Consider the following 114,106-nt stretch of genomic DNA (forward strand, 5'->3'; position numbering starts at 1 on the left):
GCCGGGGTGGCGGTGGGCACGCTCTACCGGCACTACCCCACGAAGACCGATCTCGTCGGCGCGGTCCTGTCCCGGCATGTCGAGCGGATGACCCTCGTCGTGGAGGAGGCGGCGGATCGCGTACGGGCGGGGGAGCACGCCATGACCGAGCTCACCGCGCTCGTCTCCCGCGTCATCGAGGCCGCGGCCCAGGACCACGCGGTGAAGGCCGCCGCGCAGGGAGTCGGCGCCTCGTACGCGCCCGAGAACGACACGCGTGCGGCCGCCGCGCTGACCGAGCTCATCACCGTCGGCCAGGCGGACGGTGACCTCCACGCGGACGTCACCGTCGCCGACTTCTACCTCCTGCTGGCCACCGCTCCCCTCGAGCAGCCACGCGAGGTTCGCGAGCGCTGGCTCACCCTCATCCTTCCGGGCTTCACTGCGGGGGCGCGCTGAGAACCGCGACGGCGCGTGGGGAGTTGACTGCTCCCCGCGCCGTCGTGGTTCTCAACGGCCCTGCAGCGCCTTGACGTTGTCGCCGAAGGTCCAGTTCTTCGAGCCGTCCCAGTTGATCGACCAGGTCATCAGGCCCTTGAGGCCGGTGCCGTAGTGACGCCACGCCTGGGAGACCAGGCTCGGTGACATGTAGCCGCCGCCGGCGCCCGACTGGGCGGGCAGACCCGGGACCTGCTTGTCATAGGGCACCTTGATGGTGGTGCCCTGCACGACCAGCCCCTTGTTCAGGCAGTCGGTCTGCGCGGTGAAGCCCTGAACGGTGCCCGCGGAGTAGGAGTCGCCGGAGCATCCGTACATGCTGCCGTTGTAGTACTGCATGTTGAGCCACCACAGGCGCCCGTTGTCCGCGTACTTCTTGACGATCGGCAGATACGCGCCCCAGATCGAACCGTACGTGATGCTGCCGCCCGTGACGTAGGCGGTCTCCGGCGCCATGGTCAGCCCGAAGTTGGCCGGCATCTGCGACAGCACGCCGTCGATGATCCGGATCAGGTTGGCCTGGGACGTGGAGAGCTGACCGATGCTGCCACTGCCGACCAGGCCCGTCTCGATGTCGATGTCGATACCGTCGAAGTTGTACTTCTTCAGGATGGGCACGATCGTCGCGACGAACCTGTCCGCGACGGCGGAGGAACTGAGGTCGATGCCCGCCGCCGCCCCGCCGATCGACAGCAGGATCGTCTGCCCGGACGCCTTGGCCGCGCACATCTCCGCCGGCGTCGCGACCTTCACACCGGCGTCCATCCCGTCCTGCCACAGCGCCGTGCCGTCGGAGCGGATGACCGGGAACGCCGCGTTGATCACGTTGTAGCCGTGCGCGGAGATACGGGAGTCGGTGATCGGCGTCCATCCGAACGGCGGGTGCACTCCGTTGGAAGAGCCGTCCCAGTTCTCCCAGTAGCCCTGGAGAACCTTCCCGGACGGGCGGGACTTCACGGCGCAGGTGTCGGCGGCGGATGCGGTGGGGGCGGTGGCGACCGACAGTGGGGCGAGGACGGCTGCGGTGAGTGCGAGGACGAACAGGCGCAGCTTCCGACGGATCATGCGAGGCCTCCCGGTGGGGGGTGCGGTGAGGTGTCGTAGGCATGACAGTGCCCGCGGTCCAGACCTGTCGTCAATAGGTCTGGACCAAAGTGGGGCGGGGGTGACAGATGACAGATGACAGATATTGAAATCTGTCATCTGTCATGCCATCGTGAAGGGCACCAATCCTCCAAGGGACACCAGGGAGTCCTCATGCAAACCCGCCCCCTCGGAACCACCGGCCCCCAGGTCTCCGCCCTCGGCCTCGGCTGTATGGGCATGTCCGCGCTGTACGGCGAGGCGGACCGTGCCGAGTCCATCGCGACCATCCACGCCGCCATCGAGGCGGGCGTGACGCTCCTCGACACCGGCGACTTCTACGCCATGGGCCACAACGAGATGCTGATCGGCGAGGCCCTGCGCGCGGCTCCGGCGGCCCTGCGCGAGCAGGCGCTGACCAGCGTCAAGTTCGGCGCCCTGCGCGACCCGGACGGCGGCTGGTCCGGATACGACGGTCGGCCCGCCGCGGTGCGGAACTTCGCCGCGTACTCGCTGCAGCGCCTGGGCGTCGATCACATCGACGTGTACCGGATCGCGCGGCTCGACCCGAACGTCCCGATCGAGGAGACGGTCGGCGCGATCGCCGAGCTTGTGGAGAAGGGGCACGTCAAGCACATCGGCCTGAGCGAGGTCGGCGCCGACACCATCCGCAGGGCCGCCGCCACCGCCCCCATCTCCGACCTCCAGATCGAGTACTCGCTGATCTCGCGCGGCATCGAGGACGAGGTCCTGCCGACCACCCGTGAGCTGGGCATCGGGATCACCGCGTACGGCGTGCTGTCCCGCGGGCTGATCTCCGGCCACTTCACGGCCGACCGGCAGCTGGCCCCGACCGACTTCCGCTCCATGAGCCCCCGCTTCCAGGGCGAGAACCTCCAGCACAACCTCTCCCTCGTCGAGGCGCTGCGGAAGATCGCCGAGCAGAAGGGCGTCAGCGTGGCGCAGATCGCGATCGCGTGGGTGTTGTCGAGGGGCGAGGACATCGTGCCGCTGGTCGGTGCGCGGACCCGGGAGCGGCTGACGGAGGCGCTCGGCGCGCTGGACGTCACGCTCGACGACGCCGACCTTGCCGCGATCGAGCAGGCCGTGCCGGCGGACTCCGCCGCGGGCGACCGCTACCCGGCGGCGCAGATGTCACATCTCGGCACCGACCGCTGACAGTGCCGCCAGGTACGGTTTTCGACATGGCACCGACCAGCGAAGCACTGACCGCCGAGCGCATCCTCGAGGCGACCGAGGAGGCGCTGCGCCGCCACGGCCCCGCGAAGGCCACCGTGGTGGACGTGGCCCGCGCGCTCGGCGTCAGCCACGGCAGCGTCTACCGTCACTTCCGTACGAAGGCGGCGCTGCGGGAGGCGGTCACGAAGCGCTGGCTGGACCGTACGTCGCAGATACTCGCGGAGATCGCCAGGCCGTCGTCCGCGCCACCCCCGGAGGTTCTCGAACACTGGCTGGCGACGCTGTTCACCGCCAAGCGGCACAAGGCGGGCGACGATCCCGAGCTGTTCGCCACGTACTCGGTGTTGCTCGACGAGGCGAGCGCGGTGGTCGAGGAGCACGTCGCCGAGCTGGTCGACCAGCTCTCGGAGATCATTCATCGCGGCGTGATGGAGGGCGACTTCATGACCGTGGACGGCGACTCCGTCGCGACGGCCCGCGCCGTCTTCCACGCCACGAACCGCTTCCACGACCCCGCCTACGCCCACGCGTGGGAACAGCCGGGCATCGAGGCCGAGTTCTCGACGGTCGTCACCCTCGTCCTGCGCGGACTGCGCCGCCGAATCGAGTCAACTACCTGTCGCTAGAGCGACGGGCTTGCACAACGGGCATCACTGGCGGTGATGCTGCGTTGCGTCCAGCTCCGTCCTGGTGCTTCCGGGGTGGAGCAGGGGCCGTTGACTGGGCCCCGCGTCGCCACAACTCTCGTGCTCTGGCACGGATGTTGCGGGAGCTGTTCCGGTCCGCGTGATCAACGAATCCGCAGTTCCGGCACGCGAACCAGGCCTGTGAGACCCGGTTCGCTTTGTCTACGTGGCCGCACTCGGCGCAGGTGCGTGAGGTGTACGCCGGGTCGACGTGCACCACCGGTACCCCCGCCTTGCGGGCCTTGTACGCGATGAATGCCCCCAGCTGGGCGAAGGCCCAGGAGGAGCGGGTGGCCCTCCCCCACTGCCTTAAGGGCGTGGGAGGTACCCCCAGGCTTGCGAAGCCGTACCCGTTCGCGGATCCCTGTCAGGTCTTCGAGGGCGATCCCGCGACCGGTGCGTTCAGCCTCGGCCACCACTTGCTTCGCGATCTTGTGGTTGATGTCCCGCGCCCGCCGCGCCTCCTTGCGCCGCCGTTTCCGCAGGCGGCGCTTGGCGGACGGGGTGTTCTTCTTCTGGAGCTTGGTGCGCAGCCCTCGCTCGCGCAGGCGGGTGCGGTTCAGTTCGCGTCCGGCCATGATCTCGCCGTCACTGGTGGTGGCGATGTTCACGATCCCCAGGTCGATGCCGAGGAAGTCCACCGGACCGGTGTTGAGCGACGTTTCGGGGACCACGCAGGTGGCGTTGAGGAACTACATGCCGTCCCGCTCCAGCAGGTCGGACTCGCCCTTGCGGTACAGGGCCAGGGTGGCCAGCTGCTCGGGTGAGGCGGTGAAGGCCACGTTCTTGACCCGGCCTCTGGTGGTCCAGATGGACACCGTCCGGTCCGGGATCTGCCGGGACAGCATGCGGTCGTCGTAGGGCTGCGCGCCCCGAGGGCGGAAGGCGATCGGCTTCTCGGAGGCTTTGCGGTATCGGCGTGAGCCGGGCCTGCCGAGGTTCCCGGCCCTCAGGTTCGCCTTCAGCGTGGTGTAGGCGTCGCACACTTTCTTGATCGAATGCTGCGCGGCCTGCGCACCGAGATTCCAGCGGGATTTGACCGCATCGTAGGTGTGCTTGCGCAGGGCGAAGTTCTTGAACTCCCCGCGCTCGAAGGCGGTCTCGCTCACCCAGGTGGCGGCCTCGTTGCAGGCGCGCAGGGTCGCCTCAAGTGCCGCCGCCTGTTTCGGTGTCGGCTCCAGCTTGACCTGCACGACCAGCTTCACGATCACCGATCGTAGGCATCCGTGCGAGACGCCACCACACGTTCGGGGCCGTTCATCACACCGAGCGATCTACGCGGCCATGTGTTCGTACCACCCCGCTCCGCCGGAGAAGGCATCCGGCTGCTCCGTGGCCGAGCAGTCACGGTGATGCGATTCCTCCCGAGAGTAAACGCCCGGGGTTCGTCGCAAGCATTCGCTGAATTCACGGTCCCGGTGGCCAACCGGTGGACCCGGCGACGGACTAACCCTCCGTCGGGTCCACCGTCGCCTGATGCGCCTCGGCGAGGTGCTCCTCCGCCTTCAGCCACGGCAGGAACTGCGCGCCCTTGCGCCAGCCGCAGGTGTCGCATCTGATCGTGCGCTGTACACCGGCGCGTTGGACATGGACGACGTGCTCGCGGCCGTGCTGGTCCCAGCGGCTTACCTTGCTCGTGTTGATCTGCAGCATGACACCTCCAGGTGTTACCGCTCCGCTTGCCCGGCAAGGCGTTGGCGGCAAGCCTTTCGCAGCAAGGAGTGTGCAGCATCGGGAAGATCAACGGGGGTTCTTCGGTCGCGAGTTCACCGCGTGGCCGCACGTGATCACGATCCGTTGCCGCCCTGCCACCCTCCGCGCTGCCGCATCGCCCCGATCTACACTCCGCTCATGACGACCGCAACTCCCGCCATCGCCAAGGACCTCGCGCCCCACGGCAGCCTGCGGGCCTCGATCAATCTGGGCAATCCCGTGCTGGCCCAGGGCACCCCGGCGGCCCCGGCCGGCATCACCGTCGACCTCGCGCGGGAGATCGCCGCCCGTCTCGACGTCCCCGTGGAACTCCTCTGCTTCGACGCGGCCCGCAAGTCGTACGAGGCGATGGCGGAGGGCCGCGCCGACCTCTGCTTCCTGGCCGTCGAGCCCGCACGGGAGGCCGAGGTCGCGTTCACGGCGCCGTACGTCGTGATCGAGGGCGTGTACGCCGTCCCCCGCGACTCGGACCTGACGACCGTCGCCGAGGTCGACCGTCCCGGCGTGCGGATCGGTGTGAAGCGCGGGTCCGCCTACGACCTGTTCCTCTCCCGCACGCTTCGGCACGCGAGCGTGGTGCGCGGGGAGGACGGGGTCGAGGCGTTTGGGGCCGAGGGGCTGGAGGTCGCGGCCGGGATCAGGCAGCCGATGACCGAGTTCGTCGCGGCGCGCCCCGAACTCCGCCTGATCGAAGAGCGGTTCATGCAGATCCGCCAAGCGGTCGGCACGACGAGGACCCGCCACCCCGAGACCGTCCGTTTCCTCCACGACCTCGTCGAGGAACTGAAGACGAACGGTTTCGTCACGAACGCCCTACGCCGCACCCACCAGTCGGAGACCCTGGTCGCCCCACTCGCCCGCCCGGGGAGCTGACCTAGGATCGGCGCGTGATCGCCGAACTGCAGTGCGTGGTGCTGGACTGCCCCGAGCCGCTCCGACTCGCCGAGTTCTACGAGGCCTTGCTCGGCGGCACCGTCAACCGGCCCGACCCGCGCTGGGCGCTCGGCGAGGCTTGGTCGACGCTGCACACGCCGTCCGGTCTCGTGCTCGCCTTCCAGCGAGTGCGGGCCGCGGAGTACCGCCCTCCGCAGTGGCCCGATCCCGCCCGCCCCCAGCAGTTCCACCTGGACTTCGGCGTCCCGGACCTGGACCGGGCGCGGGAACAGGTCCTGGCTCTGGGTGCGACACCGCTCGACGTCTCCGACGGACGGGGCTGGCACATCTACGCCGATCCGGCAGGACATCCCTTCTGCCTGGTCCGTCACTGAGGAGTTGTATTCATGACGCGTGGGACAGTCGAGCTCGGGGAGCTGTTGCGGCGGGCGGGGCTGGAAGTCGTCGGGGAGCGGCGGGTCCAGGAGGAGGTGCCGTCGCCCCGGTTCGCGTGGCGCGTGGCCGTTCCGGGTGACGCCGAGCGGGTGCTGCGCGTGGCCGGTGACCGGGAGGACCCGATCGGCGAGTTCAACGCGCGGTGGTACCGGCTGGCGGTCGCGGGCGGGATCCTCGACGAGGACGGTGTCTTCCTCATCGACATCGCAGGCCACCGCACGGGCAGCGCGCCCTGGGACTGGACGCCGGTCCGTTTCACCGACCGCTGGGACCTCGCCGGAGTGCTGGGCGAACGACCCGGCGAGCCGAAGTTCGTCGCGCTCTCCACGGATGGCGACAGCCTGCTGGGTACGACATCCGAGGACGACGGGATCCGGCTCGTCGTCGTGGATCGGATGCGGGAGCGGCGGGAGGCGGCCGCGCGGGCGACGGCCCGGGAGACTCCTGAGGAGCGGGCCGCCGCCTGGGAGTCGGCGTTCGAGGGGCTGGACCCTTCGGAGCGGCACCGCACGTCGTGGGTGGACGGGCTGGCGCTCAACCCGGCCACCCCCGATGACCTGCGCGCCGGTCTGCTGGGCCGGTCCACCTACTTCATGTACGGCGCGATGCCGACGGCGGTCGTGGAGGCCGCCATGGTTCACCCGGATTGGCAGATACGGGCGCGGTTGGCCGAGGTCCAGCAGAACATCACGGCCGATCAATGGACCCGCCTGATCCTCGCCGAGCAGAACGAGCGGCACCGGTGGATCCTCACTCTGCTCGCGGCAGAACGGCGTGCCGAGCTCACCGGACCCGCCTACGAGCGGCTCGCCGTGGATCCGTCCGCCCGCATCCGTGCGGAGACCGCCCGACTGTCCGGGCTGTCCGCGCACCTGCTGACCGTGCTGGCCACCGACCCCGAGTGGACGGTACGGGCCGCGGCCTGCCCACGGGCCTGGCCCCACCTCCCGAGCGGGACCCGGCACCAGCTGCTCGGGGATCCCAGCGGCAAGGTCCGTGCGAAGGCCTTGCTCCGGCACCACCAGGATCATCCGATGCCCCGGTCCGTCTTCCTCGCCGCCGACTTCGCCTCCGACACCGCCTACGGGGGGTTCCAGGACCGTGCCGTGAGGACCTGCCGTCTGGAGCGCGACCTCGTCGAACACCTGGCCCACCACGGCGATGCCGCCCTGCGCCGTTCCCTCGCGGGCAGCCCGGGCCTCGACCCGGACCTGGTGGCCCTCCTCGGCCGGGACCAGGACGAGTCCGTCCGCTTCGCGGTCTCCACGCGACCCGAACTCACCGAGGAACAACGGGCCGGCATCGACATCGACTTCGATCCGCGCCTGCACCACTACCCGCTCGACTGGGTCCTGGACCTGCACGACGACCCCGCCGCCCTGCGCCGCCTGGCCGCCTCCGCCCACCCCCTCGTACGCCGCAGCGTGGCTCGTGCCAAGCGCCTTCCGCCGGACGTCGTGGAACTCCTCGCCCGGGACGAGGACCGTGTCGTGCAGCTCTTCCTTGCCGAGTCCTGCGACGACGCGCCCGCCGACATGCTGCTGCGGGTGTGGCAGTGGTGGACCGGCAGCCTCAGCACCCCCGACCGCCCGCACGGCCACCCGAACTTCCCCCGCCACGACCTCCTCCGCCACGCCGACGACCCGAACCCGCGGATGCGTCAACTGGCCCTGGACGACCCGGAGTCGACGCCCGAACTGGTGGAGCGGTTCAGCCGGGACCCGGACGAGGAAGTCAGATACCGGGCCGCGGAGGACCCGCGGCTGACGGCGGCGTCGGCGGTACGGCTGCTGGACGACCCGCACAGCCACATACGCCAAGCGGCCTTCTGGCACGCGCGGTTTCCCGCTCGGGTCGTCGTCGGGCTGCTGCGCGACCCCGACACCGCGGAGCCCGCGGCCCGGCACCCGGCCCTGCCCGTCCCCGTCATGAAGCGGATGCTCCAACCGCCCCCACAGCTCAGCTGATCGTGCAGCTCAGCTGATCGTGCGCGGCAGCCGCAGGCTCAGGGCCGTCGTCAGGACCACGCCCGCCAGTTGGACCAGCAGGGTGGTGACGAGGGCGTCCCGCATGCCGTCGCTCGCGGCGAGGGACAGGAAGAGGGTGCCCAGGGTGGCGACGCCGACGGCGAGGGCCGACTGCTGGGTGGTGGCCATGACGCCACTGCCGACGCCGGCCCGCGCGGACGGTACCTCGGAGAGGATGATCCGGATGAGGACGGGGAGTTGGAGCGCCTGGCCCGCGCCCGCGACCGCCGCGCCCGGCAGCAGCTGCCACACGCCCAGGTCAGGCCAGGACCGCCAGGCGGCCAGCGCGATGAGGGCTACGCCCACCGCCTGGATCAGCCCGCCCGCGGTGACGATCCGGGTGCCGTAGCGGGCGATCAGCCGGGGGCCGCAGAGGGAGACGACGAAGAAGACCGCGGCCATCGGCGCCAGGGCCAGGCCCGCCGGGACCGGGCCGAGGCCCGCACCGCGCTGCAGCGCCACCGCGATGACGAACATGAAGCCGCTGAAGCCGATCGAGAACGGCACGATCATGATCAGGCCCCGGCGGAGCGAGGTCAGGGCGAACAGGCTCGGCGGCACCAGGGGCGTACGGCCCTGGCGGTCCTCCCGGCGCTCGACGAAGTAGAACGCCGCCGCCGCGACGGGGAACAGCGCCAGCGACAGCCAGGTCCACAGGGGCCAGCCCGCCGCCCTGCCCTCGGTGAGCGGGGCGAGGAGCGCGAGCAGGGACACGGCGAGCAGCACCGTGCCGGGGGTGTCGATCGGCTCCGGGTGCTGCGAGCGCGTCTCGGGGACGGCGCGTGTGGCCAGGATCAGGCCGAGGATCACGACGGGCACGTTCACGAGGAACACCGCGCGCCAACCGGTGCCCGCGATGTCCGCCGCGACGAGGAGGCCGCCGAGTATCTGCCCGGCCACCATGGAGAGGCCCGCGGTGGCGCCGTACAGGCTCATGGCCTTGCCGCGGCGCGGGCCCGCCGTCGCCGCCTGGATGGTGGCGAGCACCTGCGGCAGCATCGCCGCGGACGCCGCGCCCTGTGCGACGCGCGCCGCCACCAGTGTCCAGGCGCTGGGCGCGAGCCCGCACGCCAGGGAGGTCAGGCCGAAGGCCGCCATTCCGCCGAGGAAGAACTGGCGTCGCCCGAAGAGGTCGCCGAGGCGGCCGCCCAGGACGAGCAGGACGGCGTACGCGACTCCGTACCCGGCGACGACGAGTTCGAGGACGGCTTCGCTCGCGTTCAGGTCCCGGCCGATGGTCGGGAGGGCTACGTTGACGATGAAGAAGTCGATGAGGGGCAGTGCCGCTCCGAGCAGCACGGTGAAGAGGCCGAGGCCGCTGAGCACGGGTGCTGCGGAGGGCGAGCGGACTGGAGTCCTGAGAGTTCCGGTTTCGGTCACGTCCTCCAGACTTCTCCTGACCTCAGACTGGTACCAGAGTGTCCTTATCCTGGTAGAAGCACTACCTGGCAACAGGTTCCGGCGAACGGCAGGCTGGAGGCATGACGACGATGACGCAGGAGAGCACCGCTCCCCGGCCGGTGGAGGCCATCGACCCCGTTCAGCGGGCGGTGTCCGTGACGTCTCCCCGGCCGGTGGACCCCGAGCCGCACGGCTCCGCCGCCCCCCGCGGCAGCGAGATCCGGCGGCACGAGCTCGCCGCCTTCCTGCGCAACCGCCGTGAGCGCATCACACCGGAGCAGGTCGGACTGCCCCGCGGCCGCCGCCGGCGCACGCCGGGCCTGCGCCGCGAGGAGGTCGCGCAGCTCTCCTCCGTCGGCGTCACCTGGTACACCTGGCTCGAACAGGCCCGCGACATCCAGGTCTCCGAACAGGTCCTCGACGCCCTGGCCCGCACCCTGCTGCTCGACTCCAGCGAGCGCGCCCACCTCTTCCGGCTGGCCGGAGCCGTCGACCCCACGCCCGCCGCGCGGTGCCCGACCATCACCCCGGCCCTGCTCGAGGTGCTGTCCCAGCTGGAGCCGGTCCCGGCCTGCATCCAGAACAGCCGCTACGACATCCTGGCGTACAACCGCACGTACGCCCGGCTGATGATGCGCGACCTCGATGCCGTACCGCCCGAGGACCGCAACTGCATGGTCCTCGTCTACACCCACCCGGAGTGGCGCGAGTCGATCGTGCTCCTGGACGAGACCATGCGCACGATGGCGGCCAAGCTGCGCGGCTCGATGGCCGGCCATCTCGGCGAGCCCGCCTGGAAGATGCTGGTCAAGCGGCTGCGGACGGAGTCGGCGGAGTTCCGTGAGATCTGGGAGCGCTACGAGGTGTTCGGCGGCGTGCCCAGCAAGACCAAGCAGTTCCTGAACCCGTACGTCGGGCCGCTCACCCTCGACCACATCGACCTGTGGCTGGCCCCCGACATGGGCGCCCGCATGGTGACGTACGCCCCCATGGACGAGCAGAACCGCGAACGCCTGAGGAAGCTGCACGAGATCGCGCTGACGGCGGAGACGGAAGCCGCCTAGGCCGACAGGGCCTGGAGTAGGCACGCCTGGGCCGACAGGGCCTGAGGCACGCCTAGGCCCGGACGCCCACCGAGTCCCGGACGTCCGCGGACTCCAGCTGCCGCGCCGTCCGCTCGGCCGTCCCGCGTGCCCAGCGTCCGCTGGTCAGCGCGCCCAGGACGAGCACGGCGAGACCGCAGCCGGCGAGGATCCACCAGCCGGGGCGGGCGGCCGACACGAACGTCTCCCGGTAGGCCGAGGCCTGGATGCCGGAGGCGAGGACCGCGCCGACCACGGCGACACCGAGGGTGCCGCCGATCTGGCGGCTGGTGGAGGCGACGGCGGCAGCGACCCCGGCCTGGGTGCGGGGCATGCCGGAGACGGCGGTGTTGGTGATGGGGGCGTTCACGAAGCCGAAGCCGAGGCCGAAGAGGACGTACCCGATGACGAGCGTGACGTTCGACGTCTCGCCTTCGAACGCGGCGAAGAGAATCCCGCTCGCGGTCATCGAGACCCCCGCGATCAGCAGGGGCAGCCGCGGCCCCCGGTTGCCGACCAGCCGCCCCGAGATGGGCGCGCACACGAAGCACATGACCGCCATGGGCAGCATCCACAGACCCGCGTGCAGCGCGTCCAGACCGCGCACGTTCTGCAGATAGAGCGTCGAGAGGAACAGGAACCCGCTGAGCGCGGCGAACGCGCTGATGGCGACGACCGTGGCCCCGCTGAACGGCGCCGAACGGAAGAAGCGCAGGTCGATGAGGGGTTCGTCGCGCCGCGGCTCGTACCACAGCAGGCCGAGCAGCGCGGCGACGGCGATCGCGCCGAAGGCGAGGGTCTGGGGGGCGCCGGAGTTGGGCGCCTCGATGATCGCGTACGTCAGGGAGCCGAGCAGCGCGATGACGAGGAGTTGTCCGACCGGGTCGGGGCGGCGGGCCTTGGGGGCGCGGGACTCGGGGACGTAACGCCAGGTGAGCAGGAGCGCGGCGAGGCCGACCGGGAGGTTGATCCAGAAGATCGACCGCCAGCCGACCGAGTCCACGAGCAGGCCGCCGACGATCGGACCCGCGGCCATCGATATGCCGACCACACCACCCCAGACGCCGATCGCGCGGGCGCGCTCGCGCGGGTCCGTGAAGGTGTTGGTGATGATCGACATCGCGACCGGGTTCAGCATCGAGCCGCCGACCGCCTGCACCATGCGGAAGGCGACGAGCGAGTCCAGGTTCGGAGCGACGGAGCACAGGACCGAGCCGAGGGTGAAGATCACCAGGCCCGCCTTGAAGACCCGGCGGCGGCCGATGCGGTCGGCGGTCGAGCCCGCGAGCATCAACAGCGACGCCAGGACCAGCGTGTACGCGTCGATGGTCCACTGGAGGCCCGCCACGCTCGCGTGCAGTTCCTTCTGCATCGAGGGGAGAGCGACGTTCAGGACCGTGTTGTCGAGGCTCACGATCAGCAGGCTCATGCAGCAGATCGCGAGGACGAGAAGCCGGTGGCGGGGACTGAGCTCGGGCATTCCTCCAGCCTACGCCCGTGTCGATAGTGTGTCTAACTAATGACCATCCCCTGACCCTCCCCTCGCCCTCCCGACTCCCCCCTGACCCTCCCTGGCCTTCCTCTGTTGCGCACCGCACTCACTCATGACCGTCACCACAGTCATCGCACCCGTCCGCGTACGCGACAATGGGGGAATGTCCACGACCGCCCTCGCCCCCGCCACCCCGCTGTCGATCGGCCCCCACACCGTCCAGCCGCCCGTCGTCCTCGCTCCCATGGCCGGGATCACGAACGCGCCGTTCCGCACGCTGTGCCGCGAGTTCAGCGGCGGCAAGGGCCTGTTCGTCAGCGAGATGATCACCACGCGGGCGCTGGTCGAGCGCAACGAGAAGACCATGCAGCTGATCCACTTCGACGCGACCGAGAAGCCGCGTTCGATCCAGCTGTACGGCGTGGACCCGGCGACCGTCGGCAAGGCCGTCCGCATGATCGCGGAGGAGGGCCTCGCTGACCACATCGACCTGAACTTCGGCTGCCCGGTCCCGAAGGTCACCCGCAAGGGCGGCGGCTCCGCCCTCCCGTACAAGCGCAACCTCCTGCGGGCGATCCTGCGTGAGGCCGTCAGCGGGGCGGGCGACCTCCCGGTGACGATGAAGATGCGCAAGGGCATCGACGACGACCACATCACGTTCCTCGACGCCGGACGGATCGCCGTCGAGGAGGGCGTCACCGCCATCGCCCTGCACGGCCGCACCGCCGCCCAGCACTACGGCGGCACGGCCGACTGGGACGCCATCGCGCGCCTCAAGGAGCACGTGCCGGAGATCCCCGTCCTCGGCAACGGCGACATCTGGTCGGCGGAGGACGCGCTGCGGATGGTGCGCGAGACCGGCTGCGACGGGGTCGTGGTCGGGCGCGGCTGCCTCGGCAGGCCGTGGCTGTTCGGCGACCTGGTGGCCGCCTTCGAGGGGCGCCAGGACGCCTACGCCCGCCCGACGCTGCGCGAGGTCGCGGCCGTCATGGTCCGCCACGCCACCCTGCTCGGCGAGTGGATCGGCGACGAGGCGCGCGGCGTCATCGACTTCCGCAAGCACGTGGCCTGGTACCTGAAGGGCTTCGCGGTCGGCTCCGAAATGCGCAAGCGGCTCGCGATCACGTCGTCCCTTGCCGAACTCTCCGACGGCCTCGCCGAGTTGGACCTCGACCAGCCCTGGCCGACGGGCGCGGACGGCCCGCGCGGCCGCACGTCCGGCAACAACCGGGTCGTCCTGCCGGACGGCTGGCTCAAGGACCCGTACGACTGCGCGGGCATCGGCGAGGACGCGGAACTGGACACGTCCGGGGGCTGACTCTCCTGTCGGGGGCCGGGGGCTCCCTCAAGCGCCCCCGACCGCCGTGAGCAACGCCAGTGGTGCCGCCGCCGAACGGGACTCCCGTACGCACGCATGCGGATAAGGCACCGGCTCCCCGTGTGTCTCGCGGCCGTACCCCGCGAGGACCTCCGGCAGCCGGTGGCCGGCGACCGTGGCGGCGTCGACGAGCGCATGGGCGACCGTCCGGGCCTCGTCGTGCAGGCCGTAGCGGGACAGCCCCAGCGTGATCAACGCGTTGTCGTGCGGCCAGACCGAACCGCGGTGGTACGACAACGGGTGGTAGGCCGGCTGGCCGGCGGCCAGGGTGCGCACACCCCAGCCGGAGAAGAAGTCCGGCTCCAGCAGGCGGCGGCCGACCAGTTCGCCGTACTCCTTGTCGAGCAGCCCCGACCACAGCAGGTGCCCGGCGTCCGAGGCGAGGGCGTCGACCTGACGGCCGTCACCGTCCAACGCCAGCGCGGGGAAGGCGTGTTCACTCATCCAGAAGTCCCGCTGGAAACGGTCACGGAGGTCGCCCGCCGCCTGTTCGAGCAGAGCGGCGTAGACCTCGTCGCCCCAGACCGTACGGGCCAGGTGGGCGGTGCGGCGCAGCGCGTCGTACGCGTATCCCTGCGCGCCCGCGGCCATCACCGGCCCACTGGGGCGGCTCCCGTCGGCGGAACAGATCGCGCCGGGGGAGTCCTTCCAGTTCTGGTTGGCGAGGCCGCCGCCGTCCGCGCGGTAGACGAGATAGCCGACGGAGGTCAGACCGCCGTGGTCCAGCATCCAGCCGATCGCCGCCCGGGCGTTGGCCTCCAGCCGCCGGGCCAGGGCCGGGTCACCCGTCTGTTCGGTGTACGCGCCGAGCAGCACCAGGAACAGCGGCGTCGCGTCCACCGATCCGTAGTACCGCCCGTACGGCACCTGCCCGAAGTGCGCCAGCTCACCGTGCCGCACCTCGTGCACGATCTTGCCGGGCTGGGCCACCGCACCCGCTCCCACCTCGACCGCCTGCGTCGCGGCGAGCGCGGGCAGCGTGGCGGCGGCGAGCTCGGGGCGGTAGGGGAGCGCGAACAGGGAGGTCAGCAGGGCGTCGCGGCCCAGGAGCGTGAGGAACCACGGCACTCCGGCCGCCGGCACCCGCAGCTCCTCGCCGTCCGGGCCCGTCGCCGGGACCTGGAGCACCGCGAGGTCGGACAGCCCGCGCGCGCAGGCCGCGGCCAGCTCCGGCCAGCCGGTCGGGAAGGGCACACCGTCCGCGAACTCGCCCTCCAGCGCGAGGAGTCGTTCATTCGCCGCGGAGGGTGAGGCGGGCACCTCCGGGTCCTTCAACGCCCCGTGCGGGCGGGCCGCCACGCGCAGCGCCAGCTCCGCCGAGGCGTGCGGTTCGAGGTCCAGGGTCCATACGAGGCGACGGGCGCCGGTGCCGGTCTCCTCGACCCCGTCCGGCGGCGGCTCGGAGGTGACCGTCGTACAGGACCGCCACTCCCCGCGCTGGTAGCTGAACTCCACCCCGTCATCGAGGACCTGACGCCCTCGTACGGCGCCGATCTTGGCGTACGTACGGTAGTCGGAGCGCAGCTCGAACTGGTCCGTGAAGTCGGCGTCCACGGTGAGCGCGATGCGCACGGTCGTGGGCGACGGACGGTTGCTGGTGACGCGCAGCGCCTCCACGAACGCGCCGTCGGTGACGGCCTGTTCACGGAAGAGCGTGTACGCGGGCGGTTCGTTGCGCCCGCCGCGAGGGACGAGTACACAGCGCGCCGTGTCGCCGTCCGCGACCGGCGTCAGCGCCTCGGGCACCGCGCCGTCGACGGTCAGCTGCCAGCGGCTGAGGTGCCGGGCGTCCCGTACGAATAACCCGTCCGGGGAGCTGCCGCCGCGCACCCCGCTGATGTCCCCGCCGTCGCCCACGGCGGCGAACGTCCCACCGTGCACGAGCAGATGATGCCGGTCCGTCATCCCCGGTCCCCTCCCTTGGCGCCCGTCTCGAATGAACTGTGTGGCGTGTGTGGCGTGTGTGTCGTATGCGATGCGTGCGATGTGTGTGGCGGTGTGCCCTGTGCCTTGTCGAACGCGCGGTGCCCCGGATGGGACACGACGTGCGTCGACTGATCCACCCGATCCGCCCGATCCGCCTGGTCGGCTCGCGCGGGCTCGTGCAGCAGGTCCAGCGTCAGCGCGGCCGTCCAGCTGAAGCCGAGCGCGCCGCAGGCCTCGCCGGTGTACGGATCCACGTACTCCGCGAACCCGGACGTGTCGGCCGTCTCCAGCAGCGCCGCCCGCAACTCCTCAGCGCGCCCGTGCTCCCCGTGCAGCCGCAGCCCGCGCTCCAGCAGCCAGTTCGTGTTGAACCACGCCGGGCCGCGCCAGTAGCGGTGCGGGTCGAAGGCGTGCCCGGTCAGGTCGTAGCTCGGCGCCAGCCGGGCGATTCCGCCGAGCCCGAAGTGCGGCCCGCCCGCCGTGCGGACCAGGGTGGCGGCGATGTCGCGGGGGAGTGCGGGGAGGATGAGCGGGAGCAGCCCGGCCACGCTGCGCTCGGGGATGAGCGCACCGGCGCGAGAGCGCTGCTCCGAAGCGTGAGCACTGCTCTGGCGGGAGCGCCGCTCCGAAGCGTGAGCACTGCTCTCGGCAGAGCGCCGCTCCGGTGCGAGAGCACCGCTCTCAGGAGAGCGCCGATCCGACCCGAGAGCACCGCTCTCGCCTCCGTCGCGTGCATCCCCGCCATACACATCCCGGCAGAAGAACATCCCCTCCGCCGGGTCCCACAGGCGTTCCACCAGGGCCGCCGTCAACCGTTCCGCGCGGGCGTGCCGCGCCGTCCCCGCCGCGCCCAGTTCCTGCGCGATCGCGGCGAGCGCGTGCTCGGAGGCGATCAGCAGCGCGTTGAACGCCGGGTCCTCGACGGCGAACTCGCCGGCGCCGTCGGCGTACCCGCCGTCCCGGTAGTCCGTCGCGAGTCGCACGTACCGGCCGTAGTCGAGGTCCGTCGGCCGGTCCTCCGCGGACCCGTGGTCGAGGTCGGCGCGGCGGAAGGAGCGCGGCGCGGCCGGGGTGACGCGGCTGAGCGGAGCGTCCCAGCACGGGCTGTTGTCCATGCCCTGCTCCCACGGGTGGACCACGGAGGCGAGCCCGCCGCCGCCCAGGTCCCGCCGGTGCAGCAGATAGCGGTGCCAGGCGGCCAGCCGGGGATACATCCGGGAGAGGAAGGAACGCGACCGGGACAGACCCGGGTCGGCCTGGTGCACCAGCCAGGCGGCGAGCGCGTGCACCGGTGGCTGCACGATGCCCGACGTCTGTACGGTGCGCGGGGCGCCCGCAGCGCGCCCCGAGGTCGAGGAGCGCCAGAAGTCGGGGCTCGGGAAGTAGGCGTCGAGCGGGACGGAGGGGTTGAACACGATGTGCGGGATCCGGCCGTCACCCCATTGCGCGCCGAGCAGCGTCTCCAGTTCCGTCTGCGCCCTCAAGGGGGACAGGTGGCGCAGGCCGATCGCGATGAAGGCGGAGTCCCAGGACCACTGGTGCGGATACAGGCCGTGCGAGGGAACCGTGGACGTTCCCGTCCAGTTGCCTTCGAGTACCCGGGCGGCCCTGAGGTGCAGCGACCCGGTCGGCCGGTCTGGATCGTATACGTGCCCACCGGAGTGGGTGATCTCGTGCGAACCGGGCGGAGCGGGGGAACCCGAGGTGCGCGCGGGGGTGGTGGTCCCCGTGCGGCGAACGGTGAGTTGGGTTGTGCGGTCCACTCAGGTCTCCCCGAAGACGTCCGGCCGATCGGTTCGGCACTAGGTACCGTAGGGTTACGTCTATTTAACACGCAAAACTCAATATGTAATGCAGAGTTGGTGAGCGCAAGGGGCTGGGCATGACAGACATGGCGGGGACGGCGGGAAGGGCGGCGAAGGCCATGAGGGCCGGGCATCAGGCAAGCGCCGGGGAACTGCTCGAACTGGTGCGCAGCGGGCGTGCCACGACGCGCGGCGCGCTGCAGCAGGCCACCGGTCTGTCGCGGGCCACGGTCGGCCAGCGCCTCGACCGGCTCTTCCGCGCGGGCTGGCTGCGCGAGGGCGCGGGCGGCCCGGTGGACTCCCCCCAGGGCGGTCGGCCCTCGATCACCCTCGAGTTCGACGACGAACACGCCGTCGTCCTCGCCGCCGACCTCGACACCCGGCACGGCCGGGCCGCCGTCGTCTCGCTGAGCGGCGAGATCCAGGCCGAGCACCACGGAAGCCTGCGCATCGAGGACGGCCCGGACGCCGTACTGGGCGAACTCGGCCGCTGGTTCGCCGAGTTGCTGGAGAAGGCCGGGCAGCGCGCGGACGCGGTGTGCGGGATCGGGATCGCGGTGCCGGGCCCGGTCGACACCGACACCGGCAAGGTGGTGCAGCCGCCGATCATGCCCGGCTGGGACGGTTACGACATACGCGGGCGTCTGGGACGTGCCTTCGCCGAGCACGCCGGCATCAAGAGCGCCGGTGGTGCCGGTGGCACGGGTGGTGCCACGGGTGCCGGTGTCACCCGGAGCGGCGCCCGGATCCCCGTACTCGTCGACAACGACGCCAACCTCATGGCGTACGGGGAGCAGCGCACCGGTTATCCGGACTGTTCGGCGTTCGCCCTGGTCAAGGTCTCCACCGGTATCGGTGCGGGCATGGTCGTCGGCGGTTCCATCTACCGGGGCGTCGACGGGGGCGCCGGGGACATCGGGCACATCCGGGTGGGCGCGGACGCGCTGTGCCGGTGCGGTTCGTACGGCTGTCTGGCCGCCGTCGCGAGCGGTGGCGCGGTGGCGCGCAGGCTCGCCGAGTCCGGTGTCCCGGCCACCTCCGGCTCGGATGTGCGCGACCTGCTGACGGCCGGGCACCCGGAGGCGATGGCGCTCGCGCGGGAGGCGGGGCGGCGGGTCGGGGACGTACTCGCGACCGTGGTGACCCTGCTCAATCCGGGTGTGCTGATGATCGCCGGGGATTTGGCCGGAACCCCGTTCCTCACGGGTGTGCGCGAGCTGCTGTACCAGCGGGCGCTGCCGCGTTCGACCGCTCATCTGGACGTGGTGACCTCGCGGCTCGGGGAGCGGGCGGGGCTGGTGGGGGCCGGTGCGCTGGTCGTGGAGTACCTGTACGCGCCGGAGCGGGTGGAGGAACGGCTGGCGGCGCTGGGTGTTTGACTGCTCCCCTCCCTGAATGGGGATTCCTTCCTTCAGGGCTGAGCGGGGATTCCTGGCTCAGGCTGCCTCCGGGAGCAGCGCTCCCGGAGGTCTTACGCCCTCGACACCAGCCGGGTTCAGACCTGCCCGGACGAGCATCACGCGGGCGGAGTTCTTGTCTCTGGGAGAGACGACTTTGCACGCGGTGCAGGTGTAGGTGCGCTCGGACAACGGCAGTGCGTGCTTGGTTCTCGCTCCGCACGATGCGCAGTCCATGGTGGTGTGCGCGGGATGTACGAGCCGGATGTCGCGTCCGTGCTTGCGGCCCATCTCGATCAGGGCCTTCTTCGTGGCGCCGATCGCGGCGTCCGCCGCCTTGCGCGCCATCGAGGACTTGGCGAGGAACTTCGGCCGGAAGTCCTCGACGGCGATCGCGTCGTGGTCGGTCACGACGCGTTTGGCCCACTTGCGGCCGGTGTCCTGCCGCTGCCGGGCGATCTTCGCGTAGGTCTTCGCCCGCCACTTCTTCGCCTCGCGGTAGCCCTTCGAGGCGGCCCGTCCCTTCTTCGGCCGGCGGCGGGCCATCATCCGGTCGTAACGGGTCAGCCGGGCCTGCGCCTTGCGGCCGTGCTGGGCGTGCGGCAGGTCGTGGGCGTTGGAGGTGGTGGTCGCGGTCTCCCTCACCCCCCAGTCCACGCCGAGCACCCGGCCGGTCTCCGGCAGCGGCCGCACCTCGGCGGGGACCACGAACGAGCAGTACCAGTGCCCGAGACTGTCCCGGTACACGCGCACCGAGGAGGGTTCGCCCGGCAGGCTGCGCGACCACACCACCGTCAGCACGATCCCACCCGCCAGGCACAGGCGACCGTTCTTCAGCCGGAACCCGCGCCGGGTGTAGTTCAGCGTTGGCAAGGTCTCGCGCTTCTTCTTCCACCCCGGCATACCAGCCCGCTGCCGCTGAGGCAGGCGCTCCCGAATGTCCTTATGCGCCTTCGCGCGGGACCTGCCGAAGTCCCGGATCAGCTGCTGCTGAGGAACCGAGCTGCCCTCGCGCAGCCACGGCGTACGCTCCCGCGCTCCGGTCAGCATCCGGTCGAGCTGCGCCGGGCCACAGGTCCGCTTCTCCCCCGTGGTTTTGTTGTGCAGGTGGACCGCCCTGGACTTGGCGACGCACTCGTTCCAGATCCACCGGCACCGTGCCCACTCCGCCTCCAGCGCCGTACACGCACTCGGCGACACGCGAAGCCGGTACGTGTACCGGGCGCACCCAGCCCCGTCGGCTTCACTTAGCGTCGTCATGGTGTCACCGTAGCGTCATGATTCGTTTCTCACTCCGGATCCCGGCAGACCTACACGAACGGGTGAGCGCCCGCGCCGCCGCGGACCGGCGGTCCCTCAACTCCCAGATCCTCCACCTCCTGGAGGTCGCCCTCGCCACTCCCCAGGCGGACGCCGGATCACCCGGCGGCGGTCCGGCTTCTCTTGCCCCGCCTCGCGGGAAACCGGATTCCTCCCCGGCCTGAAGGTCGGGGCATCCTCCGGGAATCCGGGTGACATCCATGTGTCGCGTCCACATCGTGGTCCGCATGATGAAATTCGGGCCGTCTTCACTGCGTGATTCTCGCCACCCTTGATAGGGGTGGCGCTCAGATGAGCGGATCTTGGGCGACTGCACTTCCCTAAGGGGTGGCACTCAGTGCCACCCCTTGATCGTTCATCGATTAAACTCAGACGTGTCAGTGACCGCTCATCTGAGCGTATACTTCCCTCTGAGGGTATTGATTCGTTCAAGAAGTGAAAACATCTCACCGTGGCCGCTTGCCAAGGCTTGACTTTCAATCGAGTGGCGGACGGGTGGTTACAGGCGCATGACGTGCAAGTAGACGTACCCAGGCGCCTTCGATCTGGGTATGTTCCTCGCCGTCAGGGCAGCCACCGCGACGTCGAGGAGTCGAGACTCGTGTCGGAAAAAAAAGATCCCCATGTAGCCGAGAGCGGCGACAGCGGCGTTGAGGGTACGAAGTTCGTTTACGACTTCACCGAAGGCAACAGGGACCTCAAGGACCTCCTCGGCGGCAAGGGTGCGAACCTCGCCGAGATGACCAACCTGGGCCTTCCCGTCCCTCCGGGCTTCACCATCACCACCGAGGCGTGCAAGACCTACCTCGGCAGTGGCGAGGAGCCGGCGGCACTGCGTGACGAGGTGAGCGCGCACCTCGAGGCCCTCGAAGCGACGATGGGCAAGAAGCTCGGCCAGGCCGACGACCCCCTCCTCGTATCCGTCCGTTCCGGGGCGAAGTTCTCCATGCCGGGCATGATGGACACCGTGCTGAACATCGGCCTCTCCGACAAGTCGGTCCAGGGCCTCGCCAAGCAGGCCGGCGACGACCGCTTCGCGTGGGACTCGTACCGCCGCCTCATCCAGATGTTCGGCAAGACGGTCCTCGGCGTCGACGGCGAGCTCTTCGAGGACGCGCTGGACGCGGCGAAGACGGCCAAGAAGGTCACGGTCGACACGGAGCTGGACGCCGCGGACCTCAAGAAGCTGGTCACCAAGTTCAAGAGGATCGTCAAGGCCGAGGCCGGCCGGGACTTCCCGCAGGACCCGCGCGAGCAGATGGACCTCGCGATCCACGCGGTCTTCGACTCCTGGAACACCGACCGCGCCAAGCTCTACCGCCGCCAGGAGCGCATCCCGCACGACCTCGGCACCGCGGTCAACGTCTGTTCGATGGTCTTCGGCAACCTCGGCCCCGACTCGGGCACGGGTGTGGCGTTCACGCGCGACCCCGCGTCCGGCCACCAGGGCGTGTACGGCGACTACCTCCAGAACGCCCAGGGCGAGGACGTGGTCGCGGGCATCCGCAACACGGTCCCGCTCGCCGAGCTGGAGTCGATCGACAAGAAGTCGTACGACCAGCTGATGCAGATCATGGAGACCCTGGAGAACCACTACAAGGATCTCTGCGACATCGAGTTCACCATCGAGCGCGGCCAGCTGTGGATGCTGCAGACCCGCGTCGGCAAGCGCACCGCCGGTGCGGCCTTCCGTATCGCCACGCAGCTGGTGGACCAGGGCCTGATCGACGAGGCGGAGGCACTCCAGCGCGTGACGGGCGCCCAGCTCGCGCAGCTGATGTTCCCGCGCTTCGACGACCAGGCGAAGGTCGACCAGATCGGCCGGGGCATCGCGGCGTCGCCGGGCGCGGCGGTCGGCAAGGCGGTCTTCGACTCGTACACCGCGATCAAGTGGTCGCGTTCGGGCGAGAAGGTCATCCTGATCCGCCGTGAGACCAACCCCGACGACCTGGACGGCATGATCGCGGCCGAGGGCATCCTGACCTCGCGTGGCGGCAAGACCTCGCACGCCGCCGTCGTGGCGCGCGGCATGGGCAAGACGTGCGTGTGCGGCGCCGAGGAGCTCGAGGTCGACACCAAGCGCCGCCGTATGACCGCCCCGGGCGGAGTGGTCATCGAAGAAGGCGACGTCGTCTCCATCGACGGCTCCACGGGCAAGGTCTACCTGGGCGAGGTCCCGGTCGTGCCCTCCCCGGTCGTCGAGTACTTCGAGGGCCGGATGCACGCGGGCGCCGACGACGCGGACGAGCTGGTCGCGGCGGTCCACCGGATCATGGCGTACGCGGACCGGGTCCGCCGCCTGCGCGTCCGCGCCAACGCGGACAACGCGGAGGACGCCCTCCGTGCCCGCCGCTTCGGCGCGCAGGGCATCGGCCTGTGCCGCACCGAGCACATGTTCCTCGGTGACCGGCGCGAACTGGTCGAGCGCCTGATCCTGGCCGACACGGAGGCGGAGCGCGAGGACTCCCTCAAGGAGCTCCTGCCCCTGCAGAAGCGGGACTTCGTCGAACTCTTCGAGGCGATGGACGGCCTCCCGGTGACGATCCGTCTCCTGGACCCGCCGCTGCACGAGTTCCTGCCGGACGTGACCGAACTGTCCGTACGGGTGGCACTGGCCGAGTCGCGCGGCGACGCCAACGAGAACGACCTGCGCCTGCTCCAGGCCGTGCACCGCCTGCACGAGCAGAACCCGATGCTGGGTCTGCGCGGCGTACGCCTCGGCCTGGTCATCCCAGGCCTGTTCACCATGCAGGTACGGGCGATCGCGGAGGCGGCGGCCGAGCGCAAGAACGCCAAGGGCGACCCGCGGGCCGAGATCATGATCCCCCTCGTCGGTACGGTCCAGGAGCTGGAGATCGTCCGCGAGGAGGCCGACCAGGTCATCTCGGAGGTACAGGCGGCCGCCGGCACGAACCTCAGGCTCGCCATCGGCACGATGATCGAACTCCCGCGGGCCGCCCTGACCGCCGGTCAGATCGCCGAGGCCGCGGAGTTCTTCTCCTTCGGTACGAACGACCTCACGCAGACCGTCTGGGGCTTCTCCCGGGACGACGTGGAGGCGAGCTTCTTCACCGCCTACCTGGAGAAGGGGATCTTCGGCGTCTCCCCCTTCGAGACCATCGACAAGGACGGTGTGGGTTCCCTGGTGAAGTCGGCCGTGCAGGCCGGCCGCGCCACCCGCCCCGACCTGAAGCTCGGCGTCTGCGGCGAACACGGCGGCGACCCCGAGTCCGTCCACTTCTTCCACGAGGTGGGACTGGACTACGTGTCCTGCTCCCCCTTCCGGATCCCGGTGGCACGCCTGGAGGCGGGTCGCGCGGCGTCGACGGCGAAGGGCAGCGACCACCGCTAGCCTGCCGGAACTCCGGAGCCGCCGACGGTCAACCTCGACCCTCACCGACGGCCGACGGCTCCGGCGCACGAAAGAAACGGGGCGGCACCTTGTGCGGAGGTGCCGCCCCGTCGTGCATCATCTGCGGAGACTGCCAAGCTGCGCCGCTGACCAGGCAAGTTGCCGTTTACTGGCGTTGTTTGCCGTTGAACCCACGCGAAGCTGTTGTGCCCTCGTTGTGCCCTCCGGGTGGGGTTGGGTTCCGTCACGGGCCGTCACCACACAGGCCCCGCTCTGATTCGGCACATTCCAGGGCGGGCCCTTCGCTGTGCTTGTTCTCCGGACGCCCGCCCCGGCCCTCCAGCCAGACCGGCCCTGGCATCGAGGCAGAGAGTTGGTCGACAACCTCGTCTCTGCCAAGAGGCCCGTTCACCACCGAACACGCTCCCGTTCACCAGGTTGGGGTCACGGCATCCAGGATGCGCATCCGCGAGCGGCACGCCCGATCCGCGGCCCCGGATGGCGACGGGTCAGGGCCGATGGCAGCCTGGATGACGACACCGTTCGTGTTCGCAGGAGGTGGAGTATCCGTGCAAAGCCACATGTCGCGCACCGGAAAACTGCTGAGCACTGCCGCGGCTGCCGCCCTGTCGGCCACGCTCTTCCCTGTCGTGGCGGCCCCGCCCGCGGCGGCCGTGACCTGCGACCAGGCCGCCGCCAACCGAGCCCCGACTGCCGGGACGGTCACCCAGGCGAGGGCCGCCGTGATGTGCCTGATCAACGCGCAGCGCACACAGCGCGGGCTGCCTTCCCTCACCATTAGCCAGGCCCTGACGAACGCGGCTCAGCAGCATGCTGTCGCGGCCGTCCAGCTGAAGTGGTGGGGACCGGGCAAGGACCCGCACCGCAACCCCAAAACCGGCTCGACACCGCAGAGCCGCATCCAGGCGGCCGGATACTGTCCCAACCCCCGCTCGTGGGAGTTCAACGAGATCACGTACACCGGGTGGGGCGGATCGGGAACTCCGCAGGCCGCCGTCAACTGGTGGATGAAGAGCCCCGCCCACCGCGCCATCATCCTCAAGCCGTCGCTGCGCGAGATAGGCCCGTGGGCCCAGCCCGGCTCGGCGGACCGGGCCGGGGCCTCGTCGCCCAGCGCCGGCACCTACGTCGTGACGTTCGGACGCTGCCAGCGGTGAATCCCCCATCGGGGTCTCTCGCATGTGCAGAACCGCGCCAGATCTTCCTGTGCACCCACTACAACGAGGTCCCCTCGTTCAATCTCGCTTGCATGGATGCGGGTTTGGCCGCCGTGCTGGGGGCGTTGACGGGGCCAGTCGCGACAACCGGGGCGGCATTCGCCACGGAGGTGCCGCCCCGTCGTGCGACCGGGGGCAGCCGTACGAAGTCGTCGAGTCCTCCGTACAAGGCACGCCGCCGCCGCTCCTCACTCAGGCCGAGGCCCTCGTGTACGACATGGAGTTCGGTCCAGACCGGCCCGGCCCTTCGATCATCTGCGCCAGCCGGTCGGTCAGCAGGCCCAGGATCCGCCTCGACCTCACCGGCATGACTCATCTGGACCACGCCTGCCGCGACCAGGTCGAGGAGTTCACTGCGCGGCGGGGGCGGAGTCGCTGATGCCGGGGTCAGGGAACGCGTGGACGGCGGACATGGCCCGGGCCGGGGTGGACCCGGAGCCCTTCGCCCGCGACGAACCCCGCACCGCAACACTGCCCCGTCGCCCTGCCTCCCCCGCCCCCGCGGAGGACCGGGCCCACGCCGAGGCGTCGTCGACTCCGATGCCGGGCCCCACCGCCGAATGGTTCTACCTCGACACCCAGCCCTCCTCGAACGACTACGCAACGCCTTGACGCCGGCCGACGAGCTCGGCACCCGCTCGCGCTTCTCGTGCTTCTGGATCACCTGATGGGATGGCGATTCGTAGGCCAAAGGATTCAGCACGTTACCGATCGATTACCTTCTGTAACTCCTGGGGGCCGGTGGGGTCGTTGGGAGGCAGAGAGGTGAGAGATGAAGACGGCAATGGTTGGCGTGGTGGCGGCGGGAGTCTTCCTCGCGGGGGCAGGTGCGGCGATCGCGGATTCGTGGCACTACATGCCCAACTTGCAGGCGCCAGGTGTCGTTTTCGAGCGGGGCCACTATCGGTTTAACCCGCCAGGGCAGAACCACGGTTCCTTCGAGTGGGCGGGATACCTCAAGGACGGCGCGCCCCGCGACGGCCACAACATCTATGTGCGGGCCCGGGTCGAGGGTCGCGATGGGGTCGAGTACTACGGAAAGCAGGGGCAGTTGGTGTTCCTGCACAAGTCCATCTGGGAGGCCTCCCAGCGCTACACGGACGATGCCTATGTCCGGGCCTGTGTTGATCGCGGAACTATTTGGCTGGACGCCTGTTCCGCCGAGGTGCACTTCCGCAAGGGCTGAGCGGTTCCACCGGTGTCCAGGACTCGGGTGCAGGCCCGGGTCCGCTTCCCTTCGGGAGTCCAGATCAACACGTCAGAAGTCCTCTCCGCCAAGGGAATCGACCTCTACTACGGCCCGGCGCACGCTGTTAAGTGCGCATCCATTGCGCTCCATCGGGGCGAGGTCGCGGCGATTATGGGTCAGAGTGGTTCAGGTAAGTCCTCCCTGCTGTATGCGCTTGCGGGCGTACTCCCCGTCGCCGGCGGTGAAGTTCGTTTCGAGGGCCGCCCGTTGGCCGCACTCGACGATGAGGAACTCAGCGCCTTGCGCCGAGATCGCTTCGGGTTTGTTTTCCAGTACGGAGAGCTCCTGCCCGAGCTGACCGTGGAGGAGAACACAGCTCTGCCGCTACGGCTGGCAGGGCAGGGCAAAGCTCCGGCACTTGCTGCAGCCGGGGAGGTACTGGGGCGTTTGGGCCTCGCGGATCTGAAGGAACGGCGTCCTTCGCAGGTGTCCGGTGGACAGAACCAGCGCGTCGCCGTCGCTCGCGCTCTCGTGCACAGGCCCGCAGTGGTCTTTGCCGATGAGCCAACAGGGTCGCTGGACAGCACCAATGCGGCCACAGTGCTCAAGGAGTTTCTCGCGCTTGCCCGTTCGCGGGGTACGGCAGTCGTGCTCGTCACGCACGACGCGAAGGTCGCGGCCCAGGCGGACAAGCGCTTCACCATGCTCGATGGTGAGCTCGCCCCGCAGGGACAGGGGGAGTTGTGAAGGAACTCCTCTTGGGGTTGAGACTGCTGCTCGGCAGCGGACGCGGCAATCGTGTGCGCTTCCTCCTCATGACGGTCGGCGGCTCACTGGGCGTCTGCTGTCTGGCCATCGTGCTGGCGATTCCAGGGATTCTCGCCGCACAGGATGGGCGCATTGTCGGCAGACAGTCCGTCAGTCCCACAGCTCAATCCAACGGCGTCATCGCCGACGGCTACCCCCTGACCCTCGACCGCACAGACCCCTACGGCTCAACACCCCTCACCCGCGTCTTCACGGCGCGTGGTACCAGGTCTGTCGAGCCGCCCCCGGGACTCCCCTCGTTCCCCCGGGTCGGTGAAGTGTTCGTCTCGCCACAGCTGCACGAACTTCGCCAGCACAACCCGGCGTTGGCTCAGCTGGTCCCTGGCGACGAAGTCGGGGTGATCGGTGCCGAGGGGCTGGCCCGCCCCGATGAACTCGTCGCGTACGTAGGCATGAGCCGTGCCGACCTCTCCGGCGGCAGCCCTGTGGAGCGGTTCGGCGAGCGCTACGGGCCACCCCCTACGTTGGATCCGACGACCCTCGGCATCCTGCGGTTCGCCCTGTCGGCGGTCGTGCTGCTGCCGCTCGCCGTCTTCCTCTCGGTCTGCGCACGCCTCTCCGCGGCCGACCGGTCACGCAGGCTGGCCGCGCTGCGCCTGCTGGGTTTGAGCAAGAAGGGGACTCAGCGGGTGAACGCCGCCGAGACCGTCGCCGCCGCCGGGCTGGGCGCGATCCTCGGACTCGGCGAGTACTGGGCCGTGAACCAACTCGCCTCACGAGTCGGTCTGCCGGGGTTCACGTGGTACCCGGCTGATGGCGCGCTGACCTTCCAGACCCTCGTGGTGTGTCTCGTCGGATGTCCGGCACTCGCCTGGTACGTGGGTCGCGCCAGTGCGGGCAAGGCGGCTGCCAATCCCCTGGCCGTCCGGCGCGGCGCGGTGGAGAAGCCGCCCTCGAAATGGGTCTTCCTGCCGTTGATCGCAGGTCTGGGAGTCATCACGGGCTACTGCATCGCGGGCGCGACCGGCCATGGTCCCACAAGCACCACCGTGTCCTCGTTGCTCATGCCGTTGGCCATCATCCTGGCTGGTGTCGGGCTCGCGCTCTCGCTTCCGTCGCTGTCCCGATTCCTCGCGCAACGGATGGCGCGCTCCACCCGGTCACTCTCCCTCGGGCTTGCGATGCGGCGCAACGAGGCCGAGCCGGGCGGTGCGATCCGGGTGGCCACCGGGCTCGTACTGCTGGTCTTCGCGGCTTCCCTCGCGCAGGGGGTCGTCATTGAACTGAACGGGGTCGCCAAGAGTGTCTTGGCCGTCCAGACGTATGAGATCTCGTACGGAGAGCTCAGCGGGCCCCAGCGACGGGCCGTCGAGGCGGTGCCGGGGCTCCGCGCGCATGTCGTCACCCTGAGGACGGACTCCGCCGACGCGGGAGCGGCTCCCAGCCCTGAGGCCGTGGTGGCGACGTGCGGTCAACTGCACAAGGCGGTGCCGTGGGTCAAGGGGTGCGTGGACGGGCGGCCCATGAGGCTGTGGGATGCCACGCAACCTGAGGAGAATGCCAAAGCGGGCGGCAGTGTCGTCTTCAGGGCGAAGGTGGGACAGCGCTCTCGTGACCTGAAGCTCACTGTGCCGCAGCAGACCATCCGGTATCGCGACCATGAGGGCATCCATGTCCTGCCGAGCGGAGCGATCCTGGTCCCCCCCACCGCACTGCCGCCGAACGCGCGCCCGGAGAGCGCCACGCTCACACTCGTCAGTGGTCCGTCCGAGAAGACCGTCCGCACCGTCCTCGATGGCATTGGCGGCATCGCCCCCATGGCCGGTGTCACCACTCCGGGACTGATCGTCGACTCCTTCCAACGGGTCACCATCGTCAGGACCCTCCTGGCCGTAGGCATGATCCTCGGTCTGATCATCGGTGTAGCCGCCTACCTCGTCGCTGCCACCGACCGGGCCGTCGAGCGGCGGCCGCAGGTTACTGCGTTGGCCCTGCTGGGGGCGCGGGCGCGGACCTTGCGGGCTGTGCAGGTGGTGCAGGTGGTGTTGCCGTTGGCTGTGGGGTTGGTGTTGGCGGTGGTGGTGGGGAAGATGGCCGAGTCGAGCTATCTGGTCACCGGGGGTGGGGCCGTCTTCTGGGACGGGGGCGGGGTCCCGTTGCTGCTCGCGTGTGCTGTCGGGGTGCTGGTCGTCGCCGCTGTGGGCGCGTTGCCGCTTGTGGGGCGGAGGATTGATCCCGAGTTGATCCGGCGAGACTGAGCGTACGGTGAGTGACGGACAGTGGTGGAGAGGGGTCTGGGCATGGCCGGGTGGAATGTGAGCGACATCCCTGATCAGCGTGGCCGTACGGCCGTCGTCACCGGGGCCAACAGCGGGATCGGGTTCGTCACGGCACGTGAGCTGGCGCGGCGCGGGGCGCGGGTCGTGCTCGCCTGCCGGAGCGAGGCCCGGGGGAGCGAGGCGGGGGACCGGATCGCCTCCGAAGTACCCGGCGCGGACGTGGAGTTCGTACGGCTGGACCTCGGGGATCTCGATTCCGTGGCGGAGTTCGCGGCGATGTTCGACCTTGTCTACGGCGAGCGGCTCGACGTGCTGGTCAACAACGCCGGGGTCATGGCCCTGCCGTTCGCGCGTACCTCCGATGGGTTCGAGACTCAGTTCGGGGTCAATCATCTCGGGCACTTCGCCCTCACCGGGCTGCTGCTTCCCGCGCTGCTCGCCACCCCGGGCGCCCGCGTCGTGACCGTGTCGAGCATGTTCCACGTGCTCGCCAATATCGACATCCGCGACCTCGACAGCAAGCGCGGCGGGTATCGGCGCTGGGTCGCCTACGGGCGGTCCAAGAGCGCCAATCTTCTGTTCACCCACGAGCTGGCGCGCCGGCTGGCCGGTGCCGGGTCCGATGTCGTCGCTGCCGCCGCTCACCCCGGGTACGCCTCCACCAACCTCCAGACCGCCGGGCCGAAGCTCGCGGGGCGCAAGGGTGCCGAGCGGGTCATGGAGATCGGGAACCGGCTCCTCGCGCAGAGCCCGGACGCCGGGGCCCTGCCCACGCTGTACGCCGCCACCGCGCCCGGTGTACGGCCCGACTCCTTCACCGGACCCTCGTTCGCGATGTGGCGCGGCGCGCCCGCGAGCTCCTGGCGGGCCGGGTGGACGCGCGACGACGCCGTCGGCCAGCGCCTCTGGAGCGCCTCCGAACAGCTCACCGGCGTGACCTACGACGCTCTCGCGCCGAAGTGAGCTGAGGCCCGGCCCGTGTCCGGCCCACGTCAGAGGGTGCCTCCGCTGTCCACCACCAGGTCCGTGCCCACGATCGACGCCGCGTCGTCCGACGCCAGGTAGAGGACGGCCGCCGCCACCTCCTCGGTCTTCGACACACGGCCCAGCGGCAGTTCGTGGCGTGCCCGCTCCACCCGCTCGGCCTCCGACTCGCCCGGCCGCAGTGACATCGTGGTGGCGGCGGCGCCGGGGCTCACGACGTTGATCCTGACTCCGTCGGCGATGTGGTCGAGGGCCGCGGCGCGGGACAGCGCGGTGACGGCGGCCTTGGCTGCGGCGTAGGCGGCGACGCCCGGACGCCGGGTGTGCAGGCCGATGGTGGAGGCGAGATTGACGATCGCGCCGCCGGACGGCTGCGTCCGCATCTGCCGGATCTCCGCCTGAAGGGCGAGGAACACGCCGGTGACGTTGATGTCCAGTTCGGCGTGCCAGTCGGCCTCCGGAAGGTCGGCCAGCGGCGTTCCGCCGTGGAAGACGGCCGCGTTGTTCACCGCCACGTCCAGGGAGCCGAAACGGTCGACGGCCGCCACGACGAGGGCGTGCACCTCGTCCGAGCGTGACACGTCCGTGGTCACTGCCAGCGCCTTTCCACCCAGGGCCTCGATCAGCGCGACCGTCTCGTCGAGCGATGCGGCGGTGCGGCCGGCGACGACCACCTGCGCGCCCTCCGCGGCGAACGCCAGGGCGGTGGTCCGGCCTATGCCGGATCCGGCGCCCGTGACGAGGGCCGTCTTTCCCGAGAAGCGTGTGGTCATTCCGGATCCCCTTATTTGACCGATCGGTTCAGTTTGAAGGCGTACGCGGGCCTTGGGATGTGGTCTTCAGCCGAGCAGCGTCAGCGCCTGTTCCGCCGCGTCCTGGACCCGGGCCGGGTCCGCTGACGCCTTGCCCACCACCCGTAGGCCCTGCATCAGGACCAGCAGCATGCGGGCGAGGGTGAGCGGGTCGCGGTCGGCGGGCAGTTCGTCCTGGGCCTGCGCGCGGACCAGGGCCGAGTGCAGCAGGGTCTCGAGGTGGTCCCAGTTGTGCTCGACGTGGCGGGCCGCGGCCGTGTCGTGGGGTGCCAGTTCGGCGGCCGTGTTGGTGACGAAACAGCCGCTCAGGCGCCTTCCCTCGGTCGTCGCCTCGGTCGCGAAGCGGCGTACCACCGCTCGTACGGCGGGCAGTGCGGGGCCCGGCTGGGAGAGCTCCCGCAGGAGCTGCGGATTGCGCGCCTGCTGGTAGCGGTCCAGTGCCTTCAGGTACAGCTCGTGCTTGTTGCCGAAGGTCGCGTAGATGCTGGCCCGGCCGACGCCCAGGTGCTCGACGAGGTCCGTCATCGACGTCGCCTCGTAGCCGCGCCGCCAGAACAGCTCCAGGGCCGACTGCAGCGCGGCGTCCGGGTCGAACTCCTTGGTCCTGGCCATGGGGCGACCGTAGGGCAATCGAGAATGATCGGTCAAGTAAGACCGGGGTGACCGGCGGGCGCGAGGAGGTCCCGGTCACCCCGGCCGTCAGGAAGTGACGGTCAGGAAGCGGCCTTTCAGGAAACGGCCGTCAGGAAATCCGGACCTCGTACGTCGTCACCCGTACCGTCTCGTCGTCCAGGCACCGGCCCGACTCCAGGTCGAACCGCTGCTTCAGCAGGGGCGAGGCCACGAACGGGCGGCCCTGGTGGGAGCCGATCAGGCCGCGGGAGAGGACCGCCGCGCCGCTGAACGGATCGCGGTTGTCGATGGCGTACATCCGGCCGGCGCGGTCGAGGAAGACGGCCGCCTGGCCGCCGTCGGGGAGCAGGGCGGCGACTCCGCGGCCCGGCGTCAGCGCGGACGGGTCGCAGAGGGCCAACCATGAGTTCGTCAGGCGGAGTTGGACGGTGAGGGCGGTCGTTTCGGGTGCCAGGGTCATCGCTGGGCGCTTCCTTCCAGGGCTTCCGAGGGGCGGCGGCCGATGCTCAGCAGCGGCAGGTCCGGCTTGATCTGGTCGCGCTCGGGGACGAAGCCGACGACCGGGTCGGGGGTGTCCGGGGCGTTCACGAAGGACACGAACCGGGCCAGCTTCTCGGGGTCGTTGATGGTCTCGGCCCACTCGTCGCGGTAGGCGGCGACATGCGCGGCCATCAGTGACTCCAGTTCCTCGCAGATGCCGAGCGAGTCCTCCACGACCACCTCGCGTACGTGGTCCAGGCCGCCCGGAATCCGCTCCAGCCAGGTCGACGTGCGCTCCAGGCGGTCCGCCGTGCGGATGTAGAACATCAGGAACCGGTCGATCAGGCGGATGAGTTCGGCGTCCGAGAGGTCCTGTGCGAGCAGGTCCGCGTGGCGCGGGGTGGCGCCGCCGTTGCCGCCGACGTACAGGTTCCAGCCGCCCGCGGTGGCGATCACACCGAAGTCCTTGGACTGGGCCTCGGCGCACTCGCGGGCGCACCCGGAGACCGCCGACTTGAGCTTGTGCGGGGAGCGCAGCCCCCGGTAGCGCAGCTCCAGGTCGATCGCCATGCGGACGGAGTCCTGGACGCCGTAGCGGCACCAGGTCTGGCCGACGCAGGATTTGACCGTGCGCAGGGCCTTTCCGTACGCGTGCCCGGACTCGAAGCCCGCGTCCACCAGCCTCGCCCAGATGAGGGGGAGTTGCTCGACCCGCGCGCCGAACAGGTCGATCCGCTGGCCGCCCGTGATCTTCGTGTAGAGGCCGAAGTCCCGGGCCACCTCACCGATCACGATCAGCTTCTCCGGGGTGATCTCGCCGCCGGGGACGCGCGGCACGATCGAATACGAGCCGTTCTTCTGGAGGTTGGCGAGGAAGTGGTCGTTGGTGTCCTGGAGAGCCGCCTGCTCGCCGTCCAGGACATAGCCGCTGGCGCCGATGGACGGGGCGAGGGAGGCGATGATCGAGGCGACGGTCGGCTTGCAGACCTCGCAGCCCTCGCCACCCCGGGCGCCCTCACGGCCGTAGCGGTCCAGCAGGATCTGGAAGGAGGGGATGCGCAGCGCGAGGGCGATCTCGTACAGCTCCTCGCGGGTCTGGGAGAAGCAGCCGCACAGGCCGTGGTCGACCTCGACGCCGCTCGCCGCCAGCTCCTCGTTGACGAGCTGACCGAGGACCTTGAGGCAACTCCCGCATCCGGTACCGGCCTTGGTGCACTTCTTGACCTCGGGCACGGTGGTGCAGGAGTGCTCGGTGACCGCGCCGCGGATCGTGCCCTTGGTGACGTTGTGGCAGGAGCAGATGACCGCCGAGTCGGGGAGCGCGGAGGGGCCGAGCGCGACCGGGGCGCCCGCGCCCGCCGGGAGCACCAGCTGCTCGGGGGCGATCGGCGGCACGGAGCCGGTGAAGGCCCGCAGGGTGCCGTACGCCTCCGCGTCGCCGACCAGGATGCCGCCGAGCAGCTCGCCGCCGCGGCCGATGACCAGCTTCTTGTACGTGCCCGAGCGCGAGTCGGAGTAGACGACGTCGAGGCAGTCGGAGGTGGCGCCGTGCGCGTCACCGAAGGACGCGACGTCGACGCCGAGCAGCTTCAACTTCGTGGACAGGTCGGCGCCCGTGAAGCTGGCCTCGTCCGCGGCGATCGTCGCGGCGGCCGTCTCGGCCATCTCGTAGCCGGGCGCGACCAGGCCGTACACCCGGCCGTCCGAGGCGAGGGCGCACTCGCCGATCGCGAACACGTGCGGGTCCGAGGTGCGGCACTGGTCGTCGACCGTGATGCCGCCACGCTCGCCGACCGTGAGCCCGGTGTCGCGGGCGAGCTGGTCGCGCGGGCGGACGCCGGCCGAGAACACCACGAGATCCGTGGGGAGTTCGGAGCCGTCGGAGAGCTTCATCCCGGTCACGGCGCCGTCGTCGCCGGTGACGATCTCCTGGGTGCCCGTGCCCGTGTGCACGCTCAGGCCCATGTCCTGGATGGTGCGCAGGAGCGCCGCGCCGCCGCCCTCGTCGACCTGCACGGGCATCAGACGCGGCGCGAACTCCACGATGTGCGTGGTCAGTCCGAGCCCCTTCAGCGCGCCCGCGGCCTCGAGCCCGAGCAGGCCGCCGCCGACCACCGCACCGGTCGTCGCCCGCGCTTTCGCGTACTCCTCGATGGCGAGCAGGTCCTCGATGGTGCGGTACACGAAGCAGCCCTCGGCGTCCTTGCCGGGCACCGGCGGGACGAAGGGGTACGAGCCGGTGGCGAGGACCAGGGTGTCGTACGCGATGACCAGACCCGAGCGCGCGGTGACCTGCCTGGCCTCCCGGTCGATCGTCTCCGCCGGGTCGCCGAGGTGCAGTTCGATGCCGTGCGCGGTGATGAACTCGGCGTCGGTGAGGGAGAGTTCCTCCGGAGTGCGGCCCGAGAAGTACGAGGTGAGCTGGACGCGGTCGTACGCCGGGCGCGGCTCTTCGCACAGCACGACCACACGGTGCGTGGCGGTCAGGCCGCGTTCGGCGAGCGCTTCGAGGAAGCGCTGGCCGACCATGCCATGGCCGACGAGCACGATGGTGTGCGCGCTGCCGTCGGTGGCGTTCGCCGCCGTCGTCATCGTCGTGTCCGTGGACATTCAGGAGCCTCCGTCATGGGTGAGCAGGTGGAGCAGCGGGGCGCTGTCCGCGGGGGAGCGGTGCGGTTCCCTCCCGGGCAAGGGCAAGGGCAAGGGCAAGGGCAACGGTGAGGGCGAGCCGGGTCAGGGAGCGGGCGCATTCGAGGTCATGCACCGCAGCCTGCGACGCCGGTGTTACCCGGTCGCATCACGGCTGTTTCCCGGGAGGAACGCTGCCCTCAGCGGGAGCGGCACCCGGTTGTGAGGGTGTGGTGGGGCCGACCGAACCCCCGGTCCTCGTGCGGGCACGATCGATCGCGGCGCCCCGGCACGGAAGCCTTGAGCCATCGGGATCCACCCGCCTACGAAGAGCAGGATCCACCCGCTCACGAACAGCGGGCTCCACCGGCTCACGAACAGGGGGACACAAACATGGCCATCTCCGAGAGGCCGGAGCAGAAGCCCCAGCAGAAGCCCCAGCAGAATCCCCAGCAGAAGCGGAAGTCGCCGCTCCCGCCGCCCCGCGACGACTCCGCCGTCCGGGCCTGGCTGTTCGTCCGTGAAGCGTTCACCGCGGGCGCCTGGCGCCGGGTCGCGTACGCGCTGCTGGCGTTCCCCATGGGGGTGCTCTGCGTCCCGCTGGCGCTGCTGGGCGCCCCGACGGGGCGGTGGCAGCGGGGGCTCGTCCGGCGCCTCCTGGGCCGGGAGCTGTCCGGGTCCTCGCGGGGACTGGCCCACGCCACGGCCGCCGTACCCCTCAATCTCCTGGTGCTGGCCGTCACCGTCTACGGCTGGTCCCTGGTGCCGATGAACCTGGGCTGGCCGCTGCGCTCCGCCGGTTCCGACTACTCCGACGCGTGGGGAGGGCCGACCTTCGCGGGGGCCTGGGCGTTCCACGCGATCGTCGGAGGGTTCGGCTTCCTGCTGCTCATGCCGTGGCTCGGCCGGGCCCTGGCGGCCGTCCAGCTCCGCCTCGCCGCGGCGCTCCTCTCCTAGGTTGACGCCATGCACCCCCTCCGCAACCGCCTCCGCGCACGCGCGGCCTTCCCCTTCGGGCGGAAGGCCCTCGCGGCGCTCCTCTACGGGGTGATCGCCTTCCCCCTCGCCCTGGTCGGGTTCGTCCTCACCTTCGTGGGGCTGTTGGTGGGTGGCGTGCTGTCCGTGACCACGCTCGGACTGTGGCTGGTCGCCGTCACCGTGCGCGGGGCACTGGCGCTCGGCAGGCTCCAACGCGCTCTCGCGCGCGGCCTGTTGGGGCTGGAGATCGACGAGCCTGAGCGCCGCGAAGGTGCCGGGATCCTGGGCTGGCGGAGGGCGCTGCTGGGTGAACGGAGCGGGTGGCGCGCCGTCGCCTGCGCGCTGGCCACCCCCTTCACCGCCGTCTTCGGGTACACCGCCGTCGTCATCGGCTACGTCTACGGCGTCCTGCTCGTACTCCACCCCCTCCTCGAGCGGTGGAACTACGACACCCGGCGTGCGAGCGACGGCACGACGCACCGGGTGTCGCTGGAGTTCTTCGGATTCCAGGTCGACTCCTGGCCACGTTGGCTGATCCCACTGGCTCTCGGGCTGCTGCTCCTCACCACCGCGTCCTGGCTGCTGCGCCAAGCCCTCGCCCCGCACCGGGCGCTGCTCACCGCGCTGCTCGGCCCCGACCCCGCCGAGCGCCGCATCCGCACCCTGGAGGAGACCCGCGCCCAGGCCGTGGACGACGCGGCGGCGACCCTGCGCCGTATCGAACGCGACCTGCACGACGGGACGCAGGCCCGGCTCGTCGGCCTCGCGATGCACCTCACGGTGATCAGGGAGCTGATCGGCGCGGGGGCGTCCCCCGACCGGCTCCTCGCCGTCGTCGACACCGCGCGGGGCAACGCGACCCAGGCCATCGCCGACCTGCGTCATCTGGTGAAGGGCATCCACCCTCCCGTACTGGACCAGGGCCTGGACACCGCCCTGGCCACCCTCGCCGCCGACAGCGCCCTGCCCGTCGAGGTCGCCGCCGACATCACGGACCGCCCGAGCCCGGCGGTCGAGTCGATCGCGTACTTCTGCGCCGCCGAACTCCTCGCCAACGCCACCAAACACAGCGGGGCGAGCGGCGTCGCGGTGAGCGTGACCGCCCGGGACGGACTGCTGCGGCTGAGCGTGCGCGACGACGGACGCGGGGGAGCGGTGATCGGCGCGGGCTCGGGCCTGACCGGGCTGCTGGCCCGCGCCCGGACCGTCGACGGCACACTCACCTGCGACAGCCCGCCGGGAGGCCCTACGGTGGTCACGGTCGAGCTTCCCTGCTGACCGAGCTGTCCGAGCCTCCCTCCTGTCCGAGCTGCCCTACTGACCATCACGGGGATCACATGCGCGTCGTCATCGCCGAGGACTCCGCCCTCCTGCGTGATGGGCTGGTCCAGCTGCTGCGGCTGCGGGACGTGGAGGTCGCGGCGGCCGTCGGGGACGCCGAGACGCTGCTCGCCGCTGTGGCCGAGCACCGTCCGGACGTGGCCGTCGTCGACATCAGGCTGCCGCCCACGCAGACCGACGAGGGCGTACGGGCGGCCGTACGGCTGCGCGAGGACCACCCCGGCACCGGGGTGCTGATCCTCTCGCAGTACGTGGAGACGACGTACGCCCGGCAACTGCTCGCCGACCCGGCCGGGGTCGGCTATCTGCTGAAGGAACGGGTCGTCGACATCGGCGAGTTCGTGGATGCCATGGAACGGGTCGCCGGAGGCGGCACCGCCCTCGACCCCGAGGTCGTCGCGCAGCTCTTCGGCGCGAGCCGGCGCGCCACCGCCCTCGACAGGCTCACACCGCGCGAGCGCGAGGTGCTCGCCCTGATGGCCGAGGGCCGGACGAACCAGTCGATCGCCGGCGCCTTCACCGTCTCGGAACGCGCCGTCGAGAAGCACATCGCCAACATCTTCACCAAGCTCGACCTGCCGCCGTCGGGCACCGGGCACCGACGGGTGCTGGCGGTCCTGCGCTACCTGGACTCGGTGACCGTCACATAGGGTCGCGATCATGCCCGACATATCGCTGACCATCGTCGTTGTGCTCTGCCTCGCCTCCCTCGCGGCGGGCTGGATCGACGCCGTGGTGGGCGGTGGCGGGCTGCTTCTGCTCCCGGCGATGCTGCTCGGGCTGCCGGGCGGTACACCGGCGGCGTACGCGCTCGGGACGAACAAGGCGGTCGCGATCGTCGGGACGACGGGCGCGGCGGTGACGTACGCGCGCAAGGCGCCGGTGGATGTGCGGCTGGCCGTGCGGATCGGGCTCGCGGCGCTGGCCGGCTCCACGGCCGGTGCCTTCGTGGCCGCCGGGATGAGTACGGACGTGCTGAAGCCGGTGGTCATGGTGGTGCTGCTGGGCGTCGGGACCTTCGTCATGCTGCGGCCCGCCTTCGGTACGGCGCCCTCGACCGAGCCCGTGTCCGCGCGGCGCGTGCTGGCCGCGATCGGGCTCGTGGGCCTCGGGATCGGCTTCTACGACGGGCTCGTCGGACCCGGCACGGGTACGTTCCTCGTCCTGGCGCTGACCGCGCTGCTCCACTTCGACCTGGTGACCGCCTCCGCCACCGCGAAGATCGTCAACTGCTGCACCAACGCGGGCGCCCTCGCGACCTTCGCGTGGAAGGGCACGGTGTACTGGCAACTGGCCGCGCTGATGGCCGTGTTCAACCTGGTGGGCGGCATGGTGGGGGCGCACACGGCGCTCAAGAAGGGCAGCGGGTTCGTCCGGGTGGTGCTGCTGACGGTGGTGTTCGCGCTGGTGGCGAATCTGGCGTACCAGCAGTGGATCGCGTAGGCGCCGCGGATGCCGGTCAGCGGCTGCCGGTGAGGTGGGCGAAGACGACCACGTTCCCCTGGTACCCGGTGGCCTTCGAGTAGTCGCCGCCGCAGGTGATGACGCGCAGTTCGGGGCGGGAGGCGGCGCCGTACACCTTCTCGTCCGGGAAGTCGCGGGCCGCGTACACCTCGACGGCGTCGACGGTGAACAGCGCGGTGCCGCCGTCGCGGCGCGCCACCTCGATGGCGCTGCCCTTCTCGAGGGCGCCGAGGTTGTAGAAGACGGCGGGGCCGTTGGCGTTGTCGACGTGGCCCGCGACGATCGCGGTGCCTCGCTCGCCGGGGGTGGTGCCGGCCTGGTACCAGCCCGCGAGGTTCTTCTGCCCGGCGGGCGGGACGTCGAGGCTGCCCTGCGGGGTGAGGCCGAGGCCCATCAGCGGGGCGTTCACGCCGATGGAGGGGATGCGGATGCGCTCGGGCGGGGAGTGGCGGAGCGCGGGGGCGCCCTGCCGGAGGGCGTCGCCGGTGCCGGCCTGCGCGGCGGAGGGCTGGGGCGGCGGGTGGACCTGGGTGCCGTTGTGGAGCAACCAGGTCCCTGAGCAGAGGGCGACCACGGTGACGGAGGCTATGGCGGTGTTGCTGACCCGGCGCATGTGAGCCTCCTCTCGGGTCAGGGATTGTGCGGTTGTGGTCGTGACGGCCGTCGTGGTCGTGGTGGGTCCCCTTCCCCCTCCGGGCCGCGAGGGGCGTCGGGCCACGGAGGGGGAGGGGACGGCGGTACCGGCGGACGGACAGCGGAGGGTGTCCGTCAGATCCCGTCGCCTCTCGCCCGGCGATGCAGGAGCCAGGTACCGCCCGCGGCGGCGACGGCCAGGGCCGCCACTCCCGCCGCGGTCTGCACGGGGTCGGGGCCGAGTGCGCCGCCGACCCCCGTGTTCACATGCCCACGCGGCAGATGGATCTGTTCGCGTGTGGCGGTCAGGTTCACGATCAGGTCGCCGGTGACCTGCCGGCCTTGGGAGCACGTCGCGACGATCTCGTACGTCCCCGGCTGGGCGCTCGGCGGCACCTTGAACTGGCCGATCGCGTCCTGTTCGTGGGCGCTGGCGGCGAGGATGAAGATGCCCGCGCCGACCGCGCTGGCGTCACCCGTGGCGGTGCCGTCCGCGCCGCACGCCGCCGTGTTGACGGTGACGTCGGCCCCCGGCACGACGGTGGAGGGGAAGACCTCCAGACTCTCCGTGGACCCGCCGTACGCGGGCGCGGTGGCGAGGCCCACCGCGGCGACGGCGAGCGCGGTACCGGTCAGCAGACGGGCTGTGCGTCGCATGGCTGTGCTCCTCCGAGGGGGCGCGGTCGGCGGCACCCCCAAGTGCCGCTGTGTCGGTCGTGCCCCTGCCCTTCCGAGGTAAGTGGCAGTCGGCCGGGTTCGCTTCCCGAGGGAGCGTCACAAATGCGGGGAAAGGGTGCTGGACGGGGGTGTCCGAGGGGCCGGAACGATGGCGTTCCAGCAGGTCACCGGCGTACGGGCTGGTGTGTCGCGGCAAAGAGCCCGAAGAGCGCACGGAGGGGGTGCGAACGGGTGACGGGGGCGGAGGGGAGGCGCCTTGACCTCAAGGATGGTCGAGGTGACGGCCTGTGCGCCATGAAGGCCATCACGAGGGCCGGTGGGAGCGGCCCGGGACCCGATGCGAGACAACGGGCCCCGGGCCGCCCCCGTACAACCGACGGTTCAGCTCACGGACACCGCGGACCAGGCCGCCGCCACCGCGTTGTACTCCGTGCTGCCGGCCCCGTACAGGTCCTTCGCCGCGTTCAGCGTGGCCGTCCGCGCGCCCGCGTAGTTGGTCGAGGACGTCATGTAGACCGTCAGCGCGCGGTACCAGATCGCGCCGAGCTTGTCCCGGCCGATGCCGGTGACCGTAGAGTTGTTGCAGGTGGGGGAGTTGTAGCTGACCCCGTTGATGGTCTTCGCGCCGCTGCCCTCGGCGAGCAGGTACGCGAAGTGGTTCGCGACGCCGGACGAGTAGTGGACGTCGAGATTGCCGACCGAGGAGCTCCAGCAGTTCGCCGAGTTGCCGTCCTTGGAGGGCTGGTCCATGAACCGCAGGGCCGCCTTGCCGAAGCCGGAGCGGACGATCTTCTCGCCGATCAGATAGTCCCCGCGGTCGGTGGAGTTGTTCGCGTAGAACTCCACCAGCGTGCCGAAGATGTCGGAGGTCGCCTCGTTCAGACCGCCGGACTCGCCCGAGTACGTCAGCGCCGCCGTCTTCGACGTGACACCGTGGGACATCTCGTGACCGGCCACGTCGAGCGCTACCAGCGGTCCGAGCGTCGTCCCGTCACCGTCCCCGTACGTCATGCAGAAGCAACTGTCGTCCCAGAACGCGTTGTTGTAGTTGCTGCCGTAGTGGACGCGGTTGTACGAGCCCTTGCCGTCGCCCGCGATGCCGGTGCGGCCGTGGATGTTCTTGTAGTAGTCCCAGGTCTCGTTCGTGCCGTACTGGGCGTCGACCGCGGCCGAGGAACGGTCCGAAGCCGCCCCGGTTCCCCAGTGGTTGTCGGCGTCCGTGAAGAGGGTCGCCGGAGCGCGGCTGACGCAGATCCCGAAGACGCACAGGTCCGTCTTGTTCGCCGCGTCGCCCGTGTACGTGTTCCCGCGCGTCGGGTCCTTGAGCTGGTACGTCGATCCGGAGAGCGTGGTCTCCAGCGGGACCGTGCCGCTGTAGAGGGACTGGCCGTCACCCGTCGCCGTCTCGATGCTGTCCCACGCGTCGATCTGCCGGCCGGTGCGGGCGTCGGTCAGCACCGTGCGGGCGACCGGGTTGCCCAGCGAGTCCTGGCCCACCACGTTGGTGCGCCAGGCCAGCCGGGGCGCGCCGTGCAGGGCGTCCACGACGAGCTGGGGCTTGGCCGTCACCTTCTTCAGCGTCTCGCCGAGGTGCGCGGCGCGCAGCGCGGCGGTGGCCAGGTCGGCGGCCTCGGGGGCGGCGAGCGCGGGCGTGGTGGTGGGGACGGAGAGGTCGCGGGAGGTGGCCCGGTTCGCGCCGCGGTAGGAGCCGTCGGGGGCGAGGTGGACGATGAAGTCGCCGCCCAGGACCGGCAGTTTCCGGTACGTGCGGTCGTAGCGCACATGCTGGCCGCCGTTCGCGTCGACGACCACGTCACGGACGCTGGTGCCCTCGGTGGAGGTCAGGCCCAGCCGGGCGGCCTCCTTCACCAGGGCCGCGGCGGCGTTGTCGATCGCGGTGGCGCGGCCGGGCCGGCCGGCGGCGCCCGCGGTGGGGGTCAGTGCGGCCGCCAGTAGGGCGGTGGCGGCCGCGGCCACACCGGCCGCGGCCAGGCGGGAGCCTCGGGTGTGCGGTCGGGCACCTCGGGTCTGCCGTATCCGGATCCGACTCATCGGTCTCCTCGGGGAGGGGCGCTCAGACGCGTGGGGGCGCTGATGTCGAGTGAGAGTTAAAGGTCCATGACATGTCATGTCCATAGCGCGTGCGTGATGTGCGCGAGGTGCGGCGAGAATCGTTTCTGCACCCTCACGAAAGGAGACGATCATGGAGATGGTCGCCGGGGCGGGAACCGGAGCGGGCATCGGGACGGCCGCTGGGACGACTGCCTGGCTGACCGTGCTGACCACGACCGACGCCCCCGAGAAGGCGGAGGCGCTCGCGCGCGGCGCGGTCGAGGCGCGGGCCGCGGCCTGCGCGCAGATCTCCGGGCCGGTGACCTCCGTGTACCGGTGGAAGGGGGCGGTGGAGACCGCGAGCGAGTGGCAGGTGCTGTTCAAGACGACGGGTGCGCGGTACGACGCGCTGGAGGCGTATCTCCTCGCGGCGCACGACTACGACACCCCCGAGATCATCGCCACGCCCGTCGTCCGGGGGAGCGCGGACTATCTGCGCTGGGTCGAGGAGGAGACCGTGGAGGGGGAGACCGGCGAGTGACCGTCCCCTTCTTCGTCTACGGCACCCTGCGCCCCGGCGGGCACAACCACGACCTGTTCCTCCGCGGCCGTACGGAGTCGGAGGAGCCCGGCCGGATGCGGGGAGCCGTGCTGTACGAAGGGCCCGGGTATCCGTACGCCGTCGAGGAGCCCGGAGGTGTCGTGCGCGGGGAGTTGGTCACCGCGCTTCCGGAGGCGTACGGGCAGTTGCTCGGCGCGCTGGACCGGCTGGAGGAGTACGTGCCGGGCGACCCCCGCAACCTGTACGAGCGGGTGGCGCGGGAGGTGACCCGCGCGGACGGCACGGCCGTACGGGCCTGGGTGTACGTGGCCGCCCCCGCCGTCGCCGCGCGGCTGCGGGCCGGCGGCACGCTCGTCGAGGGCGGGGACTGGCGCGTCCGTCGTTGAGGGCACGGGCGCACCTGTCATCGCCGAGCCCACCCGTGCGGGTGGCGGGTGCGCGTGACTCCGCGCGCCCCCACCGGTCGCGCCCCGGGCCGCCTCTAGGGTCCCGCCATGACCGACAGCGACATCACCCGGCGCCGTCTCCTCGCGCTGGGCGGCGCGGGTGCGGGGGCCGCTCTGGGGCTCGGGATCAACTCGTGCTCGCCGAGTCCCTCGAACACCTCGAAACCCCCGAACACCTCGAACATTCCGAAACCACCGAACACCTCGTCCGCTACACGGTGAGCCGTGTCAGCAGCACCGACGGAGCCTCCGGCAGCGTCACCCGCAGTGCCGAGCCGTCCCACGCCACCGGCCCCGCCGACCCGTGCAGTACGTCGACCCGCACCTCCCGCCCCGCCAAGTGCGCCACAGGCAGGGCGACTTCGGGATCATCGCCCGCCCTGCGCCACACCAGCGCATACGTGGTGTCGAGGAACGGCACCCGCATCCCCAGCGACACCCACGCGTCCCGCCACCCGGGCAGCCCCAGCGGCCAGAACGGCACCGACCGGCACAGATCGCCCCGGATGGCCTTGTATGTCACCAACGCCTCCTGGACGAGGCCGAGTTGGTGCGGTGTCATGCGGTCCAGATGCCCGGAGAGATGAACCCGCCCCAGCAGCGCCGAGCCGAGGGTGAAGGCGATCTCCTCGTCCGTGAACTCCGGTTGCGGGTACGCCCACACGGCCCCCTGCTCGGGCGGCACCACGGTGGGTGCGGCGGCCGCGATGGGCGGGTAGCGCAGGGGGTCCTGCTGGTCGGAGGTGGACTGGAGCTGGGCCACGGCCAGCGACGCGCCGTCCATGCGCAGCCCGCCCGAACCGCAGTTCTCGACGACCAGACCCGGGTGGCGGTCCAGGACGGCCGACAGCCAGGACAGCCAGGCGCGCGTGTGGTCGAGGAGCCCGGGCGCGGAGGTGGTGATGTTGTAGTCGAGCTTGAGATAGCCCACGCCCCACTCGCCGACGAGCCGGTCGACCGTCCGGTCGAGGTGTGCGCGGGCGGCCGGATGCGTCAGGTCCAGCTGGTGGCGGCCCTGTTCGGTGACGCGCACTCCGCCTTCGTGGCGCAGGAAGGCCTCGTCCGGCAGCTCGGTGGCGAGCGGACTGCGGACGCCGACCACCTCCGGCTCCAGCCACAGCCCGGGCACCATCCCGCGCTCCCGGATCCGGCCGAGCACGGCGTGGAGGCCGCCGGGACCGGGGAAGCGCCGCGCCGACGGCAGCCAGGCGCCGACACTGTCCCACCAGCCCCCGCCGCCGTCCCCGCTCGTGTCCCCCTCCGCATCCCCGTCCCCGTCGCCGCCCTCGTCGTCGTACCACCCGGCGTCGACGCAGAAGTACTCCGCGCCCGCCTCGGCCGCCGCGTCGATCAGCGGCAGCAGTTTCTCGGTGGTCGGGTCGCCCATGAGGGTGTTCATGTAGTCGTTGAAGACGACGGGGAGCCGGTCGTGGTCGGGGTGCGGGCGGCGGATCCGTCGGCGGTAGTCGGTCAGCGCGGTGAGGGCCCCGTCGAAGCCGTCGCCGAGCGCGAGGGCCGCGTACTCGGAGACGAACTCCGCCCCCGGGGGCAGGACGTGACGCCATTGGTGGTCGTCCGCGGTCGGACCGCTCAGGGAGAGGTACGTGTGGTGGTCCGCCTCGCCCGCCTCCCACAGCCAGCTCGCGGCGGACTCGATCTGCCAGAGCCAGCAGCGCCCGTCGGTTTGGTCGGTGAGCGCGCCCATCGCCAGATGCCCGTCGGTGGGCCAGCTCCCGCGCCCGGCGAGCCGCACCCCGGCCCGTCCGTCGTGCCCGTGGAACGCCCGGCCGACGTCGGGCACGGACTCCCGCAACTCCTCGGCGTACCAACGGCATTCGGCGAGCCAGTCGTTGCGTGCCCGGTGCACGTCGAGCACGTCGGGCGAGGGCAGCGCGCCCAGCAGCAGACTGCTCACGGAGCGCACGGTGACGGGTGTGTCGCCGTCGTTGCGGAGCCGGACGCGGGCGCGCAGCACCGGTACCGCGTCCGGTGAGGAGTACTCGACGAAGACGGTCAGACCGCCCCGCCTGTCCTGGAGTTGGACGGTGAGGTGGTGCCAGCCGTCGCCGTACGCCGCGTGGTGGGCGCGGTGGGTCAGGCGCTGCCCGAGCGCCGTACCGGTGAAACGCGGACCGGACCAGCCGGTGCCCTGTCCGAGGAGGGTCACGTCGACGAGCGGCAGCGCGGCGCCGGCGGCCTCGGCGGCGCATTTGGGCTCCGGTTCACCGGGCACGGTCAGCCGGACCAGGCGGGGTGTGCGGCCGTCCAGATCGAAATCGGCGGTGAGTGCGGAATGGCCCCAGCGATAGCTGAACTCCTGCGTCACGCGGCCATGCTAGTGCCAGGGGCACCTGCCAACAGGCGTGTTCCCTGGAGCCGTTCACCGTTTCGAGTCATGGCGCGCCTACTGGCTACTGGCGGTTCAGGGAGCGTGTGACGCCCGCCGCGATCGTCGTGGCCAGGATCCAGCCGACGGCGATCAGCAGATAGGACAGCCACTGGTACCAGCCGCGCGGCGCGAAGGCCGTCTCCTGACCGAAGTCGACGAGGGGCAGCAGAAGGTCGAGGGTGTAGAAGACCGGGTTGAAGCCGGGCGCCTCGGCGGGCTTCAGGGCGGGCGGATGGTGCAGCGTGAAGGCGGTGGCACCGGTGCACAGCAGCAACAGCAGCCAGCCCGCCGCGCGCATCGGCCGGTAGCCGTAGCCGACGGCCACGTCCTGCAGCCGGCCCCAGAACCTGGCGTAGCGGGGGAGGGTGCGGCGGTGCCGGCGGAGTTTGGCCAGCTGGACGGTGCGCGCGGCGGCGTCGTCGCCCGCCGTGCGGTACGCGGCGGCCAACTGCTCGTAGGCGTGGGGAAGATAGCCGCCCTCCTCGCGTTCCAGCAGCGGCAGCCGCTGCTCGGCGGGCAGACGCGGGGCGAGGGCGCGGTAGCCGAGGCCGTCGATCCGGACGCGGTCGGGCCACACCCCCGGAGGCACGTGCAGAAGGTCCAGCTGGGAGCGGCGCAGGTTCACGGTGCCCACGATCGGCGCGGCCTCGCGCAGCCACAGCTCGCCGATGACACAGCTGCTGGCGCGCAGGGCCGGACCCCCGGGGTTGGACAGCCGGGCGTAGGCCAGATTCAGCTGGTGGGGAATCCTCGACCCGCTCAGGTTGACCCGGCCCCGCGCGCGTAGCCGCACGGCCCGCAGGTCGGTGCCGACCGACAGGGTCTCGGCGTGCAGGGCGGTCTCGCCCGCCGGTACGCGCAGATCGGCGTCGTCGAGGTTCACCTGACCGCCGACCGTGGCCCCGTTCAGCCGTACCTGGCCGTGCGCGAGGAGGCCGACGGCCCACAGGTCGGTGCCGATGGTCGCGTGGTTGAGCTGGAGAACCGGTTCCGCGGCCCCTTCCGGGTCCGGGGCGTCCGGGGTGTCCGGTGCCGCCGGGTGGCCCAGCCGCGCCCCGTTGACGAACACGGCACCGGAGATCTTCGCGCCCTGGAGCCGTATCGGCCCGGTGACCCGGCAGCAGCTGAGCCGCAGCACCCCGTCGACGCGCAGGTTGCCGGCCTTGAGCCCGGGGAGCACCGAGTCGCTCAGCACCAGGGCGCGCAGCTGCGCCCCGTACAGCTTCAGAGGCTGCTCGAAGTGGCAGAACCGCAGCTGCACGGCCTCTTCGACCGTCCCGTACACGAGATCCAGCTGTCCGGTGATGCGCGCGCCGGTGAGCTTCAGGCCGGCTATCTCGCCGTCGTGCGCCGGTCCGTCGATCAGCAGCGCCCGCAGCACCTCGGCGCGCACGGTCCGCTCGGGGCCCCAGGAGGTGCCGGTCGCGGGGTCGTCGGCCGGGTTCCCGCCCGGGTCGGCGGAGGAGGCGGAGGCGGGTTCCTCGCGGAAGTCGACGCCCTCGCCGAGCGGAAAGGCCTCCCAGACACGGCGTTCCGCGGGCGTCAGACCGGCGGGATCGATGACCGTCCTCACTTCCGCGCCGCCGCGAGGGCCCGCGCCACCCCAGGCTCCTTCCGCCCCAGGAACTGCGGATCGGGCTTGAACACCGCGTCCAGCAGGGCCTTCCCCGCCGCGAACACCTCGCGGGTGCCCCCGTAGTACCAGGTGACGTCGTGGGTGGCGTCGACCCCGACGCCGTACGACCGCACGCCCGCCGCCCGGCACAGCGCGACGGCCCGCCGGATGTGGAAGTCCTGGCTGATCAGCACGGCCTCGTGGACGCCGAAGATCTTCCGGGCCCGCACACAGGAGTCCCAGGTGTCGAACCCGGCGTAGTCGCTGACGATCCGCCGGTCCGGCACCCCACGCTTCGTCAGATAGGCCCGCATCGCGTCCGGTTCGTCGTAGTCCTTGCGGCTGTTGTCCCCGGTGACGAGCACGGCCTCGATCCGCCCGGCCCGGTACAGCTTCGCCGCCGCGTCCAGCCGGTGCGCGAGGTACGGGGACGGCTCGCCGTTCCACAATCCGGCCCCGAACACCACCGCGACCTCGGTGCGCGGCGCGTCGGCCGTCGTACGCAGCCCGTCGGCCGTGGTCACATACAGCCAGGTCATCGGAAGCAGCGCCAGCACGCACAGCAGCATGACGGTCTGCACGGCCCGCCGCTGCCCGGCGCGGGTGCGCGGCAGGCGGGGCAGCCGCGGTCTGAGGATCCTCGGGTGCGGCAGGCGCGGCATGGTTGTTCGTCCCCCCGGTGGCGTCCGATCACGTCGGTGTTCGACAGATGGGGACGCAGCGTAAGCCCGTTCGGTTCGCCCGGGTACCGTGACCGGGCTCACCCGGCGCCACGGAACCGCAGGTGGGAGGTGCTCACACCGCCACCGCACCGGGCCGTGAACCCCCGGAAAACACCTGACACGCCCGTGCAACCGCGCTGCAACCTCCTACCGTCACCATCGGTCCATGACGGCGTCGAACCCCTCTCACGACGAGTCCAGGACCCTCCCCCACTCTCGGTTTCGCCCGAGCGGGGGGACCCCCATCGGCGGGCAGCCGCTCGGTGGCGCCCACCTCGACAGTACGGCGCAACTCATGAACGCGATCACCAGCCAGCTCGGCAGTCAGCTCAGCCTCGTGTCGCTGAACGGGGCCCGCCGCCCCGCGCCGCCGCCGCTCGTCCTCGTCGCGCACGGCAGCCGCGACCCGCGCGCGCTGAGCACCGTACGCACCCTGATCGAGCGCGTCCGCGAGCTGCGCCCGCACCTGTCCGTGCACCTCGGCCACATCGAGCTGAACGAACCGCTGCTGGCCGACACGCTCGCCTCCCTCGACGCCGAGGACGCCGCCGACGGTGCCGTCCTCGTGCCGCTGCTGCTCAGCCGCGGCTACCACGTCAAGCGGGACATCCCCGAGGCCGCGGCCGCCGTACCGGGACTGCGGGCCCGTATCGCCGCCCCGCTCGGCCCGCACCCCCTGCTCGTCGAGACGCTGTACGCGCGGCTCGTCGAGGCCGGCTGGCGGACCGGGATGAGCGACGCGGACCGGCGCGCCGGCGGGGTCGTGCTCGCCGCCGCGGGCTCGCGCGCCCCGGAGTCGATCATCGACACCCGCCGCACCGCCCAGCTGCTGGCCGAACGCCTCGGCGTGCCCGTCGTCCCCGCGTACGCCTCCGCTGCGGCGCCCACCGTCGCCGCCGCCGTCCGCGCCCTGGCCGCGCGTGGCCGCCACCGCATCGCCGTCGCCTCCTACTTCACCGCGCCCGGCCGCTTCGCCACCGAGTGCGCCGCGGCCGCCCCCTGGATCGCCGCCGCCCCGCTGGGCGCCCACGCCGCCATGGCCCGCCTGATCCTGCACCGCTACGACCAGGCCGTGGCGACCCCCGAACCGGCGCCGGAGCGCGAGCTGGCCTCGGCCTGATCCACGCCTCCTGGCGGTAGGCCACGCCCCGTTTGTCACCGCCTGCGTTTACTGTCGGGTACATGGACGGCACTGCGAAGGCACCGACGGCATACGACGACCCCGCCACGTCGGGCGCGTACGACACGTACGACGAGTCGTCCGTCGAGCGCTGGGCCGTAGAGCCCGACAAGCGTCCCGGGCGCACCGCCTTCCAGCGCGACCGCGCACGCGTGCTGCACTCCTCCGCGCTGCGCCGCCTCGCGGGCAAGACCCAGGTCGTCACCCCCGGCACCCGCAGTCAGGCCTGGGACGCCAGCGCCCGCACCCGCCTCACCCACTCCCTGGAGTGCGCCCAGGTCGGCCGCGAGCTCGGCGCCGCCCTCGGCTGCGACCCCGACCTCGTCGAGGCGGCCTGCCTCTCCCACGACCTCGGCCACCCGCCCTTCGGACACAACGGCGAACAGGCGCTGAACGAGTTCGCGGAGGACTGCGGCGGCTTCGAGGGCAACGCGCAGTCGCTGCGCCTGCTGACCAGGATCGAGCCCAAGCGCTTCGTCCACTCGCAAGAGACGGGCGAACTCGTCAGCGTGGGACTGAACCTCACCCGCGCCGCCCTCGACGCCGCCACCAAGTACCCCTGGCCGCGCGGCGCCCACCCCACCGACCCCGCCTCCCCGAAGTTCGGGGCCTACGAGGACGACCGGCCGGTCTTCGACTGGGTCCGCAAGGGCGCCCCCGGCACCCGTACGTGCTTCGAGGCCCAGGTCATGGACTGGTCCGACGACGTGGCGTACTCGGTGCACGACGTCGAGGACGGTCTGCACGCCGGCCACATCGACCCCAACTGCCTGCACGCCGAGCCGGAACGCGAGGAGATCCTCAAGGTCGCCATCGGCCGGTACGTGCCCGCCGACACCGACCCCGCCGAGCTCTCCGAGGCCCTCGACCGGCTCCTGGAACAGGAGTGGTGGCCGCACGGGTACGACGGATCGGCCGTCGCGCAGGCCCGGTTGAAGGACGCCACCAGCCAGCTCATCGGCCGCTTCTGCCTGGCCGCCGAGGGCGCCACCCGCGCGCGGTACGGCACCGGCCGGCTCACCCGGTACGCGGCGGAGCTGGTCGTCCCGCGCGCCGCCCGCCACGAGTGCGCCGTCCTCAAGGCCGTCGCCGACCGGTACGTCATGCAGCGCGCCGAGCAGGAGCGGCTGCGCGCCGATCAGCGGATCGTCGTCGCCGAGCTGGCCGAGGCGCTCACCGTCCGCGCCCCGGACGGTCTTGACCCGCAGTTCCGTGCGTTGTTCGACGAGGCCGGGGACGATCGTGCGCGCAAGCGGGTGATCGTCGACCAGATTGCCTCGCTCACCGACGCCTCGGCACGTTCACTGCACCTCAGGCTCACCACCCGCCCCACAGGCGGCGGCGGAGTGTGACCCTGCGTGGCCTGATCGGGCCACACCCTCTTCCCGCATCACGCTGCGTGCGGGACGCTCGCCTGGCGACAACGTTACGAGGAGGCATCAAGTGGTCGACGCGGATCAGACATTCGTCATCGTCGGAGGAGGCCTGGCCGGCGCCAAGGCGGCCGAGACGCTCCGAGCGGAGGGTTTCACCGGCCGCGTGATACTGATCTGCGACGAACGTGACCACCCCTATGAGCGCCCACCACTCTCCAAGGGCTATCTGCTCGGCAAGGAGGAGCGGGACAGCGTCTTCGTACACGAACCCGCCTGGTACGCGCAGAACGACGTGGAGCTGCACCTCGGCCAGACCGTCGACGCCATCGACCGCGCGGCGAAGACCGTCCGCTTCGGCGACGACGGCACCCTCGTCCACTACGACAAGCTGCTCCTCGCGACCGGCGCCGAGCCGCGCCGCCTCGACATCCCCGGGACGGATCTCGCGGGCGTCCACCACCTGCGCCGCCTCGCCCACGCCGAACGCCTCAAGGGCGTCCTGGCCGCGCTCGGCCGTGACAACGGCCACATTGTGATCGCGGGCGGGGGCTGGATCGGCCTGGAGGTCGCGGCGGCGGCCCGCGAGTACGGCGCCGAGGTCACCGTCGTCGAGCACAACCAGACCCCGCTGCACGCGGTCCTCGGCCCCGAGCTGGGCAACCTCTTCGCCGAGCTGCACCGCGAGCACGGCGTCCGCTTCCACTTCGGGGCCCGGCTCACCGAGATCGTCGGCCAGGACGGCATGGTGCTGGCCGCCCGCACCGACGACGGTGAGGAGCACCCGGCCCACGACGTACTTGCGGCCATCGGGGCGGCGCCGCGCATCGGTCTCGCCGAGACCGCGGGTCTGGAGATCGCCGACCGCGCGCACGGCGGCGGTATCGCGGTCGACGACCGCCTGCGTACCTCCGATCCCGACATCTACGCCGCCGGTGACGTCGCCTCCTTCCCGCACGCCCTCTTCGACACCCGGCTGCGCGTCGAACACTGGGCCAACGCCCTCAACGGCGGACCGGCGGCGGCCCGCGCGATGCTGGGCCGCGAGACGACGTACGACCGTGTGCCCTATTTCTTCTCCGACCAGTACGACGTGGGGCTCGAGTACTCGGGCTGGGCGCCCCCGGGGACGTACGACGAAGTGGTGATCCGGGGCGACGCGGGCAAGCGCCAGTTCATCGCCTTCTGGATGAAGGACGGGCGGGTGCTGGCCGGGATGAACGTGAATGTGTGGGACGTCACGGAACCCATCCAGCGGCTGATCCGGTCCCGGGCCCAGGTGGACACCGAGGCACTCGCCGACCCGCACGTCCCGCTGGACAGCCTGGTCCCCTGACACCGGGGCGTTCGCCTCGCCCCAGGAGTGTCGGTCCGGCCCCGTAGAATCACCTCGTGGCTGGAAGGATCAACGACGAGGACGTGAAGGCGGTTCGGGACGCGGTCCCGATCGACGCCGTCGTGTCCGAGTACCTCCAGCTGCGCAACGCGGGCGGCGGAAACCTCAAGGGTCTGTGCCCCTTCCACGACGAGAAGTCCCCGTCCTTCCAGGTCAGCCCGAGCAAGGGTCTCTTCCACTGCTTCGGCTGCCAGGAAGGCGGCGACACCATCACGTTCGTGATGAAGGTCGACCACCTCACCTTCTCCGAGGCCGTCGAGCGCCTCGCCGGGCAGGCCGGCATCACCCTGCGCTACGAGGAGGGCGGGTACAACCCCTCCCACCAGCGCGGCGAGCGGATCCGCCTGGTCGAGGCGCACAAGATCGCCGCTCAGTACTACGTGGAGCAGCTCGACATCAGCCCCGAGGCCGACGCGGGCCGCAAGTTCCTCGCCGAGCGCGGTTTCGACCAGGCCGCCGCCGCGCACTTCGGCGTCGGCTACAGCCCCCAGGGCTGGGACCACCTCACCCGCCATCTGCGCGGCAAGGGCTTCACCGACAAGGAGCTGCTCCTCTCCGGCCTCTCCCAGGAGGGCCGCCGGGGCCCCATCGACCGCTTCCGCGGCCGCCTGATGTGGCCGATCCGCGACATCGGCGGCGAGGTCGTCGGCTTCGGCGCGCGCAAGCTGTACGAGGCGGACAACGGCCCGAAGTACCTGAACACGCCCGACACCGCGATCTACCGGAAGTCCCAGGTCCTCTACGGCATCGACCTCGCCAAGAAGGACATCGCCAAGGCCAGCCGCGCGGTCGTCGTCGAGGGCTACACCGACGTCATGGCCTGCCACCTGGCCGGCATCACCACCGCGATCGCGACCTGCGGCACGGCGTTCGGCAGCGACCACATCAAGATCCTCAGGCGCCTCCTGATGGACAACGGCTCGGCCCGCGTGATCTTCACCTTCGACGGCGACTCGGCGGGCCAGAAGGCCGCCCTGCGCGCCTTCGAGGACGACCAGAAGTTCGCCGCCGAGACGTACATCGCCATCGCGCCGGACGGCATGGACCCCTGCGACCTGCGCCTCGCCAAGGGCGACGAGGCGGTCGCCGACCTCGTCGAACCCCGCACGCCCCTCTTCGAGTTCGCCCTGCGCCAGATCATCCTGCGCTACGACCTGGAGACCCCGGCGGGGCGCGCGGCGGCCCTGGACGAGGCGGCGCCCATCGTCGCCCGCATCAAGAACAGCGGCGCCCAGCACGAGGTCGCCGTGCAGCTCGCCGGCATGCTCGGCATCCTGGACACCCAGTTCGTGGTCAAGCGGGTGGCCCAGCTGGCCCGTTGGGCCCGCGACCGCGGCGGCAAGGGCCCGGCCCCCGCGGGCGGCCAGCGCCCCCAGCAGGCGTACGCCGCCGTCCGGACGCCCGCGGGCGGCCCGGCGCTCAACCTCCGCAACCCCGTCTACGCCACCGAGCGCGAGCTGCTCAAGCTCGCCCTCCAGCGGCCCGAGCTGGTCTCCCCGGCCTTCGACGCCTACGGGATCGACGAGTTCACCGCCGCGCCCTACGCCGCCGTACGCCTGGCGATCATGGAGTCGGGCGGCGCCGAGTTCGGCACGCAGGACCCCCAGGAGTATCTGGTCCGGGTCCGCGAGGCCGCCCCGGACGACGTGGTCCGTTCCATGGTCACCGAGCTGGCCGTCGAGGCGATCATGCGCAAGACCGTCGACGAGACCTACGCGGGCGACCAGCTCGTCATGGTCCGCCGCCGCGCCGTCGAGCGCCGCGTCGTGGACGTCCAGGGCGCCCTGTCCCGCGCGAGCGCCCACGGCGACCCGGCCCAGCTGGCGGCCGTGCAGAACGAGTTGTGGGTGCTCCAGCAGTACGGACAGGCGCTGCGCGAGCGGGGCGCGGAGGCGCTCTGAGGCCGCCCTGCCCGGTCCGAGGCCCGGGCGGCCCGGATGGGCCCGGCGCACATGCCAATCCCGTACGCCGTTCAATCGGTTTCGCGCGTGCTGAGCTGCGCACTCGGAGGGCACGGTAACCACCGGGTCACGGACCGGACGCAAAAAGTCACCGCACGCCCCTCGTGGCGGCGATGTGTCGTACTCCACACTGGGTTGCGGTGCCTGAGTCCTCGGAGCGCGGCCGACCCGCACGCGACGGGTTTCCGATTCCCGCGGTTCCGCCAAACGACTACGGGATGGACAGCGGCGAGGCCGTCGACCCCATCCCCGACGTACCGCTGCCGCACGCCTCAGCAGCGACATTCCTGGAGGTCGCCCCCGTGCAGACCCAGACCCTCACACAGACCGACAACCTCACGGACGCGGATACGGACGTCGAGCCCGACGCCGTCACGGCGGTGCCCCCGCAGCGGGGTGCCGCGCACCACCCCGAGACGGAGCCGGACGGGCCGGCGGCGGACGCCGTCGAGGCCGAGGCCGAGCCCGTGGAGGTCGAAACCGAGGCCGAGGTCCCGGAGCCCGTCGAATTGCCCCGAGGACGCGGTACGGACACCGGAGGCCCCTCCTCGGACCTGTTCCGCCAGTACCTGCGCGAGATCGGCCGCATTCCGCTGCTCACCGCGGCGGAGGAGGTCGAACTCGCCCGTCGCGTCGAGGCCGGACTCTTCGCCGAGGAGAAGCTCCGCCTCGCCCCCGACCTGGACAGTCAGCTCGCCCTCGACCTCGACAAACTCGTCGTCATGGGCCGCATGGCCAAGCGCCGCCTCATCGAGGCGAACCTGCGCCTCGTCGTCTCGGTCGCGAAACGCTATGTGGGCCGCGGGCTCACCATGCTCGACCTGGTCCAGGAGGGGAACCTCGGTCTGATCAGGGCGGTGGAGAAGTTCGACTACGCCCGTGGGTACAAGTTCTCGACGTACGCGACCTGGTGGATCCGGCAGGCCATGTCGCGGGCGCTGGCCGATCAGGCCCGTACGATCCGGGTCCCCGTCCACGTGGTCGAGTTGATCAACCGGGTCGTGCGGGTCCAGCGGCGGATGCTGCAGGAGCGCGGCTACGAACCGACGCCGGACGAGGTCGCCGCGCACCTCGACCTTCCCGGTGAGCGGGTGAGTGAGGTGCTGCGCCTTGCCCAGGAGCCGGTGTCGTTGCACGCGCCGGTGGGGGAGGAGGACGACGTGGCGCTCGGCGACCTGATCGAGGACGGTGACGCGACGTCGCCGGTGGAGTCCGCCGCGTTCCTGCTCCTGCGGGAACACCTGGAAGCGGTGCTCTCCACGCTCGGCGAGCGTGAACGCAAGGTCGTCCAGCTCCGGTACGGGCTCGCCGACGGCCGTCCCCGCACGCTCGAGGAAATAGGCCGCATCTTCGGCGTCACCCGCGAACGCATCCGCCAGATCGAGTCCAAGACCCTCAACAAACTGAGGGACCACGCCTTCGCGGACCAACTCCGCGGCTACCTGGACTGACCGAGCCGTGGGGTGGTCTTCAGGCTGCGGGCCGGTGGGGGCCGGTCGCGCAGTTCCCCGCGCCCCTAAGAGCCTCAGCCCGTCCGGCGTTTGAGGACGAGGCCGTTCAGGCCGATGCGGGGGTCTGGGGGCGGAGCCCCCAGGGATGATGGGGATCCCCCCTGCTCGAGCGAAGTCGAGAGCTTGGGGGAGGGTAGGGGCGGCGGGGGCGAGGAAGCGCCTCCCCGCACCCGCCTACCCCCCCCGCACCCGCTAGTCGACCTCGGCCACCGCCTGGGCGAACTGGGCCTTGTAGAGGCGCGCGTACGCCCCGTCCGCCGCCAACAGCTCCGCATGCGCGCCCTGCTCGACGATCGACCCGTTCTCCATCACGAGGATGGTGTCCGCGTCCCGGATCGTGGAGAGCCGGTGGGCGATCACGAACGACGTCCGCCCGTGCGCGAGCTTCGCCATCGCCTTCTGGATCAGCACTTCCGTACGGGTGTCGACGGAACTCGTCGCCTCGTCGAGGACGAGGATCACCGGGTCGGACAGGAACGCCCGCGCGATGGTGATCAGCTGCTTCTCGCCCGCGCTGACCCCCGTGCCCTCGTCGTCGATGACGGTGTCGTAGCCATCCGGGAGCGTACGGATGAAACGGTCCGCGTGCGCGGCCCGCGCTGCCTCCTCGATCTCCCCGCGTGTGACCTCACGCGAGGCCCCGTACGCGATGTTCTCCGCGATCGTGCCGCCGAACAGCCAGGTGTCCTGGAGCACCATCCCGATCCCGGCCCGGAGTTCGTCCCGGGACATGGACGCGATGTCGACCCCGTCGAGGGTGATCCGGCCGCCCGTGACGTCGTAGAACCGCATCAGGAGGTTCACCAGCGTGGTCTTGCCGGCGCCGGTCGGGCCGACGATCGCCACCGTGTGGCCCGGCTCCACCTTCAGCGACAGGTCCTCGATGAGTGGCTTCTCGGGGTCGTAGCGGAAGGACACGTTCTCCAACGCCACCCGCCCGCGCAGCTCGTCGGGGCGCGCCGCCGGCACCGGGTCGGCCTCCTGCTCCTCCGCGTCGAGGAGTTCGAATATCCGCTCCGCCGACGCGACACCGGACTGCACGAGGTTCGCCATCGAGGCGACCTGCGTCAGCGGCATCGAGAACTGGCGGGAGTACTGGATGAAGGCCTGGACGTCGCCGATCGACAGCGAGCCGGACGCGACGCGCAGACCGCCGACCACCGCCACCAGCACATAGTTCAGGTTCGACACGAACATCATCAGCGGCTGCATGACCCCGCTGTTGAACTGCGCCTTGAACCCGGCCTCGTACAACTTCTCGTTCTGCTCGGCGAACTGCGCCGCCGACTCCTCCTGCCGCCCGAACACCTTCACCAGCGTGTGCCCGGTGTACATCTCCTCGATGTGGGCGTTGAGCTTGCCGGTGGTGCGCCACTGCTGCACGAAGTGCGGCTGCGAGCGCTTGCCGATGCGCGTGGCGATGAAGAAGGAGAGCGGGACCGTGACGAGCGCGACCAGCGCGAGCAGCCACGACACCCAGAACATCATCGCGAGCACGCCGACGATGGTCAGCAGGGAGTTCACCAGCTGGCCCATCGACTGCTGCAGGGTCTGCTGGATGTTGTCGATGTCGTTCGTGGCGCGGCTGAGCACCTCACCGCGCTGGCGCTTGTCGAAGTACGACAGCGGCAGCCGTGAGAGCTTCGCCTGCAGGTCCTCGCGCATGTGGTAGACGGTCTTGTTGACGGCCCGGTTCACCAGGCGCGTCGCCACCGCCATCAGCAGGCCGGCCAGCAGGAACGTACAGAGCGCGAGCAGCAGTACGTTTCCGACGGCATCGAAGTCGATGCCCTTGCCGGGGGTGAAGTCCGTCCCGGCGAGCATGTCGGCCATGCCGCCCTCACCGCGCCCCCGCATGGAGGCGAGGACCTCGGCCTTGGTGGCACCGGCCGGCATCTGCCGCCCGATGATGCCCGCGAAGACCAGGTCGGTGGCCTTGCCGAGGATCTTCGGCCCGACCACCGAGAGCCCCACGCTCAGGACGACGGCGACCAGCATCCCGTACATGGTGACGCGCTCGGGTTTGAACTGGGCCAGGAGCCTCTTCCCGGACACCTTGAAATCCATCGAGCGCTGATCGGGGCCGCCCCCGGCCATCATGCGTCCCATGGGCCCGGCCATCAGGCGGCCTCCGCTTCCGTCAGCTGGGAGAGAACGATCTCCCGATAGGTCTCGTTGTCGGCCATGAGCTCGTGGTGCCGTCCCGTGCCCACCACCCGGCCCTCGTCGAGGACCACGATCCGGTCGGCGTCCCGAATGGTCGACACCCGCTGGGCGACGATCACCACGGTCGCCTCGGCGGTCTCCTGGGAGAGCGCCGCGCGCAGCGCCGCGTCCGTCGCGTAGTCGAGCGCGGAGAAGGAGTCGTCGAAGAGGTAGATCTCGGGGCGCTGGACGAGAGTGCGGGCGATGGCGAGGCGCTGGCGCTGACCGCCGGAGACGTTGGTGCCGCCCTGGGCGATCGGCGAGTCCAGGCCGTTCTCCAGCCGCTCCACGAAGCCCTTGGCCTGCGCCACCTCCAGCGCGTGCCACAGTTCCTCGTCGGTCGCGTCCGGATTGCCGTACCGGAGGTTGGTGGCGACCGTCCCCGCGAACAGGTACGGCTTCTGGGGGACGAGCCCGACCGTCCTGGCGAGCAGCTTCGGCTCGACGGTCGACACGTCCACGCCGTCGACGAGGACTTCTCCGTCGGTGGCGTCGAAGAGCCGGGGCACGAGCCCGAGCAGTGTCGACTTGCCGCTGCCCGTCGACCCGATCACGGCGGTCGTCTCACCCGGCCGCGCCACCAGTTCGATGGACTTCAGGACGGGCTCCTCGGCACCCGGGTAGCGGAAGCCGGCGCCGCGGATCTCCAGGTGACCGTGGCGGCGCAGCTCCACGACGGGCGCGCTCGGCGGCACGACGCTCGACGAGGTGTCCAGGACCTCTTCGATGCGCTCGGCACAGACCTCCGCGCGCGGCACCATCATGAACATGAAGGTGGCCATCATCACGGACATCACGATCTGCATGAGGTAGGCGAGGAACGCGGTCAGGTCGCCGATCTGCATGCCGCCGCTGGCGATGCGGTGGGCGCCGAACCAGACCACGGCGATCGACGAGAGGTTCACGACGGTCATGACCATCGGGAACATCAGGGCGAGCATCCGGCCGGTACCGAGGGACACCTCGGTCAGCTGGGCGTTGGCGGACTCGAAACGGTCCTTCTCGTAGTCGTCGCGGACGAAGGCGCGGATGACGCGGTTGCCGGTGATCTGCTCGCGCAGCACCCGGTTCACGGTGTCCAGGCGCACCTGCATGGTCCTGAACAGCGGGCGCAGCCGGCGCACGATCAGGGTCACTCCGATGCCGAGCACCGGCACGACGGCGACCAGGACCGCGGAGAGCGGCACGTCCAGGCCGAGGGCCAGCACGATGCCGCCCACACACATGATCGGCGCCGACACCAGCAGGGTGAACGTCATCAGGGCGAGCATCTGCACCTGCTGGACGTCATTGGTGGTGCGGGTGATCAGGGAGGGGGCCCCGAAGTGGCCCACCTCGCGTGCGGAGAAGGACTGCACCCGGTCGAAGACGGCGGCCCGGATGTCCCGGCCGACGGAGGACGCCGTACGGGCGCCGTAGTAGACGGCGCCGATGTTGCAGACGACCTGGATCAGCGAGATCCCGATCATCAGAGCGCCGAAGGACAGGATGTAACCCGTGTCTCCCTTGACGACACCGTTGTCAATGATGTGTGCGTTCAGGGTCGGCAGATACAGGGTCGCGCAGGTCTGCAGGAACTGCAGCAGCACGAGGAGAGCGATGGGTTTTTTGTACGGACTGAGGTAGGTCCGAAGCAGTCGTATGAGCACGCGGCTTCTCTCGGAGTCGTCGACGGCAGTGCGGTCGGTGGTGCACCACCCCCTATCGTCGAACACTCCACCCGTGTTACCTCAACCGATTAATCCAAGAGCGGACCAAGAGCGGACCGGAACCGGACGTTGAGACGTACGTCATAGGGCCCATGTCGGCCTCTACCCTCACCGGAACACCCGTCCGCACTCCTCTACGCCCCCTATGACCGGAACGCCCCCGGATGCGTCTGTTCCCGTACGGACACGTACTGCTGCCGTACGGCCTGACCCACGGCCAGTTCCTCACCCGGCTCCAGGATCTGGGCGACCGCGCCCTGCCAGACGGGTGGCAGCTGGGGGTCGAGCGCGCCCTGCGAGACGCCGAGGGCCCAGGCCGCCTGACGGGCCGCGCCCAGCGCCGCGTAGTCGGCCGGCTGGGGGACGACGACCTGCGCGCCGAACAGCGCGGGCGCCGCGGCCTGCACGGCCGGCAACTCGGCGGCCGCCCCGAGCAGGAACACCCGCCGTACGTCCACGCCGCGCCCGCGCAGCACGTCGAGCGCGTCCGCGAGCCCGCACAGCATGCCCTCGAAGGCGGCCCGCGCCAGGTGTTCGGGCCGCATCGACTCGCGCCGCAGTCCCGCGAGCGTCCCGGCGGTGTGCGGCAGGTTCGGGGTCCGCTCGCCCTCCAGGTACGGCAGCAGGACCAGCCCGTGGGAGCCCGGCGTGGACTTCATCGCCAGCTCGGACAGGCTCTCCAGGTCGGGCAGGCCGAGCAGTTCGACGGCGCCGCGCAGGGTCCGTACGGCGTTGAGGGTGGTCACCACCGGCAGATGCATGCCGGTCGCGTCCGCCAGTGAGGTGATCATGCCGGAGGAGTCGACCAGTGCCTCGGGGTGTACGGCCATCACGGACCCGGAGGCGCCGAGGGACACGACCGCGTCCCCGAGCCCGATACCGAGCCCGAAGGCCGCCGCCATGGTCTCTCCGGTGCCCGCGGAGATCAGCAGTCCCTCGGGTGTCGTCCCCGCCGCCTCGGACGGGCCCAGCACCTCGGGCAGCGTGGCCTGGTGGCCGAGCGCGAGCTCGACGAGATCCGGCCGGTAGCCGCCGGTCGCCGCCGACCAGTAGCCGGTCCCGGAGGCCCCGCCCCGATCGGTGGTCCGCCGCATCGGCCGCCCGAGCAGCTGCCACACCAGCCAGTCGTGCGCCTGCAGCAGCACGGCGGTGCGCAGCGCGGCGTCGGGCTCGGTCTTGTTCAGCCAGCGCAACTTGGTCACCGGCTGGGCGGCCTGCGGTACGTGGCCCACGGCTTGCGCCCATGCCTCGCGCCCGCCGAGCGCGTCGACGAGATCGGCGGCGGCGACCTGTGCGCGCTTGTCACCGCCGACCATGGCCGGCCGCACCGTGTTGCCCTGCGTGTCCAGCGGAACGAGCGCGTTCTGCTGCGCGGAGACGCCGATGGCCTGCACGCCTTCGAGGAGTCCGCCGCCGGCAGCCTCGCCCAGGGACAGCAGCCAGGCCTGCGGATCGACATCGGAAGGACGGCCGCCGCCCTCGGTGGTTTCCACCGGATGCGGGGCATATCCCTGCCTGAGCACGGCTCCCGTGTCCGTGTCGCAGACGACGATACGAGTGAAATCGGGCGAACTGTCCAACCCGGCGACTATCCCCATGGCGGAAATTCTGCCGTACGGCGGGGGATGGGCGCGCCGGGCCGGGCGGTAGTTACCGGCTCACGGGGTGCCCGCCGGGCAGGGGCGCAGGTCGGACGGGGTGGCGCGTTCGCCGACCCCGTCAGGGATCCCTCGCCCTGCCGACCGAGAGTCGTTCGACTTTCGGCCGGTAGGGGCTGATCGGGTGGTTCCCCGCGCCGCTCGCGGGGTCCTACGTGTTGCTGGTGCCCCAGTCGTCCTCGCGGGTGCCGTTGGTGTTGCGTTCGCGCAGCGAGCGGACGCGGGCGGTGACCGAGGCGGGGACGTGGTCGCCCACCTTCTCGCCGACCGTGTGGAACGCCTTGCCCGCGATCTCGCGCCCCTGCTGGGCGGCGGTCTCGGCGGTGTTGCGCACCGCGGGGTTCTGCGCGACCTGACGCGCGGACTTCTTCAGCTGTTCGTAGCGCTCGCGCCCGGCGCGCGTGCCGAGCACGTAACCCAGAGCCAGTCCGGCGACGAATGTGAGCCGGTAGCGCATGACGGCCACCCTTCCCTTGCGTCGGCATCGGTGCGGGGGGAACCGATTGGCGGAGCACCCCCCTGCTTGCGCTAATGTATGTGTCGCAGCGAGCACACGCCCCCTGGCGAATACCCGGGTAGGTGCGTTCGATGCAACGAGGCAATCCTCCGTAGCTCAATTGGCAGAGCAGCCGGCTGTTAACCGGCAGGTTACTGGTTCGAGTCCAGTCGGGGGAGCTCGATCTCCTGTAGCTCAATTGGCAGAGCAGCCGGCTGTTAACCGGCAGGTTACTGGTTCGAGTCCAGTCGGGAGAGCAACGGAAGAGGACCCCTCAGGGGTCCTTTTTCATGTCCGGCGGAACCGCGCAGGCCACGCCGAAGTCCTCATGGTCATGCGTTGCCGACCATCCGAAGCAGGAGATCGTATGAGCGGCTATGCTGCGGCAGACGGCGCGCACACATGTGCGCGACGCGCCGTAAGGGGCGGTAGCTCAGCCGGTTAGAGCAGCGGACTCATAATCCGTCGGCCGTGGGTTCGAGTCCCACCCGCCCCACTCCGCGCTACGCGTGAAGAAACGATGCCGCCTGCGCACTCGTGGTTTGCCAGCAACAAGGTTGCGGCCCCCGGAGCTGATCCGGGGGCCGCAGTCGTGCGTTTCGCGCTCTTTGCACTCGTCCGGGGGAACGGCCGGGGAATCGCCGTTCCCTGGTGTGACGTCAGTTCGAACCGGGAGCGGTCCGATCGGGCCCGCGGGTGGCGGGCCGCGCTGTTGACGCAGCCGCCGATGGTCAGGGGCATGGGGGAGTCGTACTGGGGGAACGTCGCGTTCGCGGTCGGTGACGACGGCGAGGCGTCGAGGTCGGCGGGGTCGCTGCGGTCGGCTCGGCGGCGGGGCACGCAGCCGCGGACGAGGGCGCGCCCGGCGACGCTGGGGCTGAGGGCGCCGTCGCCCGCGGCGGTGGCTTCACCGGATGAGCCGCGCCGCGGCCGCGTCCCAGCCACTGCTCACCGCCGCCAGAGCGTGAGCAGTGGCAGGCCCGGTCAGGCGGGGCAGCCGGAGTCGGCGATCACGTAGTAACCGGTGGCGGTCTCCTCGAGGGTGTGGGTGGTGAAGGTGTTGTACAGGCCCATGTTCTGGTTGGAGCCGTTCGCGTAGGTGTAGCCGCCGCTCTGGTGGGCGCGGCCCGCGGCGACCTGGTTGTAGTTGTTCGCGGTGAGGCACTGTGGCTGAAAGCCGGTGGTGGTCGCCGTCACGGCCGCGCCGGCGGCGCCGGCCCTGCCCGATGAGTCGACGGCGGCGACGGCGTAGCTGTATCCGGTGCCGGAGGCCAGCCCGGTGTCCGTGTACGAAGGGGAGGTCGTCGAGCCCGTCTTCGTACCGCCGCGGTAGATGGTGTACGAAGCGGCGCCGTCGACGGCGTTCCAGGAAAGTGAGGCGCTGGTGTCCGTGGTGCCGGTCACCGCCAGCCCGGTGGGCGCGGGCAGGGCACCGGTGCCACCGCCGGAGGTGCCGTCCAGGCCCCAGAACGTCGCCGTGTAGTAGCTGGAGCAGATGTAGTTGAGGTAGTACGTGCCGGTCGTGCCGCACTGGTCGGTCCCGGAGCCGGGGTTCACGGCGAGGCCGTGCGTCATGCCGGAGACGGTGAAGGTCTCGACGGCAGGATCGCCGTTGGCATCGTTGTAGACGTCCCGGGTGGTTCCGCCGGTGAGCGTGGTGGTCGATGACGGGGTCTGGCTGATGCCCCGGACGTTCGTCCACTGGTCGCGGGACTCGGTGGCGTTGGCGGGGTTGACGGTCGAGTCGCCGGAACCCTGCCAGACGGCCACCCGCGGCCAGGGTCCGCTCCAGCCGCCCGATGCGCCGCGGACCAGGTCGCCCCACTGCTGCGGGGTCTTGCTGACCGGGTTGTACTCGCAGGTGAGGCCGCTGCTGAGATCGGTGGCGCAGCCCGCCGGGATGCCGGAGTCGACGGAGCCGCCCGCGAAGACATCGGGGTAGTCGGCGAGCATCACGGAGGTCATGGCGCCGCCGGCGGACAGCCCCGTCACGTACACGCGGCTGGGGTCGCTGCCGTACTGCGTCTTGGCGTAGTCGACCATCTGCTTGATGGACAGGGCTTCGCCCTGGCCCCGGGTGTAGTCCCCGGACTGGTACCAGTTGAAGCACGAGTTGGCATTGTTGACGCTGGAGGTCTGCGGGAAGACCAGCGCGAAGCCGTACAGGTCGGCGTACTTGGGCCAGCCGGAGTGGCTGTAGTAGTCGCTCGCGCTCTGGGTGCAGCCGTGCAGCGCCACGACCACCGGGGCGCCGGAGGGCAGGTTGTCGGGGACGTACGTGTACATCGACAGGCCCCCGGGGTTGGAGCCGAAGCCGGTCACCTGGGTGAGCGAGGCAGCCGACGCACTCTGCGGCACGGTGAACAGGGCGAGCAGCAGGGTCAGTAGCGCGGCCCAGCAGGTTCTACGGGTGCGGTCACGAACCGACATGCAGTCCTCCCGTGGTGAGGGGGGTGAGTGGGCGAACCCCCGCGCCGGTGTCCCTCCGGAGCGGGCGGTCCGCTGCACCGTAGAACCGCAGCGGGCGCCCGACAGCGGAAGCGGACCACACTTCTCGATCACCTCGGGTGTCGGCAGACTCCACTGCGTAGGGCGCCGACGTCATTGCAGTGCACAGGAGTTGACCAGGTCTCCCGAGGCGGGTCTGGGCACGGTGCCGCTCGCCGGCGGCGCGACCCGGTACTCGACCCAGCTGGTCAGAGCGTCGAAGGCCGAGCGATAGCAGGGCAGGATCGGCCGGAGCCGGTCCGGATAGGTGTCGTACAGGCCGTCGACGTGGGTGCCGCCCGCGACCGTGTAGTAGCGGTGCAAACGGCCGCGGTGACTGTCGGAGACCATGCGCGCGTACACGTCCGAGTCAGTGGCGATCGGCAGCAGTGCGTCGAGCGAGCCGTGCAGTGTGATCATGGGTTTGCCGATTCTGCCGGTGAGCGAGATCCGCTCGACCGCCCGGTGCACGGAGCTCGGCCGCGTCGCATAGTCGTACGAAGCATCCGACGCGCAGGCCGCGAGAATCTCCTCAAGCGCCGAACCGGCGGACTCGCCCGGACACTTGGGGTCGTAGGAGGGGTCGACCTCGGCGCGGTACACCTTCTGCGTCAGGCCCCAATAGGCAGCCTCGTGGTACGGCCACAGGAACTCGGTGCCGGGAGCGAATCCGGCGGCGAGCATGTCGTCGTGGGTGGCCCGGCCCGCTTGGTACGCGACCGCGGTCGGCAGATAGGTGAACAGGTTCGGCCCGTCCTCGGTCCACAGCGCGCCCTCCCAGTCCACTCCGCCGTCGTACAGCTCGGGGTGGTTCTCGAGCTGCCAGCGGGTCAGGTAACCGCCGTTGGAGATGCCGGTCATGTAGGTGCGGCGTGGGGCGTGCCCGTACTCCTGCCGGACGACGGTCTTCGTGGCGAGGGTCAGCTCGGTGGTGCGCCGGTTCCATTCGGCGATCGCGTCGCCGGGCCGCTTGCCGTCGGTGTAGAAGTCGGGGCCGCTGTTGCCCTTGTCGATGGAGGCGAAGGCGTAGCCCTGGGCGATGACCCAGTCGGAGATCAGGGGGTCCAGCGAGTACTGCTTGCGCGTCCCGGGCGCACCGGTCACCACGAGGCCGCCGTTCCAGCGCTCGGGCAGCCGGATGACGAACTGGGAGTCGTGGTTCCAGCCGTGGGTCTTGTTGAGGTGCGAGGAGTCGGGGAAGTAGCCGTCGATCTGGATGCCGGGGACGCCGGTGGGGTTCTCGGTCCCCTTGGCGGGGAGTGAGGCCCAGTCCGTGGAGTCGGTGTAGGCGGTACCGGCGGTCGCGGACGTGGTCATGTCGGGTAGACAGGCCGTGGTCTGGAACGCCGCGCCGGGTACGTTGATCCGGCTCTGGCCGGCGCAGCGGGGTGCCGATCGAGCCGTGGCGCTCGCCGACACTCCCGCCGTCGACAGGAGTACGGCGGACAACAAGGTGACCGTGCGTCTCAGATGCATGGTTCGCCCTCCGGGCGGCGAAGGTGAAAGGGAGCGGTGAATCAGGAGTCGAAGCGGGCACGCAACGCCTTCTTGTCGAACTTGCCGACTCCGGTGCGCGGGATGGCCTCCACGACCTCGATACGGTCCGGGAGCTGCCAACGCGCGAAGCCTCCGGCCTCGAGGTGCGCCCGTACGCGTTCGAGGGTCACGGTGGAGCCCGGGCGCGGGGCGACGCAGATCAGCGGACGCTCCTGCCACTTGTCGTCGGGCACGGCGATGACCGCGGCCTCGGCGACCTCCGGCAGCGCCATGACGGCCGACTCCATGTCCACCGATGAGATCCATTCGCCGCCGGACTTGATGAGATCCTTCGCACGGTCGGCGATGACGACATAGCCGTCCGGGGAGCCGATGGCGATGTCCCCGGTACGAAACCAGCCGTCCTCCGTGAACTGGGCGGCGCCCTCACCGCCGAGGTAGGAATCGGCGATCCATGGCCCGCGTACGAGCAGATCGCCCATCGACGTTCCGTCCCACGCAAGGGAATCGCCCGCCTCGTCGCGTATGTCCATCTGTACCCCGGGCAGCGGAAGACCGGCCCGGGTGCGCACCGCGTCGGTGATCCGGTCCTCTTCCCAGTCACGCATCCGCTCCTTCGGCCACGCCACACTGGCCAGCGGCGAGGTCTCGGTCATGCCCCACACCTGCACCAGAGGGATGTCGAAGTCACGCCGGTAGCGTTCGATCAGGGCGCGCGGCGGACGGGCACCGCCGCACAGCAGATGCCGTAGCGACGGCAACCCGCCGCGGGCGGTGATCTCGTCGGCGACCGCCATCCAGATGGTGGGCACGCCCGCGGCGACCGTGACCCGCTCGGCGGCCATCAGATCGACCAGGGCGACGGGATCCAGCGAGCCGCTGAGGAACACCTGCTTGGCGCCGTACGGAGTGGCGGTGTAGGGGACGCCCCAGGCGTTGGCGTGGAACATGGGCACGATCGGCAGTACGCAGTCACCGGGGCCGATGGCCATGGCGGACTGCGAGGACGCGGCGATGGCGTGCAGCACGGTCGAACGGTGTGTGTAGAGCACGCCCTTGGGGCGGCCGGTGGTGCCGGAGGTGTAACACAGGCCGAGCGGCGACCGTTCGTCGATGTCGCGGGGGGCGTACGCATCCGGCAGGCCGGCGATCAGCTGTTCGTACGCCACCACCCCCGGCAGCGCCGTGTCGGGTACCTCGTCGCCGAGCACGATGACATGCCGCACGCCGGCGAGGCCGCCCCGCGCGTGCACCTTCTCCAGAAGTGGCAGCAGATCGGGATCGGCCAGGATGGCGCGGTCGTCCGCGTGGCCGATGATGTACGCCAGGTCCTCGGGGGAGAGCCTCAGGTTCAGGGTGTGCAGGACGCGCCCGGTGCAGGGCACGGCCCAGTAGGCCTCCAGGTGCCGGTATCCGTTCCAGGCGAGGGTGGCCACCCGGTCGTCCGGCGCCAGGCCGAGGGCGTCCAGGGCGTGCATCAACTGCTGGGCACGGCGGGCGAATGCGGCGTACGTGTAACGGTGCACACGGCCGTCGGGAAGTCGCGTGACCACCTCGGTGTCGGGGAAGTAGCGCGGGGCGTGTCCGAACAGCAGCCACGTGTTGAGCGGGGTCTCCATCATCGCCATGGCGCACATCGTCACCGCGGTGCGCGACCCGGGCGACGGAGGAAGACTCCAGAACGTCCCCCACCTCGGTGGAGCAAGTACCCACACCGGCGACGGGTGGAGCGGCGCGGGGAGGGAGAAGACCCACACCTGTGTGGGGGTGCCTTGTGGAGATTCTCTCCGTAGCCGCTGCTCATGGCCGAACTTAACGTCTGCCCCACATCGGCAACCGCCGCTGCATCCCCTGCGCATCCGAGGCGTCATGACACAACCGCGCGCCATCCTGGTCACGCAAGGCCTGTCCAAGGAGTTCCAGGGATTCCGCGCCGTCAGCGCGGTGGACCTGAGGGTCACCGAGGGCACGGTCCACGCGCTCGTAGGCCCCAACGGGGCAGGAAAGACAACGCTGTTCAACCTGCTGACCGGATTTCTCAGGCCTTCCGGCGGGCGTATCACCTTCGCCGGACACGACATCACCGGACAGCCGCCGGAGCGCATCGCCGGCCTCGGCGTCGCCCGCTCCTTCCAGGTCACCAGCCTCTTTCCGCAGATGACAGCCCGGGAGCACGTCGAACTCGCCCTCCAGTCGGGCACCGGTCTCGGCCGCCGGTTCTGGCGCACGGACAAACTGATGCGCCGCTTCTCCGGCCGGGCCCTCGAACTCCTCGGTGACGTCGGACTCGAGCATCTCGCCGACCGGCCCGCCGGAAACCTTCCGTACGGGCAGAAGCGCGCGCTGGAACTGGCCCTCGCCCTCGCCCTGGACCCGGCGTTGCTGCTGCTCGACGAGCCGACAGCCGGCATGGGTCTGGAGGACGTCGACCGCACCGTGGCGCTCATCGACAGGATCCGCGAGGGACGCACCGTGGTGATGGTCGAGCACAACATGAGCGTCGTCGGCTCGCTCGCCGACACCGTCACGGTCCTGCAGCGCGGCGAAGTGCTCGTGGAGGGCCCCTACGACCGGGTCAGGACCGATCCACGGGTCGTCGAGGCGTACCTGGGGGCCGACGTTGCTTGAGATCAAGGGCGTCAGCGCCCGGTACGGCGAGGCCACGGCCCTGGACGAGGTGTCCCTGCGGGTCGGCGAGGGCGAGGTCGTCACCCTCGTCGGCCGCAACGGCGCGGGAAAGTCCACCCTGCTGCGCTGCGCCATGGGGCTGCACCGTGAGATGACCGGCCGGGTCGCGCTGGCGGGCAAGGACATCACCGCGGCACCGCCGCATCGCAGGGCCCGGCTCGGCCTCGGGTACGTTCCCGACGACCGCGGCATCTACGCGGGCCTGTCCGTCGAGGAGAACCTGACCCTGCCGCCGGCCTCGCCGGGCTCCGCGTGGCCGCTGCCCCGCATCTACGACGCCTTCCCGGTGCTCGCCGCGCGCCGCCGCTTCCCCGGCGGCAAGCTCTCCGGCGGTGAACAGCAGATGCTCGCCCTCGCCCGGGTCCTGCGCGCCGGCGCGCGCGTGCTGCTCTGCGACGAGCCGACCGAGGGCCTTGCCCCGGTCATCGTGCAGCAGATCGGCGAGATTCTGCGCGGGGCCAAGGAGCACGGAGTGTCGGTGCTGCTGGTGGAGCAGAATCTGCGCTTCGCCGCGACCATCGCCGACCGCCACTACCTCCTCGCGCAGGGCCGGATCGTGGAGGCGCTCGACAACGCCGACGTACGGCAGCGCGAGGGCGAACTCCTCGCCTATCTCGGACTGTGACATCCCGTCACCTCCGCTCATTCGGGACGTACGCATCAGGAGGAAGCAATGAAGCACAGGCTGTCGACGGTCGTGGCCACGGCCGCGGTGGGGGCACTGCTTGCGGGCTGCGGGGGCGGCGGACCGAGCTCGGGCGGCGGAAAGGTCAGCGACGACAAGATCGTGCTCGGTGTGCTCACCGACCTGTCCGGCGTCTACGCGGACATCGCGGGACCGAACTCGGTGCAGGCCGTGCAGATGGCCGTCGACGACTTCAAGAAGAAGTACGGCGACAAGGCGATCACCCGGAACATCGAGGTCATCAAGGCCGACCACCAGAACAAGCCGGAGATCGCCAACACCCAGGCCCGGGAGATGTACGACCGTAAGAAGGCCGACGCGCTCTTCGACGTGCCGACCTCGTCGGCGGCCCTCGCGGTGCAGACCGTCGCCGGCCAGGCCAAGAAGCTGTACTTCAACACCGGCGCCGCCACCACGGAACTCGCGGGCAAGACCTGCAATCCGTACACCTATGAATGGGCCTACGACACCTACATGCTGGCGCACGGCACCGGCGCCGCGGTCACCCAAGCGGGAGGCAAGAACTGGTACACGATCTACCCGGACTACGCCTTCGGGCAGGACATGCAGAAGAAGTTCGAGACGGCCATCGAGGGCGCGGGCGGCAAGGTCGTGGCCAAGGACCCCACGCCGTTCCCCAGCGACAACTACTCCACCTTCCTGCTCAAGGCACCGGGCCTGAAGCCGAAGCCACAGGTGCTCGGGGCCCTGCAGGCGGGAGGTGACCTGGCCAACGTCATCAAGCAGTACCAGCAGTTCAAACTGAAGGACAAGGGCATCAAGCTGGCCATCGGCCTGCTCTTCGACACCGATATCAAGGCCATCGGCGCGGACAAGCTTGCCGGAACCATGTTCACCACGGCCTGGTTCTGGAACGTCGACGCCAAGGCCCAGGCCTGGTCCGACCGGTTCAAGGAGCGCACAGGACAGCGGCCCACCTTCGACCAGGCGGCCGACTACTCGGCGGCGACGCACTATCTGGAGGCCGCGCAGAAGGCGGGCAGCGACAAGGCGGCCGACGTCTCGAAGGAGCTGGACGGCACCAAGTTCAGCGACTTCTTCGCCCACAACGCCACCATCCGCGCCGAGGACCACCGAGTCGTCCACGACGCGTACCTGGCCAAGGTCAAGGACCCGGCCAAGGCGAGCGAGGCCGGTGACTACACCGAGCCGGTCAAGACCATCCCCGCCGACGAGGCATTCGACCAGCCTTCGCCCGACTGCCATCTCAGCTGACCACCGGGGTCCGGCGGCCCGCACGACGGGCAGGCCGCCGGCCGACGACGGGACCCACTCATGACCTCGTTTCTCCAACAGGCCTTCAACGGGCTGGTCAGCGGCAGCTTCTACGCCCTGCTCGCCCTCGGCCTCGCCGTCATCTTCGGCATGCTGCGCGTGGTGAACTTCGCCCACGGCGCGCTCTACATGCTCGGCGCGTTCGGCGCGGTCGCCCTCGGCGACAGCGCGGGGCTCGGCTTCTGGTGGGCCCTGCTGCTCGTGCCCCTCGCACTCGCCGTCGCCGGCACCCTCCTCGAACGGCTGCTGATCCGCCGCCTGACGGCCCTCGACCCGCTCTACAACTTCCTGCTCACCTTCGGCATCGCGCTGGTCTGCCAGGACCTGCTGCGTATGAAGTACGGCGCGCAGTCCCAGCCCTACGAGCGCGGTCCCTTCCCCGGCTCCATGGATCTGGGCCTGTTCGACTTCCCGCGCTACCAGGTGTTTGTACTGGCCATCTCGGTCGCCCTCTGCCTGGCCGTGTGGCTGCTGCTCACCCGCACCCGGATCGGGACCATCGTGCGCGCGGCCACCGAACGCCCGGAACTCACCAGGGCGTTCGGCATCGACACGGGGCGCTGGGTCACGCCGGTCTTCGGCTTCGGCGTCGGGCTCGCGGCTCTGGCCGGCGTGCTCGCCGCGCCCATGCGGGCGGTCAACTCCGGTATGGGCAGCGACCTGATCATCACGGTGTTCGCGGTCGTTGTCATCGGCGGCCTCGGCTCCGTCTTCGGCTCCGTGCTCGCCGGGTTCACCATCGGCATGATCCAGGCCCTCGGCAACCTCTACGTCCCCGTCCTGTCTCAGACGTCGGTCTATCTGCTGATGGCCGTCGTGCTGCTGGTCCGGCCCGCCGGACTGTTCGGCAAGGAGGAACACGCATGATCCTCGGCCTCCTCGAGAAGCTGCACGGCCGCCCCGCCCGGATCCGGTGGGGCCTGCTCACCGCCGGGCTGCTCGTGGCCTTCGGCCTGCCCTGGGGCCTGTATCCGCCGGTCGCCACGGACATCCTCTGCTGGGGCCTGTTCGCCGTCGCCTTCGATCTGCTGCTCGGTCACGCCGGGCTGCTGTCCTTCGGACACGCGGCGTTCTGGGGCAGCTCGGCGTACGTCACCGGGCTGATCGCCATCCACAGCGGACTGCCGTTCTACGTCGCCGTGCTGGGCGGGGCGGCGGCCGCCGCGCTGCTCGCCCTGCCCATCGGGTTCTTCGCGGTCCGGCGCAGCGGCATCTACTTTGCCATGGTCACCCTGGCCTTCGCGCAGATGGTGTACTTCATCGCCAACCAGTGGGGCGATGTCACGGGCGGCGAGAACGGTCTGCAGGGAATTCCCCGCGACCTGCCGGGTGTCGACCTGTCGGACTCGTTCGTCTTCTACTACGCGGCCCTGCCGGTGGTGCTGCTCGGCCTCGCCGCGGCCTGGCGGATCGTGCACTCCCCGTTCGGCCGGGTGATCGCCGCCGTGCGCGACAACTCCGCCCGTGCCCGTGCCCTGGGCTATGCCGCCGACCGCTACAAGCTCGTCGTCTTCACCGTGTCCGCGTTCCTGTCCGGCCTCGCGGGCGGACTGTACGCGGTCAACCACGGTTTCGCCTCTCTGCAGGAGGTGTACTGGACGACGTCGGGCAAGGTCGTCGTCATGACGGTCCTCGGCGGCATCGGCACCCTGTGGGGCAGCCTGCTGGGTGCCGGCGCCATCGTCCGCCTGGAGGACTGGCTGTCCACGTCCGGTTTCGAGGAGACCGGCCTGGTCACCGGCGGCGTCTTCATCGTCGTCGTCCTGCTCTTCCGCCGAGGAGTGTGGGGCACACTCACGCACACGCTGCGCTCCCGTACGCAGTCCTCGGCCCCCGACCCGGAACCACACCTGGAGCACGACCACGACGACTCGTCGCAACCGGTCTCGTCGTAGATCTGTGCAGACGGAGCCGGGGCGGTGAACATCGCAGGCGGGAACGCGTACCGGAACACTCAGGAGGCATCCGTGGACTCGACGACCACACACAGTCGGGCCGATGTGGAGCCTGCGGCGCGGCTGCTGCGCCTGCTGCGCGAAGACGCCGCGCAGAGTGAGTACGACGCTCTCCTCGACCGATGCCCTTCCGAGGACCGGCCCCGGCTCGCCCTGCTCGTCGACGACGCCCTGCAGGTACGGGCGCGCCTGGAGGAGCGTCGCCGTCGGGAGGCCGAGCTCGCCGCGCTCTACGAGACAGCGGGGGACCTGTCCTCACTGCGTGATCTGGAGGCCGTGCTCCAGGCCATCGTCCGCCGGGCTCGCAGCCTGCTCGGCACCGACGTGGCCTACCTGATGCTCAACGACGCTCAACGCGGCGACACCTATATGCGGGTGACCGACGGGATACGCACCGACGCGTTCAAGCAGGCACGGCTGGCCATGGGCGCAGGCCTCGGCGGTCTTGTGGCCAAGACGGCGGTTCCGTACAACACCTCCGACTACTTCGCCGACCTGCGCTTCGAGCACTGCATCGACGACGTCGTAGGCGGCGAGGGGCTGATCTCCATCGAGGGAGTGCCTCTCAAACTCGGCGAGAACGTCATTGGCGTCCTGTTCGCAGCCAACCGCCGGGTCCGCCCCTTCTCCGAGCACGAAGTGGCCCTGCTCGTCTCGCTCGCCAACCACGCCGCCATCGCCATCGAGAACGCGACCCTCTTCCAGGACGTACGCAGAGCAGTCGACGAACTCACCGAAGCCAACGGCGTCATCCGCGCCCACAGCGAATCCATCGAACGCGCCGCCGCCCTGCACGAGCGCCTCACCACCATCGTTCTCGACGGCGGCGGCATGGCCGACGTTGCGCAGACCCTCGCCGACGTCCTCGGCGGGAGCATCCTCGTCCTGGACCCCCGCGGACGCACCATGGCCGCCGCCGGTGACGACCCTCTCGTCGAACAGGCCCGCACCGAAGGGGCGCTCCCGGATCCGTGCCCCGCCGCCCATGCGGTCCGCGACGCCCGGGTGCTGAGCACGGACGCCCGCCGCACCCGCCGTATCCCGGCCGGCACCGACGGATCCGCCGCCTGTGCCACTCCCATCGTGGCGGGCAGCGAACTCCTGGGCGTTCTGCTGCTCGCCCGCGACCACCTGGACGCCTCAGGAGTACGTTCCCTCGAGCGTGCCGCGCTCGTCACCGCGCTGATGCTGCTCAGCGAACGCACCGTCGCCGAGGCCGAGCACCGACTGCGCGGCGAGATCCTCGAGGACCTGCTCGGCTCCCCGCACCGGGATCCGGAGGGCCTGCGGCGCCGGGCCACCCTGGTGGGTCTCGACCTCCACCGCCCGCACACGGTGTTCGCCGCCCGCTGCCGTGACAGCGCCCATCGGCGACGCATCGCCGATGCCGCGGCTTCGTACGCCGCCCATGCCCGGGGTCTCGCGGGCGAATACCGGGGCGATACCGTCGTCCTCCTGCCGCAGGATCCGGATCCGGACGAGGCCGCCCGCACCCTGGCCGACCACTTGTCGCGGGTCGTGGACAACCTGGTCACCGTCGGCGCCGCGACGGCCTCGCCCGGCATCGACGCCATCGTCGAGGCACACCACGACGCGGTCCGCTGCCTGGACGTCCTGCTCGCGCTCGACCGCGACGGAGAGGGGGCGTCCCCCGGCGAACTGGGCGTCTACGGGCTGCTGTTCCATCAGGCGGGCCGCGAGGAGCTGCACCGCTTCGTGCGCCGCACCATCGGCCCCGTGCTCGACTACGACACCCAGCGCGGCGGCGAGCTCACCCGCACGCTGCTCGCCTTCTTCGCCTGCGACACCGGCCTGGGCCGCACCGCCGCCGAGCTCTACATCCACGTCAACACGCTCTACCAGCGCATCGACCGCATCACCTCGCTGCTCGGCTCGCAGTGGCGCCACGGCGACCAGGTGCTGCAGGTGCATCTCGCCCTCAAGATCCACCTGGTCCTGTCCGCCGAGTGATCACCGGCCGACGCGCAGGCCGTCGAGCACATGACGGACATGCCGCGCAGAGTCGCTCGAACCGGGCGGCACATGGCCCACCAGGAGCCGGCACCAGAAGGCCCGAAGAGCAGGTCGATCGGGCGGACCATCGTCCTCGGCTTCGGAGCCCGTCTCTGCGGCCTCGTCCTGCTCCTCCGGGCGGGACTGCGCGTCTGGTCCGGCTCATTCTTCGTGGACCGCGGTACGACCGCGGTGGTGGATTCCGTCTCGGCTGCCATGAACTGCGGCAGGACGCTCGTGTACGTGTCCGAGGTGATCCGGCGGGAGCTGTGCCCTGGGCGCCCTTGGGCGACCTTGATGTCTGCCTCGCCCAGCAGCGCCGGTGTCGCGGGCCGGTGCCGTGTGCCGTGCAGGCGGATCGGGGGAAGCCCGGACAGCTGCGCACGCTGTCCTGCTTCGGTGCTCGTCGTACTGCCGGCGGGCGAGCTCGACGATCCGCGCGGAGATGCGGAACCACGAGCCGGACAGGCTCACCTCCGGTCAGGGCGGCACGCACATCTCGCCACGCCCTACGGCGCCCTGACACGCTACGCGGTCACCGGGCCGCCCGCGCCCGCGAGGAGATCGAGGCCCAGCGGGGTGCAGGAGTGCCGGACGGCCTTGCCGCCGCGCTCCGTGGTGATCAGTCGAGCGGCGCGGAGGGCCTTGGCTGGTCGGACGCCGAGGACTTGGCGATGGACAGTTCCGTCGCGAGGTCCGTCGTGGTGCGCTGCCTGGTGAGCAGTGTGAGGGCTGCGGCGCGGGTGGAGCCCAGAAGGGCGGCGAGGGGGGCAGCGCCGACCGGTTCCTCCAGCAGCGGGAGCGGGCTCACCGCCGGGTAGACCAGGATGGCGGCCGCCTCGGGACGTACGGCGAGCATGGGCCAGCGGCTCCACACCATCGACGGCAACAGGACCAGGCCTCGCCCGTCGAGGGCGAACTCTGCCTCCTCGGGCCAGCCGTCCGGCTCAACGCTCGCGGGTGTCGCCGACGGGCCGCCCTCGGACCTGCCCACGGCACTTGGCGCGGCCCGCGATGGCCGGAGCGGTCGCCCCCAAGTGGGCAGGCGGGTCGAGACCAGCTGCACGACGCGTTGCCGGCCGGGAAACTCGGCGACGACAGGCGCGCTGGAGGCGTGGTGTCTCCATGGACCCGCCCGCTGAAGTGCCCGGTGAAGGTGACCCGTCTGCGACGGTTCGGCTGCCCGAAAAGCGGTTCACCCAGGCTCATCAAGAAACGATGCCGCCTGCGCGTTCGTGGTTCGCCCGCAGCGAGGTTGCGGCCCCCGGAGCTGATCCAGGGGCCGCGGTCATGCGTTTCGCGCGCTTTGCGCTCGTCCGGGGTGATCGCCAGGGAACCGCGGTTCCTTGGCGAGGTCAGTTCGAACGGGGAGCGGCTCCAGCGACCCCGCGCGCGAGGCCGGCCCGGGGGACCGGGTCAGGGCTGGACGGGCTTCCCGCGGCCCCAGGCCCAGGCGAGGCGGTCCGCGCCGGACTGGTTGGTGGTGGCGAGCCAGGGGCGGCTGGGGGCGCCGGTCAGGGTCTGCAGGGAGTACGTGTCGTCGGTGCGCAGGCCGGGCCAGTAGACGGAGCCCATCTTCAACTGGCGGAAGGTGTCGGTGACGGCCTGGACGTAGTTGACGTAGTTGTTGGAGGCGTCCGGCTTGTTGTAGTCGAGGCCGGTGGTCATCGGGGCGCCGAACTCGTCGGCGACGGTACGGCCCGCGCAGTCACCGATGCGCTCCTTGAGGTCGGACACCCACTGGTCGTAGGTGGCGTAGTCCTTCCAGAACCCGTAGTGGTGCAGGGAGAGGTAGGTGCCCTTCAGGCGCGGGTCGGCGCAGACGGAGGTGACGTGGTCGTTGTAGCCGGCGCCGCTGACGAACACCCGGTCGCGTGGGACGGAGGGGTAGGTGGCCAGCCACTTCGCCGCGATGTCGGCCCACTCGGTCTCGGTGTAGCCGTGGGGCTCGTTCATCGGCTCGAAGTAGACCTGCTTGTCGTTCTTGTAGGTCTTGACCACCGTGTTCCACATGGGCCAGAAGGTGGCGGGGTCGTCGATGAAGCCGTCCTTGCGGGCGCCCGTGCCCTCCCAGTAGGAGACGATGACCTTGAAGCCCTTGTCCGACGCGGCGTCGATGACCCCGCGGTAGGACTTCCAGTACGAGCCGTTGACCGTGTACGGGTTGATGGGCAGCCGGACGGTGTTGGCGCCGAGGTTCGCGCGGAACGCCGAGATGATCCGGCTCGCCTTGGCGTAGGTCCGGGCGTAGCTGTCGGAGGTCGACAGGCCGGACAGTACGACGGGGTCGTCGGCGAAGTTGTCACGCGGGTCGGCCCAGTTCACGCCCTTGAACTGGGTCGTGTCCTTGCTCGGCGCGGCGTGGGCGGAGCCGCCGGCGACGGCCGTGCCGCCGGTCGCGGCGACGGCCGTGCCGCTGGTGCCGGCGATCAGGAGCGCCACGAAGGCGGCGCGCAGGCGGGGCGAGAGGCGGGTTCTGGCGGGGGTAGTGCGCATCGACTTGCCCTTTCAGGTGACTGCGGCTCAGCGCCCGGCGGAGCCTGCGCGGGGCTGGGTGGCCGTCGGAAGGTGCGCCGGGCCGGACGGGACGCGGGGGTGCGTCGGCTCGCCGTCATGGGCCCGGTGACGACCGGTGCTGTATCGGTGGTGCGGTGGTGCTTCACCGGTGGTACTTCACCGGTGCGGGGGAGGCTGTGGGTGCGTGCGGGGCGGTCCTGTCGCCCGCGCGGGTGGGCCCCGGCGTACTCAAGGCAGGTGCGAGGCGCGGTTCCTGCGCGGTCTCGACCTCGACGGCCTCCGAGCGCCGTGCACGCTCGCCTGCGGCGCTGAGCCCATCCGTCCGCTCCTCCCTGATCCACCGACCGGAACGCTGTGTTTACGTAAACATCGGTCGGCGCGGCGAGGCCTGAACTCATGGCCGGGGCTGGGTCGGTGGCGATGTTTACGTAAACATGGCGGCGCCGGAATCGTGGCACCCGGGACAGTGATCGTCAAGGTTTCCCGCACGTAACGTCGTTGGGCACCTGTGGTGGATTCCCGGCGCCGGGGCGAGAGAGGTGAGAGGTGGTGAAGTGACGGGACTGGACGTCAGTCCTGGTCGTCGGGTGTGTGGAGGTGAGCGAGGACCTTCTCCAGGGGGAGGTCGAAGCGGTCCTTGTCGGCGGTCCAGTGGCGCAGAACCGTGGCGCTCGCCTCGGCCAGGTCGGGCGGGAGGCCGGTGGAGCGGAGGGTGGCGGCGATCTCCTCCATCTCGGGGGCCCAACGCCAGGCGCGGGCCGCGACGCTGGGCAGGTACTCCACTTCGGCGAGAATCCTGGAGGTGATCGACTCGGCCTCCAGGGTCAGTTCGGCATCCACTCCGTGACGCGTGGCGAGCGCGTGGGAGACGGAGGCCAGGACGCGGGCGGACTTCTGGAAGGAGGCGAAGGCCATCTTCAGTGCCGACGCGGCACCGACCCCGGCGTCGAGCGGTCGGGCGAGTACGGCGGTGCCCTCGAACACCGCGGCCACCCGGCCGACAGCCTCCTGGTCGCCGCTCAGGTAGAGCCGCGGGGCGCTGTCCGCTCCGGGGGGAGCACCGATGATCGAGCCGTCGACCATGACGAGGCCGCGTTCGCGGCAGGCCGCGTCGATACGGAGGGCCCGATCGGGACTGATGGCGTTCGCCTCCACGTAGACACCGGTGAAGGCGTGCTCGAGGACCTCGCGGGCGACGTCCTCCGCGGCGTGCGGTGGACAGATCGACAGGACCAGGTCGCTGACGGCCAAGGCGGACCCGAGTGACTCGGCCGCTTCCAGGCCGGCTTTCCGGGCCCGCTCGACGCTGGCGGAACCACGGCCGGTGGGGACGTGGAGCACCCGGGTCCCGGCGCGGTGCGCCTGGGCGCCGACCTCCGCGCCCATGGCGCCGGGGTGCAGGAGTGTCACGGTCGTCATGAACGGTCCTCGTGGAGTCGGGGGAGACGGATGAGGGAGGAGGCAGGCGACGGGATGGATGGGTGAGGCGACGGTGGACGACGGGAGAGGGCTCTACGTTACGAGGAAGATCCACCGGCGCGGGGTGTCGCGGCCCGACTCCGCTCCGTGACCCCCGCTCCCTCCTGACTCGTCATTCAGCTGACGGCATGCCACATATCGACGCACGTAACCCTCCCGTGGCCCAAGCATCATTCACACGTTGCCCTTTGGGGGGGCGGTGTTCGCTGTGATTTATCTGTGGGACGTTTACGCTTTACCGTCCTTTGGGCGTTGGATCCCCACTGCGCAGCCTGTCGTGATCAGGGTGTGCGCACCTTCTGTCCCCCCGTGTACGCAGCACTTCTCCTATACCTGCGAGGGTCAAAGAGCCATGCGAGCGCTACTCACCACCAAGACCGCCAGGCGCGCCCTGCGTCCGATCGCCGATCTCATCGATCAGCGCATCGACCGCCAGATCCGCCGCGCCATCGGGGACGGATCCGAAGGCGGACTCCAGCGCGAGCTGGCGACACTGCGCAATCGTCAGCGCCCCCTCGAGTTGCTGATCGACGGGACGGGGCGCGGCGTGTCGCGCATGCCGGCCCAGATCCACCTCGACCGCGCCATCGAGGAGCTGGCGCAGGTGAGCGGGGACAGGAGCGGGGCGGAGCGGAACATCTCCCAGGCGTTCCGGCTGCTCATCGCCCTGGAGGCGCTCGGGGTCGGCCGGATCGCCGGCGGCACCATGAACATCTGCGGCAAGCTCTCCGCCGTCCCGCTGCTCGACCCGCCGAACGACGAGATCCTCGAGATCGGCACCCTGTACGGGATGTTCGGCGCGGCCCTGATCCGGATGATGGAGCGCGCGGGACGCGACCCGCGTCTGACGATCGTCGACCCGCTCGCGGGCCTCCAGTTGCAGCCCGGCACCACCGAGGGGGCCGACCCGACGGGCACTCCCGTGCGCGGCGCCGCGGTGCGCGCCAATCTGGCCCTGGTCGGCGCGGCCGGTGCCGCGGCCCGCGTCCAGCAGGGCTTCTCCGAGGACCCCGAGGTGCGCGCCCTGGTCTCCGACCGTTCCTACGGGGTGATCATCGTCGACGGTGACCACTCCGCCTCCGGTGTCGCCGCGGACCTGGAGTGGGCCGAGCAGATCGTCGCGCCCGGCGGGATCGTCGTACTCGACGACTTCGGACACCCCAAGTGGCCCGGTATCAAGGAAGCCTTCGACAAGCACATGGCGACCGACACCCGGCTGACGTTCCTCGGGCAGGTGGCGAACTCGGGGTATCTGCGCGCGAGCGTGTAGCCACGAGCGCGTAGCCACGAGTGAGCAGCCATGAGCGCGCAGCTCGCGAGTGAGAGGCGTTGCAGGGGGTCTGCCCATCGGCCCCGACTCGTGATAGAAGCGGCGGAAGGGGATTGTCGGATACTGAGAATGAGGTTCTGGCATGAAGGCTGTCGTGGTCGGGGCGTCGAGTGGACTGGGCCGGTGCATCGGGGTCGACCTGGGGCGCCGCGGCGACCGGGTCGCCCTGCTGGCACGCCGGCGCGACCGGCTGGTCGACGCGGCGAAGGAGGCGGGCCCGGACGCGCTCGCCGTCGCCTGTGACGTGACCGACGAGTCGTCCTGCCGGGCGGCGGTCGAGGAGGCCGCCGCCGGGCTGGGCGGCATCGACGCGCTCGTCTACGCCACCGGCATCGGCCCCCTCGCCCCGGTCGAGAAACTCGACGCCGACGCCTGGCGCCGCGCCATGGACACCAATGTGATCGGCGCGGCGCTGGTCACGAGCGCCGCGCTCCCGCATCTGACGAAGTCGGGCGGGGTCGCCGCCTACCTGTCCTCCATCGGCGGCTCGCTCACGCCGTCCTGGCCGGGGTTCGCTGCCTACCACGTGAGCAAGGCGGCCCTGGAGAAGCTCGTCGAGGCCTTCCGCGTCGAGCACCCGAGCGTGGGCTTCACCCGGTTCGTGGTCGGGGACTGCGCGGGCGGGGAAGGCGACTCCAGGACCGGGTTCAACGACGGCTGGGACCGGGAGTACGCGGCCCAGGTCTACCCGGTCTGGCGGCAGCGCGGCTATCTGACGGGTTCCCTGCTCGACGTGGAGGAGTTCCTCCGCGTCCTCGACGTCGTACTGCGCTGTGGCGGCACCATCCCGGAGGTGACCGTGACGCCGCGCCCGCCCGTCCGGGCGTCCCAGGGCTGATTCACAAGACAGGCCCTAACGGCCCAACGCCGCGCCCCCGTTGATGTGCAGCAGCTGCCCCGTCAGGTACGCCGCCTCCGGTGACGCCACGTAGCGGACGGCGGCGGCGATCTCGGAGGGGTGACCCGGCTTGCCGGTCAGGGTCTGGCCGACCCGGGAGGCGATGAACTCCGGTGTCGCGCGGGCGCCGAAGAACTCCGTGTCGCCGACGAAACCGGGGGCGACCGCGTTCACCGTGATGCCCTCGGGGCCGACGCGCTGCGCGAGGGCGTAGGTGTATGTGTTGACCCAGGCCTTGGAGCCGCCGTACGAGCCGGGCCCGCGCAGCGAGGCGATGGAGGAGAGCTGCACGATACGGCCGCCGGGGCGGCGCATGTGGGGGAGCAGGGCCTCGGTGAGCAGGACCGCGGTCAGCACATTGGCGTCGAAGTTGTCGCGGTAGCTGTCCGCGACGGAGGCGAGCGTGCCGTCGGGCTCACGGGCCACGTTGCCGCCCGCGTTGGCCACCAGCACGTCCACCGGGGTCTCGTCCGCCGTGATGAACTCCCTTGCCCGACCGACCTGTTCGGGGTCGGCGAGGTCCGCAGCGCACCAGCTCGCCGTCGACTCGCCGTACTGGCCGTTCAAGGTGTCGGCCGCCTTGCGCAATACGTCCTCGCGGCGGCCGAGGAGCACCACCCGGTCCCCGTCGGCGGCGAACGCCTCCGCCGTCGCCAGGCCGATCCCGGTACCGCCGCCGGACACCACCACACGTCGCTGAGTCATGGCCATCCCGTCCTCGGATGTGAATATTGGTCATGTGGGCGTACGGGCTGCGACGCTACGGAGGCCCTGAGGGGACGTCAAGTGAGTTGCGGACGCGGCTCACAGGGGCGACTGCCAGGTGACCGTCGTACCCGCGCCGCCGTCGTCGAAGACCGTCAGGCGGACCCCGGGGCGCCCGTCGGGGAGGGGCGCCGTCACGTCGACCGTGATCTCGACGCGGGAGACACCGGCACGGCGGGAGGCGGCGGCCAGGGCGCGGCGCAGTGCGGTGAGCAGCCGGCCGGCGACGGGCTCCGCGAGACGGTTCTCCACCGGGCCGGTGAACCGGGTGGACGGCTGGAATCCCAGTACCGCTGCCGCGCCCGCCGCCTCGCGCAGGACCTTGCCGCGGAACGTGGTGGGGGCGTCGGCCGGCGGCTGCTGGAGCGCGAAGATCGCCGTGCGGACCTCCTGGACGGTGGACTGGAGTTCGTCGACGGCACGGCCGAGCATCGCGTGCACATCCTTGTCCGCATCGCCCGTTCCGGCGCTCCTGCGCTGGGTGGACTCCAGCATCATGCCGGTCGCGAACAGCCGTTGGACGACGAGGTCGTGCAGGTCGCGGGCGATCCGGTCACGGTCCTCGTAGACCGCGAGCCGTTCCCTGCTGTGCCGGTCCTCGGCGTGCACCAGCGCCAGCGCGGCCTGGGAGGCGAACTGGGTGGCGAGCAGCCGCTCCACCGCGGTGTACGGACGGCCGCCGCGCCGGCGGGGGAGGGCGAGCGTGCCGAGGAGACGGCCGCCCGCCTGGAGCGGCAGCATCATGTTCGGCCCGAACCGGTGCCGTACGTGCGTGGTCATCCGGGGGTCGGTCGCCGAGTCGTCGATGAACACCGGCTCACCGCCGAGGAGTTGTTCGAGGACGGGGCTGCCCGGCTCGATCACGGTGCCGACGATGTCACCGGGGTCGTCGAGCGTGGAGGCGGTCACGATCTCCATGCCGCCGTCCTCGGTGGGCTGGAGGATGACAGCGGCCGAGGCCTCGGCCAGGCGCCGGGCCCGTTCGGCGACCGTCATCAGCGCGTCGGCGGCGCTCTCGCCGCTGAGCAGCGCGGTGGTGACGGCCGCCGCGCCCTCGATCCAGCGCTCGCGCTGCCGCGCCGTCTCGTACAGCCGGGCGTTGCCGATCGCGATGCCGGCCTGGGCCGCCAGGACCCGTACCAGTTGCTCGTCCTCGTCCGTGAACGGGCCGGCGCGTTTTCCGGCGAGGCGCAGGTCGCCGAACACCTCGTCGTCGACGTGGATCGGCACGATCAGCTCCGGCGACTCCGGCGACTCCGGCGACTCCGGCGGCTCGGGCGGCTCGGGCGGCTCCGGCGGCTCGGGCCGTTCGGGCCGTTGCGCCGTACGGATCCCCCTGAGCCCGTCCCGTCCCGGATCGGTCATGTCCAGCGCCGCGTACCGCGCCTCCGTGAGCTCGGCGGCGGCGTCCACGATGTGCTGGAGCGTGGCCCGCAGTTCGAGGTCGGTGCCGACGCTGAGGACGGCTTCCAGGAGCGACGGCAGGCGGGGGACCGGATCGTGCATACCGGGGCCTTGTTCCGGGGCCCGGCCGTCAGAGCGCCAGCGGGTCCAGCGTCAGCGGCTCGATCTTGCCCTCCAGCATGTAGCCCAGGCCCTGCACCGCGCACACGTCGGGACGCTCGGCGATGTGCACCGGCATGCCCGTCGCCTGCCGCAGCATCTGGTCGAGGCCCGGCAGCAGCGCGCTGCCGCCGACCATCATGATGCCGCGGTCGGCGAGGTCGGCCACCAGGTCGGGCGGGCAGGCCCGCAGCACCTTCCCGATCCCGTCCAGTACGGCGGTCAGCGGGGTCTGGATGGCGTCGCGTACGGCGGCGGTGTCGACCTGTACGGAACGGGCGAGGCCGGTCGCCACGTCCCGCCCGTGGATCTCCGTGGACGCCGGGCCGTGCGGGGTGAGCCCGTTGCCGGAGAGGGCGAGCTGCAGGGGCCGTACCGACTGCGACGGCAGCATCAGCTCGTGCTGGTGGCGCAGGTGCTGCACGATCGCGCGGTCGACGGCCTCGCCGCCCACCGGAACGCGCTCGGCGGTCACGATGGACCCCAGGCACAGCACGGCGACCTGGGTGGTGGCCGCCCCGCACACCATGATCATGGTGGCTTCCGGCTGTTCGACGGGCAGTCCGCACCCGACGGCGGCGGCGATCAGCGTGTCGACCAGCTCGACCCGCCGCGCCCCGAGGCCGACCAGCGTCTCGATCGCGGCGCGCTGCGCCAGCGGGTCCGCGTCGTGCGGGGTGCACGCCGCGGCGCGCAGCCGGGGCCTGCGGCGCAGGGAGCGGCGGACCTTGTCGCCGAGCAGCTGGCGCAGCATGCGCTGGGCCATCTCGATGTCGACGACCGTGCCGCCGGACACCGGCCGCATGACCCGGATGTAGTCGGGGGTGCGGCCCGTCATCTTCTCCGCGAACTCGCCGACCGCGAGCAGCGCGCCGGTCCTGGTGTTGATCGCGGCGACACTAGGCTGATCGACGACCAGCCCCGCGCCCTTCACATACACCCGGGTCCGGGCCGCGCCCAGGTCGACGGCGAAGTGACAGCGGCGCAACCGCTCGAGACTCGCGGTCATGACAGGTCCTCCCGAGAGCAGACCGTGGGCTCCGCCAGGTGGCGGTCCTTCCTCACATCGTGGACGGGCGCCGGACCAGGCGCCTTCCGTGGGGGGCCGGGCGGGGTGCCGCTGGATGGGTGGTCCTCCCCGGATGCCGGATGGGTGGTCTTGTCCGGATGGGTGATCCCGGCGCCCTGGCGGAAACCCGCCAGGGCAGTTTCTCGCCAGGTTCCGTCAACTCCCGCGCACCACCGGCCCCCCGAAACTCTTCGCAGCACCGGAGCCACCACGTGCCGACGAGGAGAGGTCATCCATGACCAGAGGACCAGTCAGACGGGGGGCGGCTCTGCTGTCCGCCGGGCTCGTGCTCGCCGTACTGCCCATGGGGCGGGCGGGCGCGGCCGAGGCAGCCGCCCCGGCCCCGACGCGCACCGCCGCCGCCACCCACACCGTCACGCTCGTCACCGGCGACAAGGTGACCGTCACCGACCTCGGCGCCGGGAAGAAGACGGTCACGGTCGAGCGGCCCCGGGGGGCCACGGGGGCGGTCCGCACCCAGGTGACGAACGGGGCCGTGACCGTCGTACCGGACGAGGCACTGCCCTATCTGCGGGCGGGCACCCTCGACCGGCGGCTGTTCGACGTGAGCGAGCTGATACGTCAGGGGCTCACCGACCGGAAGACGGCCGAGCTGCCGCTGATCGTGACGTACGGGAAGGGGCGCGCGGCCACCCTGCGCGGGGCCGAGCAGAAGCGCGCGCTGCCCAGCATCCGGGGCGCCGCCGTCGCCGCCGACAAGGGGCGCACCTTCTGGCAGTCCCTCACCCGGCAGGGCGGGACGGTCGACAAGGTCTGGCTCGACGGGCGCGTGCACGCCGATCTGGCCGAGAGCAATGCCCAGATCGGTACGCCGGGGGCCTGGGAGGCAGGGCTCACCGGGAAGGGCGTCACGGTCGCCGTGCTCGACACGGGGGTGGACGCCGACCATCCCGACCTGGCCGGACGGGTGTCCGTCAGCAAGAGCTTCATCGACGGGCAGGAGGTCGCCGACCGCAACGGGCACGGTACGCACACGACGTCCACGGTCGGCGGCAGCGGTGCCGCCTCGGACGGCAAGGAGCGGGGTGTCGCGCCCGACGCGACGCTCGCCGTCGGCAAGGTACTCAGCGACCAGGGCTCGGGCAGCGAGTCGCAGATCATCGCGGGCATGCAGTGGGCCGCGCGGGACGTGCACGCCAAGGTGATCTCCATGAGCCTCGGCTCGACCGAGGCGAGTGACGGTACGGATCCCATGGCGCAGGCGGTGAACACGCTGTCCAAGGAGACCGGCGCCCTCTTCGTCGTCGCCGCGGGCAACACCGGCGCCCCCTCCTCCATCGGCTCGCCCGGCGCCGCCGACGCCGCGCTGACCGTCGGCGCGGTGGACTCCGCCGACCGGGCCGCCTACTTCACCAGCGCGGGACCGCGCTACGGCGACAACGCCCTCAAGCCCGACCTGTCCGCGCCCGGCGTCGACATCCTGGCGGCCCGCTCCCAACTCGTTTCCGGCAGCGGCTACTACACCTCCATGAGCGGTACGTCGATGGCGACGCCGCATGTCGCCGGTGTGGCCGCCCTGCTCGCCCAGGAGCACCCCGACTGGACCGGCGCCCAGCTCAAGGACGCCCTGATGTCGACGTCGAAGCAACTCGACGCGTCCGCCTATGTGCTGGGCTCGGGCCGGGTGAGCGTGCCGGACGCCATCGACGCGAAGGTCACCGCCACCGGGAGCGCCGATCTCGGGTTCTACAGCTGGCCGTACGAGGCGAACCAGCCCGTCACGAAGACCGTGACCTACACCAACTCCTCCGACTCCTCCGTCGAGTTGAGCCTCGCCGTGCGGAGCGCCGCCGACGGGGTGGCCACCCTCGCCGACTCCACGCTCACCGTGCCCGCGCACGGCAGCGCGTCGACGACCGTGACGGGCGACGGCTCGAAGGCGCCCGTGGGCGACACCTCCGGGCAGATCGTCGCGTCCGTCGGCGGCACGCCCGTCGCGCACACCGTGTTCGGGCTGGTGAAGGAGGAGGAGCGGTACACGCTCACCGTCCACGTCAAGGACCGCGCGGGCGAGCCGACCGCCGCCTACCTCGCCGTGCAGCAACTCGCCGCGGGCGTGGACCCGTTCCCGGCCTCGGTCGACGACTCCGGCACCCTGAAACTCCGGCTCGGGCCGGGGGCGTACAGCCTCACCTCCTTCCTCGACGTGCACGGCAGTCACGGCGCCGACTCGCTCGGGCTCGGCTTCCTCGCCGCGCCCGAGATCACCCTCGACCGGGACCGCGAGGTCACCCTCGACGGACGGCGGCTCCGGGAGATCCGGGCCGAGGTGGAGCGGCGGACCGAGACCCGGCAGCTGCTCATGGAGTACGACCGGAACGCGGGCGGTTCCGACCAGTTCGGTGCCGTCCAGGTGCCCGTGAAGTACGACAGCATCTTCGCCGCACCGACCGCGAAGGTCAGCCGGGGCACCTTCGAGTACCGGACCGTGTGGCGGCTGGGGAAGCCGTTGCTGGAGGTGAAGGGCGTCGGCGAGGCCGTCGTCCAGCCGGGCGGGACCCTGATCGAGGGCCGGAGCAGGCTGCCGCTGGTGGACGTCGGGACCGGACCGTTCACCGGGGTGAGCGGCAAGGCCGTGCTCGCGACACTCGCCGATGGTGTCGAGCCCGCCGCCCTCGCCCAGGCGGCCCAGGACGCGGGCGCCAAGGCGCTGTTCGTCACCGACGGCGCGGCGGGGCGGCTCAACGCCTGGTTCGGCACGGACGACTACGCCGACCGGCCGCTGCAGGTCGCCACGGTGAACGCGGCGGACGCGGCGCGGCTGCGGGGCGGCGGGCATGTAGACATGACCGGGACGCGCAACACGCCGTACGTCTACGACCTCTCGGAAGGGCACGAGGGGGCCATTCCGCGCGGCGACCTGACGTATGAACCGGGTGCGCGTGAACTCGCCGTGCTGGGCACCAGGTTCCACGCGGCCAAGCCCGTCTCCGGCAGCGAGTTCCGCTACTCGGTCACCGACGCCTTCCACATCGGGATCGGCTTCCAGGAGCGGATCGACTACCCCGCCGAGCGGACCGACTACGTCTCCACGGGCACGGGACAGACGTGGATGGAGTCCGTGAACCTCGGGGCGGGCGCGCTGGAGGAGCGCAGTGGGCTCGTCCACTACCGCGGGGGCTCGCACACGACGCTGAACTGGTTCAAGCCGGTCTGGCACGCGTGGCTCGGCACCGGGCTCGGCTGGGGACAGGAGCGCGCGGGCAACCAGATCCAGTTCAACACGCCCGGCTGGGGCGACTCCGGGCCCGACCACACGGGCTTCGGCGACGTGTGGAGCGACGACACCGGGATGACCCAGTTCACGTCCGTGTACCAGGACGGCACCCTGGTCGACCGGCGCAAGAGCTCCGGCGCGTACGTGTGGGACGCGCCCGCCGACGAACACACCTACAAGGTCGTCACGGACACCACGCTCGACCCCGACCGCTGGACGCTGTCCACCCAGGGGCACTCCGAGTGGACCCTGCGCTCGGCGGCCACGCCCGCGGACCGCTGGACGTTCCTGCCGCTCATCAACCTCGGCTACGACATCGACACCGACCTCGCGGGCGCGGTGCGCGGCGGCGGCCGGGTGCCGGTGGGGATCCACGCCGAGTACGTGAAGGGCGCGCCCGGCACCGGAACCATCGGGGGCGGGAAGCTGGAGGTGTCCTACGACGACGGGAAGTCGTGGCGGGCGGTCCCGCTGTCGGGCGGTGGCGGCGCGGCGTCCTGGAAGGGGACGTTGAGCGTGCCGCGCGGCGCGGAGTTCATCTCCCTGCGGGCCTCCGCACGGGACGACCGGGGCGGCTCGGTGAGCCAGGAGGTCATCCGGGCGGTGGGGGTGCGATAGCGCGCGCTCCCCTCTGAACGGGCGGCGCCGGTTCCCCTTGGGAGGGGGGAGCCGGCGCCGCCGCAGCGTCATTGCCTGGGTGGGGGCACGCTCAGCGCTCCGCATGCTCCACGATGCCCCGGATCACACCTAGCTCCACCAAGTCCTGTGGCCGGATGCGGAGTTGGTCCGCCGTGTCGTGTACCTCGCTCGCCGGGCGTTTGAGGATCGCGGCCGCGAGCTCCGGCGCGATGACGGAGAAGTAACTGTCCGGCGTGGCCCAGGTGTTGCCGGGCGCGGCGAGCGCGAGCGCGCCGCCCGAGCCGCCCTCGCCGATCACCAGGGTGGTGACGGGCGTACGGGCGGTGGCCACCGCGGCGAACAGGTCCGCGATCGCCGAGCCCGCGCCCTGCCGCTCGGCCTGCGCGTCGTTGGCGGCGCCCGGGGTGTCCACCAGCGTCAGTACGGGGAAGCCGAGCCGGCCGGCGAGTCGGATCAGCCGGGCGGCGGTGCGGTATCCGGCGGGGCGGGTCGCGGTCCCGCACTGGGCGGCGTACGCCACGGTCCGCCCCGCGGGTCCGGAACCGAACCCGCACAGCATGCCGTCGTCGCTGCCGCCGCAACGGTCGCCGCTGATCGCGGCGCGGCGCGTGAAGTAGGCGTCCAGGTAGGCGGCGGCCCGGGGGCGTTCGGGGGAGCGGGCGCGCCGGACGGCGTCCCAGCCGGTGGCGGGGAGGCCGGGGGAGCCGAGGGCGGCCGGGGGAGGAACGGGCTCAACCTCGGGCCCGACCTCAACCTCGGGCCTGGCCTCGACCTCGGGCCTGGCCTCGACCTCGGGCCCGGCCCCGGCCTCGGGCTTGGACCCGGACTTGGCCCCGGTCTCGGGCTTGGCCCCGGCCTCGGTCTCGGTCTCGGGCTTGGCCCCGGCCTCGGTCTCGGCCTCGGGCTTGGCCCCGGCCTCGGCCTCGGTCTCGGCCTCGGTTTCGGCCTCGGTTTCGGCCTCGGGCCTGGGCTTGGCCTCGGGCCCGGACTCGGCCTCGGCCTCGGGCTTGGCCCCAGGCTCGGGCTTGGCCCCGGCCCCGGCCTCCGGCCCGGGCTTGGCCCCGGGGGCGGTCAGTAGGGTCAGCCACAGCGTCAGCGTTTCCCGGAGCTCCTCCTCCCGTACGACGGCGTCCACCGCGCCCGCCGCCACCTGGGCCTCGGCCGTGTACGCCGCCGGGTCCGCGTCGGGCGGGCGGACCCGGGAGCCGGCGAAGCCGACCTGGGCGCCGGGCAACGCCAGGGTCACGTCGGCGCCCGCACCCAGCGTCGCCCAGCCGCCGCCCGTCGTCGGATCCCGCAGCACGGCGATCTGCGGCAGCCCCTCCTCCCGGGCGAGCGCCGACTGCCGTGCCACGCGCTGGAGTTGGGTGAGCGCGAGCATGCCCTCCTGCATCCGGCTGCCGCCCGTCGCGACGAGCGAGACGACGGGCAGGCGGTGCGCACGGGCGTGGGTGTAGGCCGCCTCGACGCGGTCGCCGGTGCGTTCGCCGAGCGAGCCGCCGAGGAAGCCGAACTCGAAGGCGATCAGTACGACGCGGGTGGAGCCGATGACCGCGGTGCCGCAGACGACGGACTCGTCCTCGCCGGTACGGGTGAGGGCGCGGCGGCGCGAGTCGTCGTACCCCTGCCAGGACAAGGGACCGTCCGGTTTGAACTCCCTCATGGGAACGGGGAGTTCACGGAAATCATCGCCGGCCAGGGCGATGGCCTCGCGGGCGGAGAAACGCTCAGTCATGCTCAGGGGCCTTTGCGACGGCATCGGGGAGGGCTCGCTTGAGAATCTTGCCCATGTCGTTGCGCGGGAGCGACGTGAGGAAGCGCACGGCCCGCGGGCGTTTGTGCGGGGCGAGGCGGCGGGCCACGTGGTCGGCCAACTCCCCGGCGGCGGGCGGGTCCTCGGGATGGGTCGGGACGATCCAGGCCACGATCCGCTCACCCAGATCCTCGTCGGGCTCACCGGTGACGGCGGCCTCGCGCACCGACGGATGCTCGAGCAGCGCGTTCTCGATCTCCCCGGCGCCGATCTTGTAGCCGCCGCTCTTGATCAGGTCGGTGGCCTTGCGGCCGACGATGCGTACCGAGCCGTCGGGGTCGACGACCGCCATGTCGCCGGTGCGGAACCAGCCGTCCCCGGTGAACGCGGCGGCGGTCGCGTCGGGCCGGTTCAGGTACTCGGTGAAGAGGTTCGGCCCCCGGACCTGGATCTCGCCGACGGTCTCGCCGTCGGGCGTACCGGTGGGAGTGCCGTCGGCGTCGTACGAGGCGATCGTCGTCCCGTCCTCCTCGACGAGCCGTACGTCGACGCCGGGCAGCGGCACTCCGACGGTGCCGGGCCGGGGTTCCCCGTCCACCCGCACGCTGGTGTTCATGAGGGTCTCGGTCATGCCGTACCGCTCGACGACCCGACGTCCGGTCGCAGCCGTGATCCGCTCGTGGTCGTGCACCGGCAGCGCGGCGGAACCGGACACGAGCAGCCGCGCCCCGCCGAGCGCCTTGGCCAGTTCGGTGTCCTCGACCAGCGCCTCGGCGAGCCGGTGGTACATCGTCGGCACCCCGAACAGCATCGTCGCGCCCGCGCCCAGCTCCCGCGTCACGCCCTCCGTGCTGAACCTGCCCAGATGCCGCACCGCCGCGCCGCGCCGCAGCGGGCCGAGGATGCCCAGGATCAGCCCGTGCACATGGAAGAGCGGCAGCCCGTGCACGAGCACGTCGTCGCCGGTCCACTGCCAGGCGTCGGCCAGCGCGTCCAGGGTCGAGGCGATGGCGCGCCGCGGGATGACGGCACCCTTGGGCGGACCGGTGGTGCCGGAGGTGTAGACGACGAGGGCGGGGGCGGCGGGGTCGTCCGGTTCGGTGTCCGGGCGTGCGGGGGTGCCGGGGCTTGGGCGGGTGTCCTGACCGGCGACTCCCACCTGGACGTCGAGGCGCTCCAAGTCGCCCACAGGCGGAGGAAGTTCGACGCCCGGCTCGACCAGCACCAGCGAGGGCGCGCTGTCGCCCAGAATGTGCCCCAGTTCGCCCTCCCCCGACTTGGGGTTGAGCGGCACGGCGGGCACCCCGGCGAGCAGCGCGGCGACGACCCCGACGGCGGTCTCCAGGGACGGCGTCGCCCACACGGCGACCCTCTCCCGGCCGTCGAGCCGCGCGGCCAGCTCACCCGCCGAGGCGGCGAGCTCCGCGTACGTCAGGGACCGGTCGCCGAAACACAGGGCGGGCCGCCGTGCGGTCGAACCGCTGACCAGGGCGGGAAAGAGGGAGGACACGCGGGGTACTCCTTGCCGTAGGGACCTGCTGGCGGACGTGCTGCCGATGACAGTCACCACCCTGCCCTTCGTGCAGGGTGCCTGGTCCTTCAGGGCCGGGGTGAATGCGGGCTCCCGCAGAGCGGGGCAGGGATGGACGAGTCGCCGTCAGGGCGATTCGTCGTCTCCATCCACGGACTTGAGGGCGATGTTAAGCGGTTGGTGGTGACGGCGAGTTGAGGGCCCCGTGGTCGGGGGTTGCCCTGGAAGGCAGGGCATGTCGGTCACTCGCACGGGTGATGTTGATCAATGGCTGCGCGGGAGGGGAACGGGGTGGCTAGGTTCGTGGCATATCACGCTTCCGGCTGTACCCGACGCCCGTGCAGGCGCAGCAGATGCTGCTGCACTGCGCGCACGCCCGGTACGTGTGGAACCTGGCGGTGGAGCAGCACGCGGACTGGCGCCCCGGCCGCAGGTCCGCGCCTGGCTTTGCGGAGCAGTGCCGCCAGCTGACCGAGGCCCGGCGCGAGAACGAGTGGCTCGCCGCTGGGAACGCGGACGTGCAGCAGCAGGCTCTGAAGGACTTCGCCACAGCCAAGAACGCCCGCTTCACCTCGGGGTTCGGCGAGCCGACCTGGCGCAGAAAGCGCGTGCACGAGGGCTTCCGGGTCATCGGTACCGGTCGTGTACCGGAGTTCGAGCCGGACGGCAGCCCGAGGCTGAACGCCAAGGGCAGGCAGGTCATGGGCCGCTCGGTCGTGGTGGAGAGGCTGAACCGGCGGTGGGCGCAGGTGAAGGTGCCCGGCTGTGGCTGGGTGCGTCTGCGGCTCACCCGTGCCGCACTGCCCGCCGCGAAGACGTTCCGGGTCACCTTCCGTAACGGGCAGTGGCATATTGCGTTCGCCGTCGTCCCCGAGCCGATCGAGGCGCCGGCGGCCGGCGAGATCATCGGCATCGACCGGGGTGTGACCATCACGGCCGCTCTGTCCGACGGCCGGAAGCTGAACTGCCCGCAGCTTACGGTCAGGGAGCGCGCGCAGGGCCGCAAGCACCAGCGGCGTGCCGCCCGCGCCCCGAAGGGCAGTGAGGCCAGGGCCGCCGAGCACGCGAAGGTAGCCCGGCTGAAGGCGCGCGAGGCGAATCGGCGCAAGGACTGGTGCGAGAAGACCAGCACGATGCTCGCCAGGTCGTGCGGCCTGGTGCGGTTCGAGAAGCTGAACATCAAGAACATGACTCGCTCGGCAAAGGGAACAGCCGAGCAACCTGGCAAGAACGTCCGGCAGAAGGCCGGGCTGAACCGGGTCATTCTCGCTCAGGGTTGGGGCCTGTTGAGGCGGCGCACTGAGCAGAAGGCTCCGGGCCGGGTCGAGGATGTGCCCGCACCCTTTACGTCGCTGCGGTGCAGTGCCTGCGGATGGATCGAGAAGAAGTCGCGCAAGAGCCAAGCCGACTTCGTCTGCGTGTCCTGCGGCTTCACCTGCAACGCCGATGAGAACGCAAGCATCAACGTCGCGGCAGGACAGGGCGGGATCCCCCGCCCCGGCGAACAGCCGGTGCCGGAGGGGTGACAGCGGTCGCCAGCCGTTCGAGCGCCCGTGAACCTCAACCCGCCTGGGTTGGAATCCCCCTCATTTAAGAGGGGGAGGATGTCAACGTTCCTACACCAGTGCGAGGGATTCCCGCCGACGGGCTCACTCCGATGACGCGCTCGTCCCCGTCGAGGCAGGCCGTCGCCGCGTGCCCACCAGCGTGGCGAGGTCCTCGGCGAGCCGGAGTTCGACCGTGTCCAGGGCGACATGCTCCAGCCAGTGCAGCCGGGCCCGGTCGGGGGCGCCTTCGTGCAGGGGCGGCCATCCGGTGGCCGGGGTGAAGTCGTCGACCACCACCGCGCCGCCCGGAGTCAGCAGGCGGGCGGGGTCGGCCGGGTCGTCGCCCGGCGTCTTGCCGGTGCCGCCGCCGTCCAGGACCAGCAGGTCGTACGGGCCGTGCTCGTCGATCCGCCGCCAGTCGCCGTGGATCACCTCGACCTCGGGCCGGTCGGCGAAGACCTCGGCCGCGACCCGGGCCCGCTCGGCGTCGCGCTCCGCGCTGAACAGCCGTACGCCCTCCCGCGCCCCGGACGCCAGCCACGCGAGCCCCACCCCGCACCCCGTACCCGTCTCACCGATCCGCTCCCGGGCACCGCCCGCCAACGCGTGCAGCAGACGGCCCTGCTCCGGACGGCACGCGTGCGCGAAGCCGTGACGACGCGCGGCGGCCAGGGCCCGTCGGACGAGCGGGGGGAGGGCGGCGGGGTCCGTGGCGGCGTGGGCGTCTGTTCCTGAGATCGACATGGAGGAGATCATTATCGCCGCGACGGCTCGGCCGGCGCTGATTACGCTGGTCCGTCGCGAGGGGACGAGGTGGCGGCATGAGCCAGGACTACGACATGGGTGACGAGACGCTATGGAATCCCTCCAATGGGGCGTCCCGGTTGTTTCTTCGTCAAGTGGCGCTTTTTGAAGCGGAGTTGGAACTCCCGTCGGGTATCGGGCCGATGGTGAACGACGAGAGCCGGATCGACCGGGACGCCTTCGCGGTCTTCGTCGACGCGCTGCTGGCGTGGCATCGAAGAACGGGTCACGCCGTCATGCTGGCCCTCTCCGAAGGCTTCGCCGCCACGGTGCTGGTTCTCGCGGAGCGCGGCGGGGTCGCGGTGGACTGGGCGCGGCTCGGTGCCGCTCCGGACGGCCCGTCGGAGAATGTGCAGATCTCGGCTCTCACCGGGATGTCCGCCCCGCCGGAGGGCGGCACCTGGGAGTCGCGGCTGCGGGAGAGGTCGCGGGAATTGGGTCGCTTCATGCCCCGTTAGCCGGGGCGATTCCGGCTGTCCTGCTCCGCGGGAGCGATCGTTCTTGAACTGGGAACGATCGTTCGGAAAGCATGGCGCGGGCCCCGTCGGGGACCGTAGTCTCGGCCCACAGCGTGAGAATTTGACGGATCAACTGCCGGGAGTGCATGGGTGAGTGCGTCGCTGACTCCTCTTCGCGAGACACTCGCGCGCCTCGACGCGCACCTCGCCGAGAAGGGCCTCGATCGCGGGGAGGTCCTCGACGTGGGGGAGTTGTCGAGAAGAACGGCCCTGCCCGAGGGGGAGGTCCGGGCGCTCCTCGACGGGGCGGGGGTCCTCGACGACAAGGTCGACGACCGCATCCGCGGGCGCGTCCGCGCGCTGTACGAGGCGTATCTCGACGAGAGCGGGAAGCGGGCCGCCGACGTGTGCCGGGACGTCGCCGGGCGGCTCGGGATCAGTGACAAGTGGGCCCGCAGTCTGCTCAACGGCGACAAGATGCCGAACGTGCCCGACCTCACCCGGCTCGCGGAGTTCTTCCACATCGAGGACGGCACGAAGTTCTTCACCGATCCGGCCCCCGTCGTCCTGAACGGCGCACTTCAGCACGTCGTCACTGAGCTGGACGGCGGAGCCGAGGACGGGCCGCTGCTCAGGTTCACCCTCAAGCACGGAGTCGTCACGCTCGCCCTGCGGGGCCGACGGCTGACACCCCGCAAGCAGGAAGCGCTCACGCTCATGCTCGAGGGTCTGCTGAGCGGCGAGAGCGAGGAGGCGGAACAGTGAAGCCCTTCCTCAAGATGCGGCCGGTCCGTCGCGCGTGGAAGCGCGCCGCCGTTCTCCTCTCCCGCCGGGCCGACTCCGAGATGCACGGCCTCGCCGTCGAGCTCACCCGCGCGCTGAAGAAACGACTCGACGCGCCAGTGGACGTACGGGAGTTGGCCGAAGCCCTCTGCCAGGAGATGAGCCGGCGCCGCGACGACCGCCCCATCCAGCTCCGCTTCGAGCGCTTCCCGGACGAGATCGAAGTCACCGGGCTGTGGATGGAGTTCCACGACTTCGACCTCGTCATCGTCGAGGAACGCGCCGAGACGGTGCAACAACTCGTCATACTCGGACACGAGTTGTGGCACATGATGGCGGGGCACTCCCACTCCCCCCACCACTACGCGGGAGCGGCCGCCGCCAGCGCGCTGTCGGACGACCCCGGCTGGCAGGAGATCGCGCTCACCGTCGCCGCCCGCAACGGCTCGCACGAGGACGACGAGGCCGAGGCGGAGGACTTCGGCCTGCACCTCGCCAGCGTCTTCCGCTCCTGGGTGACCGGCCCGCGTACGAAGGGCCCCGTCGACCCGGTCGGACGGGCCATCCAGGCCTCCCTCGGCTACCGCGGACCCCAGGACTGACCGGCGATGAATCCTTCCCGCTTCTTCGCCGGGTTCTACATCTCCTTCTGGATCCCGACGGCGGTCCTCACCGCCGCGCTGGCGATCAAACTGCCCAGCATCGTCAAGCTGTGGAAGGACCCGCTGCTGCGTGCCGTCGGCGGCCTGCTCGTGCTCGCCTGCGGCGTCTTCGTCTTCGCGGCACCGGCGACCATCGCCCGGACCAACCGCGTCACCGGCGTACCGAACATCGCGGCCCCCCTGGTCTACAGCCTCATCACCGCGTTCTGCGGCGCCTGCCTGCTGCTGATCACCGCATGGCGCAACGGTATCTCCGCCCGCTCCGGCGTCACCCGCCGCGCCACCCGTTGGGTGGTCACCGCCTACGCGAGCGTGATCGTCGCACTGTGGGTGCTGTTCGCGCTCGCCGATGTCCCCGTCGAGCGGATACGGGACCTCGACACGTACTACGCCAACACCCCCTTCATGCGCGAAGAGATCGTCCTCTACCTGCTCGCGCACACCGTGGCCGGCCTGATCACGTCCAAGCTGATCTGGAACTGGATCCGCGCGGGCGGACTCGACGTCTGGCTGCGCGGCGGTCTGACGTTCCTCGGCGCCGGCTACGTGATGAACCTGCTCTACGACAGCTCCAAGTTCTGCGCCGTCGTCGCCCGCTGGACCGGCCACGACCTCGACTGGCTGAGCACCGGGTTCGCCCCGCCGGTCGCCTGCCTCTCCGCCATCCTCATCGCGGTCGGCTTCATCCTTCCGCACACCGGCCAGTATCTGCACCGCCGCGTTCGCACCCGGCTCGGCCACTGGCACCTGCGCCCCCTGTACCGCCTGATGGGGCCCGTCACGGGCGGCGGACGCGTCCCCTTCCGACTCCGTGCCACCCCCGAACTGCGCCTGACGCGCCGGGAGACGTTCATCCGGGACGCGCTGCTGCACCTGTCCCGGTTCATCGACGAGGACCTCCGGCGGAAGGCGTACGACGCCGCCCTCGGCCTCGGCTTCGGGGCCGGCCGGGCGGGGGCCCTCGCCCACGCCGTGACCATCCAGGACGCCATCGAGACCAGGAAGCGCACCCGCCAGGACGACGCCGCGCCCCTCAACACCCCGGACATCAACACCCCGGACACGGAGAACCTGCTGGCGGAGATCGATGCCGTGTCCCGCGCCCTGCGCCACCCCGCCGACATCAGGGCGGTACGCGAGGCCGCGGCCGGCTCGGCGCGGAGCGTGCCGGGCCCCACCCTGAGTCAGCCGAGCCGCTGATCCCCGTCGGCCTTCACCGTCTCCACCACGTCGGCCACCACACAGCTCACGTTGTCGGGCCCGCCGCCGTCGATCGCGGCCTCGACGAGTGACCGTACCGCCGCGTCGGGAGCCGGGGCCGCGCCCAGCAGCCGCCGGAGCTCCTCGTCCGCCACGACGGTGGAGAGCCCGTCCGAGCAGAGCAGGTAGCGATCCCCGGGCAGGGCGTCGCACAACCGCAGATCGGGTACGACGGAGTCGGCGCCGCCGGTGAGTGCCCGCAGGAGCAGGGCACGTTGGGGATGGACGACGGCCTCCTCCGGAGTGAGCCGGCCCTCGTCGATCATCGACTGGACCATGGTGTGGTCGTGCGTGATCCGGAACAGCTCGCCGTCGCGCAGCAGATAGGCGCGGGAGTCGCCGATGTGGACCAGCCCGAGCTGGGATCCGGTCCACACCATGGCGGTGAGGGTGGTGCCGTCGTCCTTGCCCGGTGCGGCGTCCCGGACGGCCCGCGCGGCCCCCTGCACCGCGTCCTCCAGAAGGTTGAGGACGCTCCCGCCCGGAAGGGGTTCCCCGTCCAGGGACTTCAGGGCCCGCACGGCCGCCGTACTGGCGGGCGCCCCACCCGTGCCGAAGCCGTCGGCCACGGCGAGGACGCGGGCGCCCGCGTGGGCGGTGTCCTGGTTGGCCGGGCGGACCAGACCGGTGTCGGAGAGTGCGGAGTAGCGGAGTTCGAGCATGGTGGTGTCCTTCCTCGACGTGTACGAGAGGTGATCCACGAGAAACGCCACGAGCTCCCGCCGACCGACGGTCTCGGCCTCGACCCGCGCCCAGTAGGCGCGGATCTCCCGGGCGGCGGACGCGTCGTCCAGAGCGCACACCTGCCGGATCCGGGCCAGCGGCATCCCGATCCGGCGCAGCCATGCCACCAGCCGTGCCCGCTCCAGTTGCGCGACGGCGTAGTACCGGTACCCGGTCTCCGGGTCGACCCGGGCGGGTCGCAGCAGCTCCAGCTCGTCGTAGAGCCGCAGCGCCTTCGGCGACAGCCGGCACGCCTTCGCGAAGGCCCCGATCGTCAGCATCCCCATGCGCCCACCCGTGGTCGTGCCGTGCCCGTCATGCGTTCCTCGTTCCGCCACCGATGCTGCGGCTTCACCGAAGGTGAAGGTCAAGTGGGCTGCCAGAGTTCCCTCGGTCGTTGTTAGCCTCCCTGGGGATCAGCCGTTACCAGGATGGAGTCCGCCGTGGCCCGCACCGTCGCCGCCCGCGCACGTATCGCGCTCGCCACCTACCGGCCCGAGGAGGGCGCGGAGAGCCTGGACCGGGATCTGCCCGTGCTGAGGGCGGCTCTGGAGGACGCCGGGGCGGAGGCCGTCGTCGGGTACTGGGACGATCCGGACGTCGACTGGGCGGCCTTCGACCTCGTGGTGATCCGGTCCACCTGGGACTACAGCTGGCGGGTGGCGGAGTTCGTGGCGTGGGCCGAGCGGTGCGGGAAGCTGACGCGGCTCGCGAACCCGGCGGCGGTGGTGCGGTGGAACACCGACAAGCGGTACATCGGCGATCTCGCGGAGGCGGGGGTGCCCACCGTGCCGACCCGGTACCTCGCGCCGGGTGAGCCCGCGGAGTTCCCCGACGACCGCGAGTACGTCGTGAAGCCGACCTCCGGCGCGGGTGCGCGGCTCGCCGCCCGGTACCGCCCCGAGGAGCGGGAGACGGCCCTGCGACAGCTGGAGCGGATGCACGACCGGGGGCTGACCGCCATGGTCCAGCCGTACCTGACCAGCATCGACACCGCCGGTGAACGCGCGCTCCAGTTCTACGGCGGCCGTCTCCTGCACGCCAGCCGCAAGGGCGCCGTGCTCGAACCCGGCACGGCCTACGACGCGGACAAGGTCGCGCACCCCCGCCTGGAGCCCTGGCAGCCGACCCCGGCCGAACTCGCCGTCGCGGAGCGCGCGTTGGGAGCCGTACCGCAAAGGACGGGCGGCTCGGAGCTGCTCTACGCCCGTGTCGACCTCGTCGACGGCGACGACGGGAACCCGTGTGTCATGGAGCTGGAACTCGTCGAGCCGAACCTGTTCCTGTGGCTGCACCCGGAGTCGGTGCCCGTGGTCGCCGAGGCCGTCGTCAAGGCCGCTCTCCGCTGACGGCCACGCGCTGCAGCAACCCCCACGTGAACTCCGCCGCGCCCTCCCGCGGTACTCCTGACGCGTCCGGAGCCGTGAACGCCAGGCCCCAGCGGGTCGGCGCCGTGCCCTCCAAGGGGCGGGCGGGGGCGAAGGCGCGGGCGACCTCGTCGACCGTGCAGGACCAGGGGGTGAGGTCGTCGAGGGTCTCCAGCCGGGGGCTCGGAGCGTCGGGGGCGCGGACCAGCCACTCGTTCCAGGCGACGCCGTTCGGGGCGACGAGGACCTCGAAGCGGAGGTCGGGCCAGAGGGGGACGGGCCAGAGCAGGGCCTCGCAGGCCAGGTCGCCGACCCGGCGAGGGGTGACGGACTCGGGGGCGCCGAGGATCGAGCGGATGGGGGTCCCCCCTGTTCGAGCGGAGCCGAGAACTTGGGGGAGGGAGGTCGCCGCTCGGGAGCGCGGGGCGTGCAGCATGGCCTGCCAGCGGCGGTTGGCCTCGCGCATGTCGACGATGGAGACGCCCAGCTCGTGGCGGGCGTCCTCGACGAGGCCGGGGTTGTGGTCGGCCATGCGGCGCAGCAGGACCAGTTGGAAGTCGAGCGGGGTGAAGGGGCTAGCGGGTCGCTTGGCGGGCATGGGGTCCATGGTCGCGCATCGGGAGGGAGCCCGGTCGGCGGCCGCCCGGGAGGAACAGGACCGAGTTGACGTAGCGGGGGCCGCGCGGGGGCAGGACGCGGCGCAGCAGGCCCTGGGCGGCGACATGGGAGGTGCGTGCCTGGTGGGCTTCCAAGGGGAAGGACGCCAGGGGCAGCCAGGTGGCGGCGGGCAGGACCCAGCCCGTGTAGCCGCGCTGGGTGAGATGGTCGACCACGGGGGCGATCGGCTGGATGCGGGACTCCAGTTCGATGAAGAGGGCCGGGCGGTCACGGGTCAGGAGGGCCTCCGCGCCGCGCAGGACCGCGAGTTCGTTGCCGTCCACGTCGATCTTGACGAAATCGACGTCGTGGAGGCCCAGGCCGTCGAGGGTCACGCACGGGACCTCGACCGCGTGGGCGTGGATGTCCCGGCGGATCAACGACGACACGCCCCGGTCGCCCGCGTCGTCCGGCGGGAGCCAGAGCCGCGCCGTGCCCGGACGGTCGGAGGCGGCGGCGCGGATCACGCGGACGTGGGAGGGGGTGGTGGCGGAGAGGAGCCTGGCCAGGTGCGGGACCGGTTCGAGGGTCACCACGCGGTCGGCCAGGCCCGCAAGACGGTGGGTCCAGGGGCCGTACCAGCCGCCCACGTCCACCGCCGTGCCGCAGCCCGGCGGGCAGAGGTCCGCGAGGCGGCCCAGTTCGGGTTCGAAGCGCGGGTAGACCAGCCGGGCGCTCGCCGCGACGAGGCGGGTGGGGAGGTGCGGAGCGAGCCGGGCGGCCCAGGTCCTCGTCGTCTTCGACGCCCTCGTCATGGCACCATCCGCTTGAGGAGTTCCTCGTGCTCGTCCTCCGTGACCTGCTCCCCGGAGGACGGCAGCAGCTGTGGGATGCCGTCGACGATCGGGTAGCGGCGGTGCAGGCGCGGGTTGTACAGCGCCTCCCCGGCGCTCGGCTCCGCCCCGGAGTGCGGCGCCTCGTCGTCGCTCGAGGTCAGCAGGTGCAGTGGGCCCTTGTCCAGTGGGCAGGCCAGGATCTTCAACAGCGGGTCGTCGGGGTTCACGGTGGCGTCAGCTCCTTGGCCACGATGGGGGGTTGGGATGCCGCGTCGTGCTTGGGCATGACCAGCAGCACGGACACCGCGAGGGCGGTGCCCGCCAGGCGCAGCGTCAGCCGCACCGGGTCGTGCGGCAGCGCCTCGCCGAACGCGAGCGTGCCGAGCACCGCCGTGAACAGGCTGGTCACCGTCGTACAGACCGGCACGATCAGCGAGGCCCGGCAGCGCTGCAGCGCCGCCTGGGACATGACCAGGCCGAACGCGCCGGTGAAGAGCAGGAGATAGGGGTACGGGGAGCGGAGCACGCCGATCACCGCCCCCGCCAGGTCACTGGTCGTCAGATAGCTCGACACGCCCTTGATGGCCAGCGAGCTCACCCCGTACAGCAGGCCCACCGCCACGCCGTACTCGACCCCCGTCGTCGGCATCCGGTGCCGGTGCCGCGCGCGGCGCTCGGCGGCCCCGTACAGCCACAGGCCCGCCGCCAGCGAGGGCAGACAGACGGTCAGGATCAGCGGCGCGGGGGCACTGCGGCTGACCCGGTCCGAGCCCTCGCGCAGGGAGAGGACCACCATCAGCAGGGCCAGCAGGATCGCGCCGAGCGCGTACCGCTCGCGGCCCGACGTCTCCTCGCCGAGCAGCCGGGCGGAGAGCAGCACCAGCAGCACGAGCCCGGAGACGAAGATGCCCTGGGCGGCGGCGATCGGCAGCGTGCGGTAGACGGCGAGCTGGGCGCCGAAACCGGAGGCCAGCGCCAGCGAACCGCCGATCCACAGCGGGCTGCCGAGCACCAGCCGCAGCAGCCGGGCGGGGCGGCGGATGTCGACCTCGGGCAGTGCGGCGAGCGCGCGCTTCTCCAGGACGAATCCGGTGCTGTACAGGACGTTCGCCAGCAGGGCCGCGGCCACTCCCCACCACATGGGCTACGTCCTTCGGGCGTGCAGGAGCAGGATGGAGGAGAGGGTCGGCGCCGCGCAGGCCAGTCGGTCCAGGGGGCGCAGCGGACGCGGTACGCCGTGGAAGGGCGCCCCGCTCAGCCGTACGACCTCGAAGCCCGCCGCGGTCACGAACTCCCGCAGCGCGCGGGCCGTGTAGAGCCGCAGATGGCCCACGACCTCCCGCCCCGGGCGGCCGTGGATCGCGCGCAGGCTCACCTCCGAGAAGACGGGCTGGACACCGGCGAGCAGCAGGGCGCGGTTGTACCAGGCGGCGAGGTTCGGGGTGGAGAGCATCAGGTGGCCGCCGGGGCGCAGGACCCTGCGGATCTCGTCCAGGGCGCTGTCGGGGTCCACGAGGTGCTCGATCACCTCGCTGAACAGGACGGCGTCGGCCGAGGCGTCGGCGAACGGCAGCCCGCCGTCGGTGAGTTCGCCGCGGATCGCGTACGGCAGCCGGGCGTGGGCGCGTCTGAGGGCGTCCTGCGACCAGTCGACGCCGACGAGTCGGTGTCCGGCGAGCAGGGGTGCGGCGGTCGCGGCGGCGGTGCCGTCGCCGCAGCCGATGTCCAGCACGGTCCGTGCGCCGGCCGTGGCGGGGCCGAGCGCGGCGGCCAGTATCCGGGCCTGGCGGAGGCTGCGGGGGGTGCCGGAGGCGACGGGGACGCTCGGATCCTCGTAGAAGTCGCGAAGTCCCCGGCGGGCGGCGGCCGTTGTCGATCCGGCGGAAGGGGTGGGGGTCGAGGTCGTGGGTGTCATCGGCTGCGGTCCTCCTCCGTCGCGTGCAGATAGTGCTCGAAGAGGTCGCGGAGGTGGGCGCCGTCGCCGTGGCTGAGCAGGGTGCGCGACCAGCGCAGGGCGACGTGCAGACGGCCCGCGGTGGACGCCGTGGTGACGGTCAGGCCGCGGGGCGTCCGGGCGGGCGCCGAGAACCACACCGCGTGCGCGCGGCCCGCCTCCGCGCCGAAGTCCAGCGCGTACGGGATGCGGCCGATGTTGCTCAGGAGCGTGGTCGACGTCCAGGGGCCGGCCGCGCGGCGCAGGCCCCGGGTGAGGGCGGCGCGCCAGGCGACCGGGACCACGGGGGCGGTCAGGAGGGCGGCGCCGTGGCCGAGTTGGGGCCGGGGCAGCGACTTGAGCGCGCGGGTGCGTTCCGCCGTACGGCGCAGCAGCTCGCCCATCCGTCCGGCGTCCAACTCCTCGACGGTGAAGGGGACTTCGACGAGTCGTGTCCCGTTGCCGATGGGCATGTCCGTGCCGCGGGGGCGGTCGTCGACCGGCATCGTGATGCGCAGGGGGCGCGGGCGGGCGCCGTGTTCCCTGTTCCAGTGCGTGATCATCAGGGCGGTGGCCGCCATGAGCTGGTCGTTCACGGTGTACGGGGAGCCCTTGGGGCGGTGCGGGACGCCGAGTTCGGTGACGAGGAGGCCGTTTCCGGGCGAGGGCTCCGGGGTGCCGTGGGCCACGCGGGCGGGCGGGGTCCAGGTGGACGGGGTGTCGACCTGCACGGCCTTCGCCTCCACCTCGGGCGGCCGTACGGGGGGTGCGGTCGGGGAGTTGTCCTTGCCTCCGTACAGCTCCGCGGCGGTGGCGAGGACGCGGAGGCAGGCGGGGCCGTCGAGGGCGGTGTGGTTGACGGTGAGGAAGAGGACGGTGCCCTTGGGGCGGGGCCCGGTGCGGGTACGGGGCGCGGCGCCTCGACGCGGCGCCGTGCCCACCGCGTCCGTCGCCTCGCTGCCGACGGGCGGGCCCGCGCCGTCGACCACCTCCAGTCGGATGGGCGGCGAGGCGGTCAGCGGCGGGGCGGTCAGCAGGGCGCGGGTCCGTGCGTGCTGGAGGGCGCCCGGGCCCGGTGGCGGGAAGGAGACGACCTCCAGGTCCGGATCGGGGGTGAGTTCCCACTCGTAGCGGCGGCGGTACCAGGGGCCCGCGGCCTCGCGCATCAGGATGCGGGGGTGACGGTGCAGGGCCTCGGTGAACGCCGCGGTGAGGCGGGCGGGGTCCAGCCGGCCGGGGAGGTGGACCTCGATGTGGACGGTCTCGGGTTCCTCCTCCTGGAGACAGTGCCGGGAGACCTCGTCCACGACGGGGAACGGCACGCGGGCGGGGCGCCGGGACGGTCCGTCGGTACCGTCCCGTGCCGGGTGCTCCAGCGCGGTCATCGGGGTTCGCCCCTTCCCGTGTCGTCGTCCGCCGGGTTCCCCGCCTTGCGGAAGGCGATCCGTGCGGTGGGCGGATCGACCTCGTGTGCGACCGCCTCGCCCGCACCCGTGTCACCCGCGCCCGCCTCGCGCGGGGCGGAGCCCGGGCCGCGTGCGGAGATGGTCGGGCTGGAGGCACGGTCGGGCCCGGGGGCCGGTGCGGGGTGCTCGGCTCCGGTCGGCCCGGACGACCCGGGTGCGCCGCCCGGCGCCTCCTCGGCCGATCCGGCCCCCGTGTCCGGTGCGGCCCCGGGGCCGCCGTTCTCGCCGCGGCGTCGTCGGGGGAGTGGTGTCGTCGGGGCCTGGGAGCCCGGGGGCGGGCCGAGCGGGGGGACCGGGCGGGAGCCCCGGGGTGCCGCGCCGGGCGGCTCCTGGACGCTCACCAACGCGGCGAACAACCCGATCAGGGCCAGCAACTGCGCCGCGGGCCCGAACGCGCCCTCGCTCGCGCCCGGTGGCGACCCGGCTCCCGTGGCGGCCGCGATCCCCGCCCCGGTGAGCGCGAGGAACGCGATCGGTACGAGGAGCGCGTGCCGTTTCCAGGCGAGCAGCGCCAGCGCGGGGACCAGCAGCGCGAACGGTCCCGCGATGACCACGCCCACCAGGGTGAGCGCCACCGTGCCGAGCCAGAGCCCGGCGTCCGGCGCCGTCGGCTGCGGCTCGTCGGGGCCCGCCTCGCGGCGGCGCCACAACGCGAGGCCCGCGAGAGCCGCCACGCCGACCCCGCCGCCGATCAGCCCGGCCTCGTACGTCGTCGAGGGCTCGTACGACAACGTGACCGTGCCGCCCGCGCCGGCCGGGATCCGCCAGCCCTGCTGCCAGCCGTCGAGCCGCAGGGGCGTCAGTTTCTTGCCGCCCAGCGTGGCCTGCCAGCCGTCGTTGTAGTTCTCGTACGTCGTGAGGTACGAGGCGGCGCCGGAGCCGACCTTGACCTCGCGGCGGTCGCCCAGCCAGTCCACGATCCGCAGTTCGCGCCCGGCACCGGCGACGGCATCGACGGTCCCCCGGGTCAGGGTGACGTCCGTGACCGCGAGGGGCCCGGCGTCGCCCGCCTCGACCCGGTGTGAGCCGGACCCGAGGTCCAACGCGGGGTTCGAGGAGCCCTCCTGGCACAGCGTCAGCTGGACCGGCCGCCGTTCGGTGAGATCCCCCACCGTCCCCTTCGCGCTCGTCGCGTACAGCTTCCCGTCGACCGCGAGCGTGGGCCCCTTCCCGCAGGGGAGCGAGAACTCCTGTGTCTCCACGGCCTGTGTGGTGCGGTACTCGGCGAGGTCCGGGAGATACAACTCCGTCAGCCCGACCGGCAGTTGCAGATCGGCGCCCGCGACCGGGTTGTGGAGCGTCAGGGGCGCGGTCTCGGTGACGGTGATGTCGAGGTGGTTCGTGGTGATCGGGTCGAAGCGGGCCCAGCCGTTCTCGTCGACGCCGGCCACGGTGTCCCCGTCCGGGGAGCGGATCTCGATCTTCGTCGGGCGGGTGGAGAGGCCGCCGGCCGCGGCCAGGACCATGGACGAGACGGGCTTCTTGTCGGGCCAGCTCAGATGGATCGTCGGCCTGTCCCCGGCGATCCAGGCCGTGGTCAGGTTGCCGTCCGTGAGATTGCGCGCGTCGAGGCCGGGGCCGAGGTCCGTCGTGGAGTCGGCCGTCGCGACGATGCGGTTCGGCTGCCTGGGCGAGACGTCGTACAGCAGCTTGTCGAGTGCGTCGCCGGTGATGGCGACGGCGCTCGCGTTCACCTCGTACGATCCCGCCGTCGAGGTGGAGAAGGTGCGGTGCAGGCCCGCCTCCGTGCCCGTGGGGGCGAGGCCGGTGGGGTCGGCGGTGCGGTGCAGGGAGACGATCTCGGCGGAGGCGTCCGAGCCGGCGGCGTCGGTCGGGAGCTTCAGCAGGCGGGTGACCTGGACGTCCGGGAGGGCGATCTCGGAGAAGCCCGCGCCGGTCAGGCCGGCGCGCTGCGCCGTGGAGCCGACGATCGTCAGCTTCATCCAACTCGTCGACCCGGCGGGCGCCTTGACGGACTGGGTCATGCCGTTGGGTTCGAGATAGCTGGTGGCGGAGCCCTTCTCCGTCTCCACCCGGACCCGGGTCGCCGCGGACCGCATGCCGTCCTGCGGCAGCGGGGTGACCTTGAAGGACTTCGGCATGTCCAGGGACCCCTCGAAGCTGATCCGCAGCCACTGCCCGTTCGCGGAACCGGACGCGCCCTCCGCCCACGCGGTGTCGGGATTGCCGTCGAAGGCGTTCACGGGGTCGTACTGGGGGAGATGGAACAGCCAGTTGCCGGTGGAGGACGCGGTCACCGAGCGGGCGCCGCGCAGCTCGGCCACCGTCTGGTGCTGGATGCCCTTGGTCGGCAGGATCTGGTGCGGCTTCTTGCCGGCGTCCTGGGCGCTGCCGCTGTCGTTGCGCTGGTCGGGCGTGTACGTGTACGAGGTGTTGGAGTCGACCAGGCCGAAGCGGGTGTCGGCGCGCCGCAGTCCGTCGCCGACCACCTGGACCGCGGCGGTGCCGAGGCCGGGATGGTTGTCGCCGGTCAGGACGGCGGGGCGGCCGCGCATCGAGGGGTCGGCGGCCAGCGGCAGCAGCGCCTCGGGGCCGCCGGAGACGACGGCGGTGTCCGCGATGGCGCTCAGCCCGGCCTGCCCGGGGCGCGGTGCGCCGTTGCCCGCCGGTTCGTAGATCTCGACGGCGCGCTCGCGCGGGTAGAGGCCCTCGACCTGGAGCGGGGCGTGGTGGGCGATCCGGCCGCCGGTCATGACCGGTCCGAAGCCGGTGACCCGCTCGTAGCCCGACTGTTCCAGGGTCCGCTTCACGGTCTGGGTCGGGACGTAACCGACCTGGTCGGGGTCGAGGTCGTTGCGGACGACGACGTAGTAGAGCCCGGCGCGGCTCAGGTAGTCGCCGAGGCCGGGGACGTCACCGCCGGTCATGAGAGCCTGCTCGACGGCGTCCATGGCGCGCCGGTTGCCGGGGGTGCCGAAGGGGACGTAGTCCCGCTCGGCCCAGCGGGAGTCGGCGAGCACGTCGAGGGGCTCGTCGATGGGGGAGCCCCAGGTGTAGAGGCCGTGCGCGGTGGCGGGGACGACGAGGGCACGGGAGTCGGGGGAGTACTTCTTCAGCCAGTCGGCGGTGGTCTGCCAGTACTTGGGGAGCTGCTGGAAGGAACCCGGGTTGAGGATCGACCCGTTGAGGTACGGCCAGGCGAGGCCGGGCAGGATCAGCACGGCCGCGACGAGGGGCGCGTAGCGGCGGCCGTGTACGGGACGGGCGCCACGCGGCTCGGCGGCGACCCCGACGAGATGCGCGAGGCCGAACACCAGCGCCAGTGCGAGGCCCGTCTGGAACTTGTAGATGTTGCGGAAGGGGACCAGCCAGCCGTTCAGCCAGTCCTGGACGACGCCGTGGAAGGGCGCGCCGAACGCGCCGCCGTACCCCGCGAGGGTGAGGAGCGCGACCGACAGCACGGTCAGCACCAGCCAGCGGCGCTCGGGCATGTCACGTCTGGCGAGCCCGGCGAGACCCAGCCCCGCCGCGAGCGCCGAGCAGACGATCACGATCACGGAGGCGGCGACGGTCCAGCCGGCCGGCAGCCAGGCCTCGCCGAAGTGGAGGTACGCGACCCAGTTCCCGGCGCCGCGCAGGGACTCCGTGGCCGACATGGTGGCGGTCGTGGTCCCCGAGGTCTCCACGTACGGGAGGAAGTTCTCGCCGTAGATGCCGAGCATCAGCAGCGGGATCACCCACCAGGCCGTCGCGAGGATCACGCCCGGTACCCACCAGGCGATCAGTCTGCGCTGTCGGGGTCCACGTGGACGGGACAGCAGATACAGCCCGACGGGGAGCAGCGAGGCGAGGGTGGCCGCCGCGTTCACGCCGCCCATGAAGGGGACGAGGAGTGCCGAGCGGAGGGCGGCGACGCGGGCGCTGTAGCGCTCGTCGGTGAGGGGGAGCAGGACCCAGGGGAGGAGGGCGCCGGGGAGCGCGGCGGCGGAGGTCGAGCCGACGACGATCGTGAAGACCGGCCAGAGCGCGTACGCGACGGCGGCGAGCAGCCGGGAGGAACCGTTCCCGATCCGCAGCCGTTCGGCCAGCCGCAGGGCGCCCCAGAAGGCGACGGACACGACGATCGACAGCCACAGCCGTTCCGCCAGCCACACCGGGAGGTGGATCAGCTTGCACAGGCCGTAGAACGGCAGCATCGGCCAGACGTACCCCACGTACTGGTCCTGGATGCCGCCGAAGCCGCCCCGGTCGTGCCACAACTGGCCCAGGTCGGACAGGAACTGCCACGGGTCGAGCGCGACACCGAGCTTGGTGTCGAACGTCATGCGTCCGGGGTGCACGGCCAGGAGCAGCACGAACACCACGGCCCAGAACCCCAGCAGCCAGCGCCTGGACCGTGGCCCGTGCGGGGGGCCGGACGTGGTCGAGACGGGGCGGACGGCCGCCGGGGGAGGAGCCTGGACCGTGGTCGTCATGGTGGACACCGCCGGAGGATGAGGAGGAGGTTCCAGGTGGCGAACTCCCGCAGCCCCGGCGCCCTGGTGACGGCGGAGGCGAGGAGGGGCCAGTAGCGGGAGCGCGCCGAGACGACCGTGACGTCGTCGCGGGCGCGCACCTGCCGCAGGGTGGGGCCGATGTGCACGGCGAAGAGGTTCTCGCCGAGGGTGTGCTTGGCGGGCTTTCCCGTACGGCGGTGATAGCGGGCGCGCGCCCGCTCCGCGCCGAGGTAGTGCCAGGGCGCCCACTCGTGACCGCCCCACGGGGAGAGCCAGTTGGTGAACGAGACGTAGATCAGCCCGTCGGGCCGGGTGACGCGGACCAGTTCGCTCAGGAACGTCTGCGGGTCGGCCACGTGCTCGAGGACGTTGGAGGAGAAGGTGACGTCGGCGACCCCGTCCGCGAGCGGCAGCAGATACCCGTCCGCGACGACCGCCGAGCCGTCGGGCTTCGCCCCCAACTCCCGTACGTCCGGCTCGAAGAGATACGCCTGCGCCCCGCGTCGCCGGAACTCCGCGGTGAAGTACCCGCCGCCGCCCCCGACGTCCACGACGGTGCGTCCCTCGACACCGCCGTACGCCTCGACCTGGTCGGCGGCGTCACGGGCCAGTAGCGAGTAGCAGCCCTCGGGATCGTCCTGCTCCCGCATAAAGGCCCGGAACAGCGCGAACGAACGCCGGAAGGAGGGGTCCTTCCAGGCGCGGGGTGCGTTTTTGGTAGGGGCTCGGCGGGGTATTTCGGGGTCGCCGTCCATGGGCGTCACCTCCGCCAGGAGGTGGCCGCCTCCGTGGCCACCGCCCTGAACTGGCGCACCGTGTTGTTCCAGCGGTATTGGGCCGCGCGGTCGCGGGCGGACTTGCCCATGAGGGTGCGGCGGTGGGTGGACAGGGCGAGGGTGCACCAGGCCGCCGCGAAGGAGGACTCACCGCGCGCCAGCACCCCCGTCTCGCCGTCGACCACGGAGTCGCGCAGCCCGGGCACGTCGAAGGCGATCGCCGGGGTCTCGCGCGCCGCCGCCTCCGTGACCACCAGCCCCCAGCCCTCCACGGCGGAGGGATGCAGCAGCAGCCACGCGGCGCACAGCAGCCGGTGCTTCTCGGCCTCCGAGACCCGGCCGGCGAACTCCACACCGGGGCCTGCCAGGTGGTGGAGTCTCTCCCGCTCGGGACCGTCGCCGACGATCACCAGCCGGCCGCCGGTGACCGGGCGGACCCGTTCCCACAGCCGCAGCAGCAGATCGATCCGCTTGTACTCGACCAGCCGTCCCATCGCCACGAACAGCGGCTCCGGCGAGCGCTCGGCGCGTGGGCCCGGCTCCTCGACCCCGTTGTGCACGACCCGGATGCGCTCCCGCTGCACCCCGATCGCGCGCAGCGCGTGGGCCGTCGACGGCGAGACGGCGACCAGCAGATTGCCGCGCTGCGCGCCCGCCAGTGCCCAGTGTTCGAGTCTTCGGCCGATCCGGGCGGCGGGCGCCAGCGGTCCGCCGAACCGCATCCGCCACAGGTCCGTGTGGACGTGGTTGACCAGGCACAGGGTGGGGCCGTGGTGCCAGAGCGGCGCCAGGTACGGCATGCCGTTGCAGACCTCGACCAGCAGGTCGCAGCCGCCGACCTGACGGTGGAAGGCGGAGCGGGCGCGCAGGAAGTGGCCCAGGTCGCCGCCCGCCGAGACGACCCGGTAGTCGTGGTAGGCCGCGGGCCCGCCGCACACCAGGGTGACCTGGTGGCCGAGCGAGGTCAGTCCCTCGGCGAGCCGGTCGACGAGGATCTCGGATCCGCCCGCGGACCGGTTTCCCAGGTCTCGGTGGGCGAGGAAGACGATGCGGCGCGGCGGTGGGGGAAGCGCCGGGAGGGACTGCGCGTCGCGCGGGACCGCGGCGCGCAGCGGGGAGGGCACGTGCTGGGGCATGGGTGCTCCAACTCGTCTCAGGGTGCGGAACTCAGCGTGGGGGGTGGGGCGTAGGGAGGGTCGGTCTCTTCGGGGGTGAATTCGCCGATCTGATGGGGGTGAATCTGCCTATCTGTGGGGGATGCGGGTACCGGCGGTAGCGGGAGTGTGGGCGGGCTGTGCTCGGGTGGGGGTGGACAGTTTTCGCCCGGCGCCGGGAAGCTGCTACTCACCGAGGTGACAAATTCCGGGCTTTGTGTAGCTGACTGACCATCACATCGTGAGTGCTGAAGGGGAGTTACCGGGCGAACCGGGATCCCGTCGCCCTCGTACCACCAAAACACCCCCGACGGCGGCGAGGACGAACCCGAGCACACCGGCACCTATCGGCAACGTCTGCCCCAGCAGACGCAGTTGACCGCTCTCCTTCTTCGCCTGCTTCACCTGGTCCTTCTGGGTGGCCGCGGTGAAGGCCAGCTTGTCGGCGTCCAGGAGCAGCGTCGAGTCGTACGTGGAACCCGGGGCGCGCAACGTCCTGCGCGGCCCGACCTGGGCGTAGAGCACCCGACCGGTGCGCTGGTCGACGACCAGCTCGATGCCGTGATTGGAGTACCACTCCTCGGCCAGCACCTGGGGGCGACCGGGCTGGTCGACGATGCTGCCGGGCACCAGCCGGGTGCCGATCTTCGTCGGGGGGACCGTGCCGGTGAAGCGGTAACCCGTGTAGCCCTGGATCTTCTTGGTGCCCCGGTAGGCCAGCGTGATGGGTGCGCCGAGGGAGTTGTCCCACCAGCGGTACGCGTGTTTCTGCACGTCGAAGGGGAACTTGAGGTAGGCGTCGCCCTCGAAGCGCGGGCTCTCCTGGCAGCAGTGCACCGGCTGGTTGGTCTTCCGGTCGGTGACCCAGCGGTTCGGGAAGAACTCCAGCGCGTCGTACGGGTCGGCCGCGGGCAGCGACTTGTCCGTGTCGACCGTCGTCGTCACGTCCCAGACGGCGCGCCCACTGTGCTCACTGTCGGCGACATCGCCTCTGACCTGCTGGGTGATGGTGATCCGCTTGTCGAACAGGGTCTGGATCTGGGCGGTGTCGAAATAGGCGCCCGTGCCGGTGTAGACGGCGGTCGTGTCGATGTCGACGGGGTTCACGGCGGCCCGCGGTTCCACGTACCACGCGAGCATCGGGGCCAGTACGAGCAGAAACGTGCCGAGGCCGAGCAGGGCCAGTGCGAAGGGTGAGGGTTTCCGGCGCATCCGGGCACTCCAGGGGCGTGAGGAGGCTCGACGCACGAGTGATCACGGCTCACGGCTGGTCACGGCCGGTCACGGGTGATGCGGGTGATACGGGTGGAACGCGGTGATACGGGTGCGTCGACACCAGGAGGGAAAGTGCACGTGCGGTATGGGCCGGGAACCGTACGGGCACCCTTGACGGAGTGTCAATGCATTGTCGAGACTGAGGACTTGCCGGACGGGGCCGGCGTGGCGGGCTGCGCGGATCACGGAAACGGGTGGGGACGACCTCCGACAGAGAGGCTCACCCTGCGATGTCCAGACTGTTGGCCGCCGTACTCACCGTCGCTGCCGCCGCCGCGCTCGCCGTGGGTGCCGCACTCGGCATCGTCGCGCTGCTCGACGCGACCCCCGATCAGCCGAACACCCCCCTGATCACGTACGAACATGCCGACCAGGAGCACTGACCGTGCCGCGGGGCGCGCCGGAGGCGGACCGGAAGGTGCAGGCCGGCCACGGGACCGTCGCCATACGCTCGGCCTGGCATGACGTTCCCCGTGCCCAGGTGCGGCAGTTCGCGGCGATCGCCCTCGCCGAGGCGCCGGATCTCGCCGAGGAGATCCTCCGGGAGATCCGCCGCGAGTACCCGAACCTGCCCCTCGTCCTCGACGACTCCGGCGAGCCGATGGCCCTCGTCGGCATCCGCCGGGCCATCGAGGTCTTCGTGCAGCACCTGGAGACGGCGGAGGGCAGACCCCGCGTCCACCCCGAGGTCTTCCAGGAGTTCGGCCGCGGCGAGGGGCTGCACGGCCGCAGCCTCGACTCACTGCAGGCGATCTACCGGCTGGGCGTCCGCCTCGCCTGGCGCCGGTTCGCGGAGATCGGGCAGCGGGTCGAGATCCCGCCACCGGCGATGTACGAGCTCGTCGACGCGGGATACGAGTACCTGGACGGTCTGGTGGACCAGTCCGTACGGGGTTACGCCGAGGCCGCGGCCCGGCAGGCGGGGGAGCGCCTCCGTCTCCAGCGGCGCCTGATGGAGCTGCTGCTCGCCGAGCACCACCACCGGGGCGACCCCGCCGAGGCGCTCGTCGAGCGGGCCGCGCGGATCGGCTGGCCACTGCCGGACAAGGTCGCCGTCGGGGTGCTGCTGCGGCCGGCGCGGGAGGCCGTGGCGCCCGCCGTCGGGCAGGGGGTGCTGCTCGACATGGAGTACGAGCAGCCGCGGATGGTGGTGCCCGAGCCGGACGCCGCCGGGCGGCCGGAGCTGCTGCACCGGGCGCTGACCGGGTGGTCCGGGGCGATCGGGCCGCCGGTGCCGCTGGCCGACGCGGCGAAGTCGCTGCGCTGGGCGGATGCGGCGGTACGGCTGATGGAGCGGCGGCTGCTGCCCGGCGGGGAGGTGCTGCACTGCACCGAGCACACCGAGGCCCTGGTGCTCCTCCAGCCCGAGGAGCTGATCGACGATCTCGCCCTGCGCTGCCTGGCGCCGCTCGCGCACTGCGGGCCGACGCACGGGCGACGTCTCGCGGAGACGTTGCTGGCGTGGCTGGAGACACGCGGAGGCGCGCCGGAGGTGGCCGCGCGGCTCGGTGTCCACCCCCAGACCGTCCGCTACCGCCTCCGCCAGATCAGGGAGCTGTGGGGTGACGAGATCGACGATCCGGACCGGCGGTTCGAGCTGGAGCTGGTACTCCGCGCGCAGCGTCTCCGGGGTGAGCTGGGTGATCCCCACCCCCGCCGCTGACCTCCCGTCGCGCGCGGCCGACTCCGCCTGCGCGCCAGTGCCCCTGTGACCCCCTGCACCTCACCGTTACCCACCCATTGCCCGCGCAAGAGCACTATGAGTAGCCTGTGTTCGTCATGCCGATCGGCTGTTGAAATTTCGAACATAGGGAGGGGGCCGGTTGTGGGACGCCTCGTACCTGCCGTGACCCGAGCTCTCGACATACTCGAGCTCTTCCTCGACGGGGACGGGACGCTCTCCGCCCCCGACATCGTGCGCAAGCTCCAGCTTCCCCGGACGACGGTGCACGAGCTGGTCACCACGCTCGCCGCCCGCTCGTACATCGTGCAGGTTCCCGGCCAGCCGGGACGCTACCGCCTCGGTGTGCGCCCGTACCAGCTCGGGAGCAGGTACGCCGAGCAGCTGGACCTCGCCGCCGAGGGCCAGCAGGTCGCCCGGTCCGTCGCCGAGACCTGTGACGAGACCGTCCACGTGGCGATCCTGGAGGGCACGGACGTCATCTACATCGCGAAGGTCGACTCCACGCACGCCGTGCGCATGGTGTCCGCGGCGGGCCGGCGCCTGCCCGCCCACTGCACCTCCGTCGGCAAGATGCTGCTCGCCTCGCTCCCCGACGTCGAGCTGACCTCCCGTATCCCGGACAACGCGGATCTGGTCGCGATGACGCCCAACAGCATCACCGAGCCGGGCGCCCTGCGCGAGGCCCTCGCCGAGATCCGCCGCCGCGGCGTCGCCGTGGAGAGCCGCGAGTCGAACCCGGACGTCAGCTGCGTCGCCGCCCCGGTGCGCGACCGTACGGGCCAGGTCGTCGCCGCGCTCTCCATCTCCGTACCGATGATCCGCTGGAGCGACGAGCGCCGCGTGGAGCTGGAGCAGCTCGCCGCGAAGGGCGCCGTCGAGCTGTCCGAGCGGCTCGGCCACCGGAGCGTGGTGGGATGACCGGGACGACCGGCGGCACGGGCAGCACGGCCTTCGACGTCGCGATCCGCGCCGAGGCGGCCCTCGGTGAGGGCCCGACCTGGGATCCGGACGCGCAGCGGCTCATCTGGGTGGACATCCTCGGTTCCCGGGTCCACACCTACGACCCCGTCTCCGGGCGCCGCACGGTCATGGTCACCGAGCAGCACGTGGGCGCCGCCAAGCCCCGCGCGGGCGGCGGCCTGGTCGTCAGTCTCCGGGACGGCGTGGCGACGTACGGTGGCGCCGAGGGCTTTCGGTGGCTGCACCGCGACCCCGTCCACGGCCGCCGCGCGAACGACGCCGCGGTCGCCCCGGACGGCTCGCTGTTCTTCGGCACCATGCGCTACGACGAGGCCCCGGGCGGTGGCACCCTGTCCCGGATCACCGCGGACGGCACGGTCACCCCGCTCCTCGGCGACGTCGCCGTCAGCAACGGAACGGGCTGGAGCCCGGACGGCCGGCTGCTGTACTACATCGACTCCCCGACCCGCCGCATCGACGTCTTCGACGTAGGTGACGTGAGTGACGGCCAACCACCCCTCAACAGACGACCGTTGGCCGTGATCGAAGAGGGCGCGGGGTGGCCCGACGGGCTCACCGTCGACGCCGAGGGCTGTGTGTGGGTGGCCCTCTGGGACGGCGGAGCGGTCCGCCGCTACACACCCGACGGCGAGCTCGACCGGGTCGTGGAACTTCCCGTTCCCCGCCCCACCGCCTGCGCCTTCGGCGGCGCGGACCTGACCGACCTGTACGTCACCACGGCGCGTACGGGCCTGGAGGCGCCGCATCCGCTCTCCGGCTCGGTGCTCGTCGTCCCCGGCGCCGGGAAGGGCCTGCCGCAGCCGCCGTTCGCCGGCTGACAGTTTTTCCTTCGTAGGTCCCCCTCCGGTCGTCGAGCACCGGACGGGGACCTTCGATTTTTGTGCAAACCATT

Annotated in this window: 96 protein-coding genes and 3 tRNA genes (1 of these 99 only partly in view); 52 read left to right on the forward strand and 47 right to left on the reverse strand. The window is 71.3% G+C overall.

The window, feature by feature from the left end; all coding sequences use genetic code 11:
- Positions 1-438: the 3' portion of a TetR/AcrR family transcriptional regulator gene (locus ACZ7M3_RS14420; protein ID WP_472063385.1), read on the forward strand. The gene continues 123 nt to the left of window position 1, outside the view; only the last 438 of its 561 coding nucleotides appear in the window; its start codon lies off the left edge, out of view; it ends in the stop codon at positions 436-438.
- A gap of 51 nt (positions 439-489) precedes the next feature.
- Here ACZ7M3_RS14420 and ACZ7M3_RS14425 read toward each other — a convergent pair whose 3' ends face one another.
- Positions 490-1,542: a chitinase gene (locus ACZ7M3_RS14425; protein WP_472063387.1), complete on the reverse strand. Its 1,053-nt coding sequence runs from the start codon at positions 1,540-1,542 to the stop codon at positions 490-492.
- Positions 1,543-1,734: 192 nt separating this feature from the next.
- Here ACZ7M3_RS14425 and ACZ7M3_RS14430 point away from each other — a divergent pair, with 192 nt between their 5' ends.
- The gene (locus ACZ7M3_RS14430) at positions 1,735-2,739 is read left to right on the forward strand and encodes an aldo/keto reductase (RefSeq protein WP_472063389.1); all 1,005 of its coding nucleotides are present in this window, start codon (positions 1,735-1,737) and stop codon (positions 2,737-2,739) included.
- Positions 2,740-2,765: 26 nt separating this feature from the next.
- On the forward strand, positions 2,766-3,386 hold the full coding sequence (locus tag ACZ7M3_RS14435) for a TetR/AcrR family transcriptional regulator (protein WP_472063391.1): 621 nt from the start codon (positions 2,766-2,768) through the stop codon (positions 3,384-3,386).
- Here the strand turns inward: ACZ7M3_RS14435 and ACZ7M3_RS14440 are convergent.
- The 4 genes from ACZ7M3_RS14440 to ACZ7M3_RS14455 form a co-directional block, all read right to left on the reverse strand.
- Entirely contained in the window at positions 3,373-3,666 is a 294-nt protein-coding gene (locus ACZ7M3_RS14440; protein ID WP_472063393.1) for a zinc ribbon domain-containing protein, read from the reverse strand. The two genes, ACZ7M3_RS14435 and ACZ7M3_RS14440, sit on opposite strands and share 14 nt — an antisense overlap.
- Complete coding sequence (locus tag ACZ7M3_RS14445) at positions 3,551-4,120, reverse strand: transposase (protein ID WP_472063395.1); 570 nt, start codon at positions 4,118-4,120, stop codon at positions 3,551-3,553. The genes ACZ7M3_RS14440 and ACZ7M3_RS14445 overlap by 116 nt, the downstream gene beginning before the upstream one ends.
- 18 nt (positions 4,121-4,138) lie before the next feature.
- A complete protein-coding gene (locus ACZ7M3_RS14450) occupies positions 4,139-4,651 on the reverse strand; it encodes a hypothetical protein (protein ID WP_472063397.1) in 513 nt (170 codons plus the stop codon).
- A gap of 241 nt (positions 4,652-4,892) precedes the next feature.
- Complete coding sequence (locus ACZ7M3_RS14455; protein ID WP_054235491.1) at positions 4,893-5,099, reverse strand: hypothetical protein; 207 nt, start codon at positions 5,097-5,099, stop codon at positions 4,893-4,895.
- Between the two features lie 198 nt (positions 5,100-5,297).
- Between ACZ7M3_RS14455 and ACZ7M3_RS14460 the strand changes: the two genes are divergently transcribed.
- Genes ACZ7M3_RS14460 through ACZ7M3_RS14470 form a run of 3 tightly spaced genes read left to right on the forward strand, consistent with a single transcriptional unit; the run spans position 5,298 to position 8,455 of the window.
- Positions 5,298-6,032, forward strand: coding sequence for a transporter substrate-binding domain-containing protein (locus tag ACZ7M3_RS14460; RefSeq protein WP_472063399.1), 735 nt, complete (start codon positions 5,298-5,300; stop codon positions 6,030-6,032).
- Between the two features lie 14 nt (positions 6,033-6,046).
- Entirely contained in the window at positions 6,047-6,427 is a 381-nt protein-coding gene (locus tag ACZ7M3_RS14465) for a VOC family protein (protein ID WP_472063401.1), read from the forward strand.
- Between the two features lie 12 nt (positions 6,428-6,439).
- Positions 6,440-8,455 carry a HEAT repeat domain-containing protein gene (locus ACZ7M3_RS14470; protein ID WP_472063403.1) on the forward strand — a complete coding sequence of 672 codons (2,016 nt, stop codon included), beginning with the start codon at positions 6,440-6,442 and terminating at the stop codon, positions 8,453-8,455.
- Between the two features lie 9 nt (positions 8,456-8,464).
- On the opposite strand, the gene ACZ7M3_RS14475 is transcribed toward ACZ7M3_RS14470, so the two are convergent.
- On the reverse strand, positions 8,465-9,895 hold the full coding sequence (locus tag ACZ7M3_RS14475) for an MFS transporter (protein WP_452962525.1): 1,431 nt from the start codon (positions 9,893-9,895) through the stop codon (positions 8,465-8,467).
- A gap of 101 nt (positions 9,896-9,996) precedes the next feature.
- On the opposite strand from ACZ7M3_RS14475, the gene ACZ7M3_RS14480 reads away from it, so the two are divergent.
- Positions 9,997-10,980, forward strand: a complete 984-nt coding sequence (locus tag ACZ7M3_RS14480) for a helix-turn-helix transcriptional regulator (RefSeq protein ID WP_472063405.1) — start codon at positions 9,997-9,999, stop codon at positions 10,978-10,980.
- Between the two features lie 52 nt (positions 10,981-11,032).
- Here ACZ7M3_RS14480 and ACZ7M3_RS14485 read toward each other — a convergent pair whose 3' ends face one another.
- The gene (locus ACZ7M3_RS14485; protein WP_472063407.1) at positions 11,033-12,478 is read right to left on the reverse strand and encodes an MFS transporter; all 1,446 of its coding nucleotides are present in this window, start codon (positions 12,476-12,478) and stop codon (positions 11,033-11,035) included.
- A 175-nt stretch (positions 12,479-12,653) separates the two neighbouring features.
- On the opposite strand from ACZ7M3_RS14485, the gene dusB reads away from it, so the two are divergent.
- Positions 12,654-13,808, forward strand: a complete 1,155-nt coding sequence (dusB, locus tag ACZ7M3_RS14490) for a tRNA dihydrouridine synthase DusB (protein WP_388529246.1) — start codon at positions 12,654-12,656, stop codon at positions 13,806-13,808.
- Positions 13,809-13,835: 27 nt separating this feature from the next.
- Here the strand turns inward: dusB and ACZ7M3_RS14495 are convergent, their stop codons facing one another.
- Together ACZ7M3_RS14495 and ACZ7M3_RS14500 are read right to left on the reverse strand one after the other, a co-directional pair.
- Positions 13,836-15,773 carry an amylo-alpha-1,6-glucosidase gene (locus tag ACZ7M3_RS14495; protein ID WP_472063409.1) on the reverse strand — a complete coding sequence of 646 codons (1,938 nt, stop codon included), beginning with the start codon at positions 15,771-15,773 and terminating at the stop codon, positions 13,836-13,838.
- Complete coding sequence (locus tag ACZ7M3_RS14500) at positions 15,770-17,557, reverse strand: MGH1-like glycoside hydrolase domain-containing protein (RefSeq protein ID WP_472063411.1); 1,788 nt, start codon at positions 17,555-17,557, stop codon at positions 15,770-15,772. The genes ACZ7M3_RS14495 and ACZ7M3_RS14500 overlap by 4 nt, the downstream gene beginning before the upstream one ends.
- A 128-nt stretch (positions 17,558-17,685) precedes the next feature.
- Between ACZ7M3_RS14500 and ACZ7M3_RS14505 the strand changes: the two genes are divergently transcribed.
- Entirely contained in the window at positions 17,686-18,978 is a 1,293-nt protein-coding gene (locus ACZ7M3_RS14505; protein WP_472063881.1) for an ROK family transcriptional regulator, read from the forward strand.
- Between the two features lie 57 nt (positions 18,979-19,035).
- Here the strand turns inward: ACZ7M3_RS14505 and ACZ7M3_RS14510 are convergent, their stop codons facing one another.
- The gene (locus ACZ7M3_RS14510; protein WP_472063413.1) at positions 19,036-20,256 is read right to left on the reverse strand and encodes an RNA-guided endonuclease InsQ/TnpB family protein; all 1,221 of its coding nucleotides are present in this window, start codon (positions 20,254-20,256) and stop codon (positions 19,036-19,038) included.
- A 17-nt stretch (positions 20,257-20,273) separates the two neighbouring features.
- Between ACZ7M3_RS14510 and ACZ7M3_RS14515 the strand changes: the two genes are divergently transcribed.
- The 8 genes from ACZ7M3_RS14515 (at position 20,274) to ACZ7M3_RS14550 (ending at position 30,105) form a co-directional block, all read left to right on the forward strand.
- Complete coding sequence (locus ACZ7M3_RS14515; RefSeq protein WP_358736998.1) at positions 20,274-20,480, forward strand: Arc family DNA-binding protein; 207 nt, start codon at positions 20,274-20,276, stop codon at positions 20,478-20,480.
- Between the two features lie 437 nt (positions 20,481-20,917).
- Positions 20,918-23,668: a pyruvate, phosphate dikinase gene (gene ppdK, locus ACZ7M3_RS14520; protein ID WP_472063415.1), complete on the forward strand. Its 2,751-nt coding sequence runs from the start codon at positions 20,918-20,920 to the stop codon at positions 23,666-23,668.
- Positions 23,669-24,237: 569 nt separating this feature from the next.
- Positions 24,238-24,846 carry a CAP domain-containing protein gene (locus ACZ7M3_RS14525; RefSeq protein WP_472063416.1) on the forward strand — a complete coding sequence of 203 codons (609 nt, stop codon included), beginning with the start codon at positions 24,238-24,240 and terminating at the stop codon, positions 24,844-24,846.
- A 438-nt stretch (positions 24,847-25,284) separates the two neighbouring features.
- A complete protein-coding gene (locus tag ACZ7M3_RS14530) occupies positions 25,285-25,518 on the forward strand; it encodes a hypothetical protein (protein ID WP_472063418.1) in 234 nt (77 codons plus the stop codon).
- Positions 25,519-25,678: 160 nt separating this feature from the next.
- Positions 25,679-26,092, forward strand: a complete 414-nt coding sequence (locus tag ACZ7M3_RS14535; protein WP_472063420.1) for a hypothetical protein — start codon at positions 25,679-25,681, stop codon at positions 26,090-26,092.
- A 27-nt stretch (positions 26,093-26,119) separates the two neighbouring features.
- Complete coding sequence (locus ACZ7M3_RS14540) at positions 26,120-26,842, forward strand: ABC transporter ATP-binding protein (RefSeq protein WP_472063422.1); 723 nt, start codon at positions 26,120-26,122, stop codon at positions 26,840-26,842.
- Between the two features lie 11 nt (positions 26,843-26,853).
- Positions 26,854-29,121: an FtsX-like permease family protein gene (locus tag ACZ7M3_RS14545; protein WP_472063424.1), complete on the forward strand. Its 2,268-nt coding sequence runs from the start codon at positions 26,854-26,856 to the stop codon at positions 29,119-29,121.
- Positions 29,122-29,163: 42 nt separating this feature from the next.
- Entirely contained in the window at positions 29,164-30,105 is a 942-nt protein-coding gene (locus ACZ7M3_RS14550; protein ID WP_472063426.1) for an oxidoreductase, read from the forward strand.
- Between the two features lie 29 nt (positions 30,106-30,134).
- On the opposite strand, the gene ACZ7M3_RS14555 is transcribed toward ACZ7M3_RS14550, so the two are convergent.
- From ACZ7M3_RS14555 to nirB, 4 genes are all read right to left on the reverse strand, one after another.
- On the reverse strand, positions 30,135-30,899 hold the full coding sequence (locus ACZ7M3_RS14555; RefSeq protein WP_472063428.1) for an SDR family NAD(P)-dependent oxidoreductase: 765 nt from the start codon (positions 30,897-30,899) through the stop codon (positions 30,135-30,137).
- A gap of 66 nt (positions 30,900-30,965) precedes the next feature.
- Entirely contained in the window at positions 30,966-31,550 is a 585-nt protein-coding gene (locus ACZ7M3_RS14560) for a TetR/AcrR family transcriptional regulator (RefSeq protein WP_472063430.1), read from the reverse strand.
- A gap of 130 nt (positions 31,551-31,680) precedes the next feature.
- The gene (gene nirD, locus ACZ7M3_RS14565; RefSeq protein ID WP_472063432.1) at positions 31,681-32,031 is read right to left on the reverse strand and encodes a nitrite reductase small subunit NirD; all 351 of its coding nucleotides are present in this window, start codon (positions 32,029-32,031) and stop codon (positions 31,681-31,683) included.
- On the reverse strand, positions 32,028-34,661 hold the full coding sequence (gene nirB, locus ACZ7M3_RS14570; RefSeq protein WP_472063434.1) for a nitrite reductase large subunit NirB: 2,634 nt from the start codon (positions 34,659-34,661) through the stop codon (positions 32,028-32,030). The genes nirD and nirB overlap by 4 nt, the downstream gene beginning before the upstream one ends.
- A gap of 19 nt (positions 34,662-34,680) precedes the next feature.
- Here nirB and ACZ7M3_RS14575 point away from each other — a divergent pair, with 19 nt between their 5' ends.
- The 5 genes from ACZ7M3_RS14575 to ACZ7M3_RS14595 all read left to right on the forward strand — a co-directional run bounded on the left by ACZ7M3_RS14575 (position 34,681) and on the right by ACZ7M3_RS14595 (position 38,441).
- Entirely contained in the window at positions 34,681-34,905 is a 225-nt protein-coding gene (locus ACZ7M3_RS14575) for a hypothetical protein (protein ID WP_472063436.1), read from the forward strand.
- A 167-nt stretch (positions 34,906-35,072) separates the two neighbouring features.
- Entirely contained in the window at positions 35,073-35,636 is a 564-nt protein-coding gene (locus tag ACZ7M3_RS14580; RefSeq protein ID WP_472063438.1) for a hypothetical protein, read from the forward strand.
- A gap of 9 nt (positions 35,637-35,645) precedes the next feature.
- Positions 35,646-36,935: a sensor histidine kinase gene (locus tag ACZ7M3_RS14585; protein WP_472063439.1), complete on the forward strand. Its 1,290-nt coding sequence runs from the start codon at positions 35,646-35,648 to the stop codon at positions 36,933-36,935.
- 59 nt (positions 36,936-36,994) lie between these two features.
- A complete protein-coding gene (locus ACZ7M3_RS14590) occupies positions 36,995-37,648 on the forward strand; it encodes a response regulator transcription factor (RefSeq protein WP_472063441.1) in 654 nt (217 codons plus the stop codon).
- A gap of 10 nt (positions 37,649-37,658) precedes the next feature.
- Positions 37,659-38,441, forward strand: a complete 783-nt coding sequence (locus ACZ7M3_RS14595) for a sulfite exporter TauE/SafE family protein (protein WP_472063443.1) — start codon at positions 37,659-37,661, stop codon at positions 38,439-38,441.
- A 16-nt stretch (positions 38,442-38,457) separates the two neighbouring features.
- Here ACZ7M3_RS14595 and ACZ7M3_RS14600 read toward each other — a convergent pair whose 3' ends face one another.
- The 3 genes from ACZ7M3_RS14600 to ACZ7M3_RS14610 form a co-directional block, all read right to left on the reverse strand.
- Positions 38,458-39,075: a class F sortase gene (locus tag ACZ7M3_RS14600; RefSeq protein ID WP_472063445.1), complete on the reverse strand. Its 618-nt coding sequence runs from the start codon at positions 39,073-39,075 to the stop codon at positions 38,458-38,460.
- A 155-nt stretch (positions 39,076-39,230) separates the two neighbouring features.
- Positions 39,231-39,752: a hypothetical protein gene (locus ACZ7M3_RS14605; protein ID WP_472063447.1), complete on the reverse strand. Its 522-nt coding sequence runs from the start codon at positions 39,750-39,752 to the stop codon at positions 39,231-39,233.
- Positions 39,753-40,154: 402 nt separating this feature from the next.
- A complete protein-coding gene (locus ACZ7M3_RS14610; protein ID WP_472063448.1) occupies positions 40,155-41,825 on the reverse strand; it encodes a M4 family metallopeptidase in 1,671 nt (556 codons plus the stop codon).
- Between the two features lie 157 nt (positions 41,826-41,982).
- Between ACZ7M3_RS14610 and cutA the strand changes: the two genes are divergently transcribed.
- The 3 genes from cutA (at position 41,983) to ACZ7M3_RS14625 (ending at position 43,055) form a co-directional block, all read left to right on the forward strand.
- Complete coding sequence (gene cutA, locus ACZ7M3_RS14615) at positions 41,983-42,366, forward strand: divalent-cation tolerance protein CutA (protein ID WP_472063883.1); 384 nt, start codon at positions 41,983-41,985, stop codon at positions 42,364-42,366.
- Positions 42,363-42,773, forward strand: a complete 411-nt coding sequence (locus tag ACZ7M3_RS14620) for a gamma-glutamylcyclotransferase family protein (protein ID WP_452970461.1) — start codon at positions 42,363-42,365, stop codon at positions 42,771-42,773. Before cutA ends, ACZ7M3_RS14620 begins: the two co-directional genes overlap by 4 nt.
- A gap of 108 nt (positions 42,774-42,881) precedes the next feature.
- Complete coding sequence (locus ACZ7M3_RS14625) at positions 42,882-43,055, forward strand: twin-arginine translocation signal domain-containing protein (protein WP_355310151.1); 174 nt, start codon at positions 42,882-42,884, stop codon at positions 43,053-43,055.
- On the opposite strand, the gene ACZ7M3_RS14630 is transcribed toward ACZ7M3_RS14625, so the two are convergent.
- From ACZ7M3_RS14630 to ACZ7M3_RS14640, 3 genes are all read right to left on the reverse strand, one after another.
- Complete coding sequence (locus ACZ7M3_RS14630) at positions 43,045-45,159, reverse strand: glycoside hydrolase family 36 protein (protein WP_472063450.1); 2,115 nt, start codon at positions 45,157-45,159, stop codon at positions 43,045-43,047. The genes ACZ7M3_RS14625 and ACZ7M3_RS14630 overlap by 11 nt on opposite strands.
- Positions 45,160-45,244: 85 nt before the next feature.
- Positions 45,245-46,783 carry a membrane-associated oxidoreductase gene (locus tag ACZ7M3_RS14635; RefSeq protein ID WP_472063885.1) on the reverse strand — a complete coding sequence of 513 codons (1,539 nt, stop codon included), beginning with the start codon at positions 46,781-46,783 and terminating at the stop codon, positions 45,245-45,247.
- Between the two features lie 8 nt (positions 46,784-46,791).
- A complete protein-coding gene (locus tag ACZ7M3_RS14640; RefSeq protein WP_472063452.1) occupies positions 46,792-47,499 on the reverse strand; it encodes a SanA/YdcF family protein in 708 nt (235 codons plus the stop codon).
- 355 nt (positions 47,500-47,854) lie between these two features.
- On the opposite strand from ACZ7M3_RS14640, the gene ACZ7M3_RS14645 reads away from it, so the two are divergent.
- The 5 genes from ACZ7M3_RS14645 (at position 47,855) to ACZ7M3_RS14665 (ending at position 54,920) form a co-directional block, all read left to right on the forward strand.
- Complete coding sequence (locus ACZ7M3_RS14645) at positions 47,855-48,679, forward strand: sirohydrochlorin chelatase (RefSeq protein WP_472063453.1); 825 nt, start codon at positions 47,855-47,857, stop codon at positions 48,677-48,679.
- Between the two features lie 62 nt (positions 48,680-48,741).
- Entirely contained in the window at positions 48,742-50,091 is a 1,350-nt protein-coding gene (locus ACZ7M3_RS14650; RefSeq protein ID WP_393018849.1) for a deoxyguanosinetriphosphate triphosphohydrolase, read from the forward strand.
- A gap of 91 nt (positions 50,092-50,182) precedes the next feature.
- Positions 50,183-51,448, forward strand: coding sequence for an NAD(P)/FAD-dependent oxidoreductase (locus tag ACZ7M3_RS14655; RefSeq protein WP_472063454.1), 1,266 nt, complete (start codon positions 50,183-50,185; stop codon positions 51,446-51,448).
- Positions 51,449-51,504: 56 nt separating this feature from the next.
- The gene (dnaG, locus tag ACZ7M3_RS14660; protein ID WP_351293817.1) at positions 51,505-53,409 is read left to right on the forward strand and encodes a DNA primase; all 1,905 of its coding nucleotides are present in this window, start codon (positions 51,505-51,507) and stop codon (positions 53,407-53,409) included.
- Positions 53,410-53,609: 200 nt separating this feature from the next.
- Complete coding sequence (locus ACZ7M3_RS14665) at positions 53,610-54,920, forward strand: RNA polymerase sigma factor (RefSeq protein WP_472063456.1); 1,311 nt, start codon at positions 53,610-53,612, stop codon at positions 54,918-54,920.
- A gap of 252 nt (positions 54,921-55,172) precedes the next feature.
- Here ACZ7M3_RS14665 and ACZ7M3_RS14670 read toward each other — a convergent pair whose 3' ends face one another.
- From ACZ7M3_RS14670 to ACZ7M3_RS14685, 4 genes are all read right to left on the reverse strand, one after another.
- Positions 55,173-57,101 (reverse strand): ABC transporter ATP-binding protein, encoded by a 1,929-nt coding sequence (locus ACZ7M3_RS14670; protein WP_351293811.1) that lies wholly within the window; start codon positions 57,099-57,101, stop codon positions 55,173-55,175.
- Positions 57,101-58,834, reverse strand: coding sequence for an ABC transporter ATP-binding protein (locus ACZ7M3_RS14675; RefSeq protein ID WP_472063887.1), 1,734 nt, complete (start codon positions 58,832-58,834; stop codon positions 57,101-57,103). The genes ACZ7M3_RS14670 and ACZ7M3_RS14675 overlap by 1 nt, the downstream gene beginning before the upstream one ends.
- 203 nt (positions 58,835-59,037) lie before the next feature.
- Complete coding sequence (locus ACZ7M3_RS14680) at positions 59,038-60,492, reverse strand: FGGY family carbohydrate kinase (protein WP_472063458.1); 1,455 nt, start codon at positions 60,490-60,492, stop codon at positions 59,038-59,040.
- A gap of 211 nt (positions 60,493-60,703) precedes the next feature.
- Positions 60,704-61,009 (reverse strand): hypothetical protein, encoded by a 306-nt coding sequence (locus ACZ7M3_RS14685; protein ID WP_095854815.1) that lies wholly within the window; start codon positions 61,007-61,009, stop codon positions 60,704-60,706.
- A 145-nt stretch (positions 61,010-61,154) separates the two neighbouring features.
- Between ACZ7M3_RS14685 and ACZ7M3_RS14690 the strand changes: the two genes are divergently transcribed.
- From ACZ7M3_RS14690 to ACZ7M3_RS14700, 3 genes are all read left to right on the forward strand, one after another.
- Positions 61,155-61,227 (forward strand) — tRNA-Asn (locus tag ACZ7M3_RS14690).
- A gap of 5 nt (positions 61,228-61,232) precedes the next feature.
- Positions 61,233-61,305 (forward strand) — tRNA-Asn (locus ACZ7M3_RS14695).
- Positions 61,306-61,470: 165 nt separating this feature from the next.
- Positions 61,471-61,544 (forward strand) — tRNA-Ile (locus ACZ7M3_RS14700).
- Between the two features lie 488 nt (positions 61,545-62,032).
- Here the strand turns inward: ACZ7M3_RS14700 and ACZ7M3_RS14705 are convergent.
- The 3 genes from ACZ7M3_RS14705 to ACZ7M3_RS14715 all read right to left on the reverse strand — a co-directional run bounded on the left by ACZ7M3_RS14705 (position 62,033) and on the right by ACZ7M3_RS14715 (position 66,660).
- On the reverse strand, positions 62,033-63,478 hold the full coding sequence (locus tag ACZ7M3_RS14705) for an extracellular catalytic domain type 1 short-chain-length polyhydroxyalkanoate depolymerase (RefSeq protein WP_472063460.1): 1,446 nt from the start codon (positions 63,476-63,478) through the stop codon (positions 62,033-62,035).
- A gap of 171 nt (positions 63,479-63,649) precedes the next feature.
- Positions 63,650-65,011: a tannase/feruloyl esterase family alpha/beta hydrolase gene (locus tag ACZ7M3_RS14710; protein ID WP_472063462.1), complete on the reverse strand. Its 1,362-nt coding sequence runs from the start codon at positions 65,009-65,011 to the stop codon at positions 63,650-63,652.
- Between the two features lie 41 nt (positions 65,012-65,052).
- Entirely contained in the window at positions 65,053-66,660 is a 1,608-nt protein-coding gene (locus tag ACZ7M3_RS14715; RefSeq protein ID WP_472063463.1) for a long-chain fatty acid--CoA ligase, read from the reverse strand.
- A 241-nt stretch (positions 66,661-66,901) separates the two neighbouring features.
- Here ACZ7M3_RS14715 and ACZ7M3_RS14720 point away from each other — a divergent pair, with 241 nt between their 5' ends.
- The 6 genes from ACZ7M3_RS14720 to ACZ7M3_RS14745 all read left to right on the forward strand — a co-directional run bounded on the left by ACZ7M3_RS14720 (position 66,902) and on the right by ACZ7M3_RS14745 (position 73,627).
- Positions 66,902-67,660, forward strand: coding sequence for an ABC transporter ATP-binding protein (locus tag ACZ7M3_RS14720; RefSeq protein ID WP_452967714.1), 759 nt, complete (start codon positions 66,902-66,904; stop codon positions 67,658-67,660).
- A complete protein-coding gene (locus tag ACZ7M3_RS14725; RefSeq protein WP_054233554.1) occupies positions 67,653-68,345 on the forward strand; it encodes an ABC transporter ATP-binding protein in 693 nt (230 codons plus the stop codon). Before ACZ7M3_RS14720 ends, ACZ7M3_RS14725 begins: the two co-directional genes overlap by 8 nt.
- 48 nt (positions 68,346-68,393) lie before the next feature.
- Positions 68,394-69,641, forward strand: a complete 1,248-nt coding sequence (locus ACZ7M3_RS14730; protein ID WP_472063465.1) for an ABC transporter substrate-binding protein — start codon at positions 68,394-68,396, stop codon at positions 69,639-69,641.
- A 60-nt stretch (positions 69,642-69,701) separates the two neighbouring features.
- Entirely contained in the window at positions 69,702-70,568 is an 867-nt protein-coding gene (locus ACZ7M3_RS14735; RefSeq protein ID WP_472063467.1) for a branched-chain amino acid ABC transporter permease, read from the forward strand.
- Positions 70,565-71,596 carry a branched-chain amino acid ABC transporter permease gene (locus tag ACZ7M3_RS14740; protein ID WP_217565735.1) on the forward strand — a complete coding sequence of 344 codons (1,032 nt, stop codon included), beginning with the start codon at positions 70,565-70,567 and terminating at the stop codon, positions 71,594-71,596. The genes ACZ7M3_RS14735 and ACZ7M3_RS14740 overlap by 4 nt, the downstream gene beginning before the upstream one ends.
- A gap of 72 nt (positions 71,597-71,668) precedes the next feature.
- The gene (locus tag ACZ7M3_RS14745; protein ID WP_472063469.1) at positions 71,669-73,627 is read left to right on the forward strand and encodes a GAF domain-containing protein; all 1,959 of its coding nucleotides are present in this window, start codon (positions 71,669-71,671) and stop codon (positions 73,625-73,627) included.
- A 664-nt stretch (positions 73,628-74,291) separates the two neighbouring features.
- Here the strand turns inward: ACZ7M3_RS14745 and ACZ7M3_RS14750 are convergent.
- The 3 genes from ACZ7M3_RS14750 to ACZ7M3_RS14760 form a co-directional block, all read right to left on the reverse strand.
- Positions 74,292-74,663: a hypothetical protein gene (locus ACZ7M3_RS14750; RefSeq protein WP_472063471.1), complete on the reverse strand. Its 372-nt coding sequence runs from the start codon at positions 74,661-74,663 to the stop codon at positions 74,292-74,294.
- 422 nt (positions 74,664-75,085) lie between these two features.
- Positions 75,086-76,165, reverse strand: coding sequence for a glycoside hydrolase family 5 protein (locus tag ACZ7M3_RS14755; protein WP_472063473.1), 1,080 nt, complete (start codon positions 76,163-76,165; stop codon positions 75,086-75,088).
- A 591-nt stretch (positions 76,166-76,756) separates the two neighbouring features.
- Positions 76,757-77,605 (reverse strand): NAD(P)-dependent oxidoreductase, encoded by an 849-nt coding sequence (locus ACZ7M3_RS14760; RefSeq protein ID WP_472063475.1) that lies wholly within the window; start codon positions 77,603-77,605, stop codon positions 76,757-76,759.
- Between the two features lie 412 nt (positions 77,606-78,017).
- Between ACZ7M3_RS14760 and ACZ7M3_RS14765 the strand changes: the two genes are divergently transcribed.
- On the forward strand, positions 78,018-78,935 hold the full coding sequence (locus ACZ7M3_RS14765) for a class I SAM-dependent methyltransferase (protein WP_452967693.1): 918 nt from the start codon (positions 78,018-78,020) through the stop codon (positions 78,933-78,935).
- A 142-nt stretch (positions 78,936-79,077) separates the two neighbouring features.
- On the forward strand, positions 79,078-79,833 hold the full coding sequence (locus ACZ7M3_RS14770) for an SDR family oxidoreductase (RefSeq protein ID WP_472063477.1): 756 nt from the start codon (positions 79,078-79,080) through the stop codon (positions 79,831-79,833).
- Positions 79,834-79,848: 15 nt separating this feature from the next.
- Here ACZ7M3_RS14770 and ACZ7M3_RS14775 read toward each other — a convergent pair whose 3' ends face one another.
- From ACZ7M3_RS14775 to mreB, 3 genes are all read right to left on the reverse strand, one after another.
- Positions 79,849-80,598 carry an SDR family NAD(P)-dependent oxidoreductase gene (locus ACZ7M3_RS14775; RefSeq protein ID WP_472063479.1) on the reverse strand — a complete coding sequence of 250 codons (750 nt, stop codon included), beginning with the start codon at positions 80,596-80,598 and terminating at the stop codon, positions 79,849-79,851.
- A gap of 99 nt (positions 80,599-80,697) precedes the next feature.
- Complete coding sequence (locus ACZ7M3_RS14780; RefSeq protein ID WP_472063481.1) at positions 80,698-82,164, reverse strand: GAF domain-containing protein; 1,467 nt, start codon at positions 82,162-82,164, stop codon at positions 80,698-80,700.
- A gap of 28 nt (positions 82,165-82,192) precedes the next feature.
- On the reverse strand, positions 82,193-83,230 hold the full coding sequence (mreB, locus tag ACZ7M3_RS14785) for a rod shape-determining protein (RefSeq protein ID WP_351293781.1): 1,038 nt from the start codon (positions 83,228-83,230) through the stop codon (positions 82,193-82,195).
- 295 nt (positions 83,231-83,525) lie between these two features.
- On the opposite strand from mreB, the gene ACZ7M3_RS14790 reads away from it, so the two are divergent.
- Complete coding sequence (locus tag ACZ7M3_RS14790; RefSeq protein WP_472063483.1) at positions 83,526-87,146, forward strand: S8 family serine peptidase; 3,621 nt, start codon at positions 83,526-83,528, stop codon at positions 87,144-87,146.
- A 91-nt stretch (positions 87,147-87,237) separates the two neighbouring features.
- Here the strand turns inward: ACZ7M3_RS14790 and ACZ7M3_RS14795 are convergent, their stop codons facing one another.
- Positions 87,238-88,902 (reverse strand): carboxyl transferase domain-containing protein, encoded by a 1,665-nt coding sequence (locus ACZ7M3_RS14795; protein ID WP_472063485.1) that lies wholly within the window; start codon positions 88,900-88,902, stop codon positions 87,238-87,240.
- Positions 88,895-90,430, reverse strand: a complete 1,536-nt coding sequence (locus ACZ7M3_RS14800) for an acyl-CoA synthetase (RefSeq protein ID WP_472063487.1) — start codon at positions 90,428-90,430, stop codon at positions 88,895-88,897. The genes ACZ7M3_RS14795 and ACZ7M3_RS14800 overlap by 8 nt, the downstream gene beginning before the upstream one ends.
- 359 nt (positions 90,431-90,789) lie before the next feature.
- Here ACZ7M3_RS14800 and ACZ7M3_RS14805 point away from each other — a divergent pair, with 359 nt between their 5' ends.
- Positions 90,790-91,977 (forward strand): RNA-guided endonuclease InsQ/TnpB family protein, encoded by a 1,188-nt coding sequence (locus ACZ7M3_RS14805; RefSeq protein ID WP_472063489.1) that lies wholly within the window; start codon positions 90,790-90,792, stop codon positions 91,975-91,977.
- A 123-nt stretch (positions 91,978-92,100) separates the two neighbouring features.
- Here ACZ7M3_RS14805 and ACZ7M3_RS14810 read toward each other — a convergent pair whose 3' ends face one another.
- Entirely contained in the window at positions 92,101-92,742 is a 642-nt protein-coding gene (locus tag ACZ7M3_RS14810; protein ID WP_472063491.1) for an O-methyltransferase, read from the reverse strand.
- A 77-nt stretch (positions 92,743-92,819) separates the two neighbouring features.
- Between ACZ7M3_RS14810 and ACZ7M3_RS14815 the strand changes: the two genes are divergently transcribed.
- From ACZ7M3_RS14815 to ACZ7M3_RS14830, 4 genes are all read left to right on the forward strand, one after another.
- Entirely contained in the window at positions 92,820-93,260 is a 441-nt protein-coding gene (locus tag ACZ7M3_RS14815) for a DUF6086 family protein (RefSeq protein ID WP_472063493.1), read from the forward strand.
- Positions 93,261-93,410: 150 nt separating this feature from the next.
- Positions 93,411-94,025, forward strand: coding sequence for a transcriptional regulator (locus tag ACZ7M3_RS14820; protein ID WP_472063495.1), 615 nt, complete (start codon positions 93,411-93,413; stop codon positions 94,023-94,025).
- A gap of 14 nt (positions 94,026-94,039) precedes the next feature.
- Complete coding sequence (locus tag ACZ7M3_RS14825; RefSeq protein ID WP_472063889.1) at positions 94,040-94,645, forward strand: toxin-antitoxin system, toxin component family protein; 606 nt, start codon at positions 94,040-94,042, stop codon at positions 94,643-94,645.
- A gap of 6 nt (positions 94,646-94,651) precedes the next feature.
- On the forward strand, positions 94,652-95,905 hold the full coding sequence (locus ACZ7M3_RS14830) for an MAB_1171c family putative transporter (protein ID WP_472063496.1): 1,254 nt from the start codon (positions 94,652-94,654) through the stop codon (positions 95,903-95,905).
- Here ACZ7M3_RS14830 and ACZ7M3_RS14835 read toward each other — a convergent pair.
- Positions 95,890-96,975: a MerR family transcriptional regulator gene (locus tag ACZ7M3_RS14835; protein ID WP_472063498.1), complete on the reverse strand. Its 1,086-nt coding sequence runs from the start codon at positions 96,973-96,975 to the stop codon at positions 95,890-95,892. The two genes, ACZ7M3_RS14830 and ACZ7M3_RS14835, sit on opposite strands and share 16 nt — an antisense overlap.
- 144 nt (positions 96,976-97,119) lie before the next feature.
- Here ACZ7M3_RS14835 and ACZ7M3_RS14840 point away from each other — a divergent pair, with 144 nt between their 5' ends.
- Complete coding sequence (locus ACZ7M3_RS14840) at positions 97,120-98,037, forward strand: ATP-grasp domain-containing protein (protein ID WP_355615628.1); 918 nt, start codon at positions 97,120-97,122, stop codon at positions 98,035-98,037.
- On the opposite strand, the gene ACZ7M3_RS14845 is transcribed toward ACZ7M3_RS14840, so the two are convergent.
- The 10 genes from ACZ7M3_RS14845 to pgfA form a co-directional block, all read right to left on the reverse strand.
- Entirely contained in the window at positions 98,018-98,662 is a 645-nt protein-coding gene (locus tag ACZ7M3_RS14845) for a hypothetical protein (protein ID WP_472063500.1), read from the reverse strand. The two genes, ACZ7M3_RS14840 and ACZ7M3_RS14845, sit on opposite strands and share 20 nt — an antisense overlap.
- Positions 98,631-99,467, reverse strand: coding sequence for an FkbM family methyltransferase (locus ACZ7M3_RS14850; RefSeq protein WP_472063502.1), 837 nt, complete (start codon positions 99,465-99,467; stop codon positions 98,631-98,633). Before ACZ7M3_RS14850 ends, ACZ7M3_RS14845 begins: the two co-directional genes overlap by 32 nt.
- Positions 99,464-99,715 (reverse strand): Trm112 family protein, encoded by a 252-nt coding sequence (locus ACZ7M3_RS14855; protein ID WP_472063504.1) that lies wholly within the window; start codon positions 99,713-99,715, stop codon positions 99,464-99,466. Before ACZ7M3_RS14855 ends, ACZ7M3_RS14850 begins: the two co-directional genes overlap by 4 nt.
- The gene (locus ACZ7M3_RS14860; protein WP_472063891.1) at positions 99,712-100,617 is read right to left on the reverse strand and encodes a hypothetical protein; all 906 of its coding nucleotides are present in this window, start codon (positions 100,615-100,617) and stop codon (positions 99,712-99,714) included. Before ACZ7M3_RS14860 ends, ACZ7M3_RS14855 begins: the two co-directional genes overlap by 4 nt.
- 15 nt (positions 100,618-100,632) lie before the next feature.
- Positions 100,633-101,403 (reverse strand): class I SAM-dependent methyltransferase, encoded by a 771-nt coding sequence (locus ACZ7M3_RS14865; RefSeq protein ID WP_472063506.1) that lies wholly within the window; start codon positions 101,401-101,403, stop codon positions 100,633-100,635.
- Positions 101,400-102,806 (reverse strand): condensation protein, encoded by a 1,407-nt coding sequence (locus ACZ7M3_RS14870; RefSeq protein WP_472063508.1) that lies wholly within the window; start codon positions 102,804-102,806, stop codon positions 101,400-101,402. The genes ACZ7M3_RS14865 and ACZ7M3_RS14870 overlap by 4 nt, the downstream gene beginning before the upstream one ends.
- Complete coding sequence (locus ACZ7M3_RS14875; protein WP_472063893.1) at positions 102,803-107,323, reverse strand: alpha-(1->3)-arabinofuranosyltransferase; 4,521 nt, start codon at positions 107,321-107,323, stop codon at positions 102,803-102,805. Before ACZ7M3_RS14875 ends, ACZ7M3_RS14870 begins: the two co-directional genes overlap by 4 nt.
- The gene (locus ACZ7M3_RS14880) at positions 107,320-108,099 is read right to left on the reverse strand and encodes a class I SAM-dependent methyltransferase (RefSeq protein WP_472063510.1); all 780 of its coding nucleotides are present in this window, start codon (positions 108,097-108,099) and stop codon (positions 107,320-107,322) included. Before ACZ7M3_RS14880 ends, ACZ7M3_RS14875 begins: the two co-directional genes overlap by 4 nt.
- A 5-nt stretch (positions 108,100-108,104) precedes the next feature.
- Positions 108,105-109,256: a glycosyltransferase family 4 protein gene (locus tag ACZ7M3_RS14885; RefSeq protein ID WP_351534547.1), complete on the reverse strand. Its 1,152-nt coding sequence runs from the start codon at positions 109,254-109,256 to the stop codon at positions 108,105-108,107.
- 252 nt (positions 109,257-109,508) lie between these two features.
- Positions 109,509-110,486: a cell envelope lipid trafficking protein PgfA gene (pgfA, locus tag ACZ7M3_RS14890; protein WP_472063512.1), complete on the reverse strand. Its 978-nt coding sequence runs from the start codon at positions 110,484-110,486 to the stop codon at positions 109,509-109,511.
- A gap of 293 nt (positions 110,487-110,779) precedes the next feature.
- Between pgfA and ACZ7M3_RS14895 the strand changes: the two genes are divergently transcribed.
- The 4 genes from ACZ7M3_RS14895 to ACZ7M3_RS14910 all read left to right on the forward strand — a co-directional run bounded on the left by ACZ7M3_RS14895 (position 110,780) and on the right by ACZ7M3_RS14910 (position 114,032).
- Positions 110,780-110,932: a hypothetical protein gene (locus ACZ7M3_RS14895; protein WP_167552120.1), complete on the forward strand. Its 153-nt coding sequence runs from the start codon at positions 110,780-110,782 to the stop codon at positions 110,930-110,932.
- Between the two features lie 35 nt (positions 110,933-110,967).
- Positions 110,968-112,212, forward strand: a complete 1,245-nt coding sequence (locus ACZ7M3_RS14900; RefSeq protein ID WP_067370541.1) for a PucR-like N-terminal domain-containing protein — start codon at positions 110,968-110,970, stop codon at positions 112,210-112,212.
- A 162-nt stretch (positions 112,213-112,374) separates the two neighbouring features.
- Positions 112,375-113,151 carry an IclR family transcriptional regulator gene (locus tag ACZ7M3_RS14905; RefSeq protein ID WP_075026703.1) on the forward strand — a complete coding sequence of 259 codons (777 nt, stop codon included), beginning with the start codon at positions 112,375-112,377 and terminating at the stop codon, positions 113,149-113,151.
- Entirely contained in the window at positions 113,148-114,032 is an 885-nt protein-coding gene (locus tag ACZ7M3_RS14910; RefSeq protein ID WP_472063514.1) for an SMP-30/gluconolactonase/LRE family protein, read from the forward strand. The genes ACZ7M3_RS14905 and ACZ7M3_RS14910 overlap by 4 nt, the downstream gene beginning before the upstream one ends.
- The last annotated feature ends 74 nt before the right edge of the window (positions 114,033-114,106 follow it).

The sequence above is a fragment of the Streptomyces sp. NPDC111656 genome, assembly GCF_055656965.1.

Excerpts from the sequence above, each read along its gene's own strand:
- ACZ7M3_RS14670 (WP_351293811.1), bottom strand. The coding sequence starts at position 57,101 with ATGGCCGGGCCCATGGGACGCATGATGGCCGGGGGCGGCCCCGATCAG.
- nirD (WP_472063432.1), bottom strand. The coding sequence starts at position 32,031 with ATGACCCTGGCACCCGAAACGACCGCCCTCACCGTCCAACTCCGCCTG.
- ACZ7M3_RS14740 (WP_217565735.1), top strand. The coding sequence starts at position 70,565 with ATGATCCTCGGCCTCCTCGAGAAGCTGCACGGCCGCCCCGCCCGGATC.
- ACZ7M3_RS14825 (WP_472063889.1), top strand. The coding sequence starts at position 94,040 with ATGCGGCCGGTCCGTCGCGCGTGGAAGCGCGCCGCCGTTCTCCTCTCC.
- ACZ7M3_RS14595 (WP_472063443.1), top strand. The coding sequence starts at position 37,659 with ATGCCCGACATATCGCTGACCATCGTCGTTGTGCTCTGCCTCGCCTCC.
- mreB (WP_351293781.1), bottom strand. The coding sequence starts at position 83,230 with ATGACCGCGAGTCTCGAGCGGTTGCGCCGCTGTCACTTCGCCGTCGAC.
- ACZ7M3_RS14550 (WP_472063426.1), top strand. The coding sequence starts at position 29,164 with ATGGCCGGGTGGAATGTGAGCGACATCCCTGATCAGCGTGGCCGTACG.
- ACZ7M3_RS14650 (WP_393018849.1), top strand. The coding sequence starts at position 48,742 with ATGGACGGCACTGCGAAGGCACCGACGGCATACGACGACCCCGCCACG.
- ACZ7M3_RS14585 (WP_472063439.1), top strand. The coding sequence starts at position 35,646 with ATGCACCCCCTCCGCAACCGCCTCCGCGCACGCGCGGCCTTCCCCTTC.
- ACZ7M3_RS14715 (WP_472063463.1), bottom strand. The coding sequence starts at position 66,660 with ATGGCGATGATGGAGACCCCGCTCAACACGTGGCTGCTGTTCGGACAC.
- ACZ7M3_RS14430 (WP_472063389.1), top strand. The coding sequence starts at position 1,735 with ATGCAAACCCGCCCCCTCGGAACCACCGGCCCCCAGGTCTCCGCCCTC.
- dusB (WP_388529246.1), top strand. The coding sequence starts at position 12,654 with ATGTCCACGACCGCCCTCGCCCCCGCCACCCCGCTGTCGATCGGCCCC.
- ACZ7M3_RS14850 (WP_472063502.1), bottom strand. The coding sequence starts at position 99,467 with ATGACGAGGGCGTCGAAGACGACGAGGACCTGGGCCGCCCGGCTCGCT.
- nirB (WP_472063434.1), bottom strand. The coding sequence starts at position 34,661 with ATGTCCACGGACACGACGATGACGACGGCGGCGAACGCCACCGACGGC.
- ACZ7M3_RS14875 (WP_472063893.1), bottom strand. The coding sequence starts at position 107,323 with ATGACGACCACGGTCCAGGCTCCTCCCCCGGCGGCCGTCCGCCCCGTC.
- ACZ7M3_RS14510 (WP_472063413.1), bottom strand. The coding sequence starts at position 20,256 with ATGACGACGCTAAGTGAAGCCGACGGGGCTGGGTGCGCCCGGTACACG.
- ACZ7M3_RS14580 (WP_472063438.1), top strand. The coding sequence starts at position 35,073 with ATGGCCATCTCCGAGAGGCCGGAGCAGAAGCCCCAGCAGAAGCCCCAG.
- cutA (WP_472063883.1), top strand. The coding sequence starts at position 41,983 with ATGGTCGCCGGGGCGGGAACCGGAGCGGGCATCGGGACGGCCGCTGGG.
- ACZ7M3_RS14555 (WP_472063428.1), bottom strand. The coding sequence starts at position 30,899 with ATGACCACACGCTTCTCGGGAAAGACGGCCCTCGTCACGGGCGCCGGA.
- ACZ7M3_RS14870 (WP_472063508.1), bottom strand. The coding sequence starts at position 102,806 with ATGACCGCGCTGGAGCACCCGGCACGGGACGGTACCGACGGACCGTCC.
- ACZ7M3_RS14865 (WP_472063506.1), bottom strand. The coding sequence starts at position 101,403 with ATGACACCCACGACCTCGACCCCCACCCCTTCCGCCGGATCGACAACG.
- ACZ7M3_RS14480 (WP_472063405.1), top strand. The coding sequence starts at position 9,997 with ATGACGACGATGACGCAGGAGAGCACCGCTCCCCGGCCGGTGGAGGCC.
- ACZ7M3_RS14880 (WP_472063510.1), bottom strand. The coding sequence starts at position 108,099 with ATGGACGGCGACCCCGAAATACCCCGCCGAGCCCCTACCAAAAACGCA.
- ACZ7M3_RS14495 (WP_472063409.1), bottom strand. The coding sequence starts at position 15,773 with ATGACGGACCGGCATCATCTGCTCGTGCACGGTGGGACGTTCGCCGCC.
- ACZ7M3_RS14590 (WP_472063441.1), top strand. The coding sequence starts at position 36,995 with ATGCGCGTCGTCATCGCCGAGGACTCCGCCCTCCTGCGTGATGGGCTG.
- ACZ7M3_RS14685 (WP_095854815.1), bottom strand. The coding sequence starts at position 61,009 with ATGCGCTACCGGCTCACATTCGTCGCCGGACTGGCTCTGGGTTACGTG.
- ACZ7M3_RS14730 (WP_472063465.1), top strand. The coding sequence starts at position 68,394 with ATGAAGCACAGGCTGTCGACGGTCGTGGCCACGGCCGCGGTGGGGGCA.
- ACZ7M3_RS14770 (WP_472063477.1), top strand. The coding sequence starts at position 79,078 with ATGAAGGCTGTCGTGGTCGGGGCGTCGAGTGGACTGGGCCGGTGCATC.
- ACZ7M3_RS14790 (WP_472063483.1), top strand. The coding sequence starts at position 83,526 with ATGACCAGAGGACCAGTCAGACGGGGGGCGGCTCTGCTGTCCGCCGGG.
- ACZ7M3_RS14625 (WP_355310151.1), top strand. The coding sequence starts at position 42,882 with ATGACCGACAGCGACATCACCCGGCGCCGTCTCCTCGCGCTGGGCGGC.
- pgfA (WP_472063512.1), bottom strand. The coding sequence starts at position 110,486 with ATGCGCCGGAAACCCTCACCCTTCGCACTGGCCCTGCTCGGCCTCGGC.
- ACZ7M3_RS14460 (WP_472063399.1), top strand. The coding sequence starts at position 5,298 with ATGACGACCGCAACTCCCGCCATCGCCAAGGACCTCGCGCCCCACGGC.
- ACZ7M3_RS14810 (WP_472063491.1), bottom strand. The coding sequence starts at position 92,742 with ATGTCGATCTCAGGAACAGACGCCCACGCCGCCACGGACCCCGCCGCC.
- ACZ7M3_RS14530 (WP_472063418.1), top strand. The coding sequence starts at position 25,285 with ATGCCGGGGTCAGGGAACGCGTGGACGGCGGACATGGCCCGGGCCGGG.
- ACZ7M3_RS14895 (WP_167552120.1), top strand. The coding sequence starts at position 110,780 with ATGTCCAGACTGTTGGCCGCCGTACTCACCGTCGCTGCCGCCGCCGCG.
- ACZ7M3_RS14485 (WP_472063407.1), bottom strand. The coding sequence starts at position 12,478 with ATGCCCGAGCTCAGTCCCCGCCACCGGCTTCTCGTCCTCGCGATCTGC.
- ACZ7M3_RS14455 (WP_054235491.1), bottom strand. The coding sequence starts at position 5,099 with ATGCTGCAGATCAACACGAGCAAGGTAAGCCGCTGGGACCAGCACGGC.
- ACZ7M3_RS14680 (WP_472063458.1), bottom strand. The coding sequence starts at position 60,492 with ATGGGGATAGTCGCCGGGTTGGACAGTTCGCCCGATTTCACTCGTATC.
- ACZ7M3_RS14560 (WP_472063430.1), bottom strand. The coding sequence starts at position 31,550 with ATGGCCAGGACCAAGGAGTTCGACCCGGACGCCGCGCTGCAGTCGGCC.
- ACZ7M3_RS14425 (WP_472063387.1), bottom strand. The coding sequence starts at position 1,542 with ATGATCCGTCGGAAGCTGCGCCTGTTCGTCCTCGCACTCACCGCAGCC.
- ACZ7M3_RS14720 (WP_452967714.1), top strand. The coding sequence starts at position 66,902 with ATGACACAACCGCGCGCCATCCTGGTCACGCAAGGCCTGTCCAAGGAG.
- ACZ7M3_RS14845 (WP_472063500.1), bottom strand. The coding sequence starts at position 98,662 with ATGGACCCCATGCCCGCCAAGCGACCCGCTAGCCCCTTCACCCCGCTC.
- ACZ7M3_RS14780 (WP_472063481.1), bottom strand. The coding sequence starts at position 82,164 with ATGCACGATCCGGTCCCCCGCCTGCCGTCGCTCCTGGAAGCCGTCCTC.
- ACZ7M3_RS14765 (WP_452967693.1), top strand. The coding sequence starts at position 78,018 with ATGCGAGCGCTACTCACCACCAAGACCGCCAGGCGCGCCCTGCGTCCG.
- ACZ7M3_RS14755 (WP_472063473.1), bottom strand. The coding sequence starts at position 76,165 with ATGCGCACTACCCCCGCCAGAACCCGCCTCTCGCCCCGCCTGCGCGCC.
- ACZ7M3_RS14515 (WP_358736998.1), top strand. The coding sequence starts at position 20,274 with ATGATTCGTTTCTCACTCCGGATCCCGGCAGACCTACACGAACGGGTG.
- ACZ7M3_RS14435 (WP_472063391.1), top strand. The coding sequence starts at position 2,766 with ATGGCACCGACCAGCGAAGCACTGACCGCCGAGCGCATCCTCGAGGCG.
- ACZ7M3_RS14910 (WP_472063514.1), top strand. The coding sequence starts at position 113,148 with ATGACCGGGACGACCGGCGGCACGGGCAGCACGGCCTTCGACGTCGCG.
- ACZ7M3_RS14815 (WP_472063493.1), top strand. The coding sequence starts at position 92,820 with ATGAGCCAGGACTACGACATGGGTGACGAGACGCTATGGAATCCCTCC.
- ACZ7M3_RS14505 (WP_472063881.1), top strand. The coding sequence starts at position 17,686 with ATGGCGGGGACGGCGGGAAGGGCGGCGAAGGCCATGAGGGCCGGGCAT.
- ACZ7M3_RS14640 (WP_472063452.1), bottom strand. The coding sequence starts at position 47,499 with ATGCCGCGCCTGCCGCACCCGAGGATCCTCAGACCGCGGCTGCCCCGC.
- ACZ7M3_RS14605 (WP_472063447.1), bottom strand. The coding sequence starts at position 39,752 with ATGCGACGCACAGCCCGTCTGCTGACCGGTACCGCGCTCGCCGTCGCC.
- ACZ7M3_RS14835 (WP_472063498.1), bottom strand. The coding sequence starts at position 96,975 with ATGGGGATGCTGACGATCGGGGCCTTCGCGAAGGCGTGCCGGCTGTCG.
- ACZ7M3_RS14470 (WP_472063403.1), top strand. The coding sequence starts at position 6,440 with ATGACGCGTGGGACAGTCGAGCTCGGGGAGCTGTTGCGGCGGGCGGGG.
- ACZ7M3_RS14775 (WP_472063479.1), bottom strand. The coding sequence starts at position 80,598 with ATGACTCAGCGACGTGTGGTGGTGTCCGGCGGCGGTACCGGGATCGGC.
- ACZ7M3_RS14735 (WP_472063467.1), top strand. The coding sequence starts at position 69,702 with ATGACCTCGTTTCTCCAACAGGCCTTCAACGGGCTGGTCAGCGGCAGC.
- ACZ7M3_RS14600 (WP_472063445.1), bottom strand. The coding sequence starts at position 39,075 with ATGCGCCGGGTCAGCAACACCGCCATAGCCTCCGTCACCGTGGTCGCC.
- ACZ7M3_RS14795 (WP_472063485.1), bottom strand. The coding sequence starts at position 88,902 with ATGACTGAGCGTTTCTCCGCCCGCGAGGCCATCGCCCTGGCCGGCGAT.
- ACZ7M3_RS14705 (WP_472063460.1), bottom strand. The coding sequence starts at position 63,478 with ATGTCGGTTCGTGACCGCACCCGTAGAACCTGCTGGGCCGCGCTACTG.
- ACZ7M3_RS14830 (WP_472063496.1), top strand. The coding sequence starts at position 94,652 with ATGAATCCTTCCCGCTTCTTCGCCGGGTTCTACATCTCCTTCTGGATC.
- ACZ7M3_RS14885 (WP_351534547.1), bottom strand. The coding sequence starts at position 109,256 with ATGCCCCAGCACGTGCCCTCCCCGCTGCGCGCCGCGGTCCCGCGCGAC.
- ACZ7M3_RS14710 (WP_472063462.1), bottom strand. The coding sequence starts at position 65,011 with ATGCATCTGAGACGCACGGTCACCTTGTTGTCCGCCGTACTCCTGTCG.
- ACZ7M3_RS14840 (WP_355615628.1), top strand. The coding sequence starts at position 97,120 with ATGGAGTCCGCCGTGGCCCGCACCGTCGCCGCCCGCGCACGTATCGCG.
- ACZ7M3_RS14610 (WP_472063448.1), bottom strand. The coding sequence starts at position 41,825 with ATGAGTCGGATCCGGATACGGCAGACCCGAGGTGCCCGACCGCACACC.
- ACZ7M3_RS14645 (WP_472063453.1), top strand. The coding sequence starts at position 47,855 with ATGAACGCGATCACCAGCCAGCTCGGCAGTCAGCTCAGCCTCGTGTCG.
- ACZ7M3_RS14535 (WP_472063420.1), top strand. The coding sequence starts at position 25,679 with ATGAAGACGGCAATGGTTGGCGTGGTGGCGGCGGGAGTCTTCCTCGCG.
- ACZ7M3_RS14760 (WP_472063475.1), bottom strand. The coding sequence starts at position 77,605 with ATGACGACCGTGACACTCCTGCACCCCGGCGCCATGGGCGCGGAGGTC.